Genomic DNA, 95,731 nt, shown 5'->3' with positions numbered 1-95,731 from the left:
CGACCTGGGCCACGGCGGCAACACCCGCTCCGGCGACCAGAAGATGGACATCGCCCCCCAGCCGGACGGCGGCGGCGACGGTGTTGAGGGTCGCGGGCTTCAGCGCCCCGGCTTCGTGTTCGGCGAGGACAAGAACGCTCATCTCAGATCACCTTCGCTTCGGACTTCAGCTTCTCGACCAGGGTGGCGACATCGGCCACCTTGATCCCGGCCTGACGCTTCGCCGGTTCCTCGACCGACAGCGTGATCAGACGCGGTGCCACATCGACGCCCAGCGCCTCGGGCGTGACCGTCTCAATCGGCTTTTTCTTCGCCTTCATGATGTTGGGCAGGCTGGCATAACGCGGCTCGTTCAGACGCAGATCGGCGGTCACCACCGCCGGAAGTTCCAGCGCCACCGTCTCCAAACCGCCATCGACCTCGCGCGTGACCGCGACCGAGCCATCGGCCACCGCCAGCTTCGAGGCGAAGGTACCCTGCGGGCGCCCCAGCAACGCCGCCAGCATCTGCCCGGTCTGGTTCGAATCGTCGTCGATCGCCTGCTTGCCCAGCAGGACCAGACCCGGCTGTTCCTTCTCGGCAAGACATTTCAGGATCTTCGCGACCGCCAGGGGCTGGATCTCGGCTTCGGTCTGAACCAGGATGCCACGGTCGGCCCCCATCGCCAGAGCCGTCCGCAACGTCTCCGTTGCCGCCTGCGGGCCGACCGAGACCGCGACGATCTCGGTTGCCGTGCCCGCTTCTTTCAGCCGCACCGCCTCCTCGACCGCGATCTCGTCAAACGGATTCATGCTGAACTTGATATTGGCGGTCTCGACACCGCTCTTGTCCGACTTAACCCGGACCTTCACGTTGTAATCGACCACCCGTTTGACCGCGACCAGGACTTTCATCGCAACGATTCCTCTACGAACAAATCGGTCAAAAGCATCCCGTTCGGATCGACCGCATAAGCCGCCAGATCGGTGACACCCTCCTCGGCCAGCGCCTCCTCGTCGATAAAGAAGCGCCCGGTGCACTCCCGCGCTGGACGAGTCAGGATCGCGTGCGCGGCGTCGGCGACGATCTCGGGACGACGGCAATGCGCGGGTTTGATCGCGCCAACCATGTTCATCGCGGCGGTGTCGATCAGAGTACGCGGCCACAGCGCATTGGCGGCGATTCCCGCCTCGCGGAATTCCTCGGCCCAGCCCAGCACAAACAGGCTCATCCCCATCTTGCTGATGGTGTAGGCCGGATGCGCTCCGTACCAGCGCGACGATAGCGACGGCGGCGGTCCCATCACCAGAATATGCGGATTGGCGGCTCGCTTCAGATGGGGCAAACAGGCGCGCGTAACGGCGAACGTGCCGCGCACGTTGATCGACATCATCAGGTCATAGCGCTTCATTTCGGTCTCGGCGGTGCCGGTCAGACTGATCGCGCTTGCATTGTTAACGACAATATCGATCCCGCCGAACCTCTCGACCGATTGAGCCACCGCGGCCTCGATCTCCGCCTCGTCACGGACATCGACCTTGACCGCCAGGGCAAGGCCGCCCGACGCCTCGATCTCGGCGGCGGTATCGTGAATAGTGCCAGGCAGCCGCGCATGCGGTGTCTCGGTCTTCGCGGCAACGACGACGTTAGCTCCGTCGCGCGCCGCCCTCAACGCGATGGCCTTGCCGATTCCCCGGCTGGCACCTGTAATGAACAGCGTTTTTCCCGACAGCGATCTCATGCCGCTTCCCCCTGTTCGACCGGCAGTTCCGCCGGTGCTTGTTCAAAGGCGGTATCAAGATCCCGCCACGATTCGACCCAGGCCGGGACTTTGGGAGATGGACCGGAAAAGCCTGCCGCTTCGATCACCTTCGATGGCGGCACCACCCCGTTCTTTCCAACGAAGGCTCCGCGCATCAGCGCCTGGCAGGACAGTCCCTCCTCCGTCTCGACCCGGTGTTCCATATAGATCCAACGGTCGTCCCAGGCGATCAGCCGACTGGTCAGACTGAACCGCTGGAACGGCCGCAACGGACGGCGATACCGCACGACACTTCCGGCCAGAACCGGCTGCCAGCGTTCGCGCAATACCGTCCGCCACAGCTTTCCCCGGATGATCATGTCCAACCGCCCCAAATCCATCAGAGCCAGATAGCGGGCGTTGTTCATGTGGACGTTGACATCGAGATCATGCGGCCACACCCGGAAGCGCAGCACCGACAGATCGATGAGGCCCAGGCGGGGACGGAAAAGGGAGGCGATCAGAACCGCCAGCAATCGCAACCAAAGGTTCAATATCGCCTCCCCTTCGCTTAGAACGCGGCTTCGTCGAAATCCATCATCGACTTGCCGCCCGCCATAACCATCGCGAACAGAGCGTTGGTCTGGGGCAGCACCCGCTCGACATAAAAGCGAGCGGTGGCGACTTTGGCGCGGTGGAAGCCATCGGGATCGTCGTTGAGCTTGGCCAAACTGATCTCCGCCATCTTCGCCCACAGATAGCCGAGCGCGGTCAGGCCGAGCAGACGGAGATAATCGGTCGCCGCCGCTCCCGCTTCATCGGGGTTGGCCATCCCGGCGCGGGCGACCTGGGCGGTGGCCTGCTGGAGACGGACGAAGGCCTTGGCCAGCGGCTGCACGAACTCGCCCAACTGCTCGTCCTCGACCTTGGCCTCAATGAAGGCCGAGACCGGATGGAAGAAGCGGCGCAGATTACGCCCGGCATGGGCAGGCAGTTTGCGCCCGACCAGATCGAGCGCCTGGATACCGTTGGTACCTTCATAAATCTGGGCAATCCGGCAATCGCGGACATATTGCTCCATCCCGTGTTCGCGGATGAAACCATGGCCACCGAACACCTGCATACCGAGATTGGTTGCCTCAAAGCCGAGATCGGTCAGCAATGCTTTGACCACCGGCGTCATCAACGCGACGAACTCCTCAGCCTCGGCCCGGACCGCCGGATCGGGATGGTGTTCCTCGTGATCGATCGCCCGACCGACCCAGGCGGCCAGCGCCCGGCTTCCCTCGACATAAGCGCGGTGAGTCAACAGCATCCGCCGCACGTCGGGATGAACGATGATTGGATCGGCGGGCTTGTCGGGATGCTTGACTCCGGTCAGCGCACGGCCTTGGAGACGTTCACGGGCATAAGTCACCGCGCCCTGATAAGACGCCTCGGCCAGCCCCAGCCCCTGCACGCCCACCGACAGACGTTCGGTGTTCATCATCGCGAACATCGCGCGCATGCCCTTGTTGGGCTCGCCGACCAGCCAACCAATCGAATCGTCGAAATTCATCACGCAGGTCGAGGACGCCTTGATCCCCATTTTGTGCTCGATCGAGCCGCAGGAGACCCCGTTCGACGCACCGGGAGTGCCGTCTTCCTTCAGCCGATATTTTGGCACCAGGAACAGGCTGATCCCCTTCACTCCCTTCGGCGCGTCGGGCAGACGGGCGAGGACGAGATGAATGATATTTTCGGTCAGATCGTGCTCACCGGCCGAGATGAAGATCTTGGTGCCGGTGATCTTATAGCTGCCATCGCCCTCGGGGATCGCCTTGGTGCGGAGCAGACCGAGATCGGTGCCGCAATGCGGCTCAGTCAGGCACATCGTTCCCGACCAGGTTCCATCGACCAGCTTCGGCAGATAAGTATCTTTCAGTTCGTCCGATCCGTGAGCGTGCAGGGCGACATAGGCCCCGTGCGACAGGCCGGGATACATCCCGAACGACAGATTGGCCGAGCAAATCATCTCCTCGATCAGGATGCCGACCGATTTCGGCCATCCCTGACCGCCATGGGCCGGATCGCACGAGATCGAGGTCCAGCCGCCTTCGCGGAACAGGGTGTAGGCTTCGCGGAAACCCTTCGGCGTGCGGACCACGCCGTTCTCGAAGGCGCACCCCTCCTCATCGCCGGAGCGATTGATCGGGTGAAGGACTTGTTCGCAGATCTTGGCGGCCTCGTCGAGAACCGGGTCGATCAGGTCGCGGGTGAAATCCTCGAAACCGGGCAGACTGGCGAGGCCGTCGCCTTCCATCAGGTCGAAGAGGACATAGCGCATGTCGCGCAGGGGAGCCGTATAGCTGGCCATGATGTTTCTTCCTATCCGTCAGAAAGGCCGTCAGTTGCGCAGAGGCTTGCCGGTGAGCAGCATCGTCTCGATCCGGGCCAGCGTGCCGGGATGGCGCACCAGTCGCATGAAGCGGCTGCGCTCCAACTCCAGCACCTGCTCCTCGTCGAGCGGCGTGGTCACGTCGGTATCGCCGCCAGTCAGCACCTCAGCCAGCGCGCCGCTGACCACCTCGTCATGCGGTGTCGCCTTGCCTTGACGGCGCAACGAACCGATTGCGAGGTCAAGCGCGACCTTGCCGCTGGGACCGGGCAGGGTCAGCACCGGCGGCGCGGGCGGGACATAGCCTTCGACCAGCGACAAAGCCTTGGCCTTGGCGTCGGCCAGCAAACGGGCCCGATTCATCGTGACGCCATCGGAGGGCCGGAGGAACAGCAGTTCCTTGGCCTCGGCCGCCGACTTGGCGACCGTCGCGACGGCCACCGTTTCGAACACCTTGCCCACGGCGGGCATCGGCCCCTTGGGCAGATTGCCGAGGCTCGACCAGCGCGACAGCATTTCCTTGCATCCGCCCCAGCCGGGGACCAGTCCGACCCCGACCTCGACCAGACCGACATAGGTCTCGGCATGGGCCTGAACCGCATCGCAATGAAGCAGGATTTCGCAGCCGCCGCCCAACGCCATCCCCGACGGAGCGCCGACCACCGGGAACGGCGCGTATTTCAGGGCGCGGTAGGTTTGCTGCCCGGCGGTGACCATCTGTTCGATTTCGGTCCACGCCGCAATGTTCGCCGCGAACAAAGCCAACCCCAGATTGGCCCCGGCCGAGAAGTTGCTGCCCTCGTTATAGATCACGAGAGCCTTGAAGTCCTTTTTGACCCGGCGGATCGACTTGCCCAGCAGGTCCATGATCTCGCTGTCGATCGAATTCATCTTGCTGGTGAATTCGAAGCAGGCAACCCCATCCCCGATATCCCAGAGTGCCGCTGAACCGTTCTTCAGCACCGGCTGGCGATTCAGTTTCAGGTCGTCTAGCAGAACGACCCCCTCGGGACGGACCAGATCATGGTAAGCGCCGTCGAGGCCCAGAACCTGACGCCGCCCCGCCTCGATCCGGTGGAAGGTCCGACCGGCGGCAAGACGCAGAGCGGGGGGAACCGCCCAACCTTCGCGTTCCAGCCGCGACACCAGCCAATCGACACCAACTTTGTCGATTAACTGGAACGGACCCTGCTTCCAATTGTAGCCAAGCCGCATCGCCTCATCGATCGCTTCGACCTCATCGGCGGCATCGCCCAGCAGAAAAGCGGCATAGGCCAGGGTACGGCCCAGCACCCGCCAGGCATAGCGGCCGTGCGGGCTGTCATGATCGAGCAACGCCGTCAGCGACCGGCCAGCGGCGGCAATCGCCTCGACATCGGCCTTGCGGGCGGGGCGGAAGGCTCCGGTGACCAGATCGACCGCTTCCTTGCGCTTCCCGGCCTCGCGGTTGACGCGATAAAAACCACCTTTGCCCTTGCGCCCGGTATAACCCTCGGCGATCAGCTTATCGACCAGCGGCACCGGCCGGTTGAGGGCATGGAACGGATCCTCGGCGGGCAGCGCTGCTGCCAGACTGGCGTTGACGTGCGGCATCAGATCGAGTCCGACCAGATCGAGCAGCCCAAACACGCCAGTCTTGGGTATCCCCATCGGACGGCCGACGATCGCATCGACGTCTTCGATATCCAGCCCCATCTCGACCGCTTCGATCACTGCGGCCTGGAGCCAATAGACACCCAGCCGATTCGCGATGAAACCGGGCCGGTCCTTGGCCTCGACCACGCTTTTGCCCAGACGGTGATCGGCGAAGTGACGAACCGCTTCCAGCGCCTCGGGCCGGGTGGCAGGGCCGCCGACCAGTTCAAGCAAGCGCATGTAGCGTGGCGGGTTGAAGAAATGGGTGATGCAGAAATCGCTGGCGAACGTGGTTGGCAGACCGCCAATCAGCGCCGAGAGCGGTATCGTCGATGTGTTCGATGAAACCACGCTGCCCGGCTTACGCGCTGCTTCGATCTTGGCGTACAGCGACTGTTTGATGTCGAGCCGCTCGATCACCGCTTCAACGATCCAGTCGCACTCGGCCAGAGCGGCCAGATGATCCTCGATATTGCCCGGCGTGACCAGCCGGGCGGCATCGCGGCTCATGAACGCCGCCGGGTCGGCCTTCTTCAGCCGCTCCAACGCGCCTTCGGCAATCGCGTTGCGATTGGTGGCATCGGCCGGAACGATGTCCAGCAGCAGAACCGGTATTCCGGCATTGGCGACCTGGGCGGCGATCCCCGCCCCCATGGTCCCCGCGCCGATCACGGCAACCTTATCGATGTTGGCCATTACACCGCCTCCAGGATGGTGGCGATGCCCTGACCGCCGCCGATGCATTGGGTTGCCAGGGCAAAGCGTCCCTTTTCCCGCTTCAGCAACGATGCCGCCTTACCGACGATGCGGGCGCCGGTCGCGCCGAGCGGGTGGCCGAGCGCGATCGCGCCGCCATCGAGATTGACCTTTTCCACTGGCAGGCCGAGATCGCGGATGCAGGCAATCGACTGGCTGGCGAAGGCTTCGTTCAACTCGATCACGTCCAGTTGACCAACCTCGATCCCGGCGCGGGACAGCGCCTTGCGGGTGGCGCCGACCGGGCCGATTCCCATCACCGCCGGATCGCAGCCGCACACCGCGAAGCTTCGGATCGCGGCCAGGATTTCCAGACCATGGGCGAGGGCATAATCCTCGGAGCAGACCAGAACCGCCGACGCGCCATCGGTCAACGGCGAGGACGTCCCAGCGGTTACGACACCCTCGGCGTTGAAGGCGGGTTTCAGGTCGGCCAGACTTTCCAGCGTCGTGTCGGGGCGGATGCAGCCGTCGGCGGTGACGGTGCCCTTGCGGCCGGTGATCGGCACGATCTCGGCTTCAAACCGTCCGGCGTCTCGGGCGGCGGCGGCACGGCGGTGCGAGACAACCGCGAATTCCTCCTGTTCACGACGGCTGATGCCATAGCGGGCAGCGACGTTCTCGGCGGTGTCGCCCATTCCGATATAAGCGGCAGGCAAGCGGGCGGCCAGAGCCGGGTTCGGCAGCGGATTGAAGCCCATCATCGGCACGCGGGTCATGCTTTCGACACCGGCACAGACGAAGACATCTCCTGCCCCGGCCAGGATCGACCCGACCGCGACATGTACCGACGTCATCGACGAGCCGCAGAAGCGGTTGAGTGTCGCCGCGCCAACCGATTGGGGCAGATCGGCGATCATGCCGACCAGACGGGCAAGGTTGAACCCCTGCTCGCCCTCGGGGAAGGCGCATCCAAGCAGCAGATCCTCGATATCCCCCGCCGGAATCCCTGAACGGGCGACAAGAGCTTGGACCACCTGCCCAGCAAGATCGTCAGGACGAACCGACGCCAGATCCCCCTTCTTAGCCGGAGTGAAGGGCGAGCGCACGTAACCGGCGACAACCACCTTTTTCATCGACGAGTCTCCAGGACTTGATTGGTTTTTTGGAGGAACGCCGTCGAAAGGAGAGGCCGCGCGGCCTGCTGCCCTCCCCTTTCTAGGCGGAACCGATATCCACGCCCTTGGTGCGCAAGGTTTCGAGACTGATCCGCTCGATATCGCGCAATTCGCTCAAGGAGGTCTGAACCGCCTGAAGCTGATCCTCGAGCTGGGCGATGCGCTCGTGGACCTTGGTGACGAGAAGCCGCAACTGCCCGACCTGGGTGGTGTCCACCACATACAGGTCGAGAAACTCCTTGATATCCCGCAACGTGAAGCCCAAACGCTTGCCGCGCAGGATCAAAATCATCCGGGCGCGATCGCGGTGGGTATAGACTCGGGCATTGCCAGCACGCTGGGGCCGGATCAGCCCCTGATCCTCGTAGAAACGGATAGTGCGAGGCGTAACCCCCAGTTCGCGCGCCAGCTCGGTGACCGAGTAGAGTTTTTCCATGACCGTTTTGCATCCATAGGTGCATAAGTTGACGTTTAGGTTCAAAGGCTTCCCTATACGTCGCTCTGATAGCATGGTTTGCCGACATGGTCATAGCCATCTTCCAGACTTTTTCTCTATCGGATCAGACGGCGTTCTGCCGTGGGGCGTCCCGGTCGGCGCGCGCTTTTTCCTCGGCCACCAGCTCTCGTTTGGACAGCTTGCCGATCATCGTCTTGGGCAATTCATCGCGCAATTCGATGCTTTTGGGCATTTCGATGCGTGACACCTGCCCGCTCAGGAAGGTCCGCAGATCTTCCGGCGTGGCCACGACCCCTTCGCGCAGGCGGACGAAAGCCTTGGGAGCTTGGCCGCGATAGGGATCGGGAATACCGATCACCACCACTTCGGCCACTGCCGGATGCTGGTATAGAACCTCTTCGATCACCCGCGGATAGACATTGAAGCCACCACAGATGATGACGTCCTTGATCCGATCGACGAGGTAGTAATAGCCATCGTCATCGCGGTAACCGATATCGCCGGTGCGCAAGGCACCATCGACGAAGACCTGAGCGCTATCGTCTGGACGGTTCCAGTAACCGGCCATCACCTGAGGCCCGCGCACGCAAATCTCGCCACGCTCGCCCTGCGGCAGGATGGTCTCGGGATCGGCGGGAGAGCGCACCTCGATCACGGTGCCGGGCAGAGTCATCCCAATCGAGCCGGTTCGGGCTTCGCCAGTCAGCGGGTTACAAGTTACCACCGGAGAGGTTTCCGACAGACCATAGCCCTCGACCACCCGGCAACCCGTCAGATGCTCGAACCGTGTCGCCACCTCGACCGGCAGCGGAGCGCCCCCCGAGATACAAATGCGGATCGAGGTGAGGTCATAGCTCCCGGTAGCCGCTGCGCCGTTGATCGCGGTATAGATCGTCGGCACTCCGGGAAAGAACGTCGGCTTCTTTTTACCGATCAGCTTCAGAACCTGTTCAAGATCGAAGCGCGGCAGCAAGATGATCTCGCAGCCGAAGCTAATGCCGAGGTTCATCACCACCGTCATCGCAAAGACATGGAACAGCGGCAAAACCCCCAGCATCCGCTCCTGCCCTGACTGTATCTGGGGCACCCATTGCCGCAATTGCTCGGCATTGGCGGTCAGGTTGGCGTGGGTCAGCATCGCCCCCTTCGGCACGCCGGTGGTGCCTCCGGTATATTGCAGCACCGCGACATCGGTTTCGGGGACGATCGTCACCGGCTTGGGCTTGCCGTCATTGGCGATCAGCCGGGCATACGGAACGTGGCGGAGATCCTCGGGAACCTCGGCCATTTCCGACCGCCGCAGCACCGAGAACAGCACGCTCTTGACCGAAGGCAGGATACCGCTCATCGGACAAACCACCACCCGTTCCAGGCAGGTCTCGTCCAGCATCGCGGCGACCTTGGGATAAATCTGCTTCAGATCGAGCGTCACCATGATGGTCGTGCCCGAATCTTCGATCTGATGCTTCAACTCGCGCTCGACATAGAGCGGATTGTAATTGACCACGATGCCGCCGATCTTCAGCACCGCGTAGTAACAGATGATGAAATAGGGGGTGTTGGGCAGGCAAAGACCAACCCGCACCCCCTTCTTCACACCAAGATGCTGGAACCCGCGTGCGGCCCGGTCAACCAGATCGCCCAACTCGGCATAGGTCGTGCGCCGCCCCAGGAAATCGATCGCTGGTTGCGCAGAGAACCGGGCTACCGCCTGATCCAGCAGGTTCGCGACCGGAGAGGTCGGGATGGTGGTCGGAGAATGCGTCATCATGGTATTCACGATCCCTTACCCCTTCCGGCCAAAGCCTAGAATTTCATTGAAAGGCTTGTGCTTACGATATCGACGCTACTGACATACTCACCGGTCAGGGTGCCGGTCTCTGCCGTTCCCAATTCGTTGAGAGGTGCCTTGTCGGCAAACAGATGGGCGTAGCCGATATTGAACTGGTTGTTATTGGTCAGGTCATAGGTGTACCCGGCCGAGACCCAGTACCGATTCGAGTCGGGAACCCGAGCGGTACGATGAGTGTCGTCGGTCGCCGATTGGTCGTAGGCGAGACCGAAATGGACCTTGCCTGACGATTCGGTCGTGTAGGTCGCGCCCGCCGACAGGAACCAAGTGTCATGCCAGCTTTCGTCAACCACCGAGTCGTTGCGTCCGTTGCCGAACTTGACCCGCAATTCTTTGAAGCTGGACCAGCGGGTCCATTGCACGTCGCTCATCACCGCCCATCGCGGCGATAGTTCGTGATAAAGGCCCAGCGCCACTGTATCGGGGGTAGTCAGATTGGCCGACGCGCTGTCGTTGGCGAAGCGCGGCGAGGCAAGATACGGAGTCGGAATGCCTTCGAACTTGGCCTTCCCCGAGATCGTGTGCTGAATTTGCGAGCGGTAATTCAGACCGATTCGGGATGTCGGACTGAATTCCCACAAGGCTCCGAAATTGCCGCCATAGCCGATAGCGTCACCCTGAACCGTCGATTTTCCATCTGTCAGGCCGAAGTTCAAGGCCTGCGACAGCGTTACCTTGGTGTAATCGAACTGAACCCCCGCGCCGATCGACAGATTTTGATTGATCCGATAGGCGATAGACGGATTGGCATTGATGTTGGTGATATTGCTTTGTAAGGCGTGATAACGCCCGACCCAATCGGGTTTGTAATGTGAGCGCAGACCATACGGCGCGGTCACCGCCAAGCCGACCTTAAGATCCGGATCGGCATCCCACATCGCATAGACCGACCCTACCGCCGCATCCATGATGGCGTCTTCGCCGGTGGTGCCACGAACCGAACGGTTCCGAAGACTGGCCTGACCGTTGAACTCGGCGGTCGGCATGATGTAGGTGGTCGAACCGGCCACCTGTGACCCCTCCAGCCGGGTCATCCCCGCCGGATTATAATAAATCGTGCTGAGATCGTAGGCCTTGGCGGTTGAACCGGCAAACGCATTGCCCAACCCTTCGGCGCTCTGCTCACGCAACGCAAACCCTGCGGCCTGGGCGTCGGCGGAAGCCGCCAGCGCCGAAATAAGGCCAAGCATCCCCATACACGCCTGACGGCGAATCATCTGAGACATAGTGTGTTTTCCTCCCGAGGCGATCTTAACGTCGCCATTGGAGTAAAGCTAACCGTCTCCCCTCATCGCGTCAATAGCTTTACGTTTACGTAAACGTAAGAGAGATCTACACCCCTCCGCACTGTATGTTCCCGTTTTATTACCGTTTAGACAGGATTGCGGGATGGGGGGCCGAACGCACGACCCCACACCCTTTTGCGGTAAAAACAAATGCTTTTTCAGCCGATAGCGCCGACCAGTTTCATCGCAACGCCCATCGACCCGGTGACCTTCAGCTTACCCAGGGTATAGCCGAGCATGGGGTCCATCCGCCCTTCCATCAGCTTGATCAGATTGTCGGCCGACAAGCGAATTGTGCAGGCGGCATCGATATCGTCGTCGCTATCTCCCTCGCTCAGGGTTGGCTGAGGCGAGCGGGCATCGACCACCCAACAGCCGTCCCCTCCCAGATCGAAACGCACCACAGCCCCCAGACGGTTGAGACGGGGCAGCACATCCCGCAAACGATCTTCGACGTCGGACATTCAAAACCTCTCCCTGCGTTTTGCTGTTTTCGGCCATTTACGTTTACGTAAACGTAAAGCCAAAGTAAAGCCGGTTCGACATTCCACGCAAAGACCACAGTCCTACGAGAGACGACGCCGCCAACGCACGATTGGAGCGATTATTCCGTTTATTATGAACGTGATAAAAAGAAATCGTCGCCAGATACGGACGCATTCCTACGGATTCCGTACCTATTAACGAATTCGTCAGCTTTGTTCCTAAAGCGTAATATGACTAAGGGCAGACTACCCTCTTTTCCGCGCAGGAATCAGTCGATGGCGATAATCACATGCGACGCTTTGAACAGAGCCCAGGCGAATCGACCGGGAAACAGAGCCAAGGCATCAGCCGACTCGCGCGTCACGGTGGCGGCAATCGTCTTGCCTCCACCGATATCAAGACAGATTTCGCTACTGACCGGGCCATCGGTGCGGCGGACTACCGTACCGGGCAGACGGTTGCGAGCGGTTGCCTTCGGCTCGTTCACGCCTTCGGCCAGCATCACGAAGCTCGACGTGACCAGGGCGGTCACATCCTGCCCCAGCCGGATGCCAAGATCGCGCAGACTTTCGATCGTGATCAGGGCCGTCAGGGTCGCCATATCGGTCAAACGCAGCCCGACTTCGGCATTCACTCTGCCCAGACGGATTTCCTCGACACGACAGCGGAAGGTGTTGCGGGCGGTGGTTCTCATCCCCAGACGACGGAGCAACGCCGGAGCGTCAAGCGTGGTGCCATCGTCCGAAAACAACGCGGCAACGCGCTCCAATTGTGTTTCCATCTGGTGAAAAGCAGCAATCAGAGCCAGTCCATCGTCGGTAACGACAGCGCCGCCACCGTGACGGCCTCCGGCCTGGGCGACGACAGCGGGACGCGGCAACAGATTGTTGACTGCGTTCAGAGCCTCCCAGGCTCCTTTATAACTGATACCGACTGCCTGAGCCGCCTTCGAAATGCTGCCGAACTGGACTACCTGTTCAAGCAGACGAATGCGCTCGCGCCCGACCGCACTGCGGCCCGAGCCACGCAACGCCACTATCGCCTCGACCCTGTCGCCGTTTCCGTCCATCGATCGCCCTCACCGTCATATAACGGAACTATATAAAGGTGAGGGCGAAGCGAAAAGCAGAAGACTACAAAATCGACTGACCAGTTTTCTGCCAGTCCGCCATGAAGGTAGCCAAGCCTTTGTCGGTCAGGGGATGCTGAACCATCTGGCGCAGGACCGCTGGCGGCATGGTGACGACATGGGCCCCCAGCCGGGCCGCCTCGGTCACATGCATCGGATGGCGGATCGAGGCGGCCAGAACCTCGGTGCGGAACAGCGGGTAATTGTCGAAAATCGAAACGATATCGCCAATCAGCTCCATCCCGTCTTGGCCAACATCGTCCAGCCGCCCGACGAAAGGCGACACGAACGACGCACCGGCCTTGGCCGCCAGGATCGCCTGATTGGCCGAGAAACACAGGGTGACGTTGACTTTGACACCATCGTCGGCAAGCGTCTTGCAGGTGCGCAAACCCGCCATCGTCAACGGCACCTTGACCGCGACATTGGGGCGCAACGCCGCCAGCTTGCGCCCTTCGGCCAGCATCGTATCGTAATCGGTAGCGGCGACTTCGGCCGAAATCGGGCCGGGCACGATGTCGCAGATCTCGGCGATCACGTCGAGAATCCGCCGACCGCTTTTCGCGATCAGGGTCGGATTGGTGGTAACGCCGTCAACCAAACCGGTCGCGGCAAGATCGCGGATTTCCTGAACATCGGCGGTATCGACGAAGAACTTCACGGCGAACTCCCTTTCGTGACGGCAAATCGGTGGTCAGACTACCCCGCTTTGTTGAAGGTGTCGCCTTTGAAAGACCTTGCCAGGGTCTGGCATGCGGAGTCACCCTTCCGCCGCATGCACGGATGGACGCGAAGGACGAAATGCCATGGCCACGACAGAGCAGGAAACCGGCATCGGCGCGGTATTCGACCGAGCCGCGGCGTCCTACGATACCGGACGGCGGCGGCTGATCCCCTGCTTCGACGAATTCTACTCCAGCGCGCTGGACCTGGTGACCGAGGCGTTACCCCCCGGTGGTCGTGTTCTCGACCTTGGCGCGGGTACCGGCCTGCTGACGGCGCTGGTGGCCGATGCTCGACCGGATGCCGATTTCACCCTGACCGACCTGTCGGAAGGAATGCTGGAACGGGCCAGAACACGCTTTGCCGACCGGCCGAATTCGATCCATTTCCGAGCGATGGACCATTTGGCCCTCGATGACGTCGCGGCCTATGACGTGGTGATGTCGGCGCTGTCGATCCATCACCTGGAAGACGATGGCAAACGCCGTCTTTATGCCGCCTGCGCCCGTGCGCTGAAGCCCGGCGGGCGCTTCGTCAATGCCGATCAAGTCTCGGGCGACGATGCGGCGATGGAAGCGCGCTATTGGCAGCATTGGCGCGACAGGGTCGGCGCCAGCGGCCTTGATCAAGTGGAGATCGACGCCGCAATCGAACGGCAGAGCTTTGATCGCCGCGCGCCCTTGGCACCACAACTTGACTGGTTGCGCGAGGCGGGACTGAGCGCGGTCGAGTGCCGCTACAAGAATGTCAGCTTTGTGGTGATGTGCGGCGATCGGGGATAGCCGCACGGCCATCCCCTTCCTTATACCGGCCAACCCTGGATTTGACCCATTGGCCGGTTGGCATGAGAGGCGGTCACCGCCGATTATTTTACAGAACCGGCTTGCCGACCGGCAGAACGGTGCGGCCGAACAGGTCGCCCAACACGATGCTGGCCATCATGTACCAAGCCAGACCGGCGCAAACCAACAGATCCCAACCAGCAACGACGGTCATCTGCGGATAGCCGAAATGAGCGAGGTCAAGCAGAATGAAACCGATCAGCAGGGTGGTGAAGCACCCGGCCATCGCCTTGCTGATCCGCAGCGAGCCCACCCACAAAATCGTCGTGAACAGAGTCCAGCCGACCAGGAACCAGCCGATATCGGCGGTCGAGGACGGGAACAGATCGAACTTGTTGGCGATCAGCATCGCCGCCAGCGAGATCCAGAAACAGCCATAGGACGTGAACGCGACATAACCGAAATTGTTGCCGGTCTTCTGTTCCTGCAAACCGGCAATTACCTGAGCCAGACCGCCAAAGACCAGCCCCAGCCAGATCACCGGACCGATTCCGGCCCAGCCGATATTGTGGAACTGAAGCATCATCGTCGTCAGACCGAACCCAGCCAGCCCGATCACGGCCGGATTCCCAAGCTTCGGCGCCGTTGCGCCCCCCGTTTTCTGATCGGTCGATACGGCCGAAATATGAGACATTGTTCGCCTTTCATTGTTTACGCCCATGCGATAGGCATAGTGCGTTCCGCATGACGCGAAATGACGGCGAACGGAATGGCTCCAGACCATGCTGGATCGATCCCCCCTGTTTCCCCGCCATTTTTATCATTTTATTGCGGCGAAACAGAGATACAGGCGCATCTCGTTACGGAGAAACGCTCATTCTACGCGACCATGCATACATTTTTGCATAGCTGGAATGCGAAGATAATGGGATGAAGCGCGAACGAGACCGCTCAGGCGTGACCGGCTTCGCCCGAGAGCAGACCGACATCGATCCCCAATTTGTTGATCGCCTGCTCGTATTTGCGATCAAGATCAGGCGCGAACAGCAGATCGGGATCAGAGGGCGCGGTTAACCAGGCATTGTCGCGAATCTCGTTGTCGAGCTGGCCTGACCCCCACCCGGCATAACCAAGCGCTAACAACATCCGACTGGGGCCGGTACCCTCTGCGATCGCACGCAGAACATCGACGGTGGCGGTTAACGCAACCCCCTCGGCCACCCGCATCGTGTTGTCGTGCAGGTAATCGTCGGAATGAAGCACAAAGCCACGGCCAACATCGACCGGACCGCCGAACAGAATGCGGATCGCCTCGCACTCTGTCGTCGAGGGGATTTCAAGCTGCTCCAGCAATTGCGGAAAGGTCAGCCCACCCAACGCCCGATTAACGACAAGTCCCATCGCTCCTTCGGCATTGTGGGCGCACAGATACACCACCGTCCGGGCAAAGCGGGGATCGGACATCTGGGGCATCGCGATCAACAATTGTCCGGCCAGATAGCCGGTGGTCATCGTTTGGGTCATGAGACTCACATATTCTGCCCCGGAACGGAAAGCAAGTCCCCCTGATCGGTTGGTCGCCGGGCGATCATGTTGACAGCCGTCAGAGTCATCACTGGCTCGGTCCGTTGGTTGACGACCTCGATAGCCGAGGTAACGATGCCGCGATCGGGCTTCGAGCGCGACGGAACCGCGTCAAGCACCGTCACTGTCACCGACAGCACATCGCCCGGCCGTACCGGGCGAAGCCAGCGCAACTGGTCGATTCCCGGCGAGGCAAGACTTCCCACCGTGGTCAGAAAATGCTCGGCCAACAGCCGCATCATCAGCCCAGCAGTGTGCCAGCCGCTGGCGATCAGCCCACCGAACGGTCCCTGCGCCGCAGCTTCGGGGTCGATGTGGAATATCTGGGGGTCGAAGCGCCGGGCAAAGGCGAGCACTTCTTCTTCCTCGACCGCGATCGAACCGCACCGATGCACCGAGCCGGGAAGGTAATCTTCGAAATAGCGATCGTCGCGTGACGTGGCGAAGCTCATATCGGGTCGCGCTCCTGATTAAGGGATCGTGATATCGACAGATTACACTCTCACCGCGCCCTCGGTAAGCCGGGCCAAGGTCTTAAGATCGCTCCGCGACCCAGCGCCTCGCTCGCGCAGCCGCTTGGCGATCGTGGCGATGACAACGGGCCTGCCGGGCAGCCCGAACAGATTGGCAAAGCTGTTGCGTCCCAGCACCCGATAGGCGGTGGCCAGACAGATCGCGGCCTGGAATGTCGTCAGCGACAAACCGGCAAATAATTCGGAGCGAACCGAATCGTTGACTCCGGCCAGGGCGGCGACAAGCTCGCGCATTTCGTTCGGCGACCGGGTGCCGATAATTTGCGAAACGGAACGGTCGGTCAGCGCGTCCCACCAGAATTCCTCCTGCGGCGAGGATGGCCGCCCCGGACCAGCCCCCTCCACACCCATCCGAAGCGACGGAGCCGGAGCGGGCTTTGGCACCGGAGGCGGAGAAACAATTTCCGGGACAGGAACCGGAACAGCGGCAACGGGTACCGGCGCGGAGGGTGTTAAGGTGCGCACCGCCTCGGCATCGCGCAAGTCAAGCAGCCCCGGCCCCAATCGCAGCACCGTCTCGACCGGCAGCGGAGCGTAATGGGGCACAAGCGGTACCTGCCAGTCGTGCAACAGGTAATCACGGATCGCCAGATAAAGTTGCCCCGCGTGCGAGGCCGGATCGTTGGGATCGCCTCCCAAGGCTGAACGGAAGTGGCGTTTGGCGTGGGTTCGGACAATCATCGCCACGATGTCCTCGACCGAGCGCCCGCAACGCAGCCGAACGCGGTCGTCATTGACCTGGCGCCCCTGTTCATCGACAAGCAATGCACTGAAACGGCTGCGCTGACTCTGAAAAATCTGCAAACACCCACTCAACAATTGGGTGCTGTCCATCACGGTATCGTAGAAGCGGTCACGCCCGATCGTGACAAAAGCAGGGACCAGACCGCGAAAGATCGCCGCCGCAGGTCCCTTGAGGGCTTCGTTAATAAAATGAACCGCTTCGAGACGCCCCGGAGGATCAGCCGAGCGGACGGTTGAGGGTCGTTTCAAGCCGCCACCATCCTTTGGCATTGCCGCCATACCCTTCCTAAGGTAATGCAGCGTACCGACCGAACGAGGCGCGGTCAAACATCGAGTTTCGTTCGGCCGCCTGGACATTCACCGCATGAAACGCGCGGCCGCGGCGACGGCAGCCAGAATCTGATCGCGGGTCAACGGCCGACCGATAAATCCAGGACAAACCGCTCCACCCGCCAGGGCAAGGCGGCGAAGCGGATCGCCATCGTCGATCAGAACCAGTGGCACCATCCCCAGCGGCTCCAACTGCGTGGGTTCAATGGCGAGCGTGGCGGCAACGACCAAATCGAACGGAGCACGGGTAGCAACAGCCCGAGCCGAAGCGGCCAGAGCCTCGCGCCCGCCCGGAACCCGAACCACCGCACCTCCGGCCTGTTCGGCAACTAAAGAGATTAGGCCGCGCTCATCGGCATCGGGCGCGACCACCAGAACTCGCTTCCCGATCAGACAATCGGGGTCGGGCTGGATTTCCACGCCTCCCGCCATCGGTTCCAGCGGCAGAACGCACCAGAGCGCACTGCCCAACCCGGCGCCGACATCGCCGCCGATAGTCCCGCCCAACTGTTCAACCAAAAGACGAATTAGGGCAAGGTCAAGATCTCCGGCATCGGAGTCCGGTGTCGGATGCAACAATGTTCCAACCCAGTCCGCGCCCCCTGCCCCGTCATTGCCGACCCACACCCGCAGATGCGGCATCGCCACGGTCCCGTCCAGCACGACCCTTTCGGCGAACAGACGGACACGCTCCACAGCGGCGGAAGCAGCGTGATCGAGCAGCAGGCCAAGCAGCCGGTCCAGCCAAACCGGATCGGCCCAAACCTTCGGCGGCAATCCCGGATCGATTCGAGCCTCGATCCGGTTTTTCCCATCCTCAGCGCGGGCGATGGCGGTGGCGATCACTGTAACAAGATCGACCTCGCAGGGCGTCGGGACGACATCTCCCCTCTCCAGCCGGGAATAGTCCAGTGCCGCGTCAAGCCGATGAAGCACCGGCCGGGCCTGAGCACCCAGCCCGTCCAGCAGAGGGCGCAATCGGGCGACCAGGGCGGCGAGAAAGTCCGAACGTGCCCTGGCGGTGGCGCGGTTCTCCTCGCTGGCTTTGGTCAGAACGCGGATCTGGGCATCGCGTTCATCGGTCGCGGTTTGGAACTTGGCCAGGATGCGGGTAAAAGCGGCGGCGATTTCGGCGGCCTCGGTTGTCGGTTCGGCGGCGAGCGGAGGAATGAATGAGCCGGATGAATCATGCGCCTCCATCTGGGCGAGCAGGTCGTGAAGAGTGCCGCGATTGACAGCGACGGAGTAGGACTCGGCTTCGTCCCGCTCGCTCTCCAGCCGACTCTTATCGGTTGCGTGTTGGCGAAACACCTCAATAGTCCGGGCCATTGCCGCCAGTTCGTCGTTGAGGTTGCTGTCCTCGACCTCTCGGCTCCAGTCGCCCCTTGCCCCGGCCTCCATCACCTCACGCAGGTCAAGCAAAGGGCGGCGGATCGAAAGGCCGATCATCGTGCTGATCCATCCCCCCAGCACCAGAAGCACAACCGCACTGACGGCCCCCACCGTCGCCAGCCGGGCCAATTGATCGTGCGACTGCCGACGCAGGTTTTCCTCGTGTTCGCGGCTACTGGCGATCAGACGGTCGATTGCCGCCGACATCGTTGCCTGACTTGGGCCCAATTCCTCGGATAGAATTCGTCCGCGTTCTTCGTAATTATGGGCAACCTCGTCGATCGCGACGGTCAGGGCGCGGGCACGCAACGCCAGCATCGCCAGAGCATCGCGTTGCAGGTCGCTGTCGGCAATCCGCGTCAGCACCGGGATCGATACCACCATCCGTTCCAGCCCGGCACGAACCTCATCGGCGCGGGCAATGTTGCCATCGAAAGAAAAGGCGTTGACCGCGATCAGCGTGCCGACAAAATTCTCATGCGATTTGACCAACGCCGACGCTAATTCGCCGTCGCCCCGTGTCCGGGCGGTCGAGTTGAGGATCGCATACAAACCTGAAATTTCGCCGATGCTCTGGTGAATCTGAGCTTCATACAGACGCGAGATGTCGGCATTGACCACCTTCAGGCTTTGAAACCCAGCAACGAAGCGCCGCGTTGCTTCGTGCATCGCCGCCGTATCGTCACTGTATGGAACCGGAGATGCGGTAGAATCGCCCATCAGAACGAACAATTCCTCGGACGCCCGCATCGCCTCCTTCAGCAAATCGTCGCCGGGATTGGCCAGATATTGCCGCACCAGACCCTGGACACGGCTGGCGCGGGCATCGATGTCGGACAGCGCAATAGCGCTGTGCTGGACCAGACGCAATTCGTCTATATCGTCACTGGTCACTTTCGCAGCGTGCCAGCCTAGCCCCCCCACCGCCAAGGCGACAAACACGTTGAGCGCGACCACCAGCGGAATGCGCCAAGCGATAGGAAGAGTCCTGATCCAGCGAAGCAGACGGCGAGAGACCATGTGCGCAATGGTACGTCATCCACACAGGACTTTAAACCCGAGCGGTCAACTTATACCAACCGGCCAACGGGTCAGATCAAGGGTGGCCAGTATATACCTTGTCCCGGCGGCTCCATGCGCCGCGTCGATGCCTCAAAAACCAGCATCGTGAGGGAACCTCCTGCACTAATCCGAATTTAATCAGGCAATATTCGCATAAAGTCTCCGCTTTGAATATGGTCCGGGATAGGAAGCGGCAGAACAAGAATATCCGCCGCTTCCCCCTTGTCACACCTCGACTGGCGATGACTGCCGACCGGAGCGGCGTGTACCGCTGGGATCGCCTTCGCGACTGGCCAGCACGAACACTCGGATTGCCGAAGTCAACCCGCCATCGGGATGACGGCGGCGGGCCGTCTGGCACAGTTCATCGACGCTGCATCCGACCTCGGACGATAGCGTCTCAAGCGCCCGCCAGAACTCCGCTTCAAGCTTGACGCTGGTCCGCCGACCATCGATTCGAACATTGCGGCAGATCAACCCGCCCGAGCGGCGCGTCAGGGGATGATCCCGCCGGACATAGCTCGACGGGTCGGCGATCCGCTCGTCGAGGCTGTTGATCGCGACCTCAAGGATCGCCATCAAGGGGCCGTTGTCCATCTCCAACGCACGATCAGCCAAACGGCGTAATTCAATGCGGATGTTGATATCGGCAACCAACCCCGTGGGATCATCCCACCCCATGACCGGCCTATTCCGCAGCAGTAAGGTGCTGAGGCTCGGGCCGGGACTTGATCCGGCTGAAGTCCCAGGAACCTTCGGGCTGAACGATCAGGCTTTCGAACTCAGGATCGCCGAACGGCCCGGCCTCGATCGCTCCCAGATCGGGGCGGCGGGGCAGATCGTGAATAATCGGAACCAGGGTGCCGCGGTACATATGGATCGCCTCGCCCGACTGACGACCGCCGAACCGCTTCCAGAAATTGACCGTTTCCTGACGGGCGCGACCCGCGACGGTGCGATAGCCCTTTTGCCGGGCCAGATCAAGCGCGGCACGGGCCAGACCAGCCAGCACCTGATACGAGCGATACCGGCGCCGGATACCAACCCGCTCCAGCAACGCGAAATCGGCAAACCACCTTAAACGAATTATGCCGGCCGGATCGCCATCGACGTAAGCAATTAGATGAGTTGAAACATAATCGTTTCCGTTGAATTCGTCGAAGTAGGTGATGTTATCCTCTTCGGCCAGGAATACCGCAGCGCGAACAGCCATCGCCATCGCGTGTTCGTCAGGGGTGCGAACCAGCCGAATCTCGATCGTAGGCGTGCGACTCTCAATAGCATCTTTTGAGGGCAGGGCGCTCATGATTGCGTCTCCATGCAAGAATTCCGACAGGGGCTATCTTGCTACGGTCCTGCGCAGTGTGGTATGCCGTGAAAACTGAATACCGCACACCGACCCCCGAAGGGTGCATGAGTTCGTTTCGCCTCCATGATTGGAATGATATCCGGCTGATCATCGCCTGCGCATCGCGCGGCAGCTTTGCCGGAGCCGCATCTGAGCTAGGCCTTGACCAAACCACGGTCAGCCGCAGGATTTCCGCGATCGAAACCGCGATCGGGCGACCGCTGTTCAATCGCCGCCGCTCCGGCGCCTCACCCACTCCGGCAGGAATCGCCCTGCTGGAACGAGCATTGCGGGTGCAAGCCGCCGCCGCCGAGTTCGAAGGGGCGCTGCACGGTCTATCAACCTTCCCTTCGCCCAAGGTCACAGTTTCGGCCAGCGAGGGGTTGCTGACCTACACGCTGATTCCGGCTCTTCTCGGACATAAAAAAGCGGAATTGCCGCTTGATCCCTCAATGATTCGATCAGATCTGCCCGATCTTGCCTTTACCACCGCCTCAGACAAAGCCGATATCTCGGTGATCGCCACCTCGCCCGGCGATTTGCCTCGGCTGAAAGGCGCGGTGCGGGTCCGCCGGGTTGGCACCATGCATTTCGTTCCGGTCGCGTCGCGGACATTCTTGAATCGTTTGCCGCCGTTGCAGAACTTCGACGATCTAATTGAACACCCACTGCTCGACATCGGCATTTATCAGGCGATTCGCGGACTCGACGGATGGAACTCCCTGATTTCGTTGCGCAAGCAGCGGGGAGAGACGGTTCTGGTGGCCCCCACCACGCCAAAGCTGCACCAACCGTTGCTAAGTGGAAAAGGCGTATCTCTTCTTCCAAACTACTCAACACTTTATGAGCCGAAACTGGTTCGGCTCGACCTTCCATCACCGCCGATGGGAGTCTCTCTGTGGCTGGTTTCACACGAAGACACGCTTCGGGAGCCTGCGGTGCGGGAGCTTTACGACCTGATGGCGACGATGTTCCTGGCCTCATCCTGGTACCGGGAGAATTAGCCTCGAAGCTGCATACGCCGGTATGCAATTGCATACAAAAAACAGTTGCGTCAGCGGCAACGGTGTTTAGAATGAGTAAGGGTTTGTTCCATTCGATTAGGGGTATTTGTTTTGCTTAAGAAGAACGTTTCGACGCGGGGCCGCCTGGAGAGCGGAGCCCCTAACCCAGTTGACGTTCACGTCGGCGCCCGGATGCGGCTTCGTCGCACGTTGCTGGGGATGAGTCAGGAGAAATTGGGCGAAGCCATCGGACTGACCTTCCAACAAGTCCAGAAATACGAACGCGGCGCCAACCGCATCGGAGCCTCGCGGCTGTTCGATCTGGCGCGGGTTCTTGACGTTCCTGTGTCCTACTTCTTCGACGACATGTCTGATGCGGTTCAGAATCTGAGCCCGGTCAACGTGATCAAAGGCTCCGCTGGCCTGTCGGAAGAACCGGCGACGTTCGAAGCCGACCCGATGACCAAGCGCGAAACCTTGGAGCTGGTGCGAGCCTATTACAACATCACCGACCCGCAAGTGCGTAAGCGGGTTTACGAACTGGCCAAGGCCCTCGCCGCCGCCAATATCGACGAAGAATAAAAGTCTACCCCCATCGCAACCGATGGCTGGCCTGCGGCCAAAGCCATTGGTTGCGATCAACACGCCCCCGCCCTTTTCTATTCTCCCGACCTGATCGCGCGCTCTGCGCCCGGTAACCTTGCACGTCCGGAACGAATAGAATTAAGTACAATCCGACTCTACACAGCACAGATAGTTATCAATACTATCCATCCTGTAGCGCGGAATAATAAAAAACCGAACCATCACCGGCAGATCGAAACGAAATGGCGTTCAGTCCTGGACGTGACTTCGTAACACGCTCCTCTGCGCCAAAGCGTTAGGCTCGATCGGGTTTTGCCATCAGAAAAGGCAGCATCATGAACAGGGATCGCATCATCGGCTCGGCCAAACAGGTCAAAGGCAATATCGAGCAGGTAACGGGCAGGATTTTTGGCGATGCCAAACTGACGGCCGAGGGACATATCGACGAGAGCGAGGGAAAGCTCCAGAACAGCATTGGAAGCCTGAAAGATTCACTGAAGTCACAAGCGAATAACTGAGCTTCAGGCAATCTACTCCAGGTGAAAAACTGCGATTTCACGAGGAAAAGCCCCCTCCGTTTTCCCCCGTGATTTACCCCATGCCAACAGTCATCCGCTTGTTGGCATGGGTGCTTTCCAATTCAGCCAGACGGTCCGATTTCAAACGGTTTTGCTTCGTTGCGACGTCGGCGGAACCGGCCCGCTCTGCCTGCCCTGCTGGAATTCCGAGAGAAAAGGATCACCCCGATGATCACCCCCCCACTGCATTCTTTGTCACGTATGCCGCTCGCCGCCGTGATGAGCGGACTTCTGGCCGCGTCGTGCGCGCCGACCCATTCGACGCCGCAGTTGATCCAGTCCAATACACCCAGCGTCACTTATCGCTATTCTGCCGATCAGGAGTTGGTGCAGGCCAACCAGAGCGCCGCATCATACTGCTATCAATATCAGGCCACACCACGGACAAAGACGTTCTCGACAGAAATGGATGGCAGCAAGACCGTCGTCTTCGAATGTGTCCGGGTTGCGACAGCCCCGCCACCGTCGCCATCCCCCGTGCCGTACAACCCCACTCAGGTCTACAGCGTCCGGTCTGATCAGGAATTAATCGACGCTTCGCGCAACGCCCAGAGCTACTGCCAGAGCAACGGAGCGCAGCAAGTTTCCTCCACGATCAGCACCGTCTCCAATGGAATCAGGACCGCCACATTCCAGTGCCTGCCGCGTTAACAGTCAAAGGATGAATCCGGCGCCTCCCGGAAAACTTTTCTTGAGAGATGCATCTTTCCATAGGACACTAAATTCACAAAAGTGATGAATTGTTTCAAAATAAATATTAAAAATACGTCACATGAATGATAGATAGATACATTCTGTGCATTTATTTTACGGCGGATTGACAGAACAGATGATATAGGTCTCAGATGCGTATCTGACGATACGACATCTGACCATGGCATGATTTATGCCGTCGGCCTCACGAGCCCCGGCGGGCGGGAAAGCGAAGGAACTCTCGTGTGACTCTGGGACGAGCCTCAAGCCGGGCAATTGCAATGAACCTGTTGGCCTGGGGCGGCGTAATCGCTTTAGCAATGCTATCATGGCTACCGAGCGACGACATGATCCGCACAGGCCTCGATGGTCGGATCGAACATGTCTTGGCCTATGCCTGCATCACCAGTCTGGTTGCCCTGGTCTATGCCAACCGGGTCGGCCTCAAAGCGATTGCCATCACCCTGACGCTTTATGCGGGAGTGCTGGAAATCGGCCAGAATTTCACCAGCAGCCGCAACGCGGCGTTCGGTGACTTCCTTGCCAGCAGCACAGGAATCCTGATCGGTATTTTTCTCTACATTATTGTCCGCATTCGAGTGCGTCGACGACGCACTCGAAACTGTTTATCGTCGCAGCTAATCGATTAACGAGCAAAACACGATGGCCAGTCCCCGTCCTTTGAGCTTTGACGCCAATCTAAAGATCCTGAGTTTATGGGCACGGCATATCTTCAGCATCGCAATTTCCAAACCCAGGCGCTTCATCGCCTTCCTACCCCCGTTACCGGGGAGACAGATGCTCCTCGACCTGCGCAGCGGTCGGCGGCTAGAGATCAGGCTGAGAACCATCAACGATTGGTGCACGGCCAAGCAGGTGTTCTTCGACAACGATTACGGCTTCGAGAAATTGGCGCGCGGAGGTGATCTCAACCGCCGCTTCGACGAGATCGTCGAGTCTGGTCATTCTCCGCTGATCCTCGATTGCGGCGGCAATATCGGGCTGGCGGCGCGCTTCTTCGCCGAAACCTACCCCCAGGCCGAGATCGTTAGCATTGAACCCGACCGTGACAATATCGAACAGGCAAAGATCAACACCGCCACGACCAAGGTGACCACGATTGAAGCCGCCATCGCCAGCAACGACGGGAACGGCACGTTGATTGATCCCGGCCTGGGCAACAACGGCTATCGCGTCCACGAGAGTGCGGACGGCGCAGTCAGACTGATCTCGGTCAACACCCTGATCGCCGATGCCCGAGCGAAGAAGTGCGTGCCGTTCCTGATCAAGATCGATATCGAAGGCTTCGAATCCGAGCTGTTCTCGAAGAACACCGAATGGATCGAGGCTTTTCCTATCCTTATTATCGAGCTACACGACTGGATGTTGCCAAAGACAGCTAACGCGGCCAACTTCCTGAAAACCATCTCCCAACTCAATCGGGATTTCGTGTTTCATGGGGAAAATGTGTTCAGCATCGCGAACGATTTCTGATTTCCCATCCCGGCCTCGCCTGTCAATCAGGCGATTTTCCTGGGGCGGTTCAACGCCTTATAGAACAACACCTCGTCCTTGAGGTGATGGTAGAGGCCGCCGTCGATGATCCGATAGATTTCCAGGGACAGCTGCTGAGCCTGCTTTAGCGTATTGATCTTCGGCACCATCTTCTTGCACAGACCGACATAAGTCAGAATCAAGGTTGCGTGCGCGGCCATGTGCGATTCGTCACCTCCGTGTGTGGAGAGAAAGCTGGCCTCGGCATCGAAGGCCGCTTTCATGGCGATGAAGATCGCTCCGGTACGTTCCGCGACCATCGTGCGGTCAAGAAAAGGGTCGTCAAGACTGCGGAAAAAATCGGCCATCGCCTCGATCAGCACCCGTCGGCCATGGTCAATGCTCTCGATATCCGTCTCCAAAGACATGTTCCAACGAAACATAACGCCTGCAATCCCCTACCCTTCTGCCGTTGGTTCCGGCTCCCGATTTATACTAAGGGGTTAAGCCTCGGTCAAATCGTCTGATGGTCTATTTACAACCTGAAGGGTATAGCCGCATTCTCCGTCAGCGCGCTTCGGGATCGCGAGCGTGGAAATGATGAGGGGAAAAGGGCAATGATCTTGAAACGAGTCGGCGGGGCAGTCCTCGCCCTGGCGCTCTGTCTGTCCACGCTATCCACCGTTCGCGCGGATGACAGCATCAAGATCGGCGCGTTTCTCTCGTTGACCGGGGTGATGTCCCTGATGGGCGACCCGGAGAAAAAAGCGCTCGATCTGCTCGTCGAGCAGATCAACGCCGAAGGCGGCGTGCTGGGACGGAAGATCAACCTGATCGTCTATGACGATGGCTCCGACCCGGAAAAGGCTGTTTCATTCGTGCGCCGCCTGATCGATCACGATCAGGTCGATCTTGTTATCGGCGGTTCGGGCACGCCCACCAGTCTGGCCGTTCTCGGCCAGATCGAGCGGGAACGAATTCCTTATCTTTCGATGGGCGGGGGCGGCGCCATCGTCGATCCGGTGCGCAAGTGGGTTTTCAAGGTGCCGCAGACCGACCGGATGGCAGCGGAAAAGGTGCTGGCTGACCTGAAGAAACGAGGACTGACCCGAATCGCGCTGCTGTCGGAAAATGGCGGATTCGGCAAATCCGGTCGCGACCAGACCTTAGCCCGCGCCGCCGATCACGGTATCGAGATCATCGCCGACGAGACCTATTCGCCCCGAGATGCCGACGTCACGCCGCAATTGACCAAGATTCGCTCGACCCCCGGCGTACAGGCGCTGTTCGTCTTCGGCACCGGCAACGGCCCGGCGGTGGTAACCAAGAACATTCGCCAGATCGGTCTCGGCCTGCCGGTCTATCAGTCACATGGCGTTGCCTCGCGCGATTTTCTTCGCCTCGTCGGCGGGGCCGCCGATGGAATGCGCCTGCCCGGCGGCGCATTATCCGCCCCGGAACAACTGCCCGATTCCAACCCGCGCAAGGCGTTGCTGATCGGCTTCAAAAGCGCTTACGAGGCCCGCACTCACACCGACATCAATATGATGGCCGGGCATAGTTATGACGCCCTGATGCTGGCGGTTGGAGCCATCCGCCGCGCTGGGACCACGGACAAGGCAGCCGTGCGCGACGCGCTGGAGGCGACCGCGAACTTTCCCGGCACCGCTGGCATGGTCACCTTCTCAGCCACCGACCATCTCGGCCTCGGCCCCGATGCTTTCCACATGCTGGAAATCCAGAAGGGGGCGTTCACGATCATCGACTGACGGAGAGAGGCAACTACTCTTCGTCCACGACCTCGGTATCGACGGCTTCGGCCGGAGAAGACGGCACAGGTGCCGCTGCCGTCTTGCGCCGCCGGGGATGGGGATGCCAGGCCCACGGGCGGTTGCCCTGGGCCTCGGCGACGGTTTCAACCTGGACGCCGCCGGGTCGCAGCCACACGGCATGAGCACCCCGCCGCCACAGGTCGAAGCGGTCGATCACCAACGTCGCTCCCCGGCACGTTCCCCGCAGCGGCACCGCGCTGACGACGATCCCAGCCCCAGCGCACGCTGTCTCAATCGCAGTTTCGTCACGGATCAGCGCCACCACCCTCCCCTCTGCCCGCCAGAGACAGCCGACCGGATCGCAGCGCAGGCGGCCATCGCGTGAATTGCTCTGACGCGGCCATCGTTCCGGGGCTTCGGGACCGGCGCGACGGCTCCAGGTCTCTTTGAGGATGCGTCCGCCTTTGCCGTTCAGCAGCAGATAGCCGTCGGCGGTGCGAACCGCCATCGCCGCGCCACGCCCGTCAACCAGCAGATCGGGCGGATCGGCCAGCACCAGCGAAGCCATCCCCAGCACCATCGGCACCAGCCCCCACCAGCGCCACCGTTTCGTCCACAGACACAGCCAGCAACCGCCCAAGGTAAAGGCGACCAATCCGGTCATCGACAAGGTGGGCGTGGTGACAGCCGCTCCGGGCCAGCCCGCCACCCATATCGCAACCTGATTAACGGCCTCGACTCCCCACCCCATCGGCACCAGCGCCACCGCCTCCAACCCAAAAGGCAGCAGCAGAAACAGCACCAGCGCCCATGGCATCACCCAAAATCCGGTCAGCGGAACCGCCAGCATGTTGGCCAGCACCGACCACACAGCGAAGCGATTGAAATGATAAATGGCGAAGATCGCGGTAACACTACCGGCAATCAAAGTGGTCAGGGCTATCCCGGCGACATAAAGCCCGATCCCAGCCAACAGTCCCGGATGTGCCGCACGCCATGCGGCTTGGCGGGGTGTCTGGGTCTCGTACCAGGCGATCAGGGCGATTACCGCCGCGAAGGACATCTGGAAACTGGGACCGATCAGTTCCTCCGGCTCGATCAGCAGCACCAAAGCCGCCGCCAGAGCGACCGGCCGCATTGTCAGGGCGGTGCGATCGAGCAGCACCGCCAGCAGGACCAGCGCGATCATCAGAAAGGATCTTTGGGCAGGCACCGGCGACCCTGCCAGGAGCGTGTAACCCCAGGCGAAGAGGATCGCTAGCGCCGCCGCCCACTTCTTAATAGGATACCGTAATGCCAGCGGCGGAATCAGCGCCAACAGGGCACGCAGCCCGACAAACACCAATCCGGCGGCAAGGCTGATATGCAGCCCAGAAATCGACAGGATGTGGGCCAGTCCAGAATCGCGATAGGCCTGCATCATCGGAGCGGAGATCGGCATCTGGTCGCCGGTGATAAGAGCCGCCGCGACCGCTCCCCGATCGCCGGACAACACCGCGACAATCCGCTCCGTCAGACGGTGGCGCAGGTCGTTGACGGCGACGGAAAAACCACGGCTGGACGGCTCGGCGGCAGCCACGATTTCGGGCTGCCCCAGCGCGGTTCCAATTGCCCCCAACCGCTTAAACCACGAAAAGCGAGCGAAATCGAACGCGCCGGGCAGCGACGGATGCGGCGGAGGCATCAGCATCGCCCGCATCCGCAGACGGTCGCCGACAGCGAAGGGGGGGAAGCCAGGCTTCAGCCGCAGACGAACCCGCTCCGGCACCAGGATCGGCTCTTCCCGCTCCAGCACCAGCCGGTCGAAGGTGACCCGCAACGCTCCCTCGGGCAGGCGCTCGACCTCGACCACCCGCCCCTCCAGCATCAACGCTCCGCTCGCCCGCTCGATCACCGGCGCGGCGACCAGCGCGGTTCGAACTTGCGCGGCGAAGAAGCCCACCGCCAACGCCAGCAGAACCGATGCTGACATCACCGCTACCAATCGGCGCCGCGCCAAGGCCAGCGCCAGGAATCCGGCAGCCAGCGCAAGTCCCAACCCAGCCAGCCAGAGGGGCGGCTCGATTGGCAGGGAGAAATACCCTCCGATGCCGATACCAAGAAACACGGGTATCCACAGCGGCCATCGTGTCCGCTCCGCCAACATACCCCTATCGGTGGCCAGAAGGATTGCACGGAGCGCGGACGTGTCTTCAGCCATTCTTTCCAACACCGGGCTGTCAGGGCTTCGAGAATATGGTAAAGAAGAGGGCTCTGTCTCTCGCGGCAAAGGATGCCGAACCCTCATCATGACCGTTGTCACCCGCTTCGCTCCGTCACCTACCGGCTTCCTTCATATCGGAGGAGGACGGACGGCTCTGTTCAATTGGCTGTTCGCGCGTCATCACGGCGGCCGTTTCCTCCTCAGAATTGAGGACACCGACCGCGCCCGATCGACCGATGCCGCCGTCGCCGCCATTTTCGACGGCCTGGAATGGCTGGGCCTCGACTGGGATGGCGAAGCGGTGATGCAGTTCGCGCGCGCCGAACGACACGCCCAGGTGGCGCGTCAGTTGCTCGATGAAGGCAAGGCCTATCGCTGCTACTGCACCCCCGAGGAACTGACCGCAATCCGCGAGGAACAGCGGGCCAAGGGGCTACCGATGCGCTACCCCGGCATCTGGCGCGACCGCGACCCGTCCGACGCTCCGGCCAACACGCCGTTCGTCGTCCGGCTCAAGGCCCCGACCGAGGGCGAAACCGTAATCGCCGATCTGGTCCAGGGCGAAGTCCGCGTTGCCAACGAGCAGCTTGACGACATGATCCTGCTGCGCGCCGACGGCACGCCAACCTACATGCTGTCAGTGGTGGTGGACGATCATGACATGGGGGTGACCCATGTCATTCGCGGCGACGACCATTTGACCAACGCCTTCCGTCAGGCTCAATTGTACCGGGCCAGCGGTTGGGAGGTGCCCACCGTCGCCCATATCCCGCTGATCCACGGTCCCGACGGCGCGAAGCTGTCGAAGCGCCATGGCGCGCTGGGCGTCGATGCCTATCGCGATATGGGTTATCTGCCAGAGGCGATGCGCAATTACCTGCTGCGTCTGGGCTGGAGCCACGGCGACGACGAAATTATTTCGACCGAGCAGGCGATTGAGTGGTTCACTCTTGATTCCGCCGGGCGCTCACCGTCGCGGTTCGACTTCGCCAAGCTGACCCAATTGAACGGTCATTACCAGCGTCAGGCCGATAACACCCGCCTGACCGGGTTGATCGCGCCCCGGCTGGCCGAAAAGCTTGGCCGCCCGCTGACCGAGGCCGAAACCGATCGTCTGACCGCCGGGATGATCGGACTGAAGGATCGGGCGAAGACCTTGGTTGAACTGGCTGATTCAGCGCTGTTCTATGTCCTGCCCCGCCCGCTGACGCTCGACGATAAGGCGGCAAAAATCATCGCCGAATCCGAAACGCGGAACGATTTGGCTCAGTTCTCCGCTCGTGCCGCAGAACTGACCGAATGGAACCGCGAAACGCTGGAGGAGATCGCCCGCACGCTGGCCGAGGAACGCGGGCTGAAGCTCGGCAAGGTCGCCCAGCCGCTTCGGGCCGCGCTGGCCGGAGCCACGGTGTCCCCCCCGATTTTCGAAGTAATGGAGGTCCTGGGCCGCGAAGAGTCCATGGGCCGCATCGGTGACGTCCTGGATAGTTCGCTCCCTTCGCTTTAGGCCGCGATCTGACTGGCGTTACCGACTCTGACCCTTTTGAACAAACAGGGATAACAGACATGACCGATTCCCCTTCGTCGCCAAAAGATACCGTCACACTGACCAATAACAGTTCCGGGAAAAGCGTCGAATTGCCGCTCATCGCCGGAACTGTCGGCCCGAAGGTGATGGATATCCGTTCGCTTTACTCGGACATGGACCTGTTCACCTATGATCCCGGCTACACCTCGACGGGATCGTGCAAATCCGCAATCACGTATATCGACGGCGACGAAGGCGTTTTGCTCCATCGCGGTTACCCAATCGAGGAAATCGCTGAACATGGCGACTTTCTCGAAGCGGCTTTCCTGATTCTGAAGGGAGAACTGCCGAACGACGCCCAGATGACGAAATTCGTCACAGACATCTCTCGCCACTCGATGTTGAACGAACAGATTTCGTTCTTCTTCCGTGGGTTCCGCCGCGACTCTCATCCGATGGCGGTAATGTGCGGCGTCGTCGGCGCGATGGCGGCGTTCTATCACGATTCGATCAATATCAACGACCCGCACCAGCGGATGGTCGCCAGCTATCGCCTGATCGCCAAGATGCCGACGGTAGTGGCCTGGACCTATAAATACGCGATGGGCCAGCCCTTCATCTATCCGCGCAACGATCTCGATTACGCGTCCAATTTCCTTCACATGATGTTCGCGACGCCCTGCGAACCGTACAAGGTCAATCCGACCCTGGCCCGTGCGATGGATCGCATTCTGATCTTGCATGCCGACCACGAACAGAACGCCTCGACCTCGACGGTGCGTCTGGCCGGGTCTTCGGGTGCCAACCCATTCGCCTGTATCGCCGCCGGCATCGCCTCGCTGTGGGGACCGGCTCATGGCGGTGCCAACGAAGCCGTCCTCGCGATGCTGCATGAAATCGGCAGCAAGGAGCGTATCCCCGAATTCCTCAAGCGCGCCAAGGACAAGAACGATCCGTTCCGTCTCATGGGGTTCGGCCACCGGGTCTACAAAAATTACGACCCCCGCGCCAAAATCATGCAGCGCACCTGCCACGAAGTGCTCGACGAATTGGGCATCAAGGACGAGCCGTTGCTGGAACTGGCGATGGAATTGGAGCGGATTGCGCTGTCCGACGAGTATTTCATCGAGCGCAAGCTGTTCCCCAACGTCGATTTCTATTCCGGCATCATTTTCCGGGCCATGGGTATCCCGACCCAGATGTTCACCAGCCTGTTTGCGCTGGCGCGCACTGTCGGCTGGATCGCTCAGTGGAACGAGATGCTGACCGACCCAGAGCAAAAGATCGGCCGTCCGCGCCAGCTCTATGTCGGCGCTCCGCCCCGCCACTATCTGCCGCTGCACCAGCGTGGCTAGCACGGGTCGACAGCGAGATCCGAACGACCGGCGGCGCCTTCGGGCGCCGTTCCGGCGGATCCCTCCGCCCGCCAATGATAATGTCCAACCCGGCGGCGGCCGGCGGCTGGTCGTCCTGGCGGCGGTGGTTTCCAGCGTCGCCCTCGCGGTTATGATCGGACTTAAGTAGAGTCCGAACAAAACAGCAGTGTCATCGGCGATAGGCCGTTGATTTCTTCCGCCCTTTGGGTATGGTCACCGCCGGTGGGGCCTGTAGCTCAATGGTTAGAGCCGGCCGCTCATAACGGTCTGGTTGGGGGTTCAAGTCCCTCCGGGCCCACCAACCCCTCCCCCCGCTTTTCGAACACATCGTACGGTAACGTGGACGCTTCCGGAAACTGGCGTCGCGGCTAAATTTATGATTCTATCCTTGGTAGCTGAGATGCGGGGCGAGGCGAGATCAAGGCTGGCCGCATCCCCGAGGGCTGGAAATCGAAGCCCACCAAACTACGACAAAAAGACCGGGATGCCCGTTGGACGGTGAAGTTCTCCAAGGGCAAGGCAAAGGAGGACGGCACGCCTCAGGGCGATTTGGCCGCCATCGCCTGACCGGGTGGCCCCGGAATGGGGCCAAACCCCGATCACTGGAGGGAACGACCCTCGCAATCCCTCCGTCGGACCAGCGGACATCCTATTCTACGCCCCAAAATCGGGCCAGAACTCGCCTCATCAGTGCCATTTCGGCCGGTCAACGCTGGTTTCCGGAAGTCTCCAGGTGATCTCCGGCGGTTTGGGCCGGTTTGATCCAGTGCGCCCCCCCCCACCCGATCCTGTGCGATTAAACTTGCCCCCTCCCTCTCGCCAGGAATGGCAGGAGGAGAATGAAAGCCATCCGCGTTTTCAATAATAAATTTCTTTTTTATTGGATTACGGACTTGACCCATCATGCGCTGAGGCGTATTTCCGCAATTGCGACATCGGCGGGCCTGTCCCGCAGCCCATCGCATCTTCAACTTGAGAAAACCATGAAACCCCAGTCTCAGACCGCACCGGCGGAGCCTCCTAGTCGTCTCTGGACGATCATGAGCATCGCTAATCATACCCAGGACCGCAGACCTCGCCCTGTGGCCAGGAAGACCGCCCTCCGGTAGGTCCTCCTCGCAGCCGAGCGGACGCCTCCTGGGACGACTTCCGTCAACCCCAGGCAATGGAGGCGAAAATGGCTGCCACCTTTGCAAAAATCCTTTTTTCCCGGACATTTTCCGCCCCGGTCTCCGGTATCGGCACCAATGCCGTCGCCTGCGACGGTCGGTCGCGCCCTCCCGTTCTGATCTGCCCCTGGACGCTTGATCCGGCCTCAGGACGGCTTGTCTGCGCCTGGAAATCGGGCACCGATCCGTCTTGACCGGAACGCATTTCTAAAGGAGGAAGCGGGTCCGCCCGCTCCTTCGCCCCCCACTGACCAGTGATACGCCGTAGAGCTATGACAGTAGCCCCTGCGCATAGATTCTTATTGCCGAAATAAAGGATAAATATATGACTGTGATCGAAACGGAGGCTGGCCTCGGTCCAAACCGGCGCTCGGCCGTTCTCGACGAGGCTCATTTCGGGTCCATCCACGGGGCCTTCGGGACCATTTCCCACGACGATATCGGGCCACGGACGACGTGGCGCGCCCGGATCAGAACCCTGCTAGCCGTGCTGGGGCCGGGGGTGATCGTGATGGTCGGAGATAACGACGCCGGTGCGTTCGGCACCTACACCCAGGCCGGTCAGAATTACGGCACCGCCTTGCTGTGGACCTTGCTGCTGCTGATCCCCGTTCTGTACGTCAACCAGGAGATGGTCCTCCGCCTCGGCGCGGTAACCCGCGTCGGCCATGCCCGGCTGATTCTCGAACGGTTCGGCAAGTTTTGGGGCGCCTTCAGCGTGATCGATCTGTTCCTTCTGAACGCCCTGACCATCGTCACCGAATTTATCGGCATCACCCTTGCGCTCGATTATCTCGGCATTTCGCGCGAAATTGGCGTGGGGATATCGGCGGTTCTGGTGATGGCGGCAGCCGGAACCGGCAACTTCCGCCGGTTCGAGCGTTTCGCGATGATACTGGCCTTCGGCAGCCTGCTGCTGGTTCCGGTATTCCTTGCGGTGCACCCGCCGCTCGACCAGATCGCCCACGATTTCGTGACACCGCAGATGCCGCCAGACAGCAAACTCAGCGAGGTGATGCTGCTGGTGATCGCGATCGTCGGCACCACCGTCGCACCCTGGCAGCTGTTCTTTCAGCAAAGCTATGTGATCGACAAGCGGATCACCCCGCGCTTCATCCGTTATGAGCGGGTCGACCTGTGGCTGGGCATTCTGATGGTGGTGATCGGCGCGGTGGCGATGATGTCCTTTACGGCCGCGATCTTCGTAGGTCGGCCCGAATTCGGAGGCTTCACCGACGCCGGTGCCGTAGCGGTCGGGCTTGAAAAATATGCCGGAGCGGTGCCGGGTGTCCTCTTCGCGCTTGCCTTGCTCAACGCCTGCATCATCGGCGCGGCCGCAGTGTCACTATCAACAGCCTACGCGATCGGTGACGTTCTGTCGCTCCGCCATTCCCTCCACCATAAGGCAAGCGAAGCCAAGGGATTCTATGCCATCTACGCCAGTCTGATCCTGGTGGCGGCGTTTCTGGTGCTGACGCCCGGCACACCGCTCGGCCTGCTGACCAATGCGGTGCAGACCCTGGCCGGTATCCTCTTGCCCAGCGCCACGGTGTTCCTTCTGTTGTTGTGCAATGACCGCGCCGTGCTGGGGCCGTGGGTTAACTCCCCCCGCCTCAACTGGTTTACCGGGGCGGTCATCGCGGTGTTGGTAATGCTTTCGATCATTCTGACGTCCTCGGTGCTGTTTCCCGACATTGGGGAGGATGTGATCCTCGGTATCCTGGGCGGTGGTAGCATCGTCGGCATCATCGTGGCGTTGGCCAGTTGGTTCTGGCGTCGTCGTCGGCCCGTGCGCCGTGCGCGGCAGAGGGCACTCGCCCCCGAAATCGACCAGATTCCGCCCGAGTTTTGGCAAATGCCGCCGCTGTCCGAGTTGCCTCCGCCCCGGATGTCTCGTCTCAACCGGCTGTGGATGGGGGTATTGCGGGCTTATTTGGTGCTTGCCGCTGGCCTAGTGCTGGTACGGATCGTTCAACTCGCCTTGTCCGGTCCGGTCTGACCCGTCGTTGGCTTGAGGATTCCAATGGAAGATTGCCCTAGTCCCGCGGACGGTGCCGAGGCCTGTCGGCTGACAGCGCCGTCCGCGCTCTATCCCCTCGCTTCGTCCGTTTTTCTAGGACTGACGCTCTAAGCTGTCCCCGCGAGTGGTGGGGCGGTCCTGGTGCGAACAGCCCCATTATCCCGAGGATTGCTGCATGACGACGAATTTCCTGTGCTCACGCCACCTCCTGACCATCATCGCCATTGCAACTCTGCTGGTCGCTCTCGTCCTCGCCGAGGAGATTGCTGCGCTGTCGATGGTGGATTCCGACAATCCCCTAGGGTCGTCACATGACCAATCCGGCGCATACCGTATGCTCGTTAAGGTTGATTTGTTCGTATTCCGCTCCCATGGCGAATGCTAAGCGAACGGGAAATCGTGATGTTTCAGGATATAAACGAAGAAAGCCAGCAAGCGCTGTTCGCGTTCGAACAGGCGGCGTTTCATCTCTGGCAGACGCATCGCCAGCACGTCGATCGTCTGCGACGGGCCGACAATAGCGACGCCTCCCCCCGCACGCGTCGGAACCTGTACAACGCCCTGAAAAGCTACCGCAAAGCCGAGGCCGACTTGTTTCGGCGCTTGGCTGACGCGGACAAGTCCAGAATAGGGCCTGCGGACATTATTTCGCTCGACAAAGACAGCGTTTTCACTCCCGCAACAGAACCATCACGAGGAAACGACGAGCGCTCTCGATAGCATCCCCTTGGTTTTTTCGTATAGGTCGGGTTTATAAAGGACTGGGCGATGGGACTTTTTATGGAATGGCATGATCTGATTTTGCGGTTGGGTGGGGCCGTCTTGTTCGGTGCCATCATCGGGATCGAGCGTCAGTGGCGTCAACGGATGGCCGGGCTTCGAACGAATGCACTGGTCTCGCTGGGCGCGGCCAGCTTTGTCGTTTTCTCGACCATCACCGCAGGGGATGCCAGTCCCACACGTATCGCAGCACAGATCGTCTCGGGCATCGGGTTTCTCGGTGCTGGCGTCATCATGCGTGAGGGCGTCAATGTCCGAGGCTTGAACACGGCGGCAACGTTGTGGTGTTCCGCCGCCGTTGGCACGTTCACAGGGGCCGGACATCTTGTTGAGTCTGGAATCGTTGCCGCGTTCGTGGTTCTGACCAATCTGCTCTTGCGTCCCCTCGTCGGCCTTATCAACCGCCAACCTCTTCCCACCACGACCGAGGTGGAAACCGAGTACACCGTTCATGTCACCTGTCGCGGAGATGGCGAAGCTCACATCCGAGCGCTTCTCCTCCAAGGGCTTGTCGATGTCCTCAGCCTGAGACGTCTGGAAAGCCAGAATATCGAAGGCACCGATCATGTCTCTGTGACTGCGATTCTGAGCACCTTGGGACGCAACGATCTCGCATTGGAAAAGACCGTGGGACGGCTCAGTCTGGAAGCCAGCGTCACCGCCGCCCGATGGCAAGTAGGGTCTCCTCTGGACTCGTGACCGGGCGAACGGCCGTATCGATGCGGGCCATGTCCTGTGCGGTGATTTCCTTGCCTTCGGCGATCCTGTTGCGGCGGGGGTTGATATGGATATCGATATCTCCGCTCAGTGCGGATAAACAGCCCCTCACGCAGGCGGGCGCCATCCGCAGCGGCGATCTGGCGGAACAGTCGCAGCGCCTTGATAGCGATGTCAGCCTGTTCCTTGCCAGCGTCCGCGCTTGAAAGCCAAAAGCCGTTGATTAACGGCGGCGAGGATCGCAGGGACGGAACATTTTGTAACTGATTCCATGGCGCTCCATCCGCACGCCGAGCATGCGGCGGGTCAGTCCGAGTTCTGTCGCCGCCTCGCCGATATTGCCGCTGCTGTTCTTCAGCGCCTCGACAATCATCTCGTACTCGACAGCGTTGATCTTGGCTTCAAGTGGCATCCGAAATCCGGTGTCGGTCTCGGTGGGAGTCTGTAGCGACGGCGGCAGATCGTAGCTGTGGATCACGCCGTCATCGGACAGAATCAACGAGCGTTCGATCACGTTCTCCAACTCGCGGACGTTACCGGGCCAGTGGTAGCTCATCAGCATATTGAGCGCCGGGGTTGAGATGCGCTTGACATCCTTGCCGTTCTCGGCCGCCAAGGTCGAAACGAAATAATCGGCCAGGGTGATCACGTCGCTGCCACGCTCACGCAAGGGAGGGATCGTGATAGGAAAGACGTTGAGACGATAGAACAGATCCTCGCGGAATGTTCCTTGTTCGACCATCGTGGCAAGGTCGCGATTGGTCGCGGCGATGATGCGGACGTCAACCCGTACCGGCTTGCTGCCGCCCACCCGTTCGAAGGTACGCGCCTGAAGCACACGAAGCAGCTTGGCCTGCATCGTCAGGCTGAGTTCGCCAACCTCGTCGAGGAAGATGGTACCGCCATCCGCCTGCTCGAAATAGCCTTTGTGCATCATCATCGCACCTGTGAACGAGCCCTTCTCATGGCCGAACAGCTCGCTTTCCGCCAGTCCTTCGGGCAAGGCAGCACAGTTGGCCTTAACGAAAGGTCCCTCGGCATTGGGGCTGTTATAGTGGATCGCATTGGCCACCAGTTCCTTGCCCACACCGCTCTCACCCAGGATCAGCACGGTGGCACGAGTCACCGCGACCTTATGGATCAGGGAATAAACCTCCTGCATTGGCTTGGAATTGCCGATGATATTGTCCGGCTTAAAGCGTTGCTTGAGGGCGCTCTTGAGGCGCCGGTTCTCGGTCTCCAGGCGAACCTTTTCGATATTTTCCATCAGATACAGCTCGACCGCCGGAGCGATCAGCGTGCCGATCATCGCCAGCAACTCAACATCTTGTTTCAACAGACGGTGATTGAGGTAGATGCGTTCAGCGCAGATGGTGCCAAGAACCTTCTGCGCCAGAATAATCGGGACGCAGACGAACGCGGTCTTGCCTCGTCGCTTGCGGTCGCCGTGAGCGCGGGTGCGATCAAGGAAATCTGGGTCCTGATCGAGACGGGGAACGATGATCGGCTTGCCGGTCTGGACCACCTTGCCGGTAATGCCCTCGCCGGGGCCATAGATGCCACGCCCCTTTTCCTCTTCGGTCAGGCCAAAGCTGTCATGGATGAAGATCGTTTCGGAATGGCGGTCATACAGCATCATGATGCCGCGATGCATCCTCAGACGGCGGCGCATCCCGTCCAGAGTGATCGACATCAGGGTGGCAAGATCGGCATCCTCCGCCAGCACTTTATTGATTTCAAACAGGATTGGCAGAACGCTGACCCGGCACTCGCCGGTGAAGCAGTGGGTGAACTCTTCGACCGAGGCATCGAGCGCGCGATCGAGAGTGACGGTATTTTCCGTGCTCATTGGTCCGCACTCACTCCATTAACGTGACCCCTATCTCCTGAAACAGAGGATGCAAACAACGGACCAACCGAGATGAGAAGAGGGCGGAATGAGAGGACTATCGGTTCCCGCCGTTTCCAACGCGATACGATCTAATGCTGAATAGAAATAATTAAAATCCCACAAAGAGTGCGCCCCCTGAGATCAATATGCCTAATAATTGATCAAAAGTCCGTGGCGTTCAAGGTAAGGGCTTAGAACCGCCCTTCCCGCTTTCGACCTGGCCGAAAAACACGGATCGATGGTCGAATCCAGGAATTCACCGTTCAGGTCAATTCCCGCTGCGAAATTTTCATATCCTGTTGATTTACGATCCGCCCTTCCCTTCGCACCGCAGGCCGGACGAATTCACCGAATCGGGATATTTCGGGCGGCTTTTTTCATATCTGGAACAATCCGGCCCGGCACGAAGATTCGGAGCAAAGCCAAGTCATTGCTTTTCAAGGACATTGCTCCTCGTCCCGTTCGGATCGGGACGAGCAGGAATTTACCCAATCCGTAAACTCTAAATTCTTTTAGAATCAATGACTTCGTTGGCACGCTGCTTGCCATTCAGGAAAGCACGGATGGATTTTCGCCGTCCCCAAGAGTTCACCAACGGAGTTTCCCATAATGACGCGCAAAGTTGCTATCTACGGTAAGGGCGGGATCGGCAAATCGACCACCACCCAGAACACGGCGGCAGCGCTGGCTCATTTCCACCACAAGCACGTGTTTATTCACGGCTGCGACCCCAAGGCGGACTCGACCCGCCTGATTCTGGGCGGCCTGCCGCAGGAAACCGTGATGGACACCCTGCGGACCCAGGGCGCCGAAAAGGTGACCCTCGACAAGGTTGTTAAGACCGGGTTCCACGACATCCGTTGCGTCGAGTCGGGTGGACCGGAACCGGGGGTTGGCTGCGCCGGTCGCGGCGTCATCACCGCGATCGACCTGATGGAGGCCAACGAAGCCTATACCCCCGACCTCGACTTTATTTTCTTCGACGTGCTGGGCGATGTCGTCTGCGGCGGGTTCGCGATGCCGATCCGCGACGGCAAGGCACAGGAAGTCTATGTCGTCGCCTCGGGTGAGATGATGGCGATCTACGCCGCCAACAACATCTGCAAAGGTCTGGTCAAGTACGCCAAACAGAGCGGCGTGCGCCTGGGCGGCATCATCTGCAACAGCCGCAAGGTCGATGGCGAGCGTGAGTTCCTGGAAGAATTCTGCGCCGCGATCGGCACCAAGATGATCCACTTCGTGCCGCGCGACAACATCGTGCAGAAAGCCGAGTTCAATAAGAAGACGGTGACCGAGTTCGATCCCTCCGCCGATCAGGCCCAGGAATACCGGCAACTCGCCCAGTCGATCATCGACAACGACAATTTCGTTATCCCGAAGCCGCTGACAATGGATGAGCTGGAGGCGATGGTCGTCAAATACGGCATGTGCGACTGACGCCAGCCTGGAGCCGTGCATCCGCGCGGGACAGGGAACGGTACCGCCTTCCACCACCGTTCCCGTCCATTCCGGCAATTGATCTGACGAGACCGGACGGACCGGCGCGGGTGCACACCTCGAAGGGCGACATCCTGCAACGGAGCGAAAACGATGCCATATCATGAGTTTGAATGCAGCAAGTGCATCCCCGAGCGCAAGCAGCACGCCGTCACCAAGGGACCGGGCGAGGATCTGACCTCATGCCTGCCCAAGGGCTACCTGAACACGATTCCGGGTTCCATCTCGGAACGCGGCTGCGCCTATTGCGGAGCCAAGCACGTCATCGGCACCCCGATGAAAGACGTCATCCACCTCAGCCACGGCCCGATCGGCTGCACCTATGACACCTGGCAGACCAAGCGCTATATCAGCGACAACGGCAACTTCCAGCTGAAGTACACCTTCGCCACCGATGTCCGTGAAAAACATATCGTATTCGGTGCCGAGAAGCTGCTGAAGCAGAACATCATCGAGGCATTCCAGCAATTTCCCGACATCAAGCGGATGACGATCTATCAGACGTGCGCCACCGCGCTGATCGGCGACGACATCAACGCCATCGCTGAAGAAGTGATGGAGGAATTGCCCGACGTTGACATCTTCATCTGCAACTCTCCGGGCTTTGCCGGCCCCAGCCAGTCCGGCGGGCATCACAAGATCAATATCGCCTGGATCAACCAGAAGGTCGGCACCGTCGAACCCACGATCACCAGCGATTACGTGATCAATTACGTCGGCGAATACAACATCCAGGGCGACCAGGAGGTCATGCAGGACTTCTTCAAGCGGATGGGAATCCAGGTCTTATCGACCTTCACCGGCAACGGCAGTTACGACGATCTGCGGGCGATGCACAAGGCCCACCTCAACGTGCTCGAATGCGCTCGTTCGGCCGAATACATCTGCAACGAACTGCGCGTCCGCTATGGCATTCCCCGGCTCGACATCGACGGTTTCGGCTTCGAACCGCTGTCGCAGTCGCTGCGCAAGGTGGCGATGTTCTTCGGCATCCAGGATCGCGCCGAGGCGATCATCGCCGAGGAAACCGCCCGTTGGAAACCCGAACTCGATTGGTACAAAGAGCGCCTGAAGGGCAAGAAGGTGTGCCTGTGGCCGGGCGGCTCGAAGCTGTGGCACTGGGCGCACGTCATCGAAGAGGAAATGGGCCTCAAGGTCGTCTCGGTCTACACCAAGTTCGGCCACCAGGGTGACATGGAGAAGGGCATCGCCCGGTGCGGCGAGGACGCTCTGGCCATCGACGATCCCAACGAGTTGGAGGGTCTGGAAGCCCTCGAAATGCTGAAGCCCGACATCATCTTCACCGGCAAGCGTCCGGGTGAAGTCGCCAAGAAGGTCGGTGTTCCCTACCTCAATGCCCACGCCTACCACAACGGCCCCTACAAGGGCTACGAAGGCTGGGTCCGGTTCGCCCGCGACATCTACAACGCGATCTATTCCCCAATCCACCAATTGGCCGCTCTGGACATCAGCCGCGACCCGATCCCGACCGACAAGGGCTTCGTCACCCAGCGGATGCTGTCCGACGCCTCCTTGCCCGAAGAGATCCGCGCTTCGACCACGCTGCGCCAATACAGCGGAGCCTATGACAGCGTGACCCCCTTGCGGGACAAGACCTATCCCACGTTCGACTCCCGCCCCGCCGCGGCCGAATAGCACGAGGACGATCATGGAAGACGTGACAAAGACCAGGGTCGAACAGTTGATCGACTACATTATGAAGAATTGCCTGTGGCAATTCCACTCCCGCAACTGGGACCGCAAGCGTCAGAACGAGAATATCCTCGGCATGACCACCAAGCTGCTGTGCGGCGAGCCGGTGACGCCAGAAACGCCAGAGGACAAGTGCTACTGGGTCGATGCGTTCTGCTTGGCCGAGGCGTATCGCGAACGCCACCCCTGGCTGGCGACGTTGGGCGTCGATCAGATCCGCGAGCTGATGGCCAAACTGCACGAACAGCTCGATTTCCAGACCATCACCGGATCACTCAACGAAGAATTGTCCGATCAGCATTACTAGGAAGGATCTCTCCATGTCCTGTGAACTGAAACTGAAAGAGCGGATCGGCACCATTAACCCGATCTTCACCTGCCAGCCAGCCGGTGCCCAATATGCCAGCATCGGCATCAAGGATTGCATCGGAATCGTGCATGGCGGCCAGGGCTGCGTGATGTTCGTCCGCCTGCTGATCTCGCAGCACCTCAAGGAAAGCTTTGAGATTGCCTCGTCTTCGGTGCACGAGGACGGGGCGGTGTTCGGCGCGCTGAACCGCGTCGAGGAAGCGGTGGACGTGCTGCTGATGCGCTATCCCCACGTCAAGGTGATCCCGATCATCACCACCTGCTCGACCGAGGTGATCGGCGACGATGTTGACGGCGTTGTCACCAAGCTGGAAGAAGAACTGCTTCAGGTGAAATATCCCGACCGCGAGGTCCACCTGATCCCGATCCACACGCCCAGCTTCGTTGGCAGCATGGTCAGCGGCTATGACGTCGCCGTGCGCGATTTCGTCAAATACTTCGCGAAGAAGGATAAACCCAGCTTCAAGATCAATCTGATCACCGGCTGGGTCAATCCTGGCGACGTCACCGAACTGAAGCGCCTGCTGGCCGAAATGCAGATCGAGGCCAACGTCCTGTTCGAGATCGAAAGCTTCGATTCGCCCCTGATGCCCGACAAGAGCGCGGTATCGCACGGTTCGACCACGATCGAGGATTTGATCTCGACCGCCGACGCCCAGGGTACGATCGCACTCAACCGCTATGAGGGCGGAAAGGCGGCCAAGTTCCTGGAAAAGCGCTGGGATGTTCCCGCGATCATCGGCCCGACCCCCATCGGAATCCGCAATACCGATACCTTCCTCCAGAACTTGAAGGCGATGACCGGCAAGCCGATCCCGGACTCTCTGGTGCGCGATCGCGGCATCGCCATCGACGCGATCACCGACCTGACTCACATGTTCCTGGCCGACAAGAAGGTCGCGATCTACGGCAACCCCGATCTGGTGATCGGGCTGGCGGAATTCTGCCTCGACCTCGAAATGAAGCCGGTTCTGCTCTTGTTGGGAGACGAAAACGCCGAATACGAAAACGATCCCAGGATCAAGGCGTTACAGGACAGTGTTGACTTCGATATGGAGATCGTCGCCAACGCCGATCTCTGGGATCTTGAGGATCGCATCAAGAACAAGGGGCTCGAACTCGACCTGATCCTTGGCCATTCCAAAGGCCGCTTCATCGCGATCGACAACATGATCCCGATGGTACGGGTCGGCTTCCCCACCTACGACCGCGCCGGTCTGTTCCGCTATCCCGTGGTTGGCTACAAGGGCGCCACCTGGCTGGCCGAGCAGATGGCCAACGCCCTGTTCACCGACATGGAATACAAAAAGAACAAGGAGTGGATCCTCAACGTCTGGTGATTCTTGTCACGGGGGCGGCGGCCGGGTTCGGTGGCCGCCCCGCCCACTTTCGTAACCAGTCGGGAGGGTCTTGATGAAAATAGCCGCTTGCATCGACGAGGCCGGGACGGTCTCGACACTGGACCGCCCCGGTTCGGTCTGTCTGTTCGGGCGCGAAGCCACGGGATGGGTCGAGCAGGATCGAATTGCCTTCGATCTCGCTGCCCGGCCGACCCTGGCCCTGCGCAAAGAAGCGCTGCGCGACCTTGCCATCCGACTCGGCGATTGCCGGGTTCTACTGGCCGCCGGGGTCACCGGCATCGTGCCCGCCATTCTCCAGGGCGAATTGGGCTTCCGCATCTGGCGGTCCCAAGGCGAATTGACCGAACAGCTCGACCACGTTGCCACCCGCGAGGCCGAAGCGGCGGAAGCCGCCGCAGTGATTGCCGCGCCGGAACTCCCCGCTGGGAGTTGCTGTTCGTCGCGCTGCTCGACCGGCTGTACCCCGGCAACGGACACGGCTGCCAAAATCGATATTGCCCCGGAACAGATCGGCCGCCCCGAAGAGGGACGGCTGAGGATCGATCTGGCCGCCTGTCTGGCAGGAACATCCGGCCTTAATTCACGCGATATTCTCGTTCCGATCTTGACTGGTCCGCCGTTTCGCTCGCTCGAAATCCTGTGCGACCACCCGCCGCGTTGGCTTGCCGAAACCGTGGCCGGGCTTGGCCTGATCGCATCAATCGAAGCCACGCCCAAGTCCGGTATCCGGGTGACCGTTACCCCTCGCTAATCCGTTCCCATAGTCCCGACAGGATCACCGCCATGGCTTACCGACCGACCCGGCTTCGCCTGCTCTATTTCGCCTACAGCGCCGACATGCACCCCGATCAGATCCGCGAGCGTTGCGACGCACCCGAATTGGTTGGCCGCGCCCGCCTCGACGGATACCGGCTGTCTTTTCATGGCCGGTCAAGGGTCTGGGACGGCGGCCAGGAAACAGTGACTCCCGATCCCGGATCCGAGGTTCATGGAATCCTCTATCGCCTGTCGGTTTCCGATTTCGACCGGCTGGATATCTGGCAGGGCGTCCGCATCGACGGTGGCGGGTCATATTTCCACTCGCCAGTCGACGTCATGGATGAACAAGGGCATAGTCACGATGCCTTGATCTACCGCAAGGCCGTGGTGGGTGAACCCGCGCCGCCCAGCCACGATTATCTGCGCCATCTTGTCGCGGCAGCGACGGCGCGGGAACTTTCCCCCGCCTATATTGCCGCTCTGGTGGCGCTTCCATCGCGTCCGGCGGACTACCCTGTCCCGCGCGAGGATCTGACGGCAACAGCCCTGCTTTCCGGCATGAGTTGTGCTTGCTGACCTTATTGCGCCGGTCGAGGCGACCGACCGATTATTGACTATGGAGATGACGACATGACGATCCAAACGGCAGGCAATCCGCACGGCCCGATGCGCCGCAAGGAGCGCGAGATCACCGAACGAGCGGAGATCGACGCGATCCTGGCGTCCGAAAAGGTGATGCACCTTGCCTTGTGCGCCGACAACATGCCGTTCCTGGTTCCGGTGTTTTACGCCTATAACGGCACCGCGCTTTATTTCCATTCCGCCCCGGCGGGGTCGAAGATCGATATCCTGAAGCGCAATGATCGCGTCTGTTTCGAAGTATCGGCCTATTACGGCGTGATCGAGGACGAGCGCGCCTGTGATTTCGAGGCGCATCACCGTACCGTGATCGGCACCGGACGGGCGGTATTCGTCGAGGACGAGGCGGAAAAGGTCGCGGCGCTTGACCAGATCGTCGCCCTTTTCACCAAGACCAACTTCACCTATTCGCCGCGGAAACTCGCCCACACCACGGTCATCCGCATCGATATCGATCAGATCAAGGGCAAAAGCCACGGCTTTCCCAAGACCTGACCGATGAGGTCCGGGGGGCGCCCTCTCTCCCCCCGGACCTAACATCAGAGATAGCCGTGATAGGCGCGCACCTTGTAGCGCCCGCCAATCACCAGGAACTCGCCCTCGCTGTTAAGCGCCCGGTCATCAAGCAATCCGGGGAAGAACAGCAGCTTGACCGTGGGAATCTCGGTCTCCAGAACCCAGTCGCCAAATTCCTCGGCACGTTCCTGAGAACTGCTGAACGACACCAGATTGTTGAGGCGCACCTCGGCAAGGCGACCGGCGATCCGCTCATCAACCCGCTGTCCCGCGAAATCGTTGGTGCCGCGCCAGAGACGAACGAAGCGCGGTCCCGGTTTCTTGAAATGGCGGATGCTCCACTGGCCGTATTCGTACAGCAGATCAATCTGCTGATGGATACAGTTGTTGTGGAAACGAATATCGGTCTTCTCGCGCAGATAGTCTGCCCAGGCCGACGACGGAAAGACCCCCAGCGGTTCTTTGTGGAACACCGGGACGAGGCCGAAACGGCTTTCCACCCATCCCTTCAGCACCGCCGCCTTGGCGCTGTTGGAATCTCCGCCCCAGCCACGGAGCAATTCGAGATAACTGGTGGCTGCGCGTCGGGATTCGGCGGGGCCATCGTCGGGCGCGGGCGGCCCCAGGCCAAAATGGTGTGCCATGTAATGGGCGAACGCAGCCGCCGCCTCGACCTGGGTCGCACACCGTCCAAGAAGCTGAAACAAGCCGGGATGGGTTTCGCGCGTTCCGCATATCGTCAATCGGCGCAACGAGCGGTTGAAAGCAGCCGCCCCCAGAATCTGGGGCGGAATGCCCACCATCGAGGTGCTGTACCATTCTTCCGGGTCTTCAATCGGACGGGTGTCCGGCTCGGGCAACAATGGGTCCACGGAAACGCCCCCTTCCGGTTCGGTCGGTTAACCACCCCCCCCATTACGCCGGACGAATAGACCGCGATAGCGCCAGGGTTTGGGGATTTTCGTGTTCCCACGTCTCGCGGGCAAGACGGGTCGCCTGAAAAACGGCGGTGACGATGGCTTGGCCGATCGGGGTGTGTAACCCGGCGAAGGAATCCGGTTCGCTGGAATCGCTGGCGGGACAGGCGATCACGATGCAGTCTGTCCCAGTGCCGACAATGCGGCCATCCTCCGCCAGCAAAGCGGCGGTGCGAGCCATCGTCGCCATCGACAAGGCTTCCAGCAGCGCCGCCTCGCTCAAGGGACGTGCCACCGCTACCAGCAGGTTGATGGTTCCCACCGGCGTTGCAGTCATGACGTTCCGCGGCACCCCATCGGAACACAGAACCGCGCCGTTGGTCAGCCCCAGCGTCACCAGAGCTTCGGCCTGATCCTCACCGTCTCCGGCCATGGCGCAATGATGACGTCGAATATCCCGCGCCGTCATCAGGCCAAGGGCACCGCCAAGCCCGGCGGCGTCGAGACGACGGTTGAGCAGGTCGATCGGATCGACACCCAACGGCAGATCGGCATCGCAGACCTCTAGCCAGGCGATGGTATCGACTGCTGCAAAACCAGGATGGGTGAGGCTCCACCCCACGGTCCGCCAACGAGATGCAAAGCGAACGATCAGCCAGGGTTGTCGTGTTTCGACAGAGAACAATCGAGACATGACAGGGCGTTTCGCACAGGTAGAGCCTTGATGCAAGCGTTTCGGTAATATCACGTCTTGGACAAAAACCGTCTTGACCAAGGGGAAAGACGGTTTAATCATGCAACTCACACGCTGGTTCCTCGGTTCGCGCCGGGGAGGCAAGAGGGAACACGGTCCGGTTCGCATGCGAACCAAGTCCGAGGCTGTCCCCGCAACTGTGAGCGGCGAGCCCGCGTCCATCATAGCCACTGGGAAACTGGGAAGGCTGGGCGCTTTGGGCATTGACCCGCAAGCCAGGAGACCTGCCAGCGCTGTCACCCAACCGATGGGCGGTGGACCCATACGGAGCGGCATTTCGCAGCGGTGACGTCAACGCCGAGACGAAGGCCGTGTGGGGGGATCTCCCTTTTCACGACACTCGATTTATTCCGCATGTGCCCCGTGATCGGACATCCCGGAGAGCGACATACGGACGAGAAGACTGGGGAAGCAATGGCGGACCATGACAGGGCCGTCATCACGCTCGGGGCTTCGGATCGGTTTCTGTTTTTCTTGCGCTGGCGGATCAGCCGAAGCGCAAACGGGGGAGCGTGACCGAATGAAGTGTTTTGAACAGCCGAATCATAGGAAAGCACAAGCTTTTGCATTCCTGTCGGCTCTGGTGGCATTGGGCGGCAGCGACGTGGCGCGGGCCGACGACGCAGGAAGCGCGCTCCCGGAAACCCTGGTTACCGCCAGTCGCTTCGGTGAAGGAATCACCGGCGCCTCAACCACGGTAATCTCCACCGAAGAGATTGAACGGTCGCCCGGACAGACTCTGGTGGAAATTCTCGACCGCGTTCCCGGCATTCAGGTGCGGTCGATGTATGGCGGAGTCAATGGATTCGACGCCAACATCGATTTGCGTGGATTTGGTTCAACCGCGTCTTCCAACACCCTAATTTTATTGAATGGACGTCGCCTTAACGACAACGATTCGTCGTCGATCGATCTCGGTGCCATCAACCGCGCCAACATCGAGCGAATCGAAATCATCCGTGGCAATGCCGGAGCGGTGTTGTACGGCGACGGCGCGGTCGGCGGTGTCATCAACATCATCACCAAGAACGCCGCCAATACCCCGGACTCGTTCTCGGCCGAAGCCGGAATAGGTTCGCTCGGCTATCGTCAGGGAACGCTCACCGCGACCCGCAGGGTGGGGGCAACCGCCTTGTCGTTGTCCGGCAGCCAAACGACCTCCGATGGCTTCCGCGAAAACAACAAGACAAAACAGCGCAACGTGATGGGAGAGGTGCGCCATACTCTCGATGGCGGCGAGGTTTACCTCAACATCTCGGCCGACGATTCCGAGATTGGCTATCCCGGTTCGGTCTCCCTGGCGCAAATAGCGCGCGGCGGATGGCGGGGAACCTCTCATCCCAACGATTATGGAGACAAGCAGGCGGTTAATCTCGCCCTGGGCGGCACTGTCGATCTGGCTTCGAATGTCGAACTGGTGATCGATGGCGGATTGCGCCACAAGGATCAGCAGGCTTTGTTCTCCAGCGGGTATATGGATACGTCCTTTACCACGATCTCGCTGACGCCTCGCCTCAATGCCGAAACCCAACTCGCCGGTTTGCCGAACCGCCTGACCACCGGCATCGATTTTTATGAAAACCTATACGATTCCGACCGGTCAGTTCAGATCGGCAGCAAACCTTACGACCGCTATCATCTCCAGCAGCGCACCGTAGCCCTGTACGGCCAGGATACCGTTGCGGTGCGACCCGATACCGATGTCTCGTTCGGCGCTCGAATCGTGCATATGGCGGTGTCGGCGGTGCAGCGCAGCAGCGCGCCCGGCACGCCCTACGATGGAGACGACATCAATTACGCCGCTCATCTCGGGATCGAGCATCGCTTCGATGACAATCTCGCCATATTCGGTCGGCTCGGCCGCAGCTTACGCCTGCCCAACGTCGATGAGCGGGTTGGCATGGGCTATCCGACACGGTTTACCCTCAAGCCGCAGACTTCGCAGGATGTCGAAACCGGACTGCGCGGCCGATATGGCCGGTTGGGATGGCAGAGCTCTGTGTTCCTGATGAATCTCCACAATGAGCTGCATGCCGACCCGGAAAGCTGGGTCAATCGCAATCTCGAACCGACCCGTCGCTATGGCTCGGAGAATAGTGTATCCCTGCGGGTAACCGACACTGTACGGCTTAAAGGCGGACTGTCTTATACCAAAGCGGTGTTCCGTGAAGGACCGTTCAAAGGCAACGACGTGCCGTTGGTCGCCAACTGGACTGGTTCAGCCGGGGTATCGTGGGATGCCTGGGAAAAATACGCCGTGGTCGATCTCGATGCCCGTTATGTCGGAAGCCGACGCGCCGATGGCGATGAAGCCAATACGTTCGAGACGATCGATCCTCATACCCTGGTCGATCTGCGCATCGGCGGCGAGATCGCTCCGGCAACGTGGTCTTTCTCGATACAGAATCTCTTCGACCAACACTATTACGACTATACGTACCTGTCTTCGACCTATCCCATGCCGGGACGGACGATGATCGGCCGTCTGGGGGTCAAATTCTGATACACAACCGGATGATCCGCCGACAGGCATTCGCCCTGTCGGCCTTCCTGCTCGCCGCCGTTTCGGCGACGGCGGCGGAATCGCCACGGCGGATCGTCTCGGCGAACCTGTGCGCCGATCGGCTGACACTGGCCTTGGCCGAACCCGGCCGAGTCGTCGCTGTCAGTCCGATGGCGGCAGATCCCACAGTTTCAACGGTGGCTGCTACTGCGGCGAATCTGGCGGTCACCCGCGCACAAGTCGAAGATATTGTCGCCTTTCACCCTGATTTGGTGGTTCTCGGAGCCTTCAACGCTCCCGCCACCGGTCAGATGCTCGAATCGCTGAATATTCGGGTGCACCGGGTGGGAACCGCTGAAAGTCTCGTCGCCGTGCAGACCGAGATTCGCGCTCTGGCCGCAATCCTGGGCGAGTCGGACCGAGGGGAAGCGATGATCGCGGCGATGTTGGCGCGACTGGCGCAATTGCCACGGTTCGATCATCGCGTCGCCGCGGCGGTTTATCAGGCGGGGGGATGGAGCGCTGGACGCGACACCCTGGCCGACGAATTGTTCAACCGGATCGGCCTCGTCAATATCACTGCGGCCGAAGGGCGGCGCGGTTTTACCACCTTGCCGCTGGAAACCCTGGTGGCGGCGGCACCCGATTTAATTGTGATCGAATCGATGGGAGAGGAAAAGCCGTCTCTAGCCGGTGCATTGCTGCACCATCCCGCTCTAACCCTGCGCGGCACTCAAATGGTTACCGTACCGATGCGGTTATGGGCCTGCCCGGATGCCGCCTTGGTCGAAGCGGCGGCGCTGATTGCGGCATCAGTGCCATGATCCGCCCTGCTCCCGAACCGATCCTGGTCCTGTTGCTGGCGCTTCTGGCGGTCGTCTCGGTCTCGCTCGGCACGACCGCGCTGATGCCATGGGACGTCTTCTCCGCCAATCCAGACCGCGCCGCGCTGGCGCGCCTTGTGATCGTTGAAATCCGCTTGCCGCGCACCCTTCTGGCCGTGCTAACCGGAGGCTCTCTTGGGCTGGCCGGTGCGGTTCTGCAAGGATTACTGCGCAACCCACTCGCCGACCCCGGAGTGATTGGGGTGTCGGCGATGGCGTCGCTCGGCTCGGTTCTGGCGTTCTATTTCGGGCTGTGGTCGGTGGCCGCAGGCGGCATTTGTGGCGGGTTACTGGCAGCCGTACTGTTGGTAATGCTGGCCGGACGGCGAACAGGCACCCTGACGCTGTTGCTGGCCGGAGTCGCGCTGTCGAGCTTCGCCGTGGCCTTGACCGCCCTGGCGTTGAATCTTGCTCCGTCGCCGCTGGCTGCCTACGAAATCATGTTCTGGCTGCTGGGGTCGGTGGCCGATCGCTCGTGGTCGCAGGTCCGTCTTGTCGCGCCGCTGATTCTGCTCGGCTGGGGCCTGTTGCTCGCGACCCGGCGCGGTCTCTCGGCCTTGGCGTTAGGCGAGGATGTCGCTCAGTCGCTCGGGGTCAATCTGATCCGATTACGCGGTCTCGCCGTTTTCGGCACCGCCTGCTGCGTCGGCGCGGCAGTGGCTGTAACAGGTAGCATCGGATTCGTCGGTCTGGTGGTCCCGCATCTGCTGCGCGGTTGGGTCGGCCATGATTCCGGTCGATTGCTTGCCGTCAGCGCCCTTGGCGGCGCAACATTGTTGCTGGCCGCCGATTTGGTGGTGCGGATGATCGCCACCGGGCCAGAACTCAAACTCGGCGTTGCCACCGCCTTGGTCGGAGCACCGTTCTTCCTGTGGCAGGTAATGCGGATGCGGGGGCCGTCATGACCACATTGGAGTGGCGAGGAATCTGCCTTGATCGGGGAGGACAGCGAGTTCTCGACCAGATCGATCTGAGCCTGACATCGGGTGAATTGCTTGGCATCGTTGGCCCCAATGGAGCTGGCAAGAGCGCCTTGCTGCGCTGTGCCGCAGGGCTTGACCGCCCGGCTACCGGCGAAGTTCGGCTTGACGGCCAGGGACTGACTTCGTTGACAGCGGGATCACGGGCGCGCCGTCTGGCCTATTTGCCTCAGAGCGCCGAAGCAGCATGGCCGATCCCGGTTCGGGCCGCCGTGGCGTTGGGGCGACTGCCGCATGGTGGCTGCGCCACGGATCAAGCCGCGATCACGCGGGCGCTTGAGGCGGTGGAGATGTCCCGGTTCTCCGAACGGCCGCTGAGTACATTATCGGGAGGAGAACGCGCCCTGGTTCTTCTGGCCCGCGCCTTGGCGGTCGAGGCCGACATCCTGTTGCTCGACGAACCGTGTGCCGCACTCGACCCCCACCATCAACTCGCGGTTCTTGAGCTGTTGCGGCGACAGGCCGAGGCAGGATGCGCGGTTGGTCTGGTCCTGCACGATTTGTCGCTGGCGGCACGGTTCTGCCATCGGATTGTGCTGTTGGCGGAGGGCCGCACTCTTGCTGTCGGCCCACCGGAAACGGCCCTGTCCGATGCGATGCTGGCCCAGGCTTACGCCATTCGCGGGCATCGTGTTCTGGTCGAGGGGAAGTGGCTTCTGGTGCCATGGGAACGGCTGCCGTCGGAATAGCTCCCCTGCGATTACCCTTCGCAAGCCGTCCGTAAGGCGGCAACCAGCGCCTCGCACGAAACAACGCTCTCTCCGTCGAGCGCGATCACCGGACGCACCCCCAGACTGTTGACGAGAACGATGGCCTTGGCCCGACGCAGATCGTCGAGAGGGATCTCTCGTTCGCTCCCGATCCCTGCGGCCAGGACAAGAGAACGACCAATGCCGGGCAAGACCCCCTCGGCGACGGGCGGTGTCACGACCTGACCGTCGATCCGAGCGAACAGAGTGGCGATGGTGGTGTCGGTCACGCGGCCCTGACCATTCAGCAGCAGCGCATCGTCCGCCCCCCGATCGGCCGCCTCCTGTCGTGCCAGGATGTTATCGAGATAGTTCAAACTTTTCAGCCGGGATAACGGCGAGTGCTCGTTACGGCGGGTCACCGTCGCGACGATCAGGCGGGTCGGACCAGCAGGTGGCGCGGCGGCGGCCGCGCTCATCAGCAACGTCGGCGTGGGCTGGGCCGGAGGCAGCAATCCGCGTGGCGCTGGACCACGGGTCAGGGTCAACCGCAAGGTTGCCTCGGTCAGCCCCAGAGCCGCGAGCAGATCGACGATCCCCTGCCCTATCGTGTCCGCATCGTAGGGGAGCGGCATCCTCAACACCCGACAGCCCTGGACCAGCCGGTCGAGATGCTGGCCAAGATGGCGGGGATGCCCCTTGACGATCCGTATCGTCTCGAACAGCCCGTCGCCCAAGGTAAAGCCGCGATCCGAGGGATCGAGCCTCGGCTCGGCAATCAGGGTTCCGTTTAACCAGACAATCATGTCTCTTCACTCCCCCGCCAAGGCCGCCAGAGCCGGAGCCACCTTGGTCATCATCTCGGCATACTCGGCCTCGGGATCGGATTCAGCGACGATCCCGCCCCCGGCCTGGGCGATCACCTGATTGCGGGTCAGCGTCACAGCGCGGATGACGATACTGGTATCCATCGCCCTGTCGAAACCGATCCAGCCGACCGCCCCGCAATAAGGACCGCGTGGCCCCGGTTCCAATTCGTCGATGATCTCCATCGCCCGCACCTTTGGCGCTCCGGTGATCGAGCCGCCAGGGAACGTCGCCCGCAATAAATCCACCGGGCCGAGGTCGGCGCGCAGACGCCCCTCGACCACCGAGACCAGATGATGGACGGTGGCATGGCTTTCCAAGGCGCGCAAGGATGGAACCTTGACGCTGCCAATGACAGAGACGCGGCCAATATCGTTACGCAGCAGATCGGCGATCATCAGATTTTCCGCCCGGTCTTTTTCGCTGGCCACCAGTTCCGCCGCCAGAGCCGCGTCCTCGCCGGGATCGGCACTGCGCCGCCGCGTTCCCTTGATCGGTCGGGCTTCTATGCGCCCAGAGCAATCGAGCGAGAGGAAGCGCTCCGGCGAGGCGCTGACCAGAGTCAGATCGTCGCCAATATGGACAAAAGCAGCAAATGGAGCCGGGTTCAGCGATTTGAGCCGACGATAAAGGTCGAACGGTCGCAAGGATTTCGGACGGAGAGCCAGGAAACGAAGGGTGAAATTGACCTGGAACACCTCGCCTGCCCCGATCAACTCGACGATCCGCCGAACCCGGTCGAGATACGCATCGCGATCGAGTTCGGGCCGAAGGCGGAGAAACGGTCCCGGCACGATAGAGGGCAGCGGCGGCGCGACGGCAAGGACAGCGGCCAGGGCTTCGGCGCGCATCCATGCTTCGGGCCGGGCCGCAACGACATAGGCCCGCCGGGCCTGGCGGTCAAACCCGGCCACAACATCATAGAAACCGACCGCCATTTCGGTCTGTCCGACGGTATGACGAACAGGAGCGCGTTCGATATGCCGCCCCAGCTCATAGCCGAACATTCCGACCGCTCCACCGGCAAAGGGTAACGGTAACGCCTCGGTGCTGGGAGGGACAGCCGCCAACTCCGACGCCAGGATGGCGAACGGGTCGGTTCCCGTCACCGTCTGACCATCGATTCGAACCCCGTCGCTATCGCAAATGAGGGTGCGATACGGATTGACGGCGATATAGGCGTATCGGCCCAAATTCGGATCGTCGCCTCCGCTGTCGAGCAACATTGACCAAGGAGTTTCTGCCCAGCGAGAAAACGCCGTGACGGGATCGATATAGGGAATTTCGAGAAACGACATGACGTCCAAAAGCCGAGAATACGCCGCCCTTCTGATAGCATGAATCGATCAGGCTAAGTCGGCCCGCAGACGATGAGCGCGGCCGCCAATCGTTCCTTATGGTCGCGGGGATGCGATCAGCCGGGAAACGGCCTCATAAATGAACATGCCGACCAGCAGGGCCAGCACAAAGACAGCCCCCTTCATCGCACCAAAGCCGAGTAAAACAAACCCCGGACCGGGGCAGATTCCAGCCAGACCCCAACCGACGCCAAAAAGAGCACTCCCGCCGACAAGGCGCAAATCGATCTGCTTAAGCAGCGGAATTTGCATGGGCTTCCCCAGGAATGAAACGTTCCGGCGCCCACCGACTCGGAAGGCGACGAATCCGACCGCGATCGCGCCCCCCATGACGAACATCAGCGAAGGATCCCAGCTTCCGGCGATATCGAGAAAGCTGAGAACCTTAACCGGATCCCCCATACCGGAAACAATCAATCCCAACCCGAAGATCAGCCCGATAGAAAACGACAGTAAAATAATCATGCGCGTTTCTCACGGAAGCAGATGACGAACGGCAAAGACGGTAAGAAAGCCCGTGCCCATGAAGGTTGCCGTCGCGACGACCGAACGGGGCGACAGCCGCGACAGCCCGCATACGCCGTGACCGCTCGTGCAACCAGACCCCAATCGCGAGCCAAAACCCACCAGGATTCCGGCCAGGATGATGGATAGCCAGCTCGAATCGATGTGGATCTCTGGCAATTCCGCAAACAGCCGATAGACCAGCGGAGCGAGGCTTATCCCCAGGATAAAGGCAAGACGCCACATGGCGTCGCCTGCATTACGAGGGCGCAGCAATCCGCCCACGATGCCGCTAATGCCGGCGATACGCCCCATCAGAAGAAGCATCATGGCAACCGACAAGCCGATCAGCAGACCGCCAGCAGCGGCCGAAATTGGCGTGAAATGGCTCCAGTCGATACTCATGGTGTTTCCATTTTTTCAGAGCAATACAGATCAAAGAGCGTTCCAAGAAGAACCAAAACTTTTTGATTTTTTACGGAATAATAAATGCGCTTCCCCTCGCGTCGGGTATCGACAAGCCCATCTGCACGCAGCACGCCGAGTTGCTGCGATAGTGTAGGCTGGTGAATATCGAGCAACGCTTCGAGCTCACCCACGGATTTCTCGCCTTTGCAGAGCTGACAAAGCAGCAACAGCCTTGTCTCGTTGGCGAGTGCGAACAAGGTTGCCGTGGCTTCGGCAGCCGCGGCGCGCATCGTCTCAATGCTTGGTACGGGGCGTACTTGCTCCATAAGATCTCCATTTTATATCAAAAAACATTATATTGATCGACATACCGTTTTGCAATAGGGTTGACACCAAGGTCGCCATCGCGACCCCTGGATCGACCCTAAATTGGAGCTTTGCCCCGTGGAGCACATGAACATCCTCGTCATCGGTGGTGTCGCCGCCGGTGCCTCCTTCGCTGCGCGGGCACGCCGCCTAGCGGAGTCGGCTCATATAACGATTATCGAACGCGGCCCTGACGTTTCATTCGCCAATTGCGGACTGCCGTACCACATCGGCGGCGAAATTCCGAAGCGTGACGTGCTCGCGGTTCAGTCTGCGGCCTCGCTGAAGGGGCTGCTTAATCTGGACGTGCGCGTCAGTACCGAGGCGGTGGCGATCGACCGCGGCAACAAGCGGGTCGAAGTCAAAAATCTCGATACAGGCCGGAGCGAATATATATCCTACGACAAGCTGATGCTGGCCCCAGGAGCGTCACCTCTACGCCCGCCCCTTCCAGGCATTGATGACCCCCGTATCTTCACGCTGCGCAATCTACAGGACATGGATCGGATCGTCACCGCGACCGAGACCGGCATGCGCGCCGTCGTCATCGGTGCCGGGTTCATCGGGCTGGAAATGACCGAGCAGCTTCACCGCAAAGGACTCTCGGTGCAACTCGTCGAGCTGCAAACGCAGGTCATACCGCCACTCGACGCACCAATGGCGGCCCTCGTCGAGAGCGAACTGCGCGGTCATGACATCAGTCTTCACCTTGGCGATGGCATTGTCCGCTTCGAAAACGAAGAGACCCATGTGAGTTGCCATCTTAGCTCGGGCAAGTGTCTTGACGCCGACGTCGTTATCCTTTCCATCGGCGTCAGACCCGACAGCGAACTTGCCAGGGCCGCAGGACTGGAACTCGGCGCAAGAGGACATATTATCGTCGATCCGTTCCAGCGCACCTCCGATCCCGACATCTATGCGGCTGGCGACGCAGTGGAAACGATCGACCGCATCGTCAACAGCAAGACCGCCGTTCCGATGGGTGGTCCAGCCAACCGCCAGGGACGGGTGGCGGCCGACCATATCTTTATGCCGGGAAAAGCCCGCCCATACCCCGGCTCGGTTGGAACCGGGATCGTGCGTGCCTTCGAGGTGGTCGTTGGCATCACAGGCTGGAGCGAGAAGCGTCTCGCCGCCGCCGGTCTTCCGTATGAAACGGTGTCAGTCAACGACAGTCACCATGCGTCGTACTATCCTGGCGCCAAGCCGATGACGCTGAAGATTATCTGGGAGCCGGAAAGCGGCCGTCTCCTCGGTGCACAGGTCAGCGGCTTTGAAGGAATCGACAAGCGACTGGATGTGCTATCCACCGCGATTATCGCCGGTATGACGGTCGAAGACCTGTGCCATCTTGAGCTGGCTTATGCGCCGCCGTTCGGCTCGGCCAAGGATATCGTCAACCTGGCTGGCTTTGCCGCCTGCAACCGTCGCGACGGACTCGTTCATCACACCAGTGAACTGCCCACGGACCCGCAGACACAGATCGTCGATGTTCGCGGCAAGGCGTTGTCGGAGGCTTACCCGGTTCCGGGCAAAGTCATCAACATCCCGTTTCCCACTTTGCGCGCCAACCTCGACAAACTGGACAAAACCCGTCCGGTTTTGACCGTCTGCGCATTTGGTAAGATGAGCTATTTCGCCGCACGTGTGCTGATGCAGCACGGCTTCACCGTCGCGAGCTTTAGTGGCGGATTGAAAGCCAATGTCGATCCGCGCACACCGGGTAAATTGCCGACGTCATAAAGGTAAAAACGGCTCACGCAAGATACAGACCGGCCAACGGGTCAAATCCAGGGTTGGCCGGTAAATACCATCGCTCTTGCGTGCACGATATTTCATCGAAACGCAATCTCACTGAATAGAAGACAACGCTATATTCGCGGCATGAGTGAGACAGCCTTGCCCCTTGCTCCAGCCGTGGCACGCGACCCTGACGGCGCACTGGCGCTGTGGGTCTGCAATCGTTGCGGCCATGTTTATTCCCCCGGCGAGGGCGAACCGCTTCAAGACATACCGCCCGGCGTGCCGTTCGAGCATTTGCCCGAAGACTGGCTGTGCCCACATTGCGGCGCCCCGCATTCGCTCTTCATCCACTGACGGAGTCCTTAATCGATGTCCGCACGATCGACCACTCCCACTCTGTCGGAGCTGATCGCCACCCGCCTGTCGCGACGTGAGGTCATCGGCGGCCTTCTCGCGGGCACAGCGCTTGCCGCGATTCCCGGTGCCGCATTTGCAGATCGGTCGCACGACCCTTCGACGCTCAAATTTGCCCAGCCGCCCCACACGATCGGCCAGGATCAAGCGGTATCGCCCGGTCACGCCGCTCAGATCCTGGTGCGCTGGGGCGACCCGATCCAACCGGGGTTGGAGCCGTTCGACCCTCGCACTTTCAACGCGGCCGAACAGGAAAAGCGGTTCGGCTACAACAATGACTTTCTGGCGTTTCTGCCCCTGCCAGTCGGGTCGCAGACCTCCAACCATGGCCTCCTGTGCGCCAATTTCGAATACACCAACCCTGAACTGATGTTCCCCGGCTTGGGTATTAAGACCAAGCTTGAGACGATGACCCGCGAACAGGTCGATACCGAGATCGCCGCCCACGGCCACGGAATCGTCGAAATCCGCCGCGAGGGGGACATCTGGCATGTCGTCGAGGCTAGTCCGTTCAACCGTCGCCTGTCGGCGCTGTCAACTCCGATCGCTGTCTCCGGTCCGGCCGCCGGCCATCCCCGCCTGCGCACCGCGGCCGACCCCGAAGGCCGCACCGTCATCGGAACCCTCAATAATTGTTCTGGCGGCGTGACGCCCTGGGGAACGGTGCTGATCGCCGAGGAGAACTTCGATACCTATTTCGGAGGCGATCCGAAAAAAACTTCGGAGGCGGGCAACTATGCCCGGATAGGACTCAAGGGAAAGAGCCGCTACGCCTGGTCACGCTTCCATGACCGCTTCAATGTGGATAAAGAACCAAACGAGCCAAACCGCTTTGGCTGGGTGATCGAGGTCGATCCTTACGATCCCACCTTCACTCCGGTCAAACGGACTGCGCTCGGCCGCTTCAAACACGAGGCCGCAACCGTCGTCGTCACCCCGGACCGCAAAGTGGTCGTCTATACCGGTGACGATGAGGCATTCGAATACCTCTACCGTTTTGTCGCGGCCCGCAAGTTTGATCCGGCCCACCGTCAGGCCAATTTCGGTCTGCTCGATGATGGAACCTTGTCGGTCGCCCGCTTCGACGACGAGGGCGGATTGGTTTGGTTACCCATGGTGTGGGGTCAGGGGCCGCTGATCCCGGCCAATGGCTTTCACTCGCAAGCCGATGTGGTGATCGAGGCACGGCGTGCCGCCGACCTGCTTGGTGCCACGCCCATGGACCGGCCAGAGGATGTTGAAACCAGCCCCCTCACCGGCAAGGTCTACATGGTGCTCACCAACAACACCAAGCGGCCCCCCGAAAAGGTCAACCGGGCCAATCCGCGTTCCGACAACCGTCATGGACACATCCTGGAGCTGATCCCGCCGGGGGCAGGCAAACCTGGAACCGCACATCACGATGCCGACCGTTTCCGCTGGTCGGTTCTGTTGCTGGCCGGAACCGAACAGGACGGTGCCCGCTATCATCCGAAAAACCAGCAATATGGCCAGTGGCTATCCTGTCCCGACAACATCACCTTCGACAATAAGGGACGATTGTGGATCGCCACGGACCAAGGCTCGGCCCAGGCGAATCACGACATCCCGGACGGACTCTATGCCTGCGATCTGGAGGGCGAAGGCCGTGCCCTGGTCAAGTTTTTCTACGCCGTGCCGAAGGACGCCGAAATGTGCGGACCTTGCTTTACCCCGGATGGCACCACCTTGTTCGTGGCGGTCCAGCATCCGGGCGAAGATTCAACATTCGACGCTCCCAGCACCCGCTGGCCAGATTTCCGAGACGACATGCCACCCCGCCCGTCCGTCGTGGCGATCCGCCGCCATGACGGACGTCCGATCGGCTGACCGAGTGTTCTAGAGCCGATTTCGTTCAATCGAAACTCGCCGGAATCAAGTATGGCGACGAGTGAAGGCTCGTCGCCATGACCGGAAGCTCCTTCAAAGAAAGGAGTTCGATTCTCGAAAAGACCAATAATATTTAATATTCAATCTTCTTCAGGCTTTTTTGACGAATTCTGACTTCAAATTCATCGCACCGATGCCGTCAATCTTACAGGATATGTTGTGACCATCGGTCGCATCCACAAGGCGAATACCTTTGACCTTGGTGCCGCCCTTGACCACCAATGACGACCCTTTGACCTTGAGATCCTTAATCACAGTCACGGCATCGCCATCGCTCAGGACATTTCCATTAGCATCCCGCACCCCGGTATCCCCCGCGCCAACGTCACCGGCGGCGGCCTCGGGGTTCCACTCATGCGCACATTCAGGGCAAACCCACAGACTGCCATCATTATAAACGTTCTCCGAGTTGCACTCGGGGCATTTCAATCCATCAGTCATTGTCTACCTCGTCAATTGTAACGGGATCCTAATGCACTAACGCAGTGAAAGCCACCGAGGTTCACTCTCGGCGGTTCAACTGAACCATCCTCCCGCCCATGGAAGGTGCTGCTCCATCGTCGGCCTTCTCTCGGCCTTGAAAAAATAAGCTTTTCTGCATAGCATGCCGCCGCGAGGGAAATCGGATATATATTTACAAAAGAGGATTCAAGGTTGGTTTTCAATTCAGTAGAGTTCGGTTTCTTTTTCATTTTTGCTTGGATTATCTTTGTAGCAACGCCACAACAATGGCGCTGGGGAACCCTGCTCGGTGCCAGCGCTATTTTCTATGCGGCATGGGATTGGCGCTACCTGGGCCTGATCATGGGGTTGGCGTTCATCGCGTTTGTGTACGGCCGCTGCCAGCACTTTGTTACGCGGAAGCTGACCGCTCTAGCTGTATTTATAATATTGATTCCATTAATTTTTATTAAATACTCGAACTTTATTGTTGATATTTTACTAGAAATTGAAATATTTTTTGGAGAAAGAGATCCGCACTTCGACCCATTATCATTGATCCTTCCCCTTGGAATTTCATTCTACACATTCCAGCTCCTCAGCTATTGCCTTGACGTCCGCGCTGGACGCTGCGCACCCGTTGGAAATTACTTCAAGCTTCTCCTTTATCCTCTTTATTTTCCTCACCAAATCGCAGGCCCAATCGTCCGCCCCCATCTATTGCTGAGCCAGTTTGGAAGCATCCATCTCCCCGATTCCGCCCGCATGTCTTTCGGGCTAAGGATCTTTTTGTGGGGTTTATTCAAGAAAGTATTTGTAGCCGACAGGCTGGCCGTATTGGTCGATTCTGTCTATGCAGATCCGAGCATGTTCCATGGAGCAGGATCATGGCTGGCATTCTACTTCTTTGCCATTCAGATCTATTGCGACTTCTCTGGCTACACAGACATGGCCATCGGCATCTCTCACATGTTTGGGATAAATTTGTGTGAGAATTTCCGCCGCCCCTACTTTGCCACATCTATCAAGGATTTCTGGTCTCGCTGGCATATCTCCCTGTCCACTTGGTTCAGAGACTATGTCTATATTCCCCTGGGTGGGAACCGGCAGGGCATGGTGGGCTGGGCTGGGGCAATCCTGGTCGTATTCGCCGTCAGCGGCCTTTGGCACGGAGCGAACATAACTTTCCTTTTGTGGGGGCTGTTCCACGGTGGCTTGTTCCTGGGCGAGCACACCTTGCGTTGGCTCACCTCGGAGAGGATCAGGCGATGGTTCGCAGAACCTGCCGGAAAAATGATCCTACGATTAGCCGTGTTCCATCTTGTGGCCTTGGGATGGGTCTTGTTCCGATCGCCATCGTTGGCTGACGCGGGCGCAATCTTGAATGGTATGGCCAGCTTCGGCAATTTTGGGGCACTCAATCAGATCCTCCCCCCGACCCAGATGGCTCTGGCGGCAAGCGGCATTGCCATCGTTTTGTTGGGCGATGCCATGATGGAAGCGCGCGGACGCTTTACCATCTCGCAAATGTCACTGCCCTTACGCTGGGCCGCCTATTGCGCCGTTATCTTCCTGGTCGCTTTGTTTCCGGGTTCGAACGCGACCAAGCAATTCATCTACTTTCAGTTTTGAACGGTCATGATGCGCAACACGGCAATCAAGGCGATAGTTTTCATATCAATCTTATTTGGAATAGACAGATCAATATATCAAGCAGGCGTTTACTTACGAGATCATAGCCACCTACAGGCAAAGCTTGATATCGTATTTAATCGAGACATCCAGCCTGTCGTGGGAATTTTTGGGAGCTCTCGATCCTATCACCATTATGATGCCGAGATGCTGGGGGAAGCGACAGAACAGAGCGTCTTCAATTTCGGTGCCGATGGCGCTAATTTCGATCAGCAGTTCCTCACCCTCAAGATATGGCTGGAATCGGGCCACCACCCAAAGCTGGTGATCTTCGAAGCCGATCCAGAAAGCCTTAATCCAGCTTCACTACATTTTGACACGACGCAGTTCAGGGAATGGGCACTGGAGAACACGCAGATACATGATCTTTTTCTACCGGAAACCTTCCCGAAAAAAGAGTTGGAAGCTTTTTTCGCGCGTTATGTTTTGAAATCCAGTGTGCTTGCCAACCGCTTGCCGGAGCTATTTCGGGCCTGGACCAACCGCAACAATCCCGGCTGGCTTTGCTTTGGCCTCGGTGATTGCCGTTACAGGCAAGGCAGTCTACTGATGCCGCCACGAGACTGGACCCCGCCCGCGGTTCTTAGTAGCGCCGATTATGCACTATCGGCCAAACGACAAGCCGGGTTTGTCGAACTTGTCGAAATGGCGCAGCGCCACGGCATAAAGGTTCTTCTGATCGAGACGCCTCGCTACGATGTTGACGACACCCTGGGAGAAGATACCCGACGTCAGACGAGGACTTTCTTTTGTGGCCTGACTGAAAATCGCCCGGACGTCGTTTACGCAGATCTAAGCAAAATCAATGGATTGGATAAAGATCCTCAAAACTATGTAGACGCAATGCACCTTAATATCTCCGGTGCCGAAGCCTTTACGTCAGGCGTAATCCCTCTTGTCAGGGCCATGCTTGTCGGGCAGAGCACAGGAGAGCGCTGCCTCCTCCCCTGAGCACAGACGCCAGGGGCGGCTCTCGTCAATGGGTCGGGTGCTCGCACTGTCCGTGATCGGTCAGAACCTCGATCACCCGGCATTTGGCGATGGTTCCATGTGAACAGCCCACGATCATCCGTTCGAGTTCCGTCTGAAGAGCTTTCAGGCGTTCGATACGCTCCACCACGTCTTGAAGCCGTTGGCGTGCAATGGAATCAGCCGGAGAGCACGATTGTCCAGGGTTGTCCTGGAGATCGAGCAGCGTCCGAATCGCATCGACTTCAAATCCCAGTTCCCGAGCGTGGCGGATGAAGGTCAACCGCTGGAGACACGCCTGATCATAGACACGGCGGTTCCCCTCGGTACGAGGTGGCTCGATCAACAATCCAACCTGTTCGTAATAGCGGATCGTCGGGACCTTGACACCGCTAACACGGGCAGCCTCTCCGATCGAAACTCCAGACATTTTCGAACTTGCTCCTCTAGTGACTAGAGATTGTAGCCTCGTCGCAAATGACAGGCAAGGACGGCCCCATGAACATTATGCCGAAGACCCGTTTCCGCATCGAGGGCGTAGATTGTGCCTCATGCGCCACCAAGATCGACACGGCAGCCCGGCGGATTCCCGGCGTAACGGATGTCCTGATATCGGTCTCGACCCAAACCCTATCGGTGACGCACGCGCCCGACACAGACCTTGAGGCGCTTGTAAGAAAAATCGGCGGCCTGGGTTACAGGGCCACCCCCTTGGACGCCACCGCGCACCCAGTGATTGCCACCGGCGGACATACACACGGTCCGTCTTGCGCTGGACATCACCACGACCATACCCATGAGCATGGCCATGAACATGAACATGGCCCGAGCGTCCCGTCCTGGTGGTGGTCACCTAAGGCGCTGCTGACCATCGCAAGCGGCGCATCTCTGCTGACGGCCTACGCGGTCGGCCTCGCGCGACCGCAATTCGAGTTCTGGGCTTTTCTCCTCGCCATCGCGGTCGGCATCGTTCCAATTGCCCGGCGCGCGGTGATGGCGGTCCTCGCCGGCACACTGTTTTCGATCGAATTGCTGATGACGATCGCGGCGGCTGGAGCGATCGCCATCGGCGCGACAGAAGAAGCAGCAGCCGTGGTGTTCCTGTTCCTGGTCGGCGAATTGCTGGAAGGCGTTGCCGCCCAGCGCGCCCGCAGCGGCATCCAGGGGTTGGCAGCACTTGTGCCGAAGACCGCCCGCCTGGAGACGAACGACACAATCGAAAACGTGGCAGCGGAAAGTCTGACGGTCGGTGCAATCGTCGTGATCCGCCCTGGCGACCGCATCCCCGCCGATGGTCAGATCACCGATGGTGAAAGCGCCATCGATGAATCCCCCGTGACCGGCGAAAGCATGGCGAAAAGCAAACGACCCGGCGATACGGTCTTCGCCGGCACGGTCAACGGCGACGGTGTGCTGCGCGTCCGTGTAACCGCTGCCGCCGCCGACAACACCATTGCGCGTGTCGTCAAACTGGTGGAAGAGGCTCAGGAAAGCAAGGCACCAACGGAGCGGTTCATCGATCGCTTCTCACGCTGGTACACTCCGGGCGTGGTGGCCGTCGCCGCCCTGGTCGCCGTCGTTCCGCCGCTCGCCTGGGGAATGGACTGGTCGGCCTGGACCTACAAAGGACTGGCGATTCTTCTGATCGGCTGCCCTTGCGCCCTGGTTATCTCGACCCCGGCCGCCATCGCTGCCGGACTTTCAGCAGGGGCACGACGTGGCCTCTTGATGAAAGGCGGTGCCGTGCTGGAGACAGTCGGCCGTATTACCGCCATCGCGTTCGATAAAACCGGCACGCTGACCGAGGGCAAGCCTAAGATCACCGATGTGACCGGATTTGGCAGCGAAACGGCCGGGACAGTTCTTTCGCTTGCCGCCGCCCTGGAAACTGGGTCGAGTCATCCATTCGCCCTCGCCATCCTCGCCGAGGCGCACACCAAAGCCATGGCAATTCCGGCATGCACCGATTCCGCCGCGATACCCGGCAAAGGCGTGAAAGGGGTCATTGGCACTGACGAGGTATTCCTCGGCTCTGCTTCGGCCGCCACCGCCCTCTCCCCGATCGGAACGGCCGACACCGCCAGGATCGCGGCGCTGAACGCCGCGGGCAAGTCTGTATCGGTGGTGATCCGCAATGGTACGGCGGTCGGCCTGATCGCCATGCGCGATGAGCCGCGGGCCGATGCCCGACGTGGCCTTGATGCGCTGAAGGCCGCTGGCGTGACGCCGGTAATGTTGACCGGCGACAATCGCGCCACCGCCGAGGCTGTCGCTGCACTCCTCGGCATCCCGCCCCGTGCGGAACTCCTGCCACACGACAAGCAGGACATCATCCGCGAGATGCAAAGCCGCGGCGAGATCGTCGCGAAAGTCGGCGACGGCATCAACGATGCGCCCGCTCTCGCCGCCGCCGATGTCGGCATCGCCATGGGCGGCGGAACCGACGTCGCCCTTGAAACCGCCGACGCCGCCATTCTGCACGGCCGCGTGATGGACATCGCCGACATGGTTGGCCTCTCGCGCACCGTGATGTCCAACATCCGACAGAACATCACCATCGCCCTTGGCCTCAAGGCCGCGTTCCTGGTGACAACCATTGTCGGCCTCACCGGGTTGTGGCCAGCCATTCTGGCCGATACCGGCGCAACGGTGCTGGTCACAGCCAACGCCATGCGGCTGCTGCGTTGGAAAGGCAGCGCGGTGTGACGGTAAAGGCTTATTCGCCGACAATCGCGTAAGCGCTATCGGCGTAGCGAAAATTCGACGAGGAGAGGAAAATCCGGTCCCCGTTTCAAGACCTTGTTCGGAATCGGCCCCTGGAAATCGCGTGGCCGCCATTCCCGGCATTCGGCGATTTGTAGACCGCTTGATGCGGCAGCATTCAGGTAGTCAGAAAACTGGTGTGGGAAGGTCGGCATCTCCACGATCTTCCCACCATCGCGGAAATGAGCCGCCACATTGCTCAGAGACATAAAGGGGTGGATTTCGATGATCGCAATTCTGCCCGCCGCCCGGAGAAGACGCCGCGCCTCACGCATCGGCGGCACCAGATCAGCGACGTGTTCCAGCGTCAACGAGAAGAGCACCAAATCGGCGGAGCCGTCTGGCAGCGGCAACGGCCGGGTCATGTCTTGGTGCAGAAGCACCAGCGTTGGATCGCGAGTCCGCGCCTGGTCCAGCATGCCGGACGAAAGATCGCAGCCAACCAGCTTGGCCGCACCGTGCTGCTTAAGCTTCAGAAGATTGCGCCCCGTCCCGCAGCCGAATTCGACGACAATCTGCCCACCCACATGATCGGCCAGCCGCTGAACCACTTGACCCGCACCGAATACCATTGGGTTGTCATAGCTGTCATAGACGCCAGACCAGCGATCATAAGCCTCGGCGACAGGCAGAAAGACCGTCGTTTCAGACATCATGCATCACCTCGACGGTATCGTTCGGAAGTCCCGCCATCGTAACAGGCGGGTCTGCACGAGAAAGCCTTCCTTTCGTAAGATACCCAACCGGATCAATCACGCTTCTCTACGGCGGATCAGGGAAATCCGCGACTGGGGCGAGAACCGTGTGGCAATTCCAATTATAACCACGATGCCCAGCGCCATCAGCGTCCACGCATGGGAAAGGTCGGCAAATCTATCGCGGATGGCACCGGCCAGGAAAGGCATCGCACTCGCCAGGATATATCCGCCCCCCTGAACAAAGCCCGCCAGCTCTCCGGCCCGAATAGGGTCATCGACATGATCCAGAGTGACGATCAGCGAGAGCGGGAATAGTGCGCCAATCCCTACCCCAAGCAACGGTATCGCCAGCAGAACAAGAGATAACGGTTCAACAATTAGACAAATCACCCCTGCCAACGCGCAGAGCAGGACGATAATCAGCGGGCCTCGCCGATCCGGGAATCGGCCGATAAAAGCGGAAACGCAAAACCCTGCCACGACCTCCATGACGGTCAGACCCGCAAGCAGGTAGCCGCTGATTTCACGACTTTGACCAAGCCCCATAAAAAACGGAGGCAACCAGGCGAGAACAAGCGTGTAGGCACCGGTCCCAATCCCGAAGAACAGCATCAACAGCCAGGCACGGCCGCTCCTCCAGAAGGCGCTTTTAGCCTTACCCGGTGTTGATCTGGTGTGTTCCGCCGGTGCGGGATAGACCAGCCAGCACAACGCCGCCACCGCAGCCGGAAGCGACCAAACGGCAAGGGCGGCCTGCCAGCCGAAGCTCTGCGCCAACCCGGCGGCCATGGCGGCGGAAACTGCCGCTCCCGCCATGATGCCGGTCGTGTAGAGGCCCATCGCCCGGCCCGTGTTGGCACCGAAGCGCCCTTTGATAACGCCGGGAACGAGCGCCTGGACAATCGCAATCCCCAGCCCGGCACCAATAGCGGTCAATAACATGCCGGAGGTATCGTTCCAGACCAGCCGACTTCCGCAGGTTAAGGCGATGAGGACGATACCGAGCGCGATTCCATTCTTTTCGCCCAGCAACAGGCGGAGATGCCGCCCAGCGAAGGCGCCAAGCCCCATAAAAAAGACCGGCAAAGTGGTAAGAAGCCCCGCCCCCGCCGAACTAAGACCGGTGGAATGCTCGATAAGATCGAGCAATGGCCCGAGTCCCGCCATGACGGGCCGAAGGTTCATTGCCAGAAGGATGATCACGATCAGTATCGCGATGTGATTTCGCATCAGCGCATCCTCCTGCTGACGAATACAATGCCAATGAAAATGAGACCGAAGGCAGGGACCAGGATTATGGGAACGGCCTCCGCGAGAACGAGAACGGCAAGCAGCTTGCCGACACAAGCGCCAATCCAACCGATCTGGCTGAGGCCGACCGGCCCGCTCAATTTCTGGAGCACAAAGAACAGCGCATAGGTGGCCGCAACGGCGGTCATCTGGGCAAAAAGCAGCATTGAGGCGGTACGATCCCAAGCCACCGGCGACAGCGGTATACCGGTAAAGACGACCCAAAGCCCGATGATCGCTGCCGCCGCCAGCAACATGACGGGCGCCAGCAAGCGGGGAGAGGCTTCTTTCGGCCAGTCAACGGTGCGGTAGATATTTCCCGTCGCGATGATGACGGGGGCCATCAGGGCAAGGCCGATCCAAATCCAGAGACCGTCTTGTGCGCTCGACTGCGACAGGGCAAGCAAAACCGCACCGCTCAAGCCAAGTATCATCCCGCCGATTCCCTTGACCGAAGCGCGATCCATTCCGAGAAAAAGCGCGATTCCATAGGTCAGCATCGGAGGGAACGCCAGACACAATGACACGAAGCCCGCGCCAACATGCGGGATCGCTGAAAAGGACAGCATGTTCGGCAGAGCGAAACTGATCAACCCCGAGATCAGTGCATAGCGCAACAGCGGTAGAGACGGTTTCGGACGTTCGCCCGCCAGACCGGCAACCCCCGCCAGCAAAACGCCGCTCCCCAGAGCAGACCAGAACAAAAAGGCGATCGGGTTCCAGCCCGACCTGACGGCGAGACCAGCCAGGACCGTCGTCAGCCCGAGCAGGCTGCCGGTGGCCAAAAGGCACAGGATCGGTTTCAGCGCAGACGGCATGCAAAGCCCCGCTGCGCCTTGGGCTGGCGCGTTCATGACGGACCTCAATGAGGCGGAACGCCAAAGGCAATTGCCTTCAAGCGTCTTGATGGCTAGAATCTAGCCACAAAGTTTCTTGATATCAAGATATTTGGCGCCATCCCGGCAACACGCGCGACCATGCGCTCCGCATCGGTCGATGTGATATAAAAAGCCTCACACCACCCGGTATTACAGAATGACAAAGCTGAACACGACAAACGACCGCGCAGCCGTCGCCGCCAGCCAGTGGCGGCGCGAACGGCCGGATATTGATCCGTTTCCAATGGAAGTCCTGGGCCGCCTCACTGAGCTGACGCAAATCCTGACCCGCGACCACCTGAATCCGCTTTTTGCCCGCTTCGGATTGCAGAATGGCGAGTTCGACGTCCTCGCAACACTGCGTCGCTCCGGGACTCCTTATGCACTAACCCCCACGGCACTCTATGAGGCGGCAATGATCTCCTCTGGCGGGATGACGGCGCGGATTGATCGGTTGGAAAAGGCTGGACTGATTGAGCGCCGGAAGCACCCGACCGACCGACGCGGGACGCTCGTCGCCCTAACCGAAAAAGGAAAAACCGCTATAGACGATATATTACCTGAGCATATTGAAAATGAATTAAATATTCTACGACACATAACCCAAGAAGAAACCATTGAATTAAACAAAATTCTTAAAAAGATGATCGAAGGAATAAATTAAATTTGATCGATTTATTATTTAATAAAATATTTTTATGAAATTTTATTAAGGATAATTCGATGAATATAAAAATTGTCGAGACTACGGCAAAATCGATTATCAGCGCCTCAAAGATTCCAGATGCCGATTATGTTGTTAATCCATATACCGGGTGTTCTTTTGCATGCAGCTATTGCTACGCCAGCTTTATGGGGCGTTTTGTCGGTGAGCCAATAGAAACATGGGGCAGCTATCTTTACGTTAAGACAAATGCTGTCGAATTGTTTGAGAGGGAACTTGCCAGATTTTCCACGGCCCGGCGTAAATCGTCAATTTTCCTCAGTTCGGTGACCGACGCTTGGCAGGGACCGGAGAAGAAATACCGCCTTGCCCGCGGCATCCTGCAAGTCCTCTCGAAAACGCGGTACCCTGGTCCTGTGTCGATCCTCACCAAAAGCCCGCTTGTCCAGGATGACCTTGCGACCATCGCGAGCCTCCCGGCCCCGGACGTCGGCGTGACAATCACATCCACCGACGATGCTATCAGTCGCGCTTTCGAGGTCCATGCGCCGTCGGCCTCCTCCCGCATTGAAGTCCTCAGGACCTTTAACAATGCGGAGATCCCCACCTACGCATTTATTGGGCCGTTGTTCCCTCATTTCAGATTTCTACCAAACAAACTGGAAGAACTGTTCTCCAGAATCGCAGAAACAGGAACGAAAAGAATCTACGTCGAACAGATCAATCTCTCGGCCTATATTCGTAAGCGCCTTGATACAGCCATGCGTGAAAGCGCGCCGGATCTTGTTGCCGCCTACACCAGCGCGGATGAAGCCGAGCATCGCCGCGCCCTTGAGGAGATGGTCCAGTCCATGGCCCCCCGTCACGGCCTGACGATTCGACGTAGCACCGTTATCGATCACCGAAGGGATGCCAAAGCGATAAAAGACCTCTTCCAGTGACTACCCACGAGGAACCGCCGAAAAGCATGTCTAGTCTTAATAAGGTCATTTATATCAAATAGATAACCTACGGCAAGATAGCGATGACGGCGATGCCGTGACCAACCAAAGGCAGTAAATTGCAATTGACATTCAGGCTTAGGCCGGGATACCCAGAAAGGCCTATATTCGTAAAACTCCGCTCTAGGATCTTTCCTGCAAGTCTCTCAGCCCCCCGTGCTGTACACCAGAAATGCGATGGTGCGGTGACGCACAAACAACACCGCCCAGAACGATAACAGCTCCTCGTCGCCAAATCGAACGGGAGAAAAGAATGAGGAGCTTCGCTTAGATGAATGCTTTGGACCGCATTCTCGACAAAGACTCGCTCATCGTAATCGGCGGCGCCGGAGGCTTCATTGGCGGCCACCTGATGGCGGATTTGCGCCGCCAAGGCTTTACCCGGCTGCGTGGAGTCGATATCAAGCCACTGAACTTATGGTTCCAACGCTTCGATGGCATCGAGAACCTGTCTCTTGACCTGCGCGACCGCGAATCCTGTCGCATCGCCGCCGATGGAGCCGAGGCTATTTTCAACTTGGCCTGCGACATGGGCGGCATGGGGTTCATTGAGACCCATAAAGCCGATTGCATGCTGTCGGTTTTGATCAATACCCATATGTTGATGGCGGCGCGGCAGGCTGGGTGTCGGCGATACCTCTACAGTTCCTCGGCCTGCGTCTATGCCAGCGAGAAACAGGACGCTCCCGACGTTCCCGCCCTGAAAGAAGCCGACGCCTATCCCGCCATGCCCGAGGATGGTTACGGATGGGAAAAGCTGTTCAGCGAACGCATGTGCCGCCATTTCTCGGAAGATTATGGTTTAGATACCCGCATCGTGCGCCTGCATAACGTCTATGGTCCGCTCGGCACTTATGACGGCGGGCGGGAAAAGGCACCGGCCGCTATTTCCCGCAAAGTGCTTGAGGCAAAGCTGTCCGGTAACCACGCTATCGAGATTTGGGGCGACGGACAGCAGACTCGTAGCTTCATGTATATCGATGACTGCATCCACGGCCTACAGGCGCTGTTCGCCTCGGACTTTACCGCCCCCATCAATATCGGCAGCGCCGAAACCGTCAGCATCAATGGGTTGGTGGACTTGGCGGAAAGCTTGGCCGGGGTACGACTTCAGCGCCGCTACGATCTTTCCGCCCCCAAAGGCGTTCGTGGCCGCAGCAGCGACAACACCCTGATCCGCTCGGTTCTCGGCTGGGAACCCTCGACATCGTTGCAGCAGGGAATGACGCAAACCTACACCTGGATCGAACAACAAGTCCTGAGTGGGGGGAACCCCATTTACCGGCATGGCTGACGCCATCACACATTCGACCTACCGGCTGCGAGACCGGGCACACCGAATCGCGTAAAGAACCGAACGCGTCACCGCACAGGGAAGACGCCAGTACCAGGGCCTCTTGCCCCGATCGGTGTAAACCGGACGGAATAGATCGTCTCGGAGTTCGGCCAGTACATAGCACCACCCTCGCCCCAAGAGATAATGCGAAAGATTAGCACGCGTCAGGTTGGTCCGAAAACCGTGCGCTTGCCCCTCCGAGGCTTCCTCGGCCAGAGCCTCCTCGGCCATTCGCAACAGGATGCGAACACCCCGGTCGCCTTCCATCCCCGCCACGGCGGGAGGCAGCGGCACCTTCATTAACCGATGAGCCAGAACCAAACCTTGCGTTACCGGCCGCCACAGCCCGTGGGACTCTGCCGCCAGGATCACTCCGGCCATCCGCTCCGGCGGTAGTTGCTCCACCAGGAACGCAATATCGGCCAGCCATTTTAGCCGGAACCAGCAATGGCGGGCGCCGTGAACGAACAGATAAAGCAGCGAGAAATCATCGGGCAGGACCGGCACCGATCCCCCTCCCCCGATATCCATTTTCTCCCATGCCTGTGGCGATGGCAGCACCGGCAATTGCCAGCGGTTCTCGGTCAGGTGCCAATGCAGTTCCAAGGAAATGCCGGTCACGTCATGAACCAGCTCCACGTGGCAAAAATCCACATGTCCAGGCACCGGACGGTAGCTATTCTCGGCCAGCAGCGCCAAGGCCATGTCCAGGTGACACGAATCCACCAGCAAATCCACGTCCCTGGAATGACGCACGGCTAAATCGCCGTAAAGCTGGCACGCCAGAGGCGCACCTTTCAGCACCACGACGGGGATGTTATTGGCTTCGAAGAGGCGGACTATTCTGATGGTCTCGGCCGCCAGACGGAAACTGGCTTCCCCCGCCCGACGGGAAAAGCGGCGCAAGGCGTCGAGGACATCTGCGTCCATCGCCGCCTCGGTGGACAAAGCCCGCCAGACCAACGCACTGATCCGATGCCGACGAACGATACGAAGAAAGCGCGGCCAGTCGCCTACACGAGCCGCCAGGGCGGACAGATAAGCCCGGTCTGGATGCGGGTGGCAACAAGCCGCCGCCAGAAAAAACTCCACAGACCACACCGCCTCGCCGGTCATACCTGGATCAGCCCCCCCACAGTCAACCGGGACTGACCACTTTATTTACTTCAGTAACAGGCGGAACAGTGGGCTGCGCGGGGGTCTTGTTATTCGGCGTATTGAAGTCGGTTCGATTAGACAGAATTTTGGCGATATCCGAACCATTGTTCGGATTTGACTGATTGAGGTTGTTTTGCGTCGAGGCCGAAACCAGCAAAGTGTTCATCGCCGCGGCCGTATTGGGAGAAGCTGCCTGCACCGACTGACTGTTCGCCGTCGTGAAGGAGTTAGCCATGACCTGGATCGCCGCCGCCGGATTGCTGGCGTAGACACCTGGATTGGAAACCAGCGAAACGGAACCGAGCGCCACCTGAGCGCAAACCAGCGGCAAGATTCGCTGCGCTTCGGGATTGATGATGATCCGGGCCGCCGTCGTCGCCACCTCAAGCGCCTGAACCGGACTGGACGAGTTCACCGCCGACTGCTGTACCATTTGCACCGCCGCCGCAGCGGCCGCAAGTGCCGCTTGCGGATTGGTCGGTAGAATGCTTTCGGCCGCGTTCACCACCCCGGTGGACAAAAGAGCCTCCCGAGCCGGGTCGCCCCCGGACAGGGTTGCGATGGACTGGCTGATAAGTTGCGAATTGCCCGACAGCACAGCCGCCCGCAAGGCCGGAGGCAACTGCGCCATAGCAGACACCCCCGGCTGCTGGGCCCAAACATGCTGAGAAAGCGCTCCAACGGCGAGACCTGACGCCAACGTCAGGACCATAATGCGCAACAATCGCTTCATGAGAGCCTCTTCGCCAGTGACAATAGCTTGCGGCAGCTTGCATTTTAGTTGTTTTTTACTTTTATCATGAAAACTCTAAATATAAAAGGTTCGCTCATTGCGTTCTAGCATCGCGCAAAGGTAGCGAAAATGCGCCAAAGCACGTAAATTCCAGCGGACATCGATACCGGAAAAAACGTATGCCATCCGCCAACACCACGATTTTCCGCCTTCTTCTGGGCTTGGTCGTACTGGCCCCCTTGCCGCTAGGGGCCAATCGCCCGGCCAGTTGGAGTTTCGCAGCCTTGGCGGTCGGCACCCTATTGCTGGCATGGGCCGCTCTGGTGGCGGCAGGTAGAGCCAACGCTCCACTCTCCATGAGTCGCCTATGGCCTGTGGCTGTTCCTTTTGCTTTGACACTGGTCTGGGCGGCCCTGCAAACCGTGACGGTAACGCCACAATACTGGCATCATCCTTTGTGGAACGAATTAGCGACGGCAACAGCCCCCCTTGCCGCGCAATCGGCAATCACCCTGGATCCGGCCATGAGTCGCACCGCGATCATGCGCCTTGCCTGCTACGGCGGTATTTTCTGGCTGGCAGCCCAATTAGGCCGAGAACGTGAGCGCGCCAGGGAAACGGCAAGAGTTCTGGCGGTGGCGGGAACGATCTATGCCTGCTATGGGTTGGCGGTCTATGCCAGTGGAAGCGAGACGATCCTATGGCTGGACAAAGACGCTTATCTCGGCGATTTAACATCGACTTTCATCAACCGAAACGCCTATGGGGCCTATGCCGGTATCGGCTTGCTGTGCTGTCTGGCGCTGTTTGTTAACGCGCTGCGCCATTTATGGAACTCTCCCGGCAGCTTGCGGGATAATGCCGATACCATCATCGTCAAAGCCTTGCCGTTTCTGGCCGCCGCCGCGCTGATCTGCACCGCCTTGATGCTGTCCCACTCCCGCGGAGCGTTCCTGTGCTCTGGCCTGGCTATCCTCGCCCTACTGATCTCGCTATCGATTGCCAAAGTCGTACCACCGGCACGGTCGGCTGCCGTCGCATTCGTCGTCCTGATCGTCATGTCCGCCATCATCATTGGCAACGGGGAACTGACTTTCGAGCGGTTCGGCAATAGCCAGGAATCGAATGACGAACGGACGGCGATCTATGATCTGGTTTTCGCCGCGATCGGCGCCGCCCCCTGGACTGGCTACGGCTTTGGCGCTTTCGCCCCAGCGTTCCGCTCCTATGTCGATACCACGCTGCCACTGCCCGAGGCGGTCGATATGGCCCATAATGTCCATCTCGAACTGGTCATGGATCTGGGCTTCCCTGGTGCCATCTGCCTATATCTGAGCCTGACGGCAATTATTATCGTTTGTCTGCGTGCCCTGGTCCTGCGGCGGCGCGATCAGGTCTACCCCGCACTGGCACTGGCAGTTACCGCCCTCTTGGGACTTCACGGGATGATGGATTTCAGCGTGCAGATGCCAGCCATTGCCATGACTTACGCCCTGATCCTCGGCGTGGCTTTCGCCCAAAGCTTCAACACCGCGAAAAAGCGCCCCTAATCTCACCGAAGCAATGTGCGACGGATCAAACGCAACGTGCGTTAACGGGCATGGCGAAGGCTGAACGCATCCATCTGCGCCTGGGTCAGATTGGCCAGACTGGAGCGAACAAAGGCGCCATAAGCCGGGTTGGCGGCTAAACGGGTGATCGCATCCACATCCAGAACCCAGGTCAAGCAGACTTGGCGCGCCAACATGTCTTGCGTATCGGCGTCCAGAGCCGAACGCAGGGCAAACCCCAACTCCAACCGACTGACCATCAGAGGAGGCACCACCGCCCCCGTCAACAGCGACATGCGATAAGCCTTGGCCGCTTCCGCCGAATCGCCGACCTTATAGCGTAACCACGCCAACCGAGCCCAAGCCACCGGTTGGGCCGGTGCCTCCTCCAACCCGGCAAGGGTTGCAGCCGCCGCCTCACGCAACAGCGACAGCCGTTTTTCGGCGTTATCGGCCCCCATGGCCTGCTGCAACAGAAGATATCCGCGCCCGGTCTCGACCTCGCCTTCCGGATACCAGTCGTGCGCCATGCTCAAATCGACTGCCGCAGCAGCCAATTGCCCCTCTCGAACCGGCTTCCCCTGATAGAGATTCGACAACACATTGCGCGCATCGAGAGACAGCATGGCTGAAATCAGCCGCGGCGTAGCCGTTACGACCAGCGCCAACCCCAATGTCGCGGCAACGATTGTCGGCGCAAGATGATTACGGACGAGCGCCTTCGCGTCTCTATTATCCATAATAATCCCGATAACGGCCATAATAACTTCCGTAATCACCATATGAGTATCGAGAATACTTACGCATATCCACCTGGGACAAGACTATTCCGTGTGGATTTATTCCAGTCTCGCTCATCATCTTAAGGCCGTTGCGGATCGCGTCGCGTGGCGTGTTGTTCCACTTGACCACATAGATCACCCGATCGGCGAAACGGGCAAAAATACGCGGGTCCGCCACAGCCAGAACCGGGGGAAGATCGACGACGATACGGTCGTAATGCGGAGCCAATTGGGCCAGCATGGCTTCGACAGCCGGGGCGCTGATCAGGTCGGCAACGCTTTTGAGGTGACCGGCGGGCAAGAAGTCCAACCCCTTCCCGACACCGCGCACGACCGCCTGCTCCAAGGTCGTCGTGCCAGCCAGAACCTGAGCCAACCCGATTTCCTCGTTCAAACCGAACGAGGCATGCAGACGCGGCCGATGAAGATCGCCATCGATCAGCAAAACCCGCCCTTCTACCCAAGACAGGCTGATCGCCAGGGACTGGGCAATAAACGTCTTCCCTTCCTTAGGCATCGAGGAGGTGACCATCACCACTTTGGCCCCGTCTTCGCCGCCTAGGTTGAGGGTGATGCGCAACGAGCGCAACGCATCGGCCAGAGCCGAACGCGGCTGGTCCGCCATATCCTGCATCAGGTTACTATCGGCACCGTTATGCAAGGGGATCACGGCCAAGGCCGGTAACCCGGTCAGTTCCTCCGCTTCATCGACAGAACGGACGGCATTATCCAATCGATCGAGAATCAGCACCAGGGCAACGCCCCCCAGCAGCGACGCCAGCAAAGCAGCCAGCAATACCGAGAGCTTGCGCGGATAAGAGGGCTGCGTCGGAATGGTTGCGGGGGATATCACCCGTGCGTTAGCGCGTTTCACCCGATCTTGATCGACATCGCGCTTAAAACGAGACAGGAAAGATTCGTAAAGGCCGCGATTGACTTCGGCTTGGCGTTCCAATTCACGCAGCTTGACCTCGGCACCGCCAGCGACATTGGTCTGCCCGCGCAAATTCTCCAGTTCCCGCTCCAAAGTATGCACACCGGAACCAGCGACCTGAACGTCATTTGCGGTTGAATCTGCGTATTTGCGAACTTCATGGGCAATCTTGGCCCGCAATTCCGACAGGTCCGCGTTATAGCCGATAATCTTGGGATGGCGATCTCCCAAACTCTTGCCCGCTTCCGAGATGACTCTTAGCAGCACCGTCTCCTGCTCTCGCAAGCGCTGGATCAGCGGCGATTGCAACACGTCGGCCGCAGTTTCAACGCTGCCCTGCGAGCGAACAAGGTTCCGAGCCTGCTCCAGCTTGGCCTGCTTCTGCGCCAGTTCGGTCCTGGCTATAATCAAGCGCGAATTCAGTTCGGACATCTGCTGATCGGTTACCGTCGATTGGCGGTCGCCTTTGCGGCGCAAATTATAAGTCGAGCGGTAACGTTCAGCCGCCGCCTCAGCGACCTCGACATCGTGACGCAGGCTTTCTAACCGTTCGCCCAGCCATTCCGCGACTCGGCGCGAATTTTCGAAGCTGGATTCGAGGCGGTCGTCGAGATAAAGCTCGGCCAGCGTATTAGCGAGCAGGCGCGATTTTTCTCTGCTTTCCGACGAGAACTGAGCCGAAAACACGTAAGACCGGCGTTGTGAATACACTTTCAGCTTTCGCCGAACGGCAACAGCAACCTTCTCATGCAGGATTTCTTTTTTCGCGGCCTCGCTCATCTGGCTGGTGTCTGTGGACGCAGCCGTTAGACGGGACAGCCATCCCAATGGATTGATCCATCCCAGGATCTCCTCCAAAGGCTTTGGCTCGCGCAAGGCCCGGTTGAATTCGGGATCGGCGACCAGATTCAGCTTATCCACCAAACGGCGAATCAACATACTGGATTGCAAAACCTCGGACTCGGTTGCCACCAGAGCCTCGGTTGGAGCCTGGCGGAACTGCCCGCCGCTGCGCTCCAGCATTAACATTTCCGAGGCTTCCGGCCCCTCGACCATCAACTTGACTTCCGCCGTGTACAACGGCGTCGCCTGCATCAGATAAAGGATGGTTGGCAGCAAGCCCAGCAGGATACAACCAAGAACCAACGCCTTGCCACGCCAGAGAACGCGGACAAATTGACGGAGCCTGACGCGAATATCGCCCATGGAATTTTCAGACGCACGGACAGCTTCTGGCGATTGGGTCAAATCAGAACCTCAGCCCCAAGCGCACCATGGTCGTTGTCTGTTCGTAGCCCATACTATCGACGCTGCTCCGCCTGATGCGTTCGGCCAATTCACCCCTGGCAAAAACCTCCGGGGTGAAAGCATAGGTCACCGTTCCTCGCGCTTCGCTGACCCACTCGGATTGACCGGCACCGCTATACTCGTTGCGGGTCAAACTGGCGAAACCAGTCAGGATGATATTGCGCTGCAATTCGTGACGCACCAGCACCGATCCGGCCGTCCTGACCGCACCTGATGCTGACGTGGTGGTGGTTTCCTGTACCGATCGCTCCAGCGCCGGCACCACCATGGTCAACTGTGTCGGGGTCCAATTCAAAGCCACCTTGACACCGATGCCGGATGAACTCCGCAATGCCGAGGAACTATAGTCCTGATTAAAATACCCGACCAGAATATCACCCTTGATCAACTGGGAGATATCCAGGCCCAAGCCACCTTCGACCCGGTAACCAGAACTACTCCGGTCGATTCTATTGGCATCAAGCTCGTCGTACTCGCGTTGATTTTCCGACACCTGCAACACACCCGAATAACCGGGGCTGAATTCGTAGGCACCACGTTGAGTAAAAGTTATTTCGGTTCTATCGCGCAAATTGCTGCGTACGATGGAACCGTCATTCGTATCCACGTTTTCGAAAGTCAGACGATCGACGCCCACCGCCCCCGTCAAGGTCAGTTTATTCAGCACCTGTTTGACACTGAGCAACGTATTGATGGTATCGGTCGGAGTCGGCCGCGACGCCGCCGCCACGGCATCGGAACTGCTGCGATCCTCATGCCCGTGAGCAAGATTGCCAGCCAGCTTGATCTCTGTGGTTTTGGTTGCATTGATGCGCCCGTCGGCGCTCACATGCCCATCGGTGCGGCTGTCATCATGATAGGTCGCGTAGTCATACCGATCGAGGCCGCCGCTGAGTTCCAGCGCATGCACCGGGAAACGCGACTGCAAACGAAACTGCGGATGGACCGAGGTAATCCAATCGCCCTTCGAATTGTTCTGAACGGCGAAGACGTTGGAATTGTAGGTCTCACCCACTTCGATCTGCGGAAAGAACAGAAAGGTGCCGAGATCAACGCCCTTGGCGTCATAGCTTTCCGACACCCGATTGACATCGCTGGCACCGGTTACATCAACGGTATCGGATTGCCGTACAGTGCGGGATTCAGACGGCTTTTGCTCGGCCTGAGCAGGTCCGGCCGCAATCATGACCGCAGCAAATCCGACACTGCTCAATAACTTCAACCGGAGCAAAGCGTTTTTCATTGTCATCCGCTCCATTTGTTAATCTGCAACCAGCCGAAAGGCTATATATATTAAAAATTGATCTACTTAAATAACATGTCGCGTCAAGCCTGAAAAGTTGCCAGATTCAGCAAACGAGACAAAATGAGCGTCCGTCGTCAGACGCACGGTCAGGCCACATGTCAATATCTCGAACCAGGATGCTTGCTCACTTGAATAAAACGACGCACGCCATCCTTCAGCGCCAACGCAGTTAAAATCCCTGACGCGTATGCACCGGTATCAATAGCTACCCGATTATGTAGACTTTCCGGGGAATCGACAATGGTATGGCCATGGACCACAACCTTTTCATGCTGCCGCTTCGACTGTAAAAAGGCGGCGCGGATGGTCGTGAGATCCTCTCGCACCTGGCGTCTCAGCGCCCGGCCGGGACGGATACCTGCGTGAACGAAAACATAATCACCCAGAACCAGCATCGGCTCCAGAGAACGCAGGAAGACAAGGTGATGAGGCGGGATAAGGCTCAGAGCCTCGTCGCGCAACCGCCGACAACGCCCAGGATCGGTAGCGCCGAACGACGCGCGCACCCCATAGCTGGCCAGGGTCTCGACACCGCCAAATCCCAGCCAGAGCGCCCCCTTGGCTGGATCGTCGAGAAAGTCGAGCATGGCCTGCTCGTGATTACCGAGCAGCATATGGCTATGCAGTCCGTGCGGCAGCGGTTTAGACAGGCACTCCAAGACCCCCCTGCTGTCGGGGCCACGATCCACATAATCGCCCATGCCGACCACCAGCGGAACACAATCGGGATAATCGCGGGCGTCCTCGGCAATCCGAGTGAGCATCCGCGCAAGCAATTCGGCCTCGCCATGAACGTCGCCGATAGCGTACACAATGGTTCCAGGAGGCCCTTTGGCCACACCCGCAGGCGGACCTTCTCCCATAATTTTCCGCCTGAGTGCGCTCATACCATTTAGCACCGCCGACACCATTGCGTTGCACATGCGGTCTCGGTTATCTCAAATCCCATGAGTTTCCGCCAGCCAGCGATTTGGCCCAGTCCGTCAAAGGATATGTAATGACATCCCAGTCGAACCGACGCCGTTTCTTCGGAACCCTGGTCCTGGTCGCTTCTATCGTTGTGGGATTGAACGGATGCAGCGTCAGCCTGCCCTCCGAGATGGCCCCCACAGTCGTTGAAGGACCGAACGAAGGCTATTTGCTGGAACCCGGCAACAAGGTCCGAGTCACCGTCTTTAGCGAAAGCAACCTGTCGGGCGAATTCCTCGTCGATCCCATCGGCAACATCGCCATGCCTTTGGCTGGCACGGTGCCAGCCATGGGCCTGACCGCCAAGGCGCTGGCTCTGCGTGTCGCCGATGTGTTGAGCCGGGCCGGCTATCTGCGCGATCCCAAGGTCGCCGTGGAAGTCATGACCTTTCGTCCCTTCTACGTCCTTGGTGAAGTTCGTCAGCCGGGAGAGTTTGGCTACACCTCTGGCGTTACCGTACTGGGTGCCATTGCAAAGGCCGGTGGCTATGACTATCGCGCCAGCAAAGGCGAAGTCGTGCTGATCCGCCAGGTCCAAGGTGTCGAAAAGGAATTGCGCGCCACCGAACGCACACCAGTTCTGCCCGGCGACATCATCAAGGTGGTCGAGCGCTATTTCTGACCGCCCCCCCTCGACCCTAAAGCCGATTCCATTTGAATGGAATCGGCTCTCAATACCGGCCAACCCTCGATTTGACCCGTTGGCCGGTATCGGGCCGCCATGGATTTTGAACAGTTTTCCGTCTATCCGATACGTGTCCACACGAGTCGCATCGGAGTTTGGTCTCACGCTTCCTTGACGAACAGCAGGTCCACCTGAACCGCCCGGCCCGCCGCGTCGCGGCCCGGCTCCCCTAATCCGGCCAAACGGAAACCGTGAGCATTCAACCACGCATCCACGGCACCAGCCAGAGGCTGACCCGTGTACAATGGAACGAAAGAAACCTCGACCAGGACATGGGAAAAGCGGTCGATAATCTTTTCCGCCCCCTCCAATACGGCTAATTCGCCGCCTTGCACGTCCAATTTCAACAAGGCCGGTGCGACTACGGACGATGCCGACAACACGGAATCCAGCCGTTCGAGCGCAACCTCGTCCGTCCTGGCCCGAGCGGCCCCCCGACAATAGCGCAACTGCAATTCCCCCGCCGGCAACAGCGATGAATTGTCCGATCGATGCGACACGAATAACGGGACGAAACCGTGGCTTGCGCCCAGAGCCAACTGAAATGAATGAAAGCGGGAATCATCCGCCATCAGCCGCTCTAATGTCGTGGCTGCAAAAACTTCCGGTTCGAAAGCGTGGATCGTGGCTTGCGGCCACAAGGCTCGCGCCAGCAAGCTGAATTGCCCTCGATTAGCTCCCACGTCCACCACCGTCGCCATTGTCAGCGTGGACAGTAGTGGCCAGTGCTCCACCGTCGCGGCGACGCCATGGCGCAATCCACGACGAAACAGCGGGACAGGCAGCAAGAACAACAGTTTTCGAAACTGATGCCAGCGCCGCCGCAATGACATCAGCGCACTCATGCTGATTTCGGCGAGGCCGCCGAGGCAAATGCGACCAGAAAGAACATTGCCGACAGCGGATTGCCCACATTGAGGCTCAAGCCCTCGAATATCCCATATATCCAATAGACGGAGATGGTCGTGATTACGTAACTGGCTGAAGTCACTTGACCTTGGCGGCCCAGGCGCACCCCATAGGCTACCCCCCACAGGGAAAAACCGACGAAACCGGCCAAACCGATCAGGCCGGTTTCACTGAGCAGGGTCAAAGGCAGATTGTGGGCACGGTTCATATCCTCAGAGCCCCCCAATTCCAGGTCGTGCATGAAGCCCAACCCAAAGAGCGGATAGTCCAGCCACTGTTCCCAGGCTTCCCGCCAGACTTCGGAGCGGCCGGAGAAGCCACTGTCCAGGCCACGGTTGGCATCGTCGAGCAGCAACAATTCCCGCGAGATGAATGACGTCAACGACGAGCCGTAAACCAGCAACAGCAAGCCCGCCGCCACACCGCCGATCACCCAGCCTCCCGAACGGCGTTTCGTTTCCTCTCGGTTCATCGCGCCCAGCACCCCCCGGCAGGCATACCCGATCCCGAAAGCGGCAATCACCCCCAGCAAGCCACCGCGAGATTCCATCAGCCAGCAAACGAACACACAGAACGCCGCCAAACCGATACGCCGCGTTATTGATGACAGACCACACCCGGCCACGGCAATAGCAGTGGCCAGCAATCCGCCGTAATTGGGATGCAGCCCCATCTCTTCCAAATCGAAAGCACTACGGCGTAGGGACAAGACAAAGCCAAAATCCGAACTGTTCACGGAAAGAACCAGAACAAGAACAGTCGAAATCATCAATGTCAAAATCAGGAAGGCGAACATGCTCCGATAGATTACATCGGCTGGACGATGCAGTATTAATCCTCCCAGCACCCCATAGAAAGCAACCACTGCCAGAATTTTAGGCAGGCGCGGCTCATCATAATCATTAACCAGCAGACTGAGTTCCGGCGGAACCGCGATCAGCAGGAACATCAAAACGATGCGAATGACCACATTAACCTGGAAGTGCTCCATCAGCAGGAGCGCCCCCAGAATAGTCAGGATAAGCACTGAAATTCCGTAAAGGAGTTGCCAATGATCGGGCGAAAAGAATACCAGAAGCGGCGAGGAGGCGATCACGACGGCAAGCATTGCCTGGATGAGAGCCGTAGCCATAGGCGTAGACGGCATCAATAGGCTCCCTTGCGCAACAAAACAGCGGGAATGGTTTTTATCAAAATAAGGATATCAAGCCACAAAGACCAGTTCTTCAGATACCATGTGTTCAGACGAACCCGCTGGGCGTATTCCAAATTGTTACGACCGCTGACCTGCCACAACCCGGTTATCCCCGGCTTACCCTGGATATAATAACGTAATTCAGGACCATAGGCCTCTGCCTCCACCACAGGAACCGGACGAGGCCCGACCAAACTCATGTCGCCTTTCAAGACGTTCAATATCTGCGGCAATTCGTCGAGACTGAACGATCGCATGAAACGCCCCACCGGCGTGATGCGGGGATCCTGGCGCAATTTACGAGTGGCCTCCCACTCCGCCCGGACCGCAGGATCGTCCCTCAGCAGCCGCTCCAGAACTTGGTCCGCCTGCGGAACCATGGTGCGAAACTTCAGACAATAAAAATACCGGCCATTACGTCCGATACGCTGATCCCCATAAAAAACAGAACCACCATCGCGGCGAACGGCCAAGGCCAGCCCCAACAACAAAGGCGAGAGCAACACGGTCAGGAACATCGCGCCTAACCAATCGAATGCAGCCTTGATAAGTCGGGCGGTAACTCCCTGTCGGCCACCTTCCATCAACAGAAGAACGTCGTGACCGACCAGATAAAAGGCGTGCAACGATAAAACCGGTAAGCCGGACAGGCTTTGTACACACAGAAAAGGAAGACCTTCCAAGGCCAGCCGGGCGATGGCATCACGGTGGCGGACCATTTCGGCCTCTTCCGCCGCCAGCACCACCATGGAAGCCTGATGGCGGATACAGGCATCATGCCATCCGTTTGGATTGTGGCCGTCGATACCGTTAAATCCCATTGAGGCAACCACCCGAAACCCAAGATGAGGTTCGGACTCCAACAATGCCTCGGCCTCGGCAATGCGATGGCGGTCCCCGACCACCAGCACCCCGATCGTCCATACCCCCAGCTTATCCATGAGATTGCGGGCCAGCCATCTGGCCGTGGGGATCGCCCCGATAGCCAAAATCCAGGTATTGACCAGCCAAAGGCGCGAGAACACCTGTTGCAGCGCGAATTGCAGAAAACCGGCGCACAACAAGGCGACCAAACACCCGATCAGAACCTGATAGCTTTCGATCCAGAACGGTTGACGACGAGTGTAATGGCCCCGATGCCAGAACCACCCCATCAGGGCGGCGGCAAAGAAACCAATCTCACCGGGCCGCGTCATTGCCGTATCCACAAGGAGATCGGCATAGCTGCGCCCTTCGGCAAAACGGCTGAAGATCAGCACGACCAGACCGGCCAGCAGGTAAGACAGTGCCAACGCAGCCAAATCGGCCAGAATAAAGAACAAGGCCCGAGCCACCTCGGCGCGGACCTTGTTAAAGTGAAGTCTCGTCACGCGTTCATCCCGGTGTCAATTTGACGAAATCCGCATTGCCCGGACGCAGACAATGAGACAGGTTCAGGTATTCATTGCACTGGCGACACACCTCGGGCGGCTGACCGTCATCAAACCCTTGGCGCAGGGCTGCCAAGGCCGGGCCGCGCCAGACCTCGGCCAGGGATTGATGACGCAAGTCGCCGATCAACAAATCCCGAGCATCAATATCGACGCAGGTACAGCCGCCAACGGTGCCATCCCAAAACACCATGGCCCCCAGGTAAAGCTGACTGCACGGGCTGATGCGAGGGTGACGCAAGCGGTTGGCCTGCTTCAGTTTCATACCCGGCGGCAGCAAATCCGCCCCGACCTTGCCGCCCCAGCTATTGAAACGGTAGGCGATTTCGATCTTTTCCGGCGGCAGCAGCGCCGCGACTTTCTGGAAATCGGGACTGGCCGATAGCTCAACCAGACTTTGATCGCCGCGAATACCCAGAACAATGTCCAATGGACTGCCCGCGCGATTGTTTTCCGTCAGCAGCGCAATCAGGTTATCGAAGACCTTATGGTACATCTTCGAACGGTAAATGCGTTCATAGATGGCGGCGTCGAAACCGGGCATCGACACAGTTAGTTGCGTCAACCCGCTCTGAACAATCTCGGGAAAGCCGTGCTTGTGCGCCAGGATCAGGTTGGAAGCCATGCGGATGATGCCGATTTGAGGCAATGCCCGCGCCATGCGGATACGTTCGACAATATGGGGATCGACAAAAGGTTCGCCGCCGGATGGCGTCAATTCCAGACACCCCCCACCCAGCGCGGCAAAGTCATTCACAATCTTATGGAACAGATCGGGGGCCATTACCCCTTGTGCGCGGGTCTGGAACTGATAGGCGCAAAAAATACAATTGGCATTACAGATATTGGTTGTCTCGACCGCCAATTTCATCGGCCGTTGCTCAAGATGCGCAACCAATTCCTTACGAACGAATGGAAAACGCAGCAACGTCAGGAGCCCCTGGAATTCATAAGCCAGTTTCTTGGCCATGAGCCGGGCTATAATAAAAGCTTTCATTATTTCACTAAAATTAGCATGAGAACTTCAAACACCATCAAAATTTGATTGATCTTAGCAAATACCCCCCCTCGTCTGTCAATGTCTCTTGATTTCTTGTATCATCGTTACAAGAGATTCAGCGAAACACCCGACGTCGGCTTTCTCGACGAATGCGTTGCAACCAACACGCCACTGCATCCACAATGCCTGATCAGCGCCCAGCCGCTCCAGAATCAGGGCCAAGCCCTCGACATTATCGGGTTCGACCACGCAGCCATTGATGCCGTCGCGCACCAGAAAATCGCGGGCTCCGACCACATCACTAACCACTGCCGGAATCCCCAAGGCCACCGCTTCGTTAACAGCCAACCCCCATTGCTCGACGGTGCTGAACAGAACCAGACACAGGGCGCGGGCCAGATAACGGGCCAGATCCGCCTGAGTAACGAATCCCAGGAAGTGAACATCCTCGATTCCGTCCCCCGCCACCTTGCGCTGTAATTCCTCAGCCAGCGGACCGCTCCCCAGAATCTGCAACGGCCGCGCCGCGCCGCCGACACGGTTGCGATAGAGGGCATAGGCGTCGAGCAGACGAAACAAGTTCTTCTTTTCGATCAACCTGCTGACGACGACGATGGGACGGGCGGCAAAGGCTAGGCCGTCCTCGGCTCCTTGCGCCAATCGGCGCAACCGTGCCACCGAAACGGTGTCATAACCGAAATACAGGCACGACGGCGTGAACCCGAAAGCCTGAAAATAAGTCGCCGAGCGCTGACTGCCGACCATGGCGACACGGTAAGGAGCCAGAAAGACAAGTTTGGCACTTTCCCGCAGCAACGGACGGGGCTTGTCCTCCCATTTAGAATCGTTCATGCACACGGTCAGCCGCCCGAACAAACGCATGACCAGAGTCGCGGCAAACACCGCAACCTCTTCGTAATGACAGCACACCAGCACGTCAGGCCGCTCGACCAACACACAACGCAGCAAATTCCACAAGCGCCGCCAGACCGGAAGGGTCTCGTAGGGATCGCTGGCCAAGGTCAGCACCCGGACTCCGGTGCAATCGGGGCGCTTCCAATCATATTGCAGGGTGCCGGCTGCCATCTCGATGCCGAGGATGTCGCAATCGGGTAAAGCCTGTTGCGCCGCCATCAAGCGATCGACGTGGTATTCGGTGAAGTTCATCCAGACAAAGGCGATCTTGAGACGACGGGACATTCAAGGACTCGTCAATTCCGGCCGGTCCGGGAAATTTGAAAATCACTGAACTTCATAGTATATTTCTTACTGGCTTCTCGCAACCCATCGGAATATGCGCCAGCACCTCCCCTTCGCTCTGGCCACCATTCTTGATCGTGGTGCGTATGCCATCTTGCTGGCTCTTCTCGCGCATGCCCATGGTCTGGGCGTGCAATCGGATATATTTTTCGCCGTCACCACCATTCCGGCGGTGCTGATGACCGTCCTGAACGATGCCGCCTTCGTCATCGTTCTCCGAATCGCCACAGATCCAGCCACCGCCCCGGCGGAGCGTTGGCTGGCGATCGGTCGTAACGCCACCGCACTGGCCCTCCTATTCCTGATTCTGGGCGGTATCCTGGCATTGGCGGCCGATCCACTGATGCGGTTGTTGGCTCCCGGTCTGAACCACCTTGCACACCAACAAGCGGTGGAGCTACAGCGCCTTTCGGCCATGCTGATTCCTTTGCAAGGAATCGGTGCCATCTTCGCCACAGTGCTGATCGGTAACGGCCGCAACTGGTCCGGGGCCATGCGCCTGCCCCTCAGCGGTATCGCAGCCCTGATGTGGTTGGGTGTGGCTTTCGCCCTGGGGCGAAACGATGTCGCTACCTTCATCTTCGCCCAAGTCGCGGCGGCAGCCCTGGTTTGCCTGGGGCTGGGTGTCCAATTGCCAATCTTATCGCAGGGTTTGGCCCGGCCACGCTGGCCCGGCCGTCAAGCGGCGCGGGATGTCACCATCGGCCTGGGATTGCTGGGAGGCAGCAGCATGGCCGCCAATGCCGTCGTCCTGGTGGAACGCGCCATCGCCGCCAATCTGGGAGCCGGGGTTTTGTCGGCGGTGAGTCTGGCCCGCTCGCTGGTTCCGCTGCTGGGATCTCTTTCCACTTCGGTGGCCACCGGCTGGTTCAGTCTGTCCCTGGCCCGCGGCGGCACCCAAGGCCAAGCGGTAGACATCATCCGCACCGCCCGTGAAATGATGGTGCTGTGCATCGCCATCCTGACCCCGCTGATGGCTCTGTTTCTCGCCCATTCCTCCGACGTGGTCGCCCTGCTGTTTCAACGGGGCAATTTCACCACCGCCGACACGGACTATGTGCAGCCGCTGGCGGTGGCTTTTGCCGCCACCGCACCGCTGTTCGCCATCAGCATTCCGTTGCTACGAACCCTACAATTATGCAAGGCCGATGCCTGGGTCCTGGCCTTCACCTGGGTAACCCTGGGCCTGTACATCCTGTTGGCCATAACCTTGTCCGAATGGGGGGCGAGAGGACTGATCGCCGCTTATGGCGTGGCACTAACGCTGCAAGCCCTCGCCCAGACGACATTTCTGGTTCGCCGCCTCGGCCCCGGCCTGCTGGACCTGCCGATCCTACGGCTGGCGTTGCTGGCCGCCGCCATGGCCGTGACGCTGGCCATCTCGACCCGGTTGATGCCCACCGGCTGGCCGCCACTGGCCCGACTGACGGGAGATGGCGTCTTGACGGCAATCGTGTTCCTGCTGACCATCCGCCCGCTGGCACTGACCCCAGGCTGGAGCAAACGATGAGAATCATCACCGTCTATAACCGCTATACTGTCCATGGCGGCGAAGACGAGGTGTTTCGCCGTGAAGCCGACGTGCTGGAAGCTGCCGGCCACGATGTCTTGCGCCATACCGCTGACAATGCCGATCTCGCAAGCGTCGGCCGATTTCGCGCCGTCGCCGGCATGATCTGGAACCGGCGGGCCGCTGCCGACATGGCGCGATTGGTGCGCCAGCACCGGGCCGAAGTGGTACACGTTCACAATTTCTTCGCCGTGCTGTCACCGACCATTCTAGGAGCGGCCCGCGCCAGCGGCGCGGCCGTGGTGCAGACCCTGCACAACTTCAGACTGTTCTGCACCAACAGCATGCTACTCCGCGACCGCCGCCCATGCGAAGATTGTGTTGGTCGGGGGCTGGCTTGGCCGGGCATCGTCCACGGCTGCTATCGCGACAGCCACAGCCAATCAGCCGCCGTGGCGGCCATGACCGGGCTACACCGCCTGACCGGCACCTGGAACAGGGATGTGGACCGCTATATCGCCTTGACCGACCATTCCGCCCGCCTATTCGTCAGAAGTGGCTTACCGAGCGATAAAGTGACGGTCAAACCCAATTTCGTGGAGGATCGTCACGACCCGTCGGTGGTTGACTCCCCCCGCCATGGCGCGCTGCTGGTGGGCAAGATGGTCGAGGAAAAGGGTGTTTTGCTCGCCGCCGAGGCTTGGGGTAGTCTGACCACGCCACTGCGTTTCCTCGGCGACGGACCACTAAAGGCGGTCGTGGGCGGCGAAGGACAGAAAACCCAAGCTGAAGTAGCTCGGAGCATGGCAAACGCCGAATTCCTGGTGATGCCCTCGCTGTGGTATGAAACTTTCGGCCTCGTGGTGATCGAGGCCTTTAGCGCGGGTCTGCCCGTGATCGCCGCAGGTCATGGCGCCCTGGCCGATTTGATCGAGGACGGCGTTACCGGGCTACTGTTCCGCCCCGGCGATGCCGCCGATCTGGCCGCCAAGGCCCGCTGGGCCATCGCCAATCCCGAAGCCATGCGGGCCATGGGCCGCCGTGCCCGCGACGTCTTCGAGCAACGCTACACCCCCGCGTCCAATCTGCCCCAACTGGAAGACATATACCGGCAAGCCCTGACCGCTCGCGCTGCCACTCTCTGATACCAACCGGCCAATGAGCGACTTAGGGAATGACAATTGCCGTATCCGTTTTTACCCGGTCTAGCGCAATCAGCGTTCGATAACGATCCACCAGTTCGTTCTCCGCGAACAAACGCCGCGTCAGCCTCTCATAGGCTCGCATGTCGGGCGTTATGATGATGAGAACGAAGCTTACGCCGCCCGTCACATAGAAACATTGCTGGACTTCCGGGGTGGCTTGGAACAGAACCTTCGCGGCATCCACTGTTCCCGCTCGCTCGTTCCTTAGATGCACCTCCACGATGGCGGTAATAGCCATTGAGGTGGTTGCAGGATCAACGATTGCCACGTTGCGAACCACAACCTCCTTCGCCTCCAAAGCGGCGATGCGCCGTTGTACGGCCGCAGCCGACAGGTTGACCGCTGCGGCGATGGCCCGCTGCGGCGTCTTGTTGTCGCGCTGAATGATGCGGAGGATCGCGCGGTCGAAAGAATCCAGGGTGCGAGGCGGAGAGGCGGGATTTTCAGTCATAATGTGAGTGTTTGTTGCATTCCGCCGCCGAATCAAGAGCAAAAACCCCGCAAGGACGATGATAAAATTCACGACATGACAACATCCCCCCATACCACACCAGATATTTCCCCCTCCCCAGGATCGACGCTAGCCGGAGTTGCGTGCGGCGCGATCGCAGGAGCACTCTGGGGGCTGGTCTTCCTTGCTCCCAAGCTGCTCGATGCGTTCAATCCATTCTTGCTGGCCAGTGGGCGTTACATCTTTTACGGGTTGATCTCAGCGGCATTGCTGGCTCCGCGATGGCGTAAGTTGGTCGCCAAGTTAACCCGGCGCGAATGGCTGGCGCTCGCGTGGCTCGGGTTCGTGGGCAACACGCTCTACTACGTTCTCCTCTCGACCTCCGTGCAGGTCGGCGACATCGCCATAACCGCGCTGGTCATCGGATTCCTGCCGGTTGCAGTAACCATCCTCGGAAGCCGCGCTCGGAATGCCGTCCCGTTGGTGAGGTTGTTACCGTCACTTCTTCTCTGCGCTGCCGGCGCCATCTGCATTGGCTGGCAAACATTGGCTGAACCAGCGTCCGGCCACGTATCCGCACGGGTGACCGGATTACTATGCGCAGTGGGCGCACTCGTCTCATGGACCGCCTACGCGATGGGTAACAGCCGATGGCTGAAGCAGCTAAAAGATGTTTCACCCCATGACTGGAACCTGCTGACAGGGATTGTCACGGGTGCTCAAGGCCTGCTTCTGTTGCCGCTCGCACTCAGTCTCGACACGACACATCACAGCGGCAGCGAATGGGCTTGGCTTGCCACCGTACTCATTTCGGTAACTATTATCGCATCTATCTTTGGTAATTTATTTTGGAACCGCATGAGCCGTCTTCTGCCGCTCACGCTTGCCGGTCAGATGATTCTCTTCGAGACTCTGTTCGCGCTGATCTACGGGTTCTTGTGGGAGTACCGCCTGCCCAACCCACTAGAAACGGCCGCATTCGTGCTGTTAGTGTTGAGCGTCTTATCCTGCATTGCCGCTCATCGCGAAAAGCCCCCCACTTCCTGGCGCCGCACCGCGTCCGAGGCCCAGCCCTCGAGCAGATAAAGCCGCCAGGCGATTGGGATTGGCCGCGTCACCGCTACTTGGCAAGCGTCCTGCTTGCCAAGTAGGCCGCAATACGCGCCTTTCAACAATAAAATATTGGGCACAAACCCACTTGTTCAGCAGAACTGATTAATCGACAATAAGATTGATATTTTTATTTTGTCCACCGCAGTCACACGTGATTTTATAGATTCCTGGCTCCAATGGCCCCACATCAGTTCGTGCTTTTCTCAGATCACCGGGAAGAGAATTCCCCCGAGGAGAAATGGTGGTGACCCATGTTGCGGGAACATCCAGGGATTGAAGACCAATCTGCGGGCTTGAAATGCTTGTTGCCGTGGGGCCGATCACTGAAGCGGTTAAATGAAATGGCGTGTTGGCGGGAACTTTTATCTCGTGAGGATGAATGTGCCCATCATTAATGACAACAGAACGAATCATCCGGTCGGTGCATCCAGAGACGCCGAGAGATGCCACAGCAAAAAATATAGCGGTTAATTTTCTCATTTTTTAGTCAGCTTCCGTTGTCTGACATCGTGACGATGTTCAGAGGTTTTCCTTGGGAAGCATCCTATCGTCTCCCCCCTGAACCGAAGATGATTCACCTGTTCATCTTCGGTTCATAATCATGACATTGTGGTAATTACTTAGTTTCTGGTCTGATGGGTGATCAGCCATTCCCGGATAATTCCAGAGGAAAACGTCCGGTAGAGCACTGGCAGGATAACCAGAGTCAGCAAGGTCGAAGAGATCAGACCGCCGACAACCACGGTTGCAAGGGGCCTCTGCACCTCTGACCCGACGCCGTTTGATATCAGCATCGGAATGAGTCCAAGCGCCGCGATGAACGCCGTCATCAAAACCGGGCGGAGGCGGGAGAATGCTCCTTGCGAGATCGCGTGAGTGATCGGCATCCCCCCCAGGATATTCTGGTTGATCGCGTTAACCATCACCACGCCGTTCAGCACAGCAACGCCGAACAGGGCAATGAAGCCGATCGACCCTGGCACCGAGAGATATTGCCCACTGACCAGAAGAGCGAAAATGCCGCCGATCATGGCGAGAGGGACGTTCAGCATGATCAATGCCGCCTGACCGACCGAGTGGAAGGCGAAGTACAGCAACAGGAAGATCATCGCCAACGACAACGGCACCACGATCATCAGGCGTGCCTGAGCCCGTTCCTGATTCTGGTATTGCCCGCCATATACCACGGTGTAGCCGGGCGGCAACTTGACCTGGGTTTCAATGGCCTGACGCAATTCGGCAACCAACCCGCCCATGTCACGACCTTCGACGTTGGCCTCGATCACGATGCGGCGCTGCACGTCGTCACGGCGAATCTGGGGGGGGCCGCTATCGATGATCACGGTGGCAACATCGCCCAACTTGACCCAGGCACCATTGGCTGCCTGGATCACCAGATCGCGAATGGCCTCGGGGGTTGCGATGAAGCGGTGATCAAGTCGCAAATAAATGTCATAGCGCTCATTGCCGCGAATAATCTGTCCGGCACCGGCACCACCGATCGCATCCGACACCAAAGCCATCACCTGACCGACCGAAATGCCATAACGGGCGAGCGCCTCGCGGTTCGGAGTAATGGTCAGCTGGGCCTCGCCTGCGATCTTTTCCATCGCGACGTCACGGGTGCCGGGGATACGTTTGACCAGAGATTCAATCTCCAGCCCTTTGGCCGACAAAACATCGAGACTGGGACCGAACAGTTTGACCGCCAATTGCGCTTTGACGCCGGACATCAGCTCATCGACCCGCGAGGCGATCGGCTGAGAGAATGAGAGTTGCAAGCCGGGCATGACCGACATCGACCGTTCCATCTGCACCTGAAGCGCCTTACGGTTGGGTGCGGTTGTCCATTCGGCAATCGGCTTCAGCCCGACCAGAATCTCGATATTGTTGACCGGCTCGGGATCGCCTCCCAATTCGGCCCGACCGATGCGGCTCGACGCATAAGTTACTTCCGGGAATCCTTGCAGGCGCGCTTCTAACTTGGTCGCAACGCCGAGGGCCGTATCAAGACTGGACGCGGCAGGGAGAGTAATGCGGATATTAAGGGTGCCTTCCTCCAATTCCGGCATGAACTCGGTGCCAATGAACGGAACGGTCGCCAGCGACAAGGCAAAAAAACCCAGAGCGCCCAGCACGATTTTGCGCGGATGTCGCAACGCCACCGGCAGCACATTGCCGTAAAGACGCTCGATTGGCGGGAAAATATAGCTGTCCTTGTGATGTACCCCGGCACTCAGCAAATAGGTCGCCAGCGCAGGAATCACCACCAAGGCGACCAGAAGAGACGCCGCCATGGCAAGAACGATACTGACCGCCATTGGCTGAAACAGCTTGCCTTCGATACCTTCCAGACTGAACAGCGGGGTGAACACCACGATGATGATGATGACGGCAAAGAACACCGGGCGGCTGACTTCGCGGGCGGCTTGCTGAATCCGCAGTGTGAGGCCACTCGACCCAACCGGGCCTCCCGCCAGCGACGGCGGGCGGGGCTGGGTGACATGCACGAAGATGTTTTCCATCATCACCACCGAGCCATCGACCATCATGCCGATAGCGATGGTCAAACCTCCCAGCGACATCAGATTGGCGGAAATGCCCAGATAGGACATCGCCATCAGCGCCAACCCCGCCGAGATCGGCACGCTGAGCAGCACCAGCAGCGCGGCCCGCAGATTCATCAGAAACAGAATCAGAACCACGATCACCAGGACAAAGGTTTCCAACATCGCCTTGACCACCGTGGCGACGGCTTTGTCCACCAGATCGGACTGGTCATAGATTGGATCGAGCGTAACTCCCTCGGGCAACGCTTTTTGAATCAGGGGCAGACGCTCCTTGATCCCGTCGATCGTCGCCTTGGTATTGGCGCCGACACGCTTGAGCACGATACCGCTGACCACTTCTCCCATGGAGGTGATGGCCCCATCAGGCTCACGAGCGGTCATGGTCACCGCTCCCTGACGAACTTCCCCCCCGAAAGCAACCTGAGCGACATCGCGCACCCGCACGACCGCGCCCTTGTCTTCCTTGATCGGCACACTGGCGATATCGTCAAGCCCCTGATTGCCGCTGCGCATCATGCCGATGCCGCGGATCACCAATTGCTCTGCGCCCCGGTCCAGAAACAGCCCGCCGGCATTGCGGTTACTGGCCTCGATGGCGTCGCGGATATCGTCAACCCGCACGCCATAAGACAATAACTTGGTTGGGTCGATGCGGACCTGATACTGCCGCACCTCCCCCCCGAACGAAAGGACCTGGGTCACGCCGTCCACTGGCATCAGCAGAAGCTTGACAACCCAGTCGTTCAGACCACGCAGGGCCATTGCGTCGAATTGCTGCGGGTTTTTGGTGCGCAGCACATATTGGAAGACTTGGCCGATCCCCGACGTGTTCGGCCCGATCTGTGGCAAACCAGCCCCGGTCGGAATCTGGCTCTTGGCTGTTTGCAGGCGTTCGAACACCATCTGGCGAGCGAAATAGAGGTCGGTTCCCTCCTTGAACACCACGGTCACCACCGACAGGCCGGTTCGGGAAATCGAACGCACTTCCTCGACATTAGGGGCGGCGTACATCACCGCCTCGATCGGATAGGTGACCAGTTGCTCAATTTCCTCGGCGGCCAACCCGTTGGCTTCGGTGTTGACCACCACCTGAACATTGGTGACGTCCGGGAACGCGTCGAGATTGAGTTTTGGAAGCAGGATCGCCGCTGCTGCGATCAGCGCGAGCAGGGCAAGAACCACGATCTGGCGATTGACGATGCCAAGGTCGATCAGTCGATTGAGCATGTCTGACGCTTTCTATTGAGCGGTGCCGGAGGCGTTTTTCGAGAGTTCAGACTGAAGAAAGAACGCGCCACTGGTGACAATTCGTACCCCAGCGGTCAGTCCCTCGACCTGGGATTGCCCGTTCGCGGTTTGCACCACTCTCACCGGCATTGGAGCAAGCGCGCCGTCGCGATCCTCGACGAACACCACCCAACCGCCATCGGCATTTCGAATCACGGCATCGGTGGGAACGACGATCCCGGTCGGTGTGGTGGCGGACTCCAGATCGACCTGAACGAACTGGCCCGGATTGAGTCCTCGATCCGGGTTGGGAACCTCCAGACGAACCCCCAACGTGCGGGTTTGCTCGTCCAACGACGGCAGGATCTGTTTGACGATGGCCTTTGCCCGGATCGACGCGACCCGAACTGTGGCGGAGGTACCGACCGCCA

89 protein-coding genes, 1 tRNA gene, 1 pseudogene and 1 riboswitch (1 of these 92 only partly in view) are annotated in these 95,731 nt (G+C 59.5%); of the genes and pseudogenes, 41 read left to right on the top strand and 50 right to left on the bottom strand.

The genetic code is table 11. The features are described 5' to 3' along the window. The 13 genes and pseudogenes from PHAMO_RS18985 to fsa all read right to left on the bottom strand — a co-directional run. Positions 1 to 142: pseudogene (locus tag PHAMO_RS18985) on the bottom strand (electron transfer flavoprotein subunit alpha/FixB family protein); the annotation flags it as partial. A 1-nt stretch (position 143) separates the two neighbouring features. After that, on the bottom strand, positions 144 to 893 hold the full coding sequence (locus PHAMO_RS08990; protein ID WP_002728591.1) for an electron transfer flavoprotein subunit beta/FixA family protein: 750 nt from the start codon (positions 891 to 893) through the stop codon (positions 144 to 146). Then, positions 890 to 1,720 (bottom strand): SDR family oxidoreductase, encoded by an 831-nt coding sequence (locus PHAMO_RS08985; protein WP_002728589.1) that lies wholly within the window; start codon positions 1,718 to 1,720, stop codon positions 890 to 892. The genes PHAMO_RS08990 and PHAMO_RS08985 overlap by 4 nt, the downstream gene beginning before the upstream one ends. After that, the gene (locus PHAMO_RS08980; protein WP_002728587.1) at positions 1,717 to 2,274 is read right to left on the bottom strand and encodes a thioesterase family protein; all 558 of its coding nucleotides are present in this window, start codon (positions 2,272 to 2,274) and stop codon (positions 1,717 to 1,719) included. The genes PHAMO_RS08985 and PHAMO_RS08980 overlap by 4 nt, the downstream gene beginning before the upstream one ends. Before the next feature lie 17 nt (positions 2,275 to 2,291). Continuing rightward, on the bottom strand, positions 2,292 to 4,076 hold the full coding sequence (locus PHAMO_RS08975) for an acyl-CoA dehydrogenase C-terminal domain-containing protein (RefSeq protein ID WP_002728585.1): 1,785 nt from the start codon (positions 4,074 to 4,076) through the stop codon (positions 2,292 to 2,294). Positions 4,077 to 4,106: 30 nt separating this feature from the next. Next, positions 4,107 to 6,428, bottom strand: coding sequence for a 3-hydroxyacyl-CoA dehydrogenase/enoyl-CoA hydratase family protein (locus PHAMO_RS08970; RefSeq protein ID WP_002728583.1), 2,322 nt, complete (start codon positions 6,426 to 6,428; stop codon positions 4,107 to 4,109). Beyond that, the gene (locus PHAMO_RS08965) at positions 6,428 to 7,564 is read right to left on the bottom strand and encodes a thiolase family protein (RefSeq protein WP_002728581.1); all 1,137 of its coding nucleotides are present in this window, start codon (positions 7,562 to 7,564) and stop codon (positions 6,428 to 6,430) included. Before PHAMO_RS08965 ends, PHAMO_RS08970 begins: the two co-directional genes overlap by 1 nt. Before the next feature lie 82 nt (positions 7,565 to 7,646). Beyond that, a complete protein-coding gene (locus PHAMO_RS08960) occupies positions 7,647 to 8,042 on the bottom strand; it encodes a MerR family transcriptional regulator (protein ID WP_002728579.1) in 396 nt (131 codons plus the stop codon). Positions 8,043 to 8,166: 124 nt separating this feature from the next. Continuing rightward, on the bottom strand, positions 8,167 to 9,834 hold the full coding sequence (locus tag PHAMO_RS08955; RefSeq protein WP_002728577.1) for a long-chain-fatty-acid--CoA ligase: 1,668 nt from the start codon (positions 9,832 to 9,834) through the stop codon (positions 8,167 to 8,169). A gap of 35 nt (positions 9,835 to 9,869) precedes the next feature. Beyond that, positions 9,870 to 11,141: an OmpP1/FadL family transporter gene (locus PHAMO_RS08950; RefSeq protein WP_002728576.1), complete on the bottom strand. Its 1,272-nt coding sequence runs from the start codon at positions 11,139 to 11,141 to the stop codon at positions 9,870 to 9,872. Positions 11,142 to 11,359: 218 nt separating this feature from the next. Continuing rightward, positions 11,360 to 11,665, bottom strand: a complete 306-nt coding sequence (locus PHAMO_RS08945) for an SCP2 sterol-binding domain-containing protein (RefSeq protein ID WP_002728575.1) — start codon at positions 11,663 to 11,665, stop codon at positions 11,360 to 11,362. 290 nt (positions 11,666 to 11,955) lie between these two features. Beyond that, entirely contained in the window at positions 11,956 to 12,756 is an 801-nt protein-coding gene (locus tag PHAMO_RS08940) for a TOBE domain-containing protein (protein ID WP_002728574.1), read from the bottom strand. 64 nt (positions 12,757 to 12,820) lie between these two features. Continuing rightward, positions 12,821 to 13,477, bottom strand: coding sequence for a fructose-6-phosphate aldolase (gene fsa, locus PHAMO_RS08935; RefSeq protein WP_002728573.1), 657 nt, complete (start codon positions 13,475 to 13,477; stop codon positions 12,821 to 12,823). A 145-nt stretch (positions 13,478 to 13,622) separates the two neighbouring features. Between fsa and PHAMO_RS08930 the strand changes: the two genes are divergently transcribed. Beyond that, positions 13,623 to 14,321, top strand: coding sequence for a class I SAM-dependent methyltransferase (locus tag PHAMO_RS08930; RefSeq protein ID WP_002728572.1), 699 nt, complete (start codon positions 13,623 to 13,625; stop codon positions 14,319 to 14,321). A gap of 88 nt (positions 14,322 to 14,409) precedes the next feature. On the opposite strand, the gene PHAMO_RS08925 is transcribed toward PHAMO_RS08930, so the two are convergent. The 7 genes from PHAMO_RS08925 to PHAMO_RS08895 form a co-directional block, all read right to left on the bottom strand. Continuing rightward, complete coding sequence (locus PHAMO_RS08925) at positions 14,410 to 15,015, bottom strand: acetate uptake transporter (RefSeq protein ID WP_002728571.1); 606 nt, start codon at positions 15,013 to 15,015, stop codon at positions 14,410 to 14,412. A 257-nt stretch (positions 15,016 to 15,272) separates the two neighbouring features. After that, complete coding sequence (locus PHAMO_RS08920; protein ID WP_002728570.1) at positions 15,273 to 15,845, bottom strand: YqgE/AlgH family protein; 573 nt, start codon at positions 15,843 to 15,845, stop codon at positions 15,273 to 15,275. A gap of 5 nt (positions 15,846 to 15,850) precedes the next feature. Beyond that, positions 15,851 to 16,357, bottom strand: coding sequence for a MaoC family dehydratase (locus tag PHAMO_RS08915; RefSeq protein ID WP_002728569.1), 507 nt, complete (start codon positions 16,355 to 16,357; stop codon positions 15,851 to 15,853). Positions 16,358 to 16,399: 42 nt separating this feature from the next. Further along, positions 16,400 to 17,509, bottom strand: a complete 1,110-nt coding sequence (locus PHAMO_RS08910) for a hypothetical protein (RefSeq protein ID WP_155801624.1) — start codon at positions 17,507 to 17,509, stop codon at positions 16,400 to 16,402. Positions 17,510 to 17,539: 30 nt separating this feature from the next. Further along, positions 17,540 to 19,924 carry a HAMP domain-containing protein gene (locus PHAMO_RS08905; protein ID WP_002728567.1) on the bottom strand — a complete coding sequence of 795 codons (2,385 nt, stop codon included), beginning with the start codon at positions 19,922 to 19,924 and terminating at the stop codon, positions 17,540 to 17,542. A gap of 267 nt (positions 19,925 to 20,191) precedes the next feature. Then, a complete protein-coding gene (locus tag PHAMO_RS08900; protein WP_002728566.1) occupies positions 20,192 to 20,647 on the bottom strand; it encodes a ribbon-helix-helix domain-containing protein in 456 nt (151 codons plus the stop codon). Between the two features lie 7 nt (positions 20,648 to 20,654). After that, positions 20,655 to 21,272 (bottom strand): GNAT family N-acetyltransferase, encoded by a 618-nt coding sequence (locus tag PHAMO_RS08895; RefSeq protein WP_002728564.1) that lies wholly within the window; start codon positions 21,270 to 21,272, stop codon positions 20,655 to 20,657. Positions 21,273 to 21,379: 107 nt separating this feature from the next. Here PHAMO_RS08895 and PHAMO_RS08890 point away from each other — a divergent pair, with 107 nt between their 5' ends. From PHAMO_RS08890 to PHAMO_RS08865, 6 genes are all read left to right on the top strand, one after another. Continuing rightward, on the top strand, positions 21,380 to 22,318 hold the full coding sequence (locus PHAMO_RS08890; protein ID WP_155801623.1) for a LysR family transcriptional regulator: 939 nt from the start codon (positions 21,380 to 21,382) through the stop codon (positions 22,316 to 22,318). 111 nt (positions 22,319 to 22,429) lie between these two features. Next, on the top strand, positions 22,430 to 22,900 hold the full coding sequence (locus PHAMO_RS08885; RefSeq protein WP_002728561.1) for a helix-turn-helix domain-containing protein: 471 nt from the start codon (positions 22,430 to 22,432) through the stop codon (positions 22,898 to 22,900). 338 nt (positions 22,901 to 23,238) lie between these two features. Continuing rightward, positions 23,239 to 23,421: a CsbD family protein gene (locus PHAMO_RS08880; RefSeq protein ID WP_040566493.1), complete on the top strand. Its 183-nt coding sequence runs from the start codon at positions 23,239 to 23,241 to the stop codon at positions 23,419 to 23,421. A 228-nt stretch (positions 23,422 to 23,649) separates the two neighbouring features. Then, positions 23,650 to 24,132, top strand: coding sequence for a hypothetical protein (locus PHAMO_RS08875; RefSeq protein ID WP_002728556.1), 483 nt, complete (start codon positions 23,650 to 23,652; stop codon positions 24,130 to 24,132). A 389-nt stretch (positions 24,133 to 24,521) separates the two neighbouring features. Continuing rightward, complete coding sequence (locus PHAMO_RS08870) at positions 24,522 to 24,824, top strand: VanZ family protein (protein ID WP_002728552.1); 303 nt, start codon at positions 24,522 to 24,524, stop codon at positions 24,822 to 24,824. Positions 24,825 to 24,972: 148 nt separating this feature from the next. Beyond that, positions 24,973 to 25,668 (top strand): FkbM family methyltransferase, encoded by a 696-nt coding sequence (locus PHAMO_RS08865; protein ID WP_051002406.1) that lies wholly within the window; start codon positions 24,973 to 24,975, stop codon positions 25,666 to 25,668. 26 nt (positions 25,669 to 25,694) lie between these two features. On the opposite strand, the gene PHAMO_RS08860 is transcribed toward PHAMO_RS08865, so the two are convergent. Beyond that, entirely contained in the window at positions 25,695 to 26,096 is a 402-nt protein-coding gene (locus tag PHAMO_RS08860; RefSeq protein WP_235720819.1) for a hypothetical protein, read from the bottom strand. Positions 26,097 to 26,285: 189 nt separating this feature from the next. On the opposite strand from PHAMO_RS08860, the gene PHAMO_RS08855 reads away from it, so the two are divergent. After that, positions 26,286 to 27,437, top strand: coding sequence for an ABC transporter substrate-binding protein (locus tag PHAMO_RS08855; RefSeq protein WP_002728547.1), 1,152 nt, complete (start codon positions 26,286 to 26,288; stop codon positions 27,435 to 27,437). Positions 27,438 to 27,450: 13 nt separating this feature from the next. On the opposite strand, the gene PHAMO_RS08850 is transcribed toward PHAMO_RS08855, so the two are convergent. Next, a complete protein-coding gene (locus PHAMO_RS08850) occupies positions 27,451 to 29,640 on the bottom strand; it encodes a ComEC/Rec2 family competence protein (RefSeq protein ID WP_002728530.1) in 2,190 nt (729 codons plus the stop codon). Between the two features lie 88 nt (positions 29,641 to 29,728). Here PHAMO_RS08850 and gltX point away from each other — a divergent pair, with 88 nt between their 5' ends. From gltX to PHAMO_RS08815, 8 genes are all read left to right on the top strand, one after another. Then, positions 29,729 to 31,150, top strand: a complete 1,422-nt coding sequence (gene gltX / locus PHAMO_RS08845; RefSeq protein ID WP_002728528.1) for a glutamate--tRNA ligase — start codon at positions 29,729 to 29,731, stop codon at positions 31,148 to 31,150. A 59-nt stretch (positions 31,151 to 31,209) separates the two neighbouring features. Continuing rightward, a complete protein-coding gene (gene gltA / locus PHAMO_RS08840; RefSeq protein WP_002728527.1) occupies positions 31,210 to 32,526 on the top strand; it encodes a citrate synthase in 1,317 nt (438 codons plus the stop codon). A gap of 246 nt (positions 32,527 to 32,772) precedes the next feature. Further along, positions 32,773 to 32,848, top strand: a tRNA-Ile gene (locus PHAMO_RS08835). A gap of 876 nt (positions 32,849 to 33,724) precedes the next feature. Beyond that, complete coding sequence (locus tag PHAMO_RS08830) at positions 33,725 to 33,910, top strand: hypothetical protein (protein WP_002728523.1); 186 nt, start codon at positions 33,725 to 33,727, stop codon at positions 33,908 to 33,910. A 131-nt stretch (positions 33,911 to 34,041) separates the two neighbouring features. Further along, positions 34,042 to 35,715 carry an NRAMP family divalent metal transporter gene (locus PHAMO_RS08825; protein WP_002728521.1) on the top strand — a complete coding sequence of 558 codons (1,674 nt, stop codon included), beginning with the start codon at positions 34,042 to 34,044 and terminating at the stop codon, positions 35,713 to 35,715. Between the two features lie 196 nt (positions 35,716 to 35,911). Beyond that, positions 35,912 to 36,121, top strand: a complete 210-nt coding sequence (locus PHAMO_RS08820) for a hypothetical protein (protein ID WP_002728519.1) — start codon at positions 35,912 to 35,914, stop codon at positions 36,119 to 36,121. Positions 36,122 to 36,138: 17 nt separating this feature from the next. Beyond that, positions 36,139 to 36,456: a hypothetical protein gene (locus PHAMO_RS19405; protein ID WP_155801622.1), complete on the top strand. Its 318-nt coding sequence runs from the start codon at positions 36,139 to 36,141 to the stop codon at positions 36,454 to 36,456. 48 nt (positions 36,457 to 36,504) lie between these two features. Beyond that, positions 36,505 to 37,215 carry an MgtC/SapB family protein gene (locus PHAMO_RS08815; protein WP_002728513.1) on the top strand — a complete coding sequence of 237 codons (711 nt, stop codon included), beginning with the start codon at positions 36,505 to 36,507 and terminating at the stop codon, positions 37,213 to 37,215. Positions 37,216 to 37,456: 241 nt separating this feature from the next. Here PHAMO_RS08815 and PHAMO_RS08805 read toward each other — a convergent pair whose 3' ends face one another. Continuing rightward, complete coding sequence (locus PHAMO_RS08805) at positions 37,457 to 39,082, bottom strand: sigma-54 interaction domain-containing protein (protein ID WP_002728511.1); 1,626 nt, start codon at positions 39,080 to 39,082, stop codon at positions 37,457 to 37,459. Positions 39,083 to 39,733: 651 nt separating this feature from the next. Here PHAMO_RS08805 and nifH point away from each other — a divergent pair. The 7 genes from nifH (at position 39,734) to PHAMO_RS08770 (ending at position 45,957) form a co-directional block, all read left to right on the top strand. Continuing rightward, positions 39,734 to 40,561, top strand: a complete 828-nt coding sequence (gene nifH / locus PHAMO_RS08800) for a nitrogenase iron protein (protein WP_002728509.1) — start codon at positions 39,734 to 39,736, stop codon at positions 40,559 to 40,561. A gap of 153 nt (positions 40,562 to 40,714) precedes the next feature. Continuing rightward, a complete protein-coding gene (gene anfD, locus PHAMO_RS08795; RefSeq protein ID WP_002728507.1) occupies positions 40,715 to 42,277 on the top strand; it encodes a nitrogenase iron-iron protein, alpha chain in 1,563 nt (520 codons plus the stop codon). Between the two features lie 13 nt (positions 42,278 to 42,290). Then, positions 42,291 to 42,641, top strand: a complete 351-nt coding sequence (gene anfG / locus PHAMO_RS08790; RefSeq protein ID WP_002728505.1) for a Fe-only nitrogenase subunit delta — start codon at positions 42,291 to 42,293, stop codon at positions 42,639 to 42,641. 13 nt (positions 42,642 to 42,654) lie between these two features. Then, the gene (gene anfK / locus PHAMO_RS08785) at positions 42,655 to 44,043 is read left to right on the top strand and encodes a Fe-only nitrogenase subunit beta (RefSeq protein WP_002728502.1); all 1,389 of its coding nucleotides are present in this window, start codon (positions 42,655 to 42,657) and stop codon (positions 44,041 to 44,043) included. Positions 44,044 to 44,116: 73 nt separating this feature from the next. Further along, complete coding sequence (anfO, locus tag PHAMO_RS18480; RefSeq protein ID WP_002728500.1) at positions 44,117 to 44,815, top strand: Fe-only nitrogenase accessory protein AnfO; 699 nt, start codon at positions 44,117 to 44,119, stop codon at positions 44,813 to 44,815. 32 nt (positions 44,816 to 44,847) lie between these two features. Then, entirely contained in the window at positions 44,848 to 45,399 is a 552-nt protein-coding gene (locus PHAMO_RS08775) for a gamma-glutamylcyclotransferase family protein (protein ID WP_002728498.1), read from the top strand. A gap of 54 nt (positions 45,400 to 45,453) precedes the next feature. Further along, positions 45,454 to 45,957, top strand: a complete 504-nt coding sequence (locus PHAMO_RS08770) for a pyridoxamine 5'-phosphate oxidase family protein (protein ID WP_002728496.1) — start codon at positions 45,454 to 45,456, stop codon at positions 45,955 to 45,957. Positions 45,958 to 46,001: 44 nt separating this feature from the next. Here PHAMO_RS08770 and PHAMO_RS08765 read toward each other — a convergent pair whose 3' ends face one another. Beyond that, entirely contained in the window at positions 46,002 to 46,850 is an 849-nt protein-coding gene (locus PHAMO_RS08765) for an NAD(+)--dinitrogen-reductase ADP-D-ribosyltransferase (protein WP_002728494.1), read from the bottom strand. Positions 46,851 to 46,893: 43 nt separating this feature from the next. Next, positions 46,894 to 47,589: an adenosylcobinamide amidohydrolase gene (locus tag PHAMO_RS08760; RefSeq protein WP_002728493.1), complete on the bottom strand. Its 696-nt coding sequence runs from the start codon at positions 47,587 to 47,589 to the stop codon at positions 46,894 to 46,896. Positions 47,590 to 47,688: 99 nt separating this feature from the next. Next, positions 47,689 to 47,895, top strand: a riboswitch (cobalamin riboswitch). A gap of 274 nt (positions 47,896 to 48,169) precedes the next feature. Here PHAMO_RS08760 and PHAMO_RS08755 point away from each other — a divergent pair. Genes PHAMO_RS08755 through PHAMO_RS08740 form a run of 4 tightly spaced genes read left to right on the top strand, consistent with a single transcriptional unit; the run spans position 48,170 to position 52,705 of the window. Then, a complete protein-coding gene (locus tag PHAMO_RS08755) occupies positions 48,170 to 50,152 on the top strand; it encodes a TonB-dependent receptor (RefSeq protein ID WP_002728489.1) in 1,983 nt (660 codons plus the stop codon). An 11-nt stretch (positions 50,153 to 50,163) separates the two neighbouring features. Continuing rightward, a complete protein-coding gene (locus tag PHAMO_RS08750; RefSeq protein WP_002728486.1) occupies positions 50,164 to 50,976 on the top strand; it encodes an ABC transporter substrate-binding protein in 813 nt (270 codons plus the stop codon). Then, entirely contained in the window at positions 50,973 to 51,941 is a 969-nt protein-coding gene (locus tag PHAMO_RS08745) for a FecCD family ABC transporter permease (RefSeq protein ID WP_002728485.1), read from the top strand. The genes PHAMO_RS08750 and PHAMO_RS08745 overlap by 4 nt, the downstream gene beginning before the upstream one ends. Continuing rightward, positions 51,938 to 52,705 (top strand): ABC transporter ATP-binding protein, encoded by a 768-nt coding sequence (locus PHAMO_RS08740; RefSeq protein ID WP_002728484.1) that lies wholly within the window; start codon positions 51,938 to 51,940, stop codon positions 52,703 to 52,705. The genes PHAMO_RS08745 and PHAMO_RS08740 overlap by 4 nt, the downstream gene beginning before the upstream one ends. Before the next feature lie 11 nt (positions 52,706 to 52,716). Here PHAMO_RS08740 and PHAMO_RS08735 read toward each other — a convergent pair whose 3' ends face one another. The 5 genes from PHAMO_RS08735 to PHAMO_RS08715 form a co-directional block, all read right to left on the bottom strand. After that, entirely contained in the window at positions 52,717 to 53,511 is a 795-nt protein-coding gene (locus PHAMO_RS08735; RefSeq protein ID WP_002728483.1) for an aminotransferase class IV, read from the bottom strand. 6 nt (positions 53,512 to 53,517) lie between these two features. Next, positions 53,518 to 54,870 carry an aminodeoxychorismate synthase component I gene (gene pabB, locus PHAMO_RS08730; RefSeq protein ID WP_002728482.1) on the bottom strand — a complete coding sequence of 451 codons (1,353 nt, stop codon included), beginning with the start codon at positions 54,868 to 54,870 and terminating at the stop codon, positions 53,518 to 53,520. Positions 54,871 to 54,966: 96 nt separating this feature from the next. After that, positions 54,967 to 55,395 carry a DUF6691 family protein gene (locus PHAMO_RS08725; RefSeq protein ID WP_002728481.1) on the bottom strand — a complete coding sequence of 143 codons (429 nt, stop codon included), beginning with the start codon at positions 55,393 to 55,395 and terminating at the stop codon, positions 54,967 to 54,969. A 9-nt stretch (positions 55,396 to 55,404) separates the two neighbouring features. Then, positions 55,405 to 55,839: a YeeE/YedE family protein gene (locus PHAMO_RS08720; protein ID WP_002728480.1), complete on the bottom strand. Its 435-nt coding sequence runs from the start codon at positions 55,837 to 55,839 to the stop codon at positions 55,405 to 55,407. Then, positions 55,836 to 56,168, bottom strand: coding sequence for an ArsR/SmtB family transcription factor (locus PHAMO_RS08715; RefSeq protein ID WP_002728479.1), 333 nt, complete (start codon positions 56,166 to 56,168; stop codon positions 55,836 to 55,838). The genes PHAMO_RS08720 and PHAMO_RS08715 overlap by 4 nt, the downstream gene beginning before the upstream one ends. A gap of 127 nt (positions 56,169 to 56,295) precedes the next feature. On the opposite strand from PHAMO_RS08715, the gene PHAMO_RS08710 reads away from it, so the two are divergent. The 3 genes from PHAMO_RS08710 (at position 56,296) to PHAMO_RS08700 (ending at position 60,213) form a co-directional block, all read left to right on the top strand. After that, positions 56,296 to 57,951 carry an FAD-dependent oxidoreductase gene (locus PHAMO_RS08710; RefSeq protein WP_040566488.1) on the top strand — a complete coding sequence of 552 codons (1,656 nt, stop codon included), beginning with the start codon at positions 56,296 to 56,298 and terminating at the stop codon, positions 57,949 to 57,951. Between the two features lie 141 nt (positions 57,952 to 58,092). Beyond that, positions 58,093 to 58,305: a rubredoxin gene (locus tag PHAMO_RS18980; protein WP_002728477.1), complete on the top strand. Its 213-nt coding sequence runs from the start codon at positions 58,093 to 58,095 to the stop codon at positions 58,303 to 58,305. A gap of 15 nt (positions 58,306 to 58,320) precedes the next feature. After that, the gene (locus PHAMO_RS08700) at positions 58,321 to 60,213 is read left to right on the top strand and encodes a PhoX family protein (RefSeq protein ID WP_002728476.1); all 1,893 of its coding nucleotides are present in this window, start codon (positions 58,321 to 58,323) and stop codon (positions 60,211 to 60,213) included. Between the two features lie 150 nt (positions 60,214 to 60,363). On the opposite strand, the gene PHAMO_RS08695 is transcribed toward PHAMO_RS08700, so the two are convergent. Next, entirely contained in the window at positions 60,364 to 60,714 is a 351-nt protein-coding gene (locus PHAMO_RS08695) for a zinc ribbon domain-containing protein YjdM (protein ID WP_002728475.1), read from the bottom strand. A gap of 213 nt (positions 60,715 to 60,927) precedes the next feature. Between PHAMO_RS08695 and PHAMO_RS08690 the strand changes: the two genes are divergently transcribed. Beyond that, positions 60,928 to 62,346 (top strand): MBOAT family O-acyltransferase, encoded by a 1,419-nt coding sequence (locus PHAMO_RS08690; protein ID WP_002728473.1) that lies wholly within the window; start codon positions 60,928 to 60,930, stop codon positions 62,344 to 62,346. 6 nt (positions 62,347 to 62,352) lie between these two features. Next, positions 62,353 to 63,357 (top strand): DUF1574 family protein, encoded by a 1,005-nt coding sequence (locus tag PHAMO_RS08685; protein WP_040566486.1) that lies wholly within the window; start codon positions 62,353 to 62,355, stop codon positions 63,355 to 63,357. A 25-nt stretch (positions 63,358 to 63,382) separates the two neighbouring features. Here the strand turns inward: PHAMO_RS08685 and PHAMO_RS08680 are convergent, their stop codons facing one another. Continuing rightward, positions 63,383 to 63,805 (bottom strand): MerR family transcriptional regulator, encoded by a 423-nt coding sequence (locus PHAMO_RS08680; RefSeq protein ID WP_002728467.1) that lies wholly within the window; start codon positions 63,803 to 63,805, stop codon positions 63,383 to 63,385. Positions 63,806 to 63,873: 68 nt separating this feature from the next. On the opposite strand from PHAMO_RS08680, the gene PHAMO_RS08675 reads away from it, so the two are divergent. Beyond that, a complete protein-coding gene (locus tag PHAMO_RS08675; RefSeq protein WP_002728463.1) occupies positions 63,874 to 66,081 on the top strand; it encodes a heavy metal translocating P-type ATPase in 2,208 nt (735 codons plus the stop codon). Between the two features lie 35 nt (positions 66,082 to 66,116). Here the strand turns inward: PHAMO_RS08675 and PHAMO_RS08670 are convergent, their stop codons facing one another. From PHAMO_RS08670 to PHAMO_RS08660, 3 genes are all read right to left on the bottom strand, one after another. After that, complete coding sequence (locus PHAMO_RS08670; RefSeq protein ID WP_002728461.1) at positions 66,117 to 66,794, bottom strand: class I SAM-dependent methyltransferase; 678 nt, start codon at positions 66,792 to 66,794, stop codon at positions 66,117 to 66,119. A gap of 96 nt (positions 66,795 to 66,890) precedes the next feature. Then, positions 66,891 to 68,066, bottom strand: a complete 1,176-nt coding sequence (locus PHAMO_RS08665; RefSeq protein ID WP_002728459.1) for an MFS transporter — start codon at positions 68,064 to 68,066, stop codon at positions 66,891 to 66,893. Continuing rightward, on the bottom strand, positions 68,066 to 68,980 hold the full coding sequence (locus tag PHAMO_RS08660) for a DMT family transporter (protein WP_002728457.1): 915 nt from the start codon (positions 68,978 to 68,980) through the stop codon (positions 68,066 to 68,068). The genes PHAMO_RS08665 and PHAMO_RS08660 overlap by 1 nt, the downstream gene beginning before the upstream one ends. Positions 68,981 to 69,161: 181 nt before the next feature. Between PHAMO_RS08660 and PHAMO_RS08655 the strand changes: the two genes are divergently transcribed. The 3 genes from PHAMO_RS08655 (at position 69,162) to PHAMO_RS08645 (ending at position 71,963) form a co-directional block, all read left to right on the top strand. Beyond that, positions 69,162 to 69,668 (top strand): MarR family winged helix-turn-helix transcriptional regulator, encoded by a 507-nt coding sequence (locus PHAMO_RS08655; protein ID WP_002728453.1) that lies wholly within the window; start codon positions 69,162 to 69,164, stop codon positions 69,666 to 69,668. 59 nt (positions 69,669 to 69,727) lie between these two features. Continuing rightward, a complete protein-coding gene (locus tag PHAMO_RS08650; RefSeq protein WP_002728451.1) occupies positions 69,728 to 70,609 on the top strand; it encodes an SPL family radical SAM protein in 882 nt (293 codons plus the stop codon). A gap of 331 nt (positions 70,610 to 70,940) precedes the next feature. Further along, the gene (locus tag PHAMO_RS08645) at positions 70,941 to 71,963 is read left to right on the top strand and encodes an NAD-dependent epimerase/dehydratase family protein (RefSeq protein ID WP_002728446.1); all 1,023 of its coding nucleotides are present in this window, start codon (positions 70,941 to 70,943) and stop codon (positions 71,961 to 71,963) included. Between the two features lie 18 nt (positions 71,964 to 71,981). On the opposite strand, the gene PHAMO_RS08640 is transcribed toward PHAMO_RS08645, so the two are convergent. Further along, on the bottom strand, positions 71,982 to 73,121 hold the full coding sequence (locus PHAMO_RS08640) for a nucleotidyltransferase domain-containing protein (RefSeq protein WP_002728444.1): 1,140 nt from the start codon (positions 73,119 to 73,121) through the stop codon (positions 71,982 to 71,984). A gap of 22 nt (positions 73,122 to 73,143) precedes the next feature. Continuing rightward, positions 73,144 to 73,896 (bottom strand): hypothetical protein, encoded by a 753-nt coding sequence (locus tag PHAMO_RS08635; RefSeq protein ID WP_002728442.1) that lies wholly within the window; start codon positions 73,894 to 73,896, stop codon positions 73,144 to 73,146. Positions 73,897 to 74,075: 179 nt separating this feature from the next. Here PHAMO_RS08635 and PHAMO_RS08630 point away from each other — a divergent pair, with 179 nt between their 5' ends. Then, positions 74,076 to 75,446, top strand: coding sequence for an O-antigen ligase family protein (locus PHAMO_RS08630; RefSeq protein ID WP_002728440.1), 1,371 nt, complete (start codon positions 74,076 to 74,078; stop codon positions 75,444 to 75,446). Between the two features lie 41 nt (positions 75,447 to 75,487). Here the strand turns inward: PHAMO_RS08630 and PHAMO_RS08625 are convergent, their stop codons facing one another. From PHAMO_RS08625 to PHAMO_RS08610, 4 genes are all read right to left on the bottom strand, one after another. Then, positions 75,488 to 76,186, bottom strand: a complete 699-nt coding sequence (locus PHAMO_RS08625; RefSeq protein WP_040566483.1) for a tetratricopeptide repeat protein — start codon at positions 76,184 to 76,186, stop codon at positions 75,488 to 75,490. Continuing rightward, positions 76,179 to 78,368, bottom strand: a complete 2,190-nt coding sequence (locus PHAMO_RS08620) for a GumC family protein (protein ID WP_002728436.1) — start codon at positions 78,366 to 78,368, stop codon at positions 76,179 to 76,181. Before PHAMO_RS08620 ends, PHAMO_RS08625 begins: the two co-directional genes overlap by 8 nt. A gap of 43 nt (positions 78,369 to 78,411) precedes the next feature. Next, positions 78,412 to 79,713, bottom strand: coding sequence for an outer membrane beta-barrel protein (locus PHAMO_RS08615; protein WP_002728434.1), 1,302 nt, complete (start codon positions 79,711 to 79,713; stop codon positions 78,412 to 78,414). Between the two features lie 161 nt (positions 79,714 to 79,874). Then, the gene (locus PHAMO_RS08610; protein WP_235720818.1) at positions 79,875 to 80,588 is read right to left on the bottom strand and encodes a metallophosphoesterase; all 714 of its coding nucleotides are present in this window, start codon (positions 80,586 to 80,588) and stop codon (positions 79,875 to 79,877) included. Positions 80,589 to 80,773: 185 nt separating this feature from the next. On the opposite strand from PHAMO_RS08610, the gene PHAMO_RS08605 reads away from it, so the two are divergent. Further along, on the top strand, positions 80,774 to 81,367 hold the full coding sequence (locus PHAMO_RS08605) for a polysaccharide biosynthesis/export family protein (RefSeq protein ID WP_002728431.1): 594 nt from the start codon (positions 80,774 to 80,776) through the stop codon (positions 81,365 to 81,367). A gap of 164 nt (positions 81,368 to 81,531) precedes the next feature. Here the strand turns inward: PHAMO_RS08605 and PHAMO_RS08600 are convergent, their stop codons facing one another. The 5 genes from PHAMO_RS08600 to PHAMO_RS08580 all read right to left on the bottom strand — a co-directional run bounded on the left by PHAMO_RS08600 (position 81,532) and on the right by PHAMO_RS08580 (position 87,164). Further along, the gene (locus PHAMO_RS08600; RefSeq protein ID WP_002728429.1) at positions 81,532 to 82,275 is read right to left on the bottom strand and encodes an FkbM family methyltransferase; all 744 of its coding nucleotides are present in this window, start codon (positions 82,273 to 82,275) and stop codon (positions 81,532 to 81,534) included. Beyond that, positions 82,272 to 83,486 (bottom strand): O-antigen ligase family protein, encoded by a 1,215-nt coding sequence (locus PHAMO_RS08595; protein WP_002728427.1) that lies wholly within the window; start codon positions 83,484 to 83,486, stop codon positions 82,272 to 82,274. The genes PHAMO_RS08600 and PHAMO_RS08595 overlap by 4 nt, the downstream gene beginning before the upstream one ends. Continuing rightward, entirely contained in the window at positions 83,486 to 84,904 is a 1,419-nt protein-coding gene (locus tag PHAMO_RS08590) for an exopolysaccharide biosynthesis polyprenyl glycosylphosphotransferase (protein WP_002728425.1), read from the bottom strand. Before PHAMO_RS08590 ends, PHAMO_RS08595 begins: the two co-directional genes overlap by 1 nt. A gap of 4 nt (positions 84,905 to 84,908) precedes the next feature. Next, positions 84,909 to 85,934 carry a radical SAM protein gene (locus PHAMO_RS08585; protein WP_002728423.1) on the bottom strand — a complete coding sequence of 342 codons (1,026 nt, stop codon included), beginning with the start codon at positions 85,932 to 85,934 and terminating at the stop codon, positions 84,909 to 84,911. A 105-nt stretch (positions 85,935 to 86,039) separates the two neighbouring features. Then, a complete protein-coding gene (locus tag PHAMO_RS08580) occupies positions 86,040 to 87,164 on the bottom strand; it encodes a glycosyltransferase family 4 protein (RefSeq protein WP_002728420.1) in 1,125 nt (374 codons plus the stop codon). A gap of 94 nt (positions 87,165 to 87,258) precedes the next feature. On the opposite strand from PHAMO_RS08580, the gene PHAMO_RS08575 reads away from it, so the two are divergent. Together PHAMO_RS08575 and PHAMO_RS08570 are read left to right on the top strand one after the other, a co-directional pair. Next, entirely contained in the window at positions 87,259 to 88,734 is a 1,476-nt protein-coding gene (locus PHAMO_RS08575; RefSeq protein WP_002728418.1) for a lipid II flippase MurJ, read from the top strand. Beyond that, positions 88,731 to 89,879: a glycosyltransferase family 4 protein gene (locus PHAMO_RS08570; RefSeq protein WP_002728416.1), complete on the top strand. Its 1,149-nt coding sequence runs from the start codon at positions 88,731 to 88,733 to the stop codon at positions 89,877 to 89,879. Before PHAMO_RS08575 ends, PHAMO_RS08570 begins: the two co-directional genes overlap by 4 nt. A gap of 22 nt (positions 89,880 to 89,901) precedes the next feature. Here PHAMO_RS08570 and PHAMO_RS08565 read toward each other — a convergent pair whose 3' ends face one another. Continuing rightward, complete coding sequence (locus tag PHAMO_RS08565) at positions 89,902 to 90,462, bottom strand: Lrp/AsnC family transcriptional regulator (RefSeq protein WP_002728414.1); 561 nt, start codon at positions 90,460 to 90,462, stop codon at positions 89,902 to 89,904. Between the two features lie 3 nt (positions 90,463 to 90,465). Here PHAMO_RS08565 and PHAMO_RS08560 point away from each other — a divergent pair, with 3 nt between their 5' ends. Next, entirely contained in the window at positions 90,466 to 91,476 is a 1,011-nt protein-coding gene (locus tag PHAMO_RS08560) for a DMT family transporter (RefSeq protein WP_002728412.1), read from the top strand. 129 nt (positions 91,477 to 91,605) lie between these two features. Here the strand turns inward: PHAMO_RS08560 and PHAMO_RS19395 are convergent, their stop codons facing one another. The 3 genes from PHAMO_RS19395 to PHAMO_RS08550 all read right to left on the bottom strand — a co-directional run. Next, the gene (locus PHAMO_RS19395; RefSeq protein ID WP_155801621.1) at positions 91,606 to 91,983 is read right to left on the bottom strand and encodes a cupredoxin domain-containing protein; all 378 of its coding nucleotides are present in this window, start codon (positions 91,981 to 91,983) and stop codon (positions 91,606 to 91,608) included. Positions 91,984 to 92,123: 140 nt separating this feature from the next. Beyond that, on the bottom strand, positions 92,124 to 95,300 hold the full coding sequence (locus PHAMO_RS08555; RefSeq protein ID WP_002728410.1) for an efflux RND transporter permease subunit: 3,177 nt from the start codon (positions 95,298 to 95,300) through the stop codon (positions 92,124 to 92,126). Between the two features lie 12 nt (positions 95,301 to 95,312). Further along, positions 95,313 to 95,731, bottom strand: partial view of an efflux RND transporter periplasmic adaptor subunit gene (locus PHAMO_RS08550; RefSeq protein ID WP_002728408.1) — the 3' portion only. 745 nt of this gene lie beyond the right edge of the window; only the last 419 of its 1,164 coding nucleotides appear in the window; the start codon falls outside the window, past its right edge; its stop codon occupies positions 95,313 to 95,315.

This window comes from Magnetospirillum molischianum DSM 120 (assembly GCF_000294655.1).
Classification (GTDB): domain Bacteria; phylum Pseudomonadota; class Alphaproteobacteria; order Rhodospirillales; family Magnetospirillaceae; genus Phaeospirillum; species Phaeospirillum molischianum.
This window is presented reverse-complemented; position numbering and strand designations above follow the sequence as displayed.

Coding starts and splice junctions, on each gene's coding strand:
- PHAMO_RS08880 (WP_040566493.1), top strand. CDS start 23,239: ATGAACAGGGATCGCATCATCGGCTCGGCCAAACAGGTCAAAGGCAAT.
- PHAMO_RS08645 (WP_002728446.1), top strand. CDS start 70,941: ATGAATGCTTTGGACCGCATTCTCGACAAAGACTCGCTCATCGTAATC.
- PHAMO_RS08805 (WP_002728511.1), bottom strand. CDS start 39,082: ATGAGCACGGAAAATACCGTCACTCTCGATCGCGCGCTCGATGCCTCG.
- PHAMO_RS08860 (WP_235720819.1), bottom strand. CDS start 26,096: ATGTCTTTGGAGACGGATATCGAGAGCATTGACCATGGCCGACGGGTG.
- PHAMO_RS08695 (WP_002728475.1), bottom strand. CDS start 60,714: ATGACTGATGGATTGAAATGCCCCGAGTGCAACTCGGAGAACGTTTAT.
- PHAMO_RS08555 (WP_002728410.1), bottom strand. CDS start 95,300: ATGCTCAATCGACTGATCGACCTTGGCATCGTCAATCGCCAGATCGTG.
- PHAMO_RS08720 (WP_002728480.1), bottom strand. CDS start 55,839: ATGAGTATCGACTGGAGCCATTTCACGCCAATTTCGGCCGCTGCTGGC.
- PHAMO_RS08815 (WP_002728513.1), top strand. CDS start 36,505: ATGGGACTTTTTATGGAATGGCATGATCTGATTTTGCGGTTGGGTGGG.
- PHAMO_RS08760 (WP_002728493.1), bottom strand. CDS start 47,589: ATGTCTCGATTGTTCTCTGTCGAAACACGACAACCCTGGCTGATCGTT.
- PHAMO_RS08700 (WP_002728476.1), top strand. CDS start 58,321: ATGTCCGCACGATCGACCACTCCCACTCTGTCGGAGCTGATCGCCACC.
- PHAMO_RS08915 (WP_002728569.1), bottom strand. CDS start 16,357: ATGAGCTTCGCCACGTCACGCGACGATCGCTATTTCGAAGATTACCTT.
- PHAMO_RS08930 (WP_002728572.1), top strand. CDS start 13,623: ATGGCCACGACAGAGCAGGAAACCGGCATCGGCGCGGTATTCGACCGA.
- PHAMO_RS08745 (WP_002728485.1), top strand. CDS start 50,973: ATGATCCGCCCTGCTCCCGAACCGATCCTGGTCCTGTTGCTGGCGCTT.
- PHAMO_RS08595 (WP_002728427.1), bottom strand. CDS start 83,486: ATGCCGTCTACGCCTATGGCTACGGCTCTCATCCAGGCAATGCTTGCC.
- gltX (WP_002728528.1), top strand. CDS start 29,729: ATGACCGTTGTCACCCGCTTCGCTCCGTCACCTACCGGCTTCCTTCAT.
- PHAMO_RS08660 (WP_002728457.1), bottom strand. CDS start 68,980: ATGAACGCGCCAGCCCAAGGCGCAGCGGGGCTTTGCATGCCGTCTGCG.
- PHAMO_RS08710 (WP_040566488.1), top strand. CDS start 56,296: ATGAACATCCTCGTCATCGGTGGTGTCGCCGCCGGTGCCTCCTTCGCT.
- PHAMO_RS08630 (WP_002728440.1), top strand. CDS start 74,076: ATGCCATCCGCCAACACCACGATTTTCCGCCTTCTTCTGGGCTTGGTC.
- PHAMO_RS08560 (WP_002728412.1), top strand. CDS start 90,466: ATGACAACATCCCCCCATACCACACCAGATATTTCCCCCTCCCCAGGA.
- PHAMO_RS08830 (WP_002728523.1), top strand. CDS start 33,725: ATGGCTGCCACCTTTGCAAAAATCCTTTTTTCCCGGACATTTTCCGCC.
- PHAMO_RS08965 (WP_002728581.1), bottom strand. CDS start 7,564: ATGAAAAAGGTGGTTGTCGCCGGTTACGTGCGCTCGCCCTTCACTCCG.
- nifH (WP_002728509.1), top strand. CDS start 39,734: ATGACGCGCAAAGTTGCTATCTACGGTAAGGGCGGGATCGGCAAATCG.
- PHAMO_RS08990 (WP_002728591.1), bottom strand. CDS start 893: ATGAAAGTCCTGGTCGCGGTCAAACGGGTGGTCGATTACAACGTGAAG.
- PHAMO_RS08635 (WP_002728442.1), bottom strand. CDS start 73,896: ATGAAGCGATTGTTGCGCATTATGGTCCTGACGTTGGCGTCAGGTCTC.
- PHAMO_RS08620 (WP_002728436.1), bottom strand. CDS start 78,368: ATGGGCGATATTCGCGTCAGGCTCCGTCAATTTGTCCGCGTTCTCTGG.
- PHAMO_RS08940 (WP_002728574.1), bottom strand. CDS start 12,756: ATGGACGGAAACGGCGACAGGGTCGAGGCGATAGTGGCGTTGCGTGGC.
- PHAMO_RS08670 (WP_002728461.1), bottom strand. CDS start 66,794: ATGATGTCTGAAACGACGGTCTTTCTGCCTGTCGCCGAGGCTTATGAT.
- PHAMO_RS08900 (WP_002728566.1), bottom strand. CDS start 20,647: ATGGGGTGGGATGATCCCACGGGGTTGGTTGCCGATATCAACATCCGC.
- PHAMO_RS08895 (WP_002728564.1), bottom strand. CDS start 21,272: ATGAGCGCCCTGCCCTCAAAAGATGCTATTGAGAGTCGCACGCCTACG.
- PHAMO_RS08600 (WP_002728429.1), bottom strand. CDS start 82,275: ATGAGTGCGCTGATGTCATTGCGGCGGCGCTGGCATCAGTTTCGAAAA.
- PHAMO_RS19395 (WP_155801621.1), bottom strand. CDS start 91,983: ATGAGAAAATTAACCGCTATATTTTTTGCTGTGGCATCTCTCGGCGTC.
- PHAMO_RS08680 (WP_002728467.1), bottom strand. CDS start 63,805: ATGTCTGGAGTTTCGATCGGAGAGGCTGCCCGTGTTAGCGGTGTCAAG.
- PHAMO_RS08625 (WP_040566483.1), bottom strand. CDS start 76,186: ATGGATAATAGAGACGCGAAGGCGCTCGTCCGTAATCATCTTGCGCCG.
- PHAMO_RS08920 (WP_002728570.1), bottom strand. CDS start 15,845: ATGACCCAAACGATGACCACCGGCTATCTGGCCGGACAATTGTTGATC.
- pabB (WP_002728482.1), bottom strand. CDS start 54,870: ATGTCGTTTCTCGAAATTCCCTATATCGATCCCGTCACGGCGTTTTCT.
- PHAMO_RS08870 (WP_002728552.1), top strand. CDS start 24,522: ATGATCCGCACAGGCCTCGATGGTCGGATCGAACATGTCTTGGCCTAT.
- PHAMO_RS08655 (WP_002728453.1), top strand. CDS start 69,162: ATGACAAAGCTGAACACGACAAACGACCGCGCAGCCGTCGCCGCCAGC.
- PHAMO_RS08715 (WP_002728479.1), bottom strand. CDS start 56,168: ATGGAGCAAGTACGCCCCGTACCAAGCATTGAGACGATGCGCGCCGCG.
- PHAMO_RS08970 (WP_002728583.1), bottom strand. CDS start 6,428: ATGGCCAACATCGATAAGGTTGCCGTGATCGGCGCGGGGACCATGGGG.
- PHAMO_RS08855 (WP_002728547.1), top strand. CDS start 26,286: ATGATCTTGAAACGAGTCGGCGGGGCAGTCCTCGCCCTGGCGCTCTGT.
- PHAMO_RS08605 (WP_002728431.1), top strand. CDS start 80,774: ATGACATCCCAGTCGAACCGACGCCGTTTCTTCGGAACCCTGGTCCTG.
- PHAMO_RS08580 (WP_002728420.1), bottom strand. CDS start 87,164: ATGTCCCGTCGTCTCAAGATCGCCTTTGTCTGGATGAACTTCACCGAA.
- PHAMO_RS08650 (WP_002728451.1), top strand. CDS start 69,728: ATGAATATAAAAATTGTCGAGACTACGGCAAAATCGATTATCAGCGCC.
- PHAMO_RS08955 (WP_002728577.1), bottom strand. CDS start 9,834: ATGATGACGCATTCTCCGACCACCATCCCGACCTCTCCGGTCGCGAAC.
- PHAMO_RS08575 (WP_002728418.1), top strand. CDS start 87,259: ATGCGCCAGCACCTCCCCTTCGCTCTGGCCACCATTCTTGATCGTGGT.
- PHAMO_RS08740 (WP_002728484.1), top strand. CDS start 51,938: ATGACCACATTGGAGTGGCGAGGAATCTGCCTTGATCGGGGAGGACAG.
- PHAMO_RS08820 (WP_002728519.1), top strand. CDS start 35,912: ATGACGACGAATTTCCTGTGCTCACGCCACCTCCTGACCATCATCGCC.
- PHAMO_RS08735 (WP_002728483.1), bottom strand. CDS start 53,511: ATGATTGTCTGGTTAAACGGAACCCTGATTGCCGAGCCGAGGCTCGAT.
- PHAMO_RS08725 (WP_002728481.1), bottom strand. CDS start 55,395: ATGATTATTTTACTGTCGTTTTCTATCGGGCTGATCTTCGGGTTGGGA.
- anfG (WP_002728505.1), top strand. CDS start 42,291: ATGGAAGACGTGACAAAGACCAGGGTCGAACAGTTGATCGACTACATT.
- PHAMO_RS08755 (WP_002728489.1), top strand. CDS start 48,170: ATGAAGTGTTTTGAACAGCCGAATCATAGGAAAGCACAAGCTTTTGCA.
- PHAMO_RS08615 (WP_002728434.1), bottom strand. CDS start 79,713: ATGAAAAACGCTTTGCTCCGGTTGAAGTTATTGAGCAGTGTCGGATTT.
- anfK (WP_002728502.1), top strand. CDS start 42,655: ATGTCCTGTGAACTGAAACTGAAAGAGCGGATCGGCACCATTAACCCG.
- gltA (WP_002728527.1), top strand. CDS start 31,210: ATGACCGATTCCCCTTCGTCGCCAAAAGATACCGTCACACTGACCAAT.
- PHAMO_RS08945 (WP_002728575.1), bottom strand. CDS start 11,665: ATGTCCGACGTCGAAGATCGTTTGCGGGATGTGCTGCCCCGTCTCAAC.
- PHAMO_RS08905 (WP_002728567.1), bottom strand. CDS start 19,924: ATGGTCTCTCGCCGTCTGCTTCGCTGGATCAGGACTCTTCCTATCGCT.
- PHAMO_RS08775 (WP_002728498.1), top strand. CDS start 44,848: ATGGCTTACCGACCGACCCGGCTTCGCCTGCTCTATTTCGCCTACAGC.
- PHAMO_RS08570 (WP_002728416.1), top strand. CDS start 88,731: ATGAGAATCATCACCGTCTATAACCGCTATACTGTCCATGGCGGCGAA.
- PHAMO_RS08985 (WP_002728589.1), bottom strand. CDS start 1,720: ATGAGATCGCTGTCGGGAAAAACGCTGTTCATTACAGGTGCCAGCCGG.
- PHAMO_RS08750 (WP_002728486.1), top strand. CDS start 50,164: ATGATCCGCCGACAGGCATTCGCCCTGTCGGCCTTCCTGCTCGCCGCC.
- PHAMO_RS08685 (WP_040566486.1), top strand. CDS start 62,353: ATGATGCGCAACACGGCAATCAAGGCGATAGTTTTCATATCAATCTTA.
- PHAMO_RS08865 (WP_051002406.1), top strand. CDS start 24,973: ATGCTCCTCGACCTGCGCAGCGGTCGGCGGCTAGAGATCAGGCTGAGA.
- PHAMO_RS18980 (WP_002728477.1), top strand. CDS start 58,093: ATGAGTGAGACAGCCTTGCCCCTTGCTCCAGCCGTGGCACGCGACCCT.
- PHAMO_RS08960 (WP_002728579.1), bottom strand. CDS start 8,042: ATGGAAAAACTCTACTCGGTCACCGAGCTGGCGCGCGAACTGGGGGTT.
- anfD (WP_002728507.1), top strand. CDS start 40,715: ATGCCATATCATGAGTTTGAATGCAGCAAGTGCATCCCCGAGCGCAAG.
- PHAMO_RS08825 (WP_002728521.1), top strand. CDS start 34,042: ATGACTGTGATCGAAACGGAGGCTGGCCTCGGTCCAAACCGGCGCTCG.
- PHAMO_RS08875 (WP_002728556.1), top strand. CDS start 23,650: ATGATCACCCCCCCACTGCATTCTTTGTCACGTATGCCGCTCGCCGCC.
- PHAMO_RS08665 (WP_002728459.1), bottom strand. CDS start 68,066: ATGCGAAATCACATCGCGATACTGATCGTGATCATCCTTCTGGCAATG.
- PHAMO_RS08675 (WP_002728463.1), top strand. CDS start 63,874: ATGAACATTATGCCGAAGACCCGTTTCCGCATCGAGGGCGTAGATTGT.
- PHAMO_RS08640 (WP_002728444.1), bottom strand. CDS start 73,121: ATGACCGGCGAGGCGGTGTGGTCTGTGGAGTTTTTTCTGGCGGCGGCT.
- PHAMO_RS08975 (WP_002728585.1), bottom strand. CDS start 4,076: ATGGCCAGCTATACGGCTCCCCTGCGCGACATGCGCTATGTCCTCTTC.
- PHAMO_RS08770 (WP_002728496.1), top strand. CDS start 45,454: ATGACGATCCAAACGGCAGGCAATCCGCACGGCCCGATGCGCCGCAAG.
- PHAMO_RS08890 (WP_155801623.1), top strand. CDS start 21,380: ATGAGTTCGTTTCGCCTCCATGATTGGAATGATATCCGGCTGATCATC.
- anfO (WP_002728500.1), top strand. CDS start 44,117: ATGAAAATAGCCGCTTGCATCGACGAGGCCGGGACGGTCTCGACACTG.
- PHAMO_RS08850 (WP_002728530.1), bottom strand. CDS start 29,640: ATGGCTGAAGACACGTCCGCGCTCCGTGCAATCCTTCTGGCCACCGAT.
- PHAMO_RS08585 (WP_002728423.1), bottom strand. CDS start 85,934: ATGGCCAAGAAACTGGCTTATGAATTCCAGGGGCTCCTGACGTTGCTG.
- PHAMO_RS08925 (WP_002728571.1), bottom strand. CDS start 15,015: ATGTCTCATATTTCGGCCGTATCGACCGATCAGAAAACGGGGGGCGCA.
- PHAMO_RS08950 (WP_002728576.1), bottom strand. CDS start 11,141: ATGTCTCAGATGATTCGCCGTCAGGCGTGTATGGGGATGCTTGGCCTT.
- PHAMO_RS19405 (WP_155801622.1), top strand. CDS start 36,139: ATGTTTCAGGATATAAACGAAGAAAGCCAGCAAGCGCTGTTCGCGTTC.